104 protein-coding genes (2 of these 104 only partly in view) are annotated in these 114344 nt (G+C 65.3%); 54 read left to right on the top strand and 50 right to left on the bottom strand.

Features of this window, described 5'->3' with window-relative positions; translation table 11 throughout:
- The 3 genes from XH83_RS34245 to XH83_RS34235 form a co-directional block, all read left to right on the top strand.
- Positions 1 to 2114, top strand: partial view of an efflux RND transporter permease subunit gene (locus XH83_RS34245; RefSeq protein WP_194404963.1) — the 3' portion only. The gene continues 1054 nt to the left of window position 1, outside the view; 2114 of the gene's 3168 nt are visible here — the last part of the coding sequence; its start codon lies beyond the left edge, outside the window; it ends in the stop codon at positions 2112 to 2114.
- Positions 2115 to 2406: 292 nt separating this feature from the next.
- On the top strand, positions 2407 to 3600 hold the full coding sequence (locus XH83_RS34240) for an ABC transporter substrate-binding protein (RefSeq protein WP_194404962.1): 1194 nt from the start codon (positions 2407 to 2409) through the stop codon (positions 3598 to 3600).
- Between the two features lie 253 nt (positions 3601 to 3853).
- Positions 3854 to 4795, top strand: coding sequence for an IS110 family transposase (locus XH83_RS34235; protein WP_194404488.1), 942 nt, complete (start codon positions 3854 to 3856; stop codon positions 4793 to 4795).
- 73 nt (positions 4796 to 4868) lie between these two features.
- On the opposite strand, the gene XH83_RS34230 is transcribed toward XH83_RS34235, so the two are convergent.
- Genes XH83_RS34230 through XH83_RS34215 form a run of 4 tightly spaced genes read right to left on the bottom strand, consistent with a single transcriptional unit; the run spans position 4869 to position 9470 of the window.
- On the bottom strand, positions 4869 to 5258 hold the full coding sequence (locus tag XH83_RS34230; protein WP_194404961.1) for an MAPEG family protein: 390 nt from the start codon (positions 5256 to 5258) through the stop codon (positions 4869 to 4871).
- Positions 5259 to 5285: 27 nt separating this feature from the next.
- Positions 5286 to 6368, bottom strand: coding sequence for a lipocalin-like domain-containing protein (locus XH83_RS34225; RefSeq protein WP_194404960.1), 1083 nt, complete (start codon positions 6366 to 6368; stop codon positions 5286 to 5288).
- A complete protein-coding gene (locus XH83_RS34220) occupies positions 6358 to 8820 on the bottom strand; it encodes an FtsX-like permease family protein (RefSeq protein WP_194404959.1) in 2463 nt (820 codons plus the stop codon). Before XH83_RS34220 ends, XH83_RS34225 begins: the two co-directional genes overlap by 11 nt.
- Positions 8817 to 9470 (bottom strand): ABC transporter ATP-binding protein, encoded by a 654-nt coding sequence (locus XH83_RS34215; RefSeq protein ID WP_194404958.1) that lies wholly within the window; start codon positions 9468 to 9470, stop codon positions 8817 to 8819. Before XH83_RS34215 ends, XH83_RS34220 begins: the two co-directional genes overlap by 4 nt.
- A gap of 144 nt (positions 9471 to 9614) precedes the next feature.
- Here XH83_RS34215 and XH83_RS34210 point away from each other — a divergent pair, with 144 nt between their 5' ends.
- Positions 9615 to 10964: an MFS transporter gene (locus tag XH83_RS34210; RefSeq protein WP_194404957.1), complete on the top strand. Its 1350-nt coding sequence runs from the start codon at positions 9615 to 9617 to the stop codon at positions 10962 to 10964.
- Positions 10965 to 11160: 196 nt separating this feature from the next.
- On the opposite strand, the gene XH83_RS34205 is transcribed toward XH83_RS34210, so the two are convergent.
- The 11 genes from XH83_RS34205 to soxX all read right to left on the bottom strand — a co-directional run bounded on the left by XH83_RS34205 (position 11161) and on the right by soxX (position 20572).
- Positions 11161 to 12876 (bottom strand): amidohydrolase family protein, encoded by a 1716-nt coding sequence (locus XH83_RS34205; protein WP_194404956.1) that lies wholly within the window; start codon positions 12874 to 12876, stop codon positions 11161 to 11163.
- Between the two features lie 80 nt (positions 12877 to 12956).
- On the bottom strand, positions 12957 to 14177 hold the full coding sequence (locus tag XH83_RS34200) for an MFS transporter (protein ID WP_194404955.1): 1221 nt from the start codon (positions 14175 to 14177) through the stop codon (positions 12957 to 12959).
- Between the two features lie 122 nt (positions 14178 to 14299).
- On the bottom strand, positions 14300 to 14482 hold the full coding sequence (locus XH83_RS34195) for a hypothetical protein (protein WP_194404954.1): 183 nt from the start codon (positions 14480 to 14482) through the stop codon (positions 14300 to 14302).
- A 99-nt stretch (positions 14483 to 14581) separates the two neighbouring features.
- Entirely contained in the window at positions 14582 to 15619 is a 1038-nt protein-coding gene (locus XH83_RS34190) for an MBL fold metallo-hydrolase (RefSeq protein ID WP_194404953.1), read from the bottom strand.
- Positions 15620 to 15893: 274 nt separating this feature from the next.
- Positions 15894 to 16352 (bottom strand): hypothetical protein, encoded by a 459-nt coding sequence (locus tag XH83_RS34185; RefSeq protein ID WP_194404952.1) that lies wholly within the window; start codon positions 16350 to 16352, stop codon positions 15894 to 15896.
- Complete coding sequence (gene soxB / locus XH83_RS34180; protein ID WP_194404951.1) at positions 16349 to 18100, bottom strand: thiosulfohydrolase SoxB; 1752 nt, start codon at positions 18098 to 18100, stop codon at positions 16349 to 16351. The genes XH83_RS34185 and soxB overlap by 4 nt, the downstream gene beginning before the upstream one ends.
- A 117-nt stretch (positions 18101 to 18217) precedes the next feature.
- Positions 18218 to 18523 (bottom strand): hypothetical protein, encoded by a 306-nt coding sequence (locus XH83_RS34175; protein WP_194404950.1) that lies wholly within the window; start codon positions 18521 to 18523, stop codon positions 18218 to 18220.
- A complete protein-coding gene (gene soxA, locus XH83_RS34170; protein WP_194404949.1) occupies positions 18520 to 19383 on the bottom strand; it encodes a sulfur oxidation c-type cytochrome SoxA in 864 nt (287 codons plus the stop codon). Before soxA ends, XH83_RS34175 begins: the two co-directional genes overlap by 4 nt.
- A complete protein-coding gene (soxZ, locus tag XH83_RS34165; RefSeq protein ID WP_194404948.1) occupies positions 19383 to 19694 on the bottom strand; it encodes a thiosulfate oxidation carrier complex protein SoxZ in 312 nt (103 codons plus the stop codon). Before soxZ ends, soxA begins: the two co-directional genes overlap by 1 nt.
- Positions 19695 to 19707: 13 nt before the next feature.
- A complete protein-coding gene (soxY, locus tag XH83_RS34160) occupies positions 19708 to 20199 on the bottom strand; it encodes a thiosulfate oxidation carrier protein SoxY (RefSeq protein WP_194404947.1) in 492 nt (163 codons plus the stop codon).
- A 25-nt stretch (positions 20200 to 20224) separates the two neighbouring features.
- Complete coding sequence (gene soxX, locus XH83_RS34155) at positions 20225 to 20572, bottom strand: sulfur oxidation c-type cytochrome SoxX (protein ID WP_371746372.1); 348 nt, start codon at positions 20570 to 20572, stop codon at positions 20225 to 20227.
- A gap of 245 nt (positions 20573 to 20817) precedes the next feature.
- Between soxX and XH83_RS34150 the strand changes: the two genes are divergently transcribed.
- Positions 20818 to 21489, top strand: coding sequence for a DUF938 domain-containing protein (locus XH83_RS34150; RefSeq protein WP_194404945.1), 672 nt, complete (start codon positions 20818 to 20820; stop codon positions 21487 to 21489).
- Between the two features lie 107 nt (positions 21490 to 21596).
- Here the strand turns inward: XH83_RS34150 and XH83_RS34145 are convergent, their stop codons facing one another.
- Entirely contained in the window at positions 21597 to 23666 is a 2070-nt protein-coding gene (locus XH83_RS34145; RefSeq protein ID WP_194404944.1) for a prolyl oligopeptidase family protein, read from the bottom strand.
- Positions 23667 to 23854: 188 nt separating this feature from the next.
- Here XH83_RS34145 and XH83_RS34140 point away from each other — a divergent pair, with 188 nt between their 5' ends.
- Together XH83_RS34140 and XH83_RS34135 are read left to right on the top strand one after the other, a co-directional pair.
- Positions 23855 to 25102: an MFS transporter gene (locus tag XH83_RS34140; protein WP_194404943.1), complete on the top strand. Its 1248-nt coding sequence runs from the start codon at positions 23855 to 23857 to the stop codon at positions 25100 to 25102.
- A 140-nt stretch (positions 25103 to 25242) separates the two neighbouring features.
- Positions 25243 to 26472 (top strand): MFS transporter, encoded by a 1230-nt coding sequence (locus XH83_RS34135; protein ID WP_194404942.1) that lies wholly within the window; start codon positions 25243 to 25245, stop codon positions 26470 to 26472.
- An 89-nt stretch (positions 26473 to 26561) separates the two neighbouring features.
- Here XH83_RS34135 and XH83_RS34130 read toward each other — a convergent pair whose 3' ends face one another.
- Together XH83_RS34130 and XH83_RS34125 are read right to left on the bottom strand one after the other, a co-directional pair.
- On the bottom strand, positions 26562 to 27056 hold the full coding sequence (locus XH83_RS34130) for a VOC family protein (protein WP_194404941.1): 495 nt from the start codon (positions 27054 to 27056) through the stop codon (positions 26562 to 26564).
- A 110-nt stretch (positions 27057 to 27166) separates the two neighbouring features.
- Positions 27167 to 27712, bottom strand: a complete 546-nt coding sequence (locus XH83_RS34125) for a carboxymuconolactone decarboxylase family protein (protein ID WP_194404940.1) — start codon at positions 27710 to 27712, stop codon at positions 27167 to 27169.
- Positions 27713 to 27849: 137 nt separating this feature from the next.
- Between XH83_RS34125 and XH83_RS34120 the strand changes: the two genes are divergently transcribed.
- Together XH83_RS34120 and XH83_RS34115 are read left to right on the top strand one after the other, a co-directional pair.
- Positions 27850 to 29049 (top strand): acyl-CoA dehydrogenase family protein, encoded by a 1200-nt coding sequence (locus tag XH83_RS34120; protein WP_194404939.1) that lies wholly within the window; start codon positions 27850 to 27852, stop codon positions 29047 to 29049.
- 128 nt (positions 29050 to 29177) lie between these two features.
- Positions 29178 to 30317 (top strand): acyl-CoA dehydrogenase family protein, encoded by a 1140-nt coding sequence (locus XH83_RS34115; RefSeq protein ID WP_194404938.1) that lies wholly within the window; start codon positions 29178 to 29180, stop codon positions 30315 to 30317.
- A gap of 207 nt (positions 30318 to 30524) precedes the next feature.
- Here XH83_RS34115 and XH83_RS34110 read toward each other — a convergent pair whose 3' ends face one another.
- The 10 genes from XH83_RS34110 to XH83_RS34065 form a co-directional block, all read right to left on the bottom strand.
- The gene (locus XH83_RS34110) at positions 30525 to 31562 is read right to left on the bottom strand and encodes an amino acid ABC transporter substrate-binding protein (protein ID WP_194408492.1); all 1038 of its coding nucleotides are present in this window, start codon (positions 31560 to 31562) and stop codon (positions 30525 to 30527) included.
- 86 nt (positions 31563 to 31648) lie between these two features.
- Positions 31649 to 32242: a L,D-transpeptidase gene (locus XH83_RS34105; protein ID WP_194404937.1), complete on the bottom strand. Its 594-nt coding sequence runs from the start codon at positions 32240 to 32242 to the stop codon at positions 31649 to 31651.
- A gap of 350 nt (positions 32243 to 32592) precedes the next feature.
- Positions 32593 to 33567, bottom strand: a complete 975-nt coding sequence (locus XH83_RS34100) for a hypothetical protein (protein WP_194404936.1) — start codon at positions 33565 to 33567, stop codon at positions 32593 to 32595.
- A 102-nt stretch (positions 33568 to 33669) separates the two neighbouring features.
- The gene (locus tag XH83_RS34095) at positions 33670 to 34233 is read right to left on the bottom strand and encodes a thioredoxin family protein (protein WP_194404935.1); all 564 of its coding nucleotides are present in this window, start codon (positions 34231 to 34233) and stop codon (positions 33670 to 33672) included.
- 28 nt (positions 34234 to 34261) lie between these two features.
- Positions 34262 to 34960: a cytochrome c biogenesis CcdA family protein gene (locus XH83_RS34090; RefSeq protein ID WP_194404934.1), complete on the bottom strand. Its 699-nt coding sequence runs from the start codon at positions 34958 to 34960 to the stop codon at positions 34262 to 34264.
- 347 nt (positions 34961 to 35307) lie between these two features.
- The gene (locus tag XH83_RS34085; RefSeq protein ID WP_194404933.1) at positions 35308 to 35919 is read right to left on the bottom strand and encodes a sigma-70 family RNA polymerase sigma factor; all 612 of its coding nucleotides are present in this window, start codon (positions 35917 to 35919) and stop codon (positions 35308 to 35310) included.
- A 428-nt stretch (positions 35920 to 36347) separates the two neighbouring features.
- The gene (locus XH83_RS34080) at positions 36348 to 37082 is read right to left on the bottom strand and encodes a response regulator (protein WP_194404932.1); all 735 of its coding nucleotides are present in this window, start codon (positions 37080 to 37082) and stop codon (positions 36348 to 36350) included.
- Between the two features lie 10 nt (positions 37083 to 37092).
- Positions 37093 to 38838 carry a DUF3369 domain-containing protein gene (locus tag XH83_RS34075; protein WP_194404931.1) on the bottom strand — a complete coding sequence of 582 codons (1746 nt, stop codon included), beginning with the start codon at positions 38836 to 38838 and terminating at the stop codon, positions 37093 to 37095.
- Complete coding sequence (locus XH83_RS34070; RefSeq protein WP_246776377.1) at positions 38808 to 40886, bottom strand: ATP-binding protein; 2079 nt, start codon at positions 40884 to 40886, stop codon at positions 38808 to 38810. Before XH83_RS34070 ends, XH83_RS34075 begins: the two co-directional genes overlap by 31 nt.
- Positions 40887 to 40892: 6 nt before the next feature.
- A complete protein-coding gene (locus tag XH83_RS34065; protein ID WP_194404930.1) occupies positions 40893 to 41903 on the bottom strand; it encodes a TRAP transporter substrate-binding protein in 1011 nt (336 codons plus the stop codon).
- Positions 41904 to 42107: 204 nt separating this feature from the next.
- On the opposite strand from XH83_RS34065, the gene ugpB reads away from it, so the two are divergent.
- The 10 genes from ugpB to XH83_RS34015 all read left to right on the top strand — a co-directional run bounded on the left by ugpB (position 42108) and on the right by XH83_RS34015 (position 53216).
- Positions 42108 to 43442 (top strand): sn-glycerol-3-phosphate ABC transporter substrate-binding protein UgpB, encoded by a 1335-nt coding sequence (ugpB, locus tag XH83_RS34060; RefSeq protein ID WP_194404929.1) that lies wholly within the window; start codon positions 42108 to 42110, stop codon positions 43440 to 43442.
- A 221-nt stretch (positions 43443 to 43663) separates the two neighbouring features.
- Positions 43664 to 44623 carry a phosphotransferase gene (locus XH83_RS34055; protein ID WP_194404928.1) on the top strand — a complete coding sequence of 320 codons (960 nt, stop codon included), beginning with the start codon at positions 43664 to 43666 and terminating at the stop codon, positions 44621 to 44623.
- Between the two features lie 225 nt (positions 44624 to 44848).
- Positions 44849 to 46471 carry an ABC transporter substrate-binding protein gene (locus XH83_RS34050; RefSeq protein WP_194404927.1) on the top strand — a complete coding sequence of 541 codons (1623 nt, stop codon included), beginning with the start codon at positions 44849 to 44851 and terminating at the stop codon, positions 46469 to 46471.
- Positions 46472 to 46703: 232 nt separating this feature from the next.
- Entirely contained in the window at positions 46704 to 47717 is a 1014-nt protein-coding gene (locus tag XH83_RS34045; RefSeq protein WP_194404926.1) for an ABC transporter permease, read from the top strand.
- Positions 47718 to 47726: 9 nt separating this feature from the next.
- Positions 47727 to 48626: an ABC transporter permease gene (locus XH83_RS34040; protein ID WP_194404925.1), complete on the top strand. Its 900-nt coding sequence runs from the start codon at positions 47727 to 47729 to the stop codon at positions 48624 to 48626.
- A 91-nt stretch (positions 48627 to 48717) separates the two neighbouring features.
- On the top strand, positions 48718 to 50487 hold the full coding sequence (locus XH83_RS34035) for an ABC transporter ATP-binding protein (protein ID WP_194404924.1): 1770 nt from the start codon (positions 48718 to 48720) through the stop codon (positions 50485 to 50487).
- A gap of 15 nt (positions 50488 to 50502) precedes the next feature.
- On the top strand, positions 50503 to 50682 hold the full coding sequence (locus tag XH83_RS34030; protein WP_194404923.1) for a DUF4089 domain-containing protein: 180 nt from the start codon (positions 50503 to 50505) through the stop codon (positions 50680 to 50682).
- A gap of 7 nt (positions 50683 to 50689) precedes the next feature.
- Complete coding sequence (locus XH83_RS34025; RefSeq protein ID WP_194404922.1) at positions 50690 to 52084, top strand: AtzE family amidohydrolase; 1395 nt, start codon at positions 50690 to 50692, stop codon at positions 52082 to 52084.
- Between the two features lie 12 nt (positions 52085 to 52096).
- Positions 52097 to 52489, top strand: a complete 393-nt coding sequence (hpxZ, locus tag XH83_RS34020) for an oxalurate catabolism protein HpxZ (RefSeq protein ID WP_194404921.1) — start codon at positions 52097 to 52099, stop codon at positions 52487 to 52489.
- Between the two features lie 4 nt (positions 52490 to 52493).
- Positions 52494 to 53216, top strand: coding sequence for a GntR family transcriptional regulator (locus XH83_RS34015; RefSeq protein WP_194404920.1), 723 nt, complete (start codon positions 52494 to 52496; stop codon positions 53214 to 53216).
- 169 nt (positions 53217 to 53385) lie between these two features.
- On the opposite strand, the gene atzF is transcribed toward XH83_RS34015, so the two are convergent.
- On the bottom strand, positions 53386 to 55191 hold the full coding sequence (gene atzF, locus XH83_RS34010) for an allophanate hydrolase (protein WP_194408490.1): 1806 nt from the start codon (positions 55189 to 55191) through the stop codon (positions 53386 to 53388).
- 196 nt (positions 55192 to 55387) lie between these two features.
- Entirely contained in the window at positions 55388 to 55876 is a 489-nt protein-coding gene (locus tag XH83_RS34005; RefSeq protein ID WP_194404919.1) for a MarR family winged helix-turn-helix transcriptional regulator, read from the bottom strand.
- A 149-nt stretch (positions 55877 to 56025) separates the two neighbouring features.
- On the opposite strand from XH83_RS34005, the gene XH83_RS34000 reads away from it, so the two are divergent.
- Positions 56026 to 57885, top strand: coding sequence for a feruloyl-CoA synthase (locus XH83_RS34000; protein ID WP_194404918.1), 1860 nt, complete (start codon positions 56026 to 56028; stop codon positions 57883 to 57885).
- Positions 57886 to 58284: 399 nt separating this feature from the next.
- Here the strand turns inward: XH83_RS34000 and XH83_RS33995 are convergent, their stop codons facing one another.
- A complete protein-coding gene (locus tag XH83_RS33995) occupies positions 58285 to 58791 on the bottom strand; it encodes a MarR family winged helix-turn-helix transcriptional regulator (RefSeq protein ID WP_194404917.1) in 507 nt (168 codons plus the stop codon).
- A gap of 83 nt (positions 58792 to 58874) precedes the next feature.
- Between XH83_RS33995 and XH83_RS33990 the strand changes: the two genes are divergently transcribed.
- The 3 genes from XH83_RS33990 to XH83_RS33980 are packed head-to-tail and all read left to right on the top strand — an operon-like array spanning position 58875 to position 61683.
- A complete protein-coding gene (locus XH83_RS33990; protein ID WP_194404916.1) occupies positions 58875 to 60083 on the top strand; it encodes a cytochrome P450 in 1209 nt (402 codons plus the stop codon).
- Positions 60084 to 60095: 12 nt separating this feature from the next.
- The gene (locus XH83_RS33985; protein ID WP_194404915.1) at positions 60096 to 60419 is read left to right on the top strand and encodes a 2Fe-2S iron-sulfur cluster-binding protein; all 324 of its coding nucleotides are present in this window, start codon (positions 60096 to 60098) and stop codon (positions 60417 to 60419) included.
- 52 nt (positions 60420 to 60471) lie between these two features.
- Positions 60472 to 61683 (top strand): ABC transporter substrate-binding protein, encoded by a 1212-nt coding sequence (locus tag XH83_RS33980; RefSeq protein ID WP_194404914.1) that lies wholly within the window; start codon positions 60472 to 60474, stop codon positions 61681 to 61683.
- A 167-nt stretch (positions 61684 to 61850) separates the two neighbouring features.
- On the opposite strand, the gene XH83_RS33975 is transcribed toward XH83_RS33980, so the two are convergent.
- Complete coding sequence (locus XH83_RS33975) at positions 61851 to 63113, bottom strand: NAD(P)/FAD-dependent oxidoreductase (protein WP_194404913.1); 1263 nt, start codon at positions 63111 to 63113, stop codon at positions 61851 to 61853.
- Positions 63114 to 63434: 321 nt separating this feature from the next.
- On the opposite strand from XH83_RS33975, the gene XH83_RS33970 reads away from it, so the two are divergent.
- A complete protein-coding gene (locus XH83_RS33970; protein WP_194404912.1) occupies positions 63435 to 64607 on the top strand; it encodes an ABC transporter substrate-binding protein in 1173 nt (390 codons plus the stop codon).
- Positions 64608 to 64833: 226 nt separating this feature from the next.
- Here the strand turns inward: XH83_RS33970 and XH83_RS33965 are convergent, their stop codons facing one another.
- The 10 genes from XH83_RS33965 to XH83_RS33920 form a co-directional block, all read right to left on the bottom strand.
- The gene (locus XH83_RS33965; protein ID WP_194404911.1) at positions 64834 to 66705 is read right to left on the bottom strand and encodes a bifunctional sugar phosphate isomerase/epimerase/4-hydroxyphenylpyruvate dioxygenase family protein; all 1872 of its coding nucleotides are present in this window, start codon (positions 66703 to 66705) and stop codon (positions 64834 to 64836) included.
- The gene (locus XH83_RS33960; RefSeq protein WP_194404910.1) at positions 66702 to 67760 is read right to left on the bottom strand and encodes a Gfo/Idh/MocA family protein; all 1059 of its coding nucleotides are present in this window, start codon (positions 67758 to 67760) and stop codon (positions 66702 to 66704) included. Before XH83_RS33960 ends, XH83_RS33965 begins: the two co-directional genes overlap by 4 nt.
- On the bottom strand, positions 67757 to 68494 hold the full coding sequence (locus XH83_RS33955; protein ID WP_194404909.1) for an ABC transporter ATP-binding protein: 738 nt from the start codon (positions 68492 to 68494) through the stop codon (positions 67757 to 67759). The genes XH83_RS33960 and XH83_RS33955 overlap by 4 nt, the downstream gene beginning before the upstream one ends.
- A 2-nt stretch (positions 68495 to 68496) precedes the next feature.
- Complete coding sequence (locus tag XH83_RS33950; RefSeq protein ID WP_194404908.1) at positions 68497 to 69240, bottom strand: ABC transporter ATP-binding protein; 744 nt, start codon at positions 69238 to 69240, stop codon at positions 68497 to 68499.
- Positions 69237 to 70235 (bottom strand): branched-chain amino acid ABC transporter permease, encoded by a 999-nt coding sequence (locus XH83_RS33945; RefSeq protein ID WP_194404907.1) that lies wholly within the window; start codon positions 70233 to 70235, stop codon positions 69237 to 69239. Before XH83_RS33945 ends, XH83_RS33950 begins: the two co-directional genes overlap by 4 nt.
- Entirely contained in the window at positions 70232 to 71107 is an 876-nt protein-coding gene (locus XH83_RS33940; protein ID WP_194404906.1) for a branched-chain amino acid ABC transporter permease, read from the bottom strand. The genes XH83_RS33945 and XH83_RS33940 overlap by 4 nt, the downstream gene beginning before the upstream one ends.
- A 116-nt stretch (positions 71108 to 71223) precedes the next feature.
- Positions 71224 to 72354 carry an ABC transporter substrate-binding protein gene (locus tag XH83_RS33935; RefSeq protein ID WP_194404905.1) on the bottom strand — a complete coding sequence of 377 codons (1131 nt, stop codon included), beginning with the start codon at positions 72352 to 72354 and terminating at the stop codon, positions 71224 to 71226.
- Between the two features lie 55 nt (positions 72355 to 72409).
- Positions 72410 to 73288 (bottom strand): shikimate dehydrogenase, encoded by an 879-nt coding sequence (locus tag XH83_RS33930; protein WP_194404904.1) that lies wholly within the window; start codon positions 73286 to 73288, stop codon positions 72410 to 72412.
- A 153-nt stretch (positions 73289 to 73441) separates the two neighbouring features.
- Positions 73442 to 74419: a LysR family transcriptional regulator gene (locus XH83_RS33925; protein WP_246776376.1), complete on the bottom strand. Its 978-nt coding sequence runs from the start codon at positions 74417 to 74419 to the stop codon at positions 73442 to 73444.
- Between the two features lie 345 nt (positions 74420 to 74764).
- Entirely contained in the window at positions 74765 to 74941 is a 177-nt protein-coding gene (locus tag XH83_RS33920) for a hypothetical protein (RefSeq protein WP_194404903.1), read from the bottom strand.
- A 169-nt stretch (positions 74942 to 75110) separates the two neighbouring features.
- On the opposite strand from XH83_RS33920, the gene XH83_RS33915 reads away from it, so the two are divergent.
- The 9 genes from XH83_RS33915 to XH83_RS33875 all read left to right on the top strand — a co-directional run bounded on the left by XH83_RS33915 (position 75111) and on the right by XH83_RS33875 (position 83866).
- Positions 75111 to 75848, top strand: coding sequence for a LuxR family transcriptional regulator (locus XH83_RS33915; protein WP_194404902.1), 738 nt, complete (start codon positions 75111 to 75113; stop codon positions 75846 to 75848).
- 82 nt (positions 75849 to 75930) lie between these two features.
- Positions 75931 to 76590, top strand: coding sequence for an acyl-homoserine-lactone synthase (locus XH83_RS33910; RefSeq protein ID WP_194404901.1), 660 nt, complete (start codon positions 75931 to 75933; stop codon positions 76588 to 76590).
- Between the two features lies 1 nt (position 76591).
- On the top strand, positions 76592 to 76810 hold the full coding sequence (locus XH83_RS33905; RefSeq protein WP_128922916.1) for a hypothetical protein: 219 nt from the start codon (positions 76592 to 76594) through the stop codon (positions 76808 to 76810).
- A 349-nt stretch (positions 76811 to 77159) separates the two neighbouring features.
- Positions 77160 to 78077 (top strand): branched-chain amino acid ABC transporter permease, encoded by a 918-nt coding sequence (locus tag XH83_RS33900; protein WP_194404900.1) that lies wholly within the window; start codon positions 77160 to 77162, stop codon positions 78075 to 78077.
- Entirely contained in the window at positions 78074 to 79018 is a 945-nt protein-coding gene (locus tag XH83_RS33895; protein WP_194404899.1) for a branched-chain amino acid ABC transporter permease, read from the top strand. The genes XH83_RS33900 and XH83_RS33895 overlap by 4 nt, the downstream gene beginning before the upstream one ends.
- Positions 79011 to 79778, top strand: a complete 768-nt coding sequence (locus XH83_RS33890) for an ABC transporter ATP-binding protein (RefSeq protein WP_194404898.1) — start codon at positions 79011 to 79013, stop codon at positions 79776 to 79778. Before XH83_RS33895 ends, XH83_RS33890 begins: the two co-directional genes overlap by 8 nt.
- Entirely contained in the window at positions 79771 to 80484 is a 714-nt protein-coding gene (locus XH83_RS33885) for an ABC transporter ATP-binding protein (protein ID WP_194404897.1), read from the top strand. Before XH83_RS33890 ends, XH83_RS33885 begins: the two co-directional genes overlap by 8 nt.
- Positions 80485 to 80675: 191 nt before the next feature.
- Positions 80676 to 81452: a helix-turn-helix transcriptional regulator gene (locus XH83_RS33880; RefSeq protein WP_246776375.1), complete on the top strand. Its 777-nt coding sequence runs from the start codon at positions 80676 to 80678 to the stop codon at positions 81450 to 81452.
- 167 nt (positions 81453 to 81619) lie between these two features.
- On the top strand, positions 81620 to 83866 hold the full coding sequence (locus tag XH83_RS33875; RefSeq protein WP_246776374.1) for a TonB-dependent siderophore receptor: 2247 nt from the start codon (positions 81620 to 81622) through the stop codon (positions 83864 to 83866).
- Between the two features lie 425 nt (positions 83867 to 84291).
- On the opposite strand, the gene XH83_RS33870 is transcribed toward XH83_RS33875, so the two are convergent.
- Positions 84292 to 85728 (bottom strand): glutamine synthetase family protein, encoded by a 1437-nt coding sequence (locus XH83_RS33870; protein WP_194404895.1) that lies wholly within the window; start codon positions 85726 to 85728, stop codon positions 84292 to 84294.
- A gap of 132 nt (positions 85729 to 85860) precedes the next feature.
- On the bottom strand, positions 85861 to 87219 hold the full coding sequence (locus tag XH83_RS33865; protein WP_194404894.1) for an aromatic ring-hydroxylating dioxygenase subunit alpha: 1359 nt from the start codon (positions 87217 to 87219) through the stop codon (positions 85861 to 85863).
- Positions 87220 to 87330: 111 nt separating this feature from the next.
- Between XH83_RS33865 and XH83_RS33860 the strand changes: the two genes are divergently transcribed.
- On the top strand, positions 87331 to 88116 hold the full coding sequence (locus XH83_RS33860) for an IclR family transcriptional regulator C-terminal domain-containing protein (RefSeq protein ID WP_194404893.1): 786 nt from the start codon (positions 87331 to 87333) through the stop codon (positions 88114 to 88116).
- Between the two features lie 98 nt (positions 88117 to 88214).
- Here the strand turns inward: XH83_RS33860 and XH83_RS33855 are convergent, their stop codons facing one another.
- The 3 genes from XH83_RS33855 to XH83_RS33845 all read right to left on the bottom strand — a co-directional run bounded on the left by XH83_RS33855 (position 88215) and on the right by XH83_RS33845 (position 90311).
- A complete protein-coding gene (locus XH83_RS33855; RefSeq protein ID WP_194404892.1) occupies positions 88215 to 88895 on the bottom strand; it encodes a transglutaminase family protein in 681 nt (226 codons plus the stop codon).
- Between the two features lie 112 nt (positions 88896 to 89007).
- Positions 89008 to 89400, bottom strand: coding sequence for a group II truncated hemoglobin (locus tag XH83_RS33850; RefSeq protein ID WP_194404891.1), 393 nt, complete (start codon positions 89398 to 89400; stop codon positions 89008 to 89010).
- A gap of 2 nt (positions 89401 to 89402) precedes the next feature.
- Positions 89403 to 90311 carry a helix-turn-helix transcriptional regulator gene (locus tag XH83_RS33845; RefSeq protein WP_194404890.1) on the bottom strand — a complete coding sequence of 303 codons (909 nt, stop codon included), beginning with the start codon at positions 90309 to 90311 and terminating at the stop codon, positions 89403 to 89405.
- A gap of 136 nt (positions 90312 to 90447) precedes the next feature.
- On the opposite strand from XH83_RS33845, the gene XH83_RS33840 reads away from it, so the two are divergent.
- The 5 genes from XH83_RS33840 to boxB all read left to right on the top strand — a co-directional run bounded on the left by XH83_RS33840 (position 90448) and on the right by boxB (position 96855).
- Entirely contained in the window at positions 90448 to 91989 is a 1542-nt protein-coding gene (locus tag XH83_RS33840; protein WP_194404889.1) for a benzoate-CoA ligase family protein, read from the top strand.
- Between the two features lie 96 nt (positions 91990 to 92085).
- Positions 92086 to 92904: an alpha/beta fold hydrolase gene (locus XH83_RS33835; RefSeq protein ID WP_194404888.1), complete on the top strand. Its 819-nt coding sequence runs from the start codon at positions 92086 to 92088 to the stop codon at positions 92902 to 92904.
- Positions 92905 to 92922: 18 nt separating this feature from the next.
- Positions 92923 to 93447, top strand: a complete 525-nt coding sequence (locus XH83_RS33830; protein WP_194404887.1) for a DUF309 domain-containing protein — start codon at positions 92923 to 92925, stop codon at positions 93445 to 93447.
- Between the two features lie 118 nt (positions 93448 to 93565).
- The gene (gene boxC, locus XH83_RS33825; protein ID WP_194404886.1) at positions 93566 to 95254 is read left to right on the top strand and encodes a 2,3-epoxybenzoyl-CoA dihydrolase; all 1689 of its coding nucleotides are present in this window, start codon (positions 93566 to 93568) and stop codon (positions 95252 to 95254) included.
- A gap of 149 nt (positions 95255 to 95403) precedes the next feature.
- Positions 95404 to 96855: a benzoyl-CoA 2,3-epoxidase subunit BoxB gene (boxB, locus tag XH83_RS33820; RefSeq protein WP_194404885.1), complete on the top strand. Its 1452-nt coding sequence runs from the start codon at positions 95404 to 95406 to the stop codon at positions 96853 to 96855.
- Between the two features lie 83 nt (positions 96856 to 96938).
- Here the strand turns inward: boxB and XH83_RS33815 are convergent, their stop codons facing one another.
- Both XH83_RS33815 and XH83_RS33810 read right to left on the bottom strand, forming a co-directional pair.
- On the bottom strand, positions 96939 to 97739 hold the full coding sequence (locus XH83_RS33815) for an SDR family NAD(P)-dependent oxidoreductase (RefSeq protein ID WP_194404884.1): 801 nt from the start codon (positions 97737 to 97739) through the stop codon (positions 96939 to 96941).
- A 251-nt stretch (positions 97740 to 97990) separates the two neighbouring features.
- Positions 97991 to 99049, bottom strand: coding sequence for a polysaccharide deacetylase family protein (locus tag XH83_RS33810; protein ID WP_194404883.1), 1059 nt, complete (start codon positions 99047 to 99049; stop codon positions 97991 to 97993).
- A gap of 164 nt (positions 99050 to 99213) precedes the next feature.
- Between XH83_RS33810 and XH83_RS33805 the strand changes: the two genes are divergently transcribed.
- From XH83_RS33805 to phoB, 13 genes are all read left to right on the top strand, one after another.
- Positions 99214 to 100608, top strand: coding sequence for an OmpA family protein (locus XH83_RS33805; protein WP_194404882.1), 1395 nt, complete (start codon positions 99214 to 99216; stop codon positions 100606 to 100608).
- A 2-nt stretch (positions 100609 to 100610) separates the two neighbouring features.
- On the top strand, positions 100611 to 100907 hold the full coding sequence (locus tag XH83_RS33800) for a hypothetical protein (RefSeq protein WP_194404881.1): 297 nt from the start codon (positions 100611 to 100613) through the stop codon (positions 100905 to 100907).
- Between the two features lie 92 nt (positions 100908 to 100999).
- Positions 101000 to 101590, top strand: a complete 591-nt coding sequence (locus XH83_RS33795; protein ID WP_194404880.1) for a TetR/AcrR family transcriptional regulator — start codon at positions 101000 to 101002, stop codon at positions 101588 to 101590.
- Positions 101587 to 102492, top strand: coding sequence for a haloalkane dehalogenase (locus XH83_RS33790; protein WP_194404879.1), 906 nt, complete (start codon positions 101587 to 101589; stop codon positions 102490 to 102492). Before XH83_RS33795 ends, XH83_RS33790 begins: the two co-directional genes overlap by 4 nt.
- Positions 102493 to 102503: 11 nt before the next feature.
- Entirely contained in the window at positions 102504 to 102935 is a 432-nt protein-coding gene (locus XH83_RS33785; RefSeq protein WP_194404878.1) for a GNAT family N-acetyltransferase, read from the top strand.
- Positions 102936 to 103361: 426 nt separating this feature from the next.
- Positions 103362 to 104420, top strand: a complete 1059-nt coding sequence (locus XH83_RS33780; protein ID WP_194404877.1) for a lysylphosphatidylglycerol synthase domain-containing protein — start codon at positions 103362 to 103364, stop codon at positions 104418 to 104420.
- Positions 104421 to 104462: 42 nt separating this feature from the next.
- Positions 104463 to 105761 carry an ATP-binding protein gene (locus XH83_RS33775; RefSeq protein WP_194404876.1) on the top strand — a complete coding sequence of 433 codons (1299 nt, stop codon included), beginning with the start codon at positions 104463 to 104465 and terminating at the stop codon, positions 105759 to 105761.
- Positions 105762 to 105906: 145 nt separating this feature from the next.
- Positions 105907 to 106920, top strand: coding sequence for a phosphate ABC transporter substrate-binding protein PstS (gene pstS, locus XH83_RS33770; RefSeq protein WP_194404875.1), 1014 nt, complete (start codon positions 105907 to 105909; stop codon positions 106918 to 106920).
- A gap of 174 nt (positions 106921 to 107094) precedes the next feature.
- Positions 107095 to 108084 carry a phosphate ABC transporter permease subunit PstC gene (gene pstC, locus XH83_RS33765; protein ID WP_194408488.1) on the top strand — a complete coding sequence of 330 codons (990 nt, stop codon included), beginning with the start codon at positions 107095 to 107097 and terminating at the stop codon, positions 108082 to 108084.
- A gap of 4 nt (positions 108085 to 108088) precedes the next feature.
- Complete coding sequence (gene pstA, locus XH83_RS33760) at positions 108089 to 108934, top strand: phosphate ABC transporter permease PstA (RefSeq protein WP_194404874.1); 846 nt, start codon at positions 108089 to 108091, stop codon at positions 108932 to 108934.
- A complete protein-coding gene (gene pstB, locus XH83_RS33755) occupies positions 108931 to 109752 on the top strand; it encodes a phosphate ABC transporter ATP-binding protein PstB (RefSeq protein ID WP_194404873.1) in 822 nt (273 codons plus the stop codon). Before pstA ends, pstB begins: the two co-directional genes overlap by 4 nt.
- Before the next feature lie 11 nt (positions 109753 to 109763).
- Positions 109764 to 110480, top strand: a complete 717-nt coding sequence (phoU, locus tag XH83_RS33750) for a phosphate signaling complex protein PhoU (RefSeq protein ID WP_194404872.1) — start codon at positions 109764 to 109766, stop codon at positions 110478 to 110480.
- A 38-nt stretch (positions 110481 to 110518) separates the two neighbouring features.
- On the top strand, positions 110519 to 111226 hold the full coding sequence (gene phoB / locus XH83_RS33745; protein WP_008143479.1) for a phosphate regulon transcriptional regulator PhoB: 708 nt from the start codon (positions 110519 to 110521) through the stop codon (positions 111224 to 111226).
- A gap of 72 nt (positions 111227 to 111298) precedes the next feature.
- Here phoB and XH83_RS33740 read toward each other — a convergent pair whose 3' ends face one another.
- The gene (locus XH83_RS33740; protein WP_014491301.1) at positions 111299 to 111811 is read right to left on the bottom strand and encodes a GcrA family cell cycle regulator; all 513 of its coding nucleotides are present in this window, start codon (positions 111809 to 111811) and stop codon (positions 111299 to 111301) included.
- A 457-nt stretch (positions 111812 to 112268) separates the two neighbouring features.
- Here XH83_RS33740 and XH83_RS33735 point away from each other — a divergent pair, with 457 nt between their 5' ends.
- Together XH83_RS33735 and argF are read left to right on the top strand one after the other, a co-directional pair.
- On the top strand, positions 112269 to 113474 hold the full coding sequence (locus XH83_RS33735; RefSeq protein WP_194404871.1) for an aspartate aminotransferase family protein: 1206 nt from the start codon (positions 112269 to 112271) through the stop codon (positions 113472 to 113474).
- Positions 113474 to 114344: the 5' portion of an ornithine carbamoyltransferase gene (gene argF / locus XH83_RS33730; RefSeq protein WP_194404870.1), read on the top strand. 53 nt of this gene lie beyond the right edge of the window; only the first 871 of its 924 coding nucleotides appear in the window; the start codon lies at positions 113474 to 113476; its stop codon lies beyond the right edge, outside the window. The genes XH83_RS33735 and argF overlap by 1 nt, the downstream gene beginning before the upstream one ends.

Here is a 114344-nt window from a genome sequence, read left to right as displayed (position 1 = left end):
TCGTGGTCATCGTGGTGCTGGTGTTCCTGCAGGGATGGCGGCCCGCGATCATTCCGATCATCGCGATCCCGGTGTCGCTGGTCGGCACATTTGCGGTGATGGCGGCGCTCGGCTTCTCCATCAACAATCTCACGCTGTTCGGCCTCGTCCTCGCCGTCGGCATCGTGGTCGACGACGCCATCGTCGTGGTCGAGAATGTCGAGCGGCATCTCGAGCACGGCATGAGCCGGCGCGACGCCGCGCTGAAAACCATGGAGGAGGTCGGCGGCGCGCTGGTCTCGATCGCGCTGGTGCTGTGCGCGGTGTTCGTGCCGACGGCGTTCCTCGGCGGAATTTCCGGGCAGTTCTTCCAGCAATTCGCCGTCACCATCGCGGTTGCGACCGCGATCTCCTGCTTCTGCTCGCTGACGCTGTCGCCGGCGCTGGCCTCGCAGATCCTCACCCCCCACGAGGCGAAGCGGCCGCCCGCGAACTGGAATGTCATCGCGCGGGCATGGGGCGCCTTCACCGGCGTGTTCAACCGCGTGTTCGACCGGCTGGCGCACGGCTATGCCGGCCTCGCCAATTTCGTGATCCGGCATTCGGTCCTGATGCTGCTGATCTACGTCGTGCTGATCGGCAGCGCCGGCTGGCTGATCGCGACCACGCCGCAAGGCTTCATCCCGGCGCAGGATCGCGGCTACGTCATCGTGTCCGTGCAATTGCCGGGTGCGGCCTCGCTGGCGCGCACCACCGAGGTCGTGCGCGAGATCGAGCGGATCGCGCTGGATACGCCCGGCATCGTCCGCGTTGCCGCCTTTGCCGGCTTCTCCGGCGCGACGCGCACGCAGGCCGGCAACGCGGCGGCTCTGTTCCCGGTGTTCGACGAGCCCGAGGCGCGGATCAAGAAGGGATTGTCCGCGAACGCCATCACGGTCGAGCTGCGCAAGCGCCTGTCCGCGATCCAGGGTGCTTTCATCATCGTGATTCCGCCGCCGGCCGTGCCCGGCATCGGCACCGGCGGCGGCTTCACCATCCGCATCCAGGATCGCCAGGGCCGCGGGCCCGAAATGCTCGCTGCGGCCACCGACGAGCTTGTCGCCGCGGCGCGCAAATCGCCCTCGCTGCTCGGCCCCTCGGTGTTCTCGCCGTTCAGCGCCAACACGCCACAGCTCTTCGTCGACATCGACCGCACCAAGGCGCAGAAGCTCGGCGTGCCGATCTCGAACATCAACGACACGATCCAGAGCTATTTCGGATCGACCTATGTCAACGACTTCAACCTGTTCGGCCGCACCTATCACGTCACCGCGCAGGCCGACTTCCCGTTCCGGAAGGAGCCCAGCGATCTCGCGCGCCTGCGCACGCGTAACGCCTCCGGCGACATGGTGATGCTCGGCAGCGTGGTCGAGTTCAGGGATGTCTCGGGCCCCGACCGCGTCGCGCGCTACAATCTCTATGCCGCATCCGAGCTCCAGGGCGAGCCGGCGCCGGGCACCAGCTCGACCACGGCGCTCAACACCATCAAGAAGCTGGCGGACGACACCTTGCCGAGCGGCTTCACCTTCGAATGGACGGACCTCTCCTATCAGCAGATCACCGGCGGCAATGCCGGCCTCTACGTGTTCCCGATCTGCGTGCTGTTCGTCTATCTCGTGCTCGCCGCGCAATACGGCAGCTGGACCTTGCCGTTCGCGGTGATCCTGATCGTGCCGATGTGCCTGCTTGCCGCCACCATCGGCGTGCGCCTCATGGGACAGGACGTCAACATCCTCACCCAGATCGGCTTCGTCGTGCTGGTGGGGCTAGCCGCAAAGAACGCGATCCTGATCGTCGAATTCGCGCGCGACATCGAGAACGAAGGCAAGCCGCGGCTGGAGGCCGTGATCGAGGCCTGCCGGCTGCGCCTGCGGCCGATCCTGATGACCTCCTTCGCCTTCATCCTCGGCGTGCTGCCGCTCGTGGTCTCGACCGGCTCCGGCTCCGAGATGCGGCAGGCGGTCGGTGTCGCCGTGTTCTTCGGCATGATCGGCGTCACCCTGTTCGGCCTGTTGTTCACGCCGATCTTCTATGTGGTGGTGCGGAACCTGGCGGAGGGACGGAACGAGGGGAAGAAGCCGGAGATGGTGGCTTAATCAGTGAGGCCACGTCTGTCGCCCACACCCTCCGCTGTCATCCCCGCGGACGCGGGGATCCATAACCCCAGGGAGCAGTGTGGGGCGAAACTGGTCACTCCGAGTCTTCGCCAAACCACGTCCTGTGGTTATGGGTCCCGGGTTCGCGGCTTCGTCGCGCCCCGGGACGACGACTGAGAATGTGGCGCGCAGAATCCCATACTAACGACCAACTTGAAATGCATGGGCAGGGCCGGGGTTCTTCCCTAATATCCGCGCGATTTCAAAACAGAAAACTGCTGGGAGCTAACAGATGAAATCAGCACTTTTGGCCGCCGTCGCAACCTCTGCTTTGGTGCTGGCGGCGCCGGCTGGCGCGCAAGGCGTCAAGATCGGCATCCTCAACGACCAGTCCGGCGTCTATGCCGATTACGGCGGCAAATGGTCGGTCGAGGCGGCCAAGATGGCGATCGAGGATTTTGGCGGCGAGGTGCTCGGCCAGAAGATCGAGCTGGTCACCGCGGATCACCAGAACAAGCCCGACCTTGCAGCGTCGATCGCGCGGCGCTGGTACGACGTCGAGAACGTCGACATGATCACGGAGCTCACGACCTCCTCGGTCGCGCTCGCGATCCACGAGCTGTCCAAGGAAAAGAAGAAGATCGACATCGTCGTCGGCGCCGCGACCTCGCGGCTGACGGGCGATGCCTGCCAGCCCTACGGCTTCCACTGGGCCTACGACACCCGCGCGCTCGGCGTCGGCACCGGCGGCGCGCTGACCAAGGCCGGCGGCGACACCTGGTTCTTCCTCACCGCGGACTACGCCTTCGGCTATGCGCTGGAAAAGGACACCAGCGAGATCGTCACCGCCAATGGCGGCAAGGTGGTCGGCTCGGTGCGCGTGCCGCTGAACTCCTCGGACTTCTCCTCCTTCCTGCTGCAGGCGCAGAGCTCCAAGGCCAAGATCGTCGGCCTCGCCAATGCCGGCCTCGACACCACCAACTCGATCAAGCAGGCGTCCGAATTCGGCATCGTCTCCGGCGGCCAGAAGCTCGCGGGTCTTTTGATGACGCTCGCCGAAGTGCACGGCCTCGGTCTGCAGGCCGCACAGGGCCTGGTGCTGACGGAAGGCTATTACTGGGACGTCAACGACAAGAGCCGCAATCTCGGTGAGCGCTTCCTCAAGCGCACCGGGCGGATGCCGAACATGATCCAGGCCGGCACCTATTCGGCGACGCTGAGCTATCTCAAGGCAGTCAAGGCCGCCGGCACCAAGGATCCCGATGCCGTCGCCAAGAAGCTGAAGGAGCTGCCGGTCGACGACGATTTCGCGCAAGGCGGCAAGGTGCTCGAGAACGGCCGCATGGTCCACGACATGTATCTGTTCGAGGTCAAGAAGCCGGCGGAGTCGAAGAAGCCCTGGGACTATTACAAGCTGCTCGCCACCGTCCCCGGCGACAAGGCATTCTTCACCGCCAAGGACAGCGGCTGCCCGCTGACGAAGTGAAGCTCTCTCGTGCCCCGGACGCATCGCAGCGCGCAGCGGTGCGATGCAGAGCCGGGGCCCATCTCTCCGCACAGCGTGCCGCCTGCTGGGTCCCTGTGTATCGAAATCCTGTCATGGTGGAGTGGGCGGGAAGCCGTTGGGTCCTTGGCGCTTGACGCCGTGAGCCGGCTCGGTCTCCCGCCCGTTCCATCTATCAACCTGAACAGTTGCACGAGGCTGCGCCAACAGACCTCGCATCACAGGGACAGGCACCATGATCATACGCCCTCGTTACGTCGGAATCGACGTCTCCAAACGATATCTCGATATCTTCGATGAGAGCCTGGGCGTGCCGGAGCGCATCGCCAACGCGCCGCAGGCCATCACACAGATCGCGGCGCGTTGGCGATGCGATGTGCTGGTCGTCTTTGAAGCCACGGGCGTCTATGACCTTGAGCTTCGTGAGGCGCTCAGCCAGGCCGGCATCCGCTTTGCCCGGATCAACCCGGCCCGGGCCCGGGACTTTGCGCGCGCCAGCGGCCAGCTCGCCAAGACCGACCCGATCGATGCCCGGATGCTGGCGAGCTTTGCCCGGGCCATGCAGCCTGCCGCTGAGCAGGCTGCCAATCCTGCCCGCAATGCCCTGGCGGGGCTTGCAAAACGGCGGGATCAACTGGTTCTCATGCGTGCCCAGGAGAAGAACAGGCGCAGCGAGGCCGAGGACCGCGCCATGGCCGATCGCATCGGTCGGCTCATTGAAGTCCTCGACAATGAGATCGCCGCAATCGAGGCCGATATTAGCGCACTGATCAAGACTGAGCCGGAGGTCTCCGATGATGCGCAGTTGATGCGGTCACTTCCCGGCGTGGGCCCCGTAACCTGCATGCAGCTGATCGCGCAGATGCCGGAACTCGGAAAAGTGGGACCGAAGCAGGTGGCCGCGCTCGCCGGCCTGGCTCCCTTCAACGTCGACAGCGGCGCTTACCGCGGCAAGCGGAAGATCGTCGGGGGCCGAAAGCGCGTCCGCGATGCCCTCTACATGGCCGCTCTCAATGCGGTCCGCCGGGCCGATCCATTCAAGGCCTTCTACGCTCGACTGCGACAGGCCGGTAAACCTGCCAAGCTCGCTCTCATTGCCGTTGCCAGGAAGCTGTTGACGGTCCTCAACGCCATCATCCGCGATCGAAAGCCGTACCTGTACACTAGGCCAACATAACAGTTGCCGGTACAGCGGCGCAGCGTTATACGCTGCACCGCGCCCGGGACACGAGCAGGTGTGATGCCATGCTTCACTTCACCAGCCGCAACACCACCGCCCCCAGTGCGCCCGCCCACGGCGCCATCGCGGCGACGCCCTGGATCATGAAGCCGGGACCGCGCTTGGCCGCCGCCTTGGAATAGCCGATGAAGTAGACGACGCGGCCGACGATCCAGACCGCGCCGAGTCCGGCCGCGGCGGCATCGCCGATATAGACCGCGAACAGCCAGAGCGCCGGCAGGACAATCGGCATCCATTCCAGCGTATTCATCTGGATGCGGAAGGCGCGCTCGAAATCCGGATGGCCCGACATCGCCGGCACCTTGACGCCGGTCCTGGTGCGCGAGCGCGAGACGTTGATGGCGGTGAAGAAATAAAATGCGATCGCCAGCAGCGTGACGAGGGCGGTGAGGTGATACATCGCTCGGTTCCCTTGAAGAGACCGCGCTTAATACCCGGTCAGCTCGAGATAGCCAACGCCGTCATGGCTCCCGGCAAAACTGATCGGTCCCTCCCAATAGGAAAAGCCGGTGCCCATCCAGGCCTTCGGATTGAGCGGCCTGCAGAGGATCGAGAACGAGCGCGACGGGATCGCGATCTGCCATTCCACCGGCAGCTTGCGTCCCGCGACCTGCGCGGTCGCTTTCGGAATCATCTGGATGTCGCCGCCTGCGATCATCTGCGTCTCGCCGGAAGCGCTGATCCAATTGCCGAACGGATAGTCCTTGCCGTCCTTCTTCCGCAGCCGGTACAGCATCAGCTTGTCGCCGGACGACAGGTGCAGCGACAGCCAGTCCCAGCCGGTCTGGTCAGTGTCGAGCGGCTGGCTGCTCCATTCGCGGTCCATCCAGGCTTGCCCTGAGACAGCGACCGGCTTGTCGTCGATGGTGAGCGTGCCGCGCGCGCGGTAGAACGGCTGGCTGTAATAATAGGACGCCTGCCCGCGCTCCGATTTGCGGCTGTAGCCGTGATCGCCCTGCAGCACGACCGGACGATTGGCCTCCAGCGTCAGGGCGTAGCTGAAATCCGTGCTGGAGGCCTTCAGCGTCAGCGGTGCCAGGGTGGGATCGTCGGCGTGCTCAAGCCCCTTCATCTCCCAATCGTCGATCCAGGCCGCAAACGGCTTTTCCGTGACCCCTGCTTGGCCCACGCCACCACGTGAAAACACTTCGTTGAAGCGATGGGTGTTGGCGCGCGTCACCGCCGCATGCGCCATCCATATCTGCCGATTGGCCCAGCCTTCGCCTTGCGGACCCGGCTGTGATGCCTGGCGGAACAGCGTCCATTGCAGGCCGCACGCCGCACCGCTGCCATCGACGAGATTTGCCGTCAGATACCACCACTCGATGCGAAACTCCGGATGCGGCCCGTGATCAGCCGGAAATGCGAATGTCTTTCCCGGCGTCACCTTCGCAAAGCCGTCCGCGGTCTCGCCGAGGCCGGCATAGCCTTGCGCGCCGGCGCAGCGAGCGAGCGCCAGCGCGGCGATGCCCCCGGCGAAGGCGCGGCGCGACATTCGATCAGCGCTCATTGGCGAACACCTTGACGAGGCTGGCCGGCTGCATCCGTGCGAGCCGCACGACCGGCAACAAGGCCGCGAGCAACGAGGCCAGCAGCGCCACCGCGACGAGCCCGATCAACTGCGCCGGAAACACATGGAAAGGCAGCCGCCAGCCGAATGCCTTCACGTTGACGATCGCGATCAGGCACCACGCCACCAGGAGGCCGAGCGGCACGGCCAGCAGCGATGTGAACAGCGCGACCGACAGCGTCTTGGTCAATTCGATCGCGGCGAGGCGCGGCCGCGTGATGCCGATCGCCCATAGTGGCGCGAGTTGCGGCAGGCGGGAGTTCGCCAGCGTCAATAGGCTCGTGAACAGCGCGATGCCTGCGACGCCGAGCGTGAACGCATTCAGCGCGGACGTGACCGCAAAGGTGCGGTTGAAGATGCGGATCGATTCTGCCTTCACCGTCGCCTGGTCGGCGACGCTGCGGTCGTCGAGCGCAAACTGCTTCTGCAGCGCCGAGATCAGGCCCGGTATATTCTCCCTGGCAACGATCAGGCCCATCCGCGTCTGCGGCGTCTGAGGAAACTGCCGCATCAGCGCCGCGACATTCACCGCGAGCTGTCCCTTGGGATTGCCGTAATCGGCATAGATGCCGACGATGTCGAGCTCCCAGGTCCCGCCAGGTGCCGGCACCTCGACGACGTCGCCAATGCGCACATTCAGGCGGCGGCTGAGCTGCTCGCTGATGAAGGCGGCATTCCCCGGCACGAGCCGGGTCCAGGCGCGGGGCGCGGCGTCCAGCAGCGGCCAGCGCTCGCGATAGAGTGCATGATCGGGCAGGCCGAGCAGCTCCACCGGCTGGCCCTGAACCTGCGCTTCGGCGCGGCCGCCCGACAGGATCGCCTCAACGTCGCTGCGCTGCTTCAGCCAGTTGCGGATCTCCGTGCCTTGCGCGTTGTCGGCGGCGCTGATGTAGACGTCGGCAGCGAGCCGTCCGTTGAGCCAGCCGATGAAGGTGCGGCTGAACGTCCCCACCATGGTGGAGACCCCGACATTGACGGCGAGGGCGAGCAGGAGCGCCATCAGCGCCAGCGACAATCCAGAGAGCTGCTGCCGGCTGTCCGCCCAGAACCACAGCGCCAGCGGTTTTCGCGCAGCACGTTGGCCGGCCAGCAGGAGCAGTTCGAGGAAGGCCGGCAGGATCAGGGCCGCGCCGAGCATCAGGGCCGCCAGCACGCCAAAGCCCGCAATCAGCGATTCGCCATAGCGCAGCAGCAGCAGCGCGACCGCGAACACGGCGCAGGCGGCCAGGCTCTGCAGGATCAGCCAGCGGCGCTGCCGCTGCTGCCAGGCGTGCGGCTGGGCCGTTGCCAGCACCGGCATCCGGATCGCCTTGATCAGGCTGGTCGCCGCCGCGACGAGCGCGCCCGCAATGCTGATGCCGATGCCGGCGAGCCACCATTCGGGCCGCAAGCTGAGCTGCCCGGGGATTTGCGCGCCATACAGCCCACGCAGAGAGGCCGCGACGTCGGGCAGGAGCACGGCCGCGATGAAATAGCCACAAACTAGCCCGATCAGCCCGGCGATGAGAGCCAGCGCCACCAGCTCGACCACCAGCACGCTGTTGACGAGCCGCGCCGAGGCACCACAGGCGCGCAGCGTCCGCAGCATCGGCAGCCGCTGCTCGAAGGCGAGGCCGACGGCTGAGTTGACGATGAAGAGGCCGACGAAAAACGACAGCAGGCCGAACGCCGTGAGGTTGAGATGGAAGCTGTCGGTGAGGTGCTCCAGCTCGGTCTCCGCGCTCGGCTCGATCAGCTGCAACTGATCGCCGACAACGCTGGCCAGCGGCGCGGGCTTGCTTCTCGGCTTGCCGATCAGCAGCCGCGACACCTGGTCCGGCTTGTTGAGGAGACGCTGCGCCACGCCGATATCGACCACCAGCACGTCGGGCACCAGCTGCGGCAGCACGCGCAGCGGCGGCAATGTTGCGCCGTCGCTGGTCGGAGGCGCCGCGCCCTCCTGCTCCCGCAGATCGCGCAGCGTTTCCCGTGCCACCAGCGTCTGGCCCGGCGGTGCAACGAAACTGCCGAGATCCGCGGCACCAAGGCGCGGCGCATTGCCGACATCGACCGGGAGCGTCACCGGCTCGATCCCGAGCAGCCGCACCGAGCGGCCGTTGATCTGGACCCGGCCCTCCAGCGCCGGCGACACCGGCCAGCCGGCGCGGCGCAGCTTGACGAACAGGTCCTGCGAGAACGTTGCCGCATGCGGCGCGACCAGCATGGCCGTGCGGCTGCCGCCGAACGTCGCCGCGGCGCGGTCATAGGCGGTGCGGGCCTGCTGGTTGATGGCCTGCACGCCGCTCCACAGCGCGGTCGCCGCGATCAGCCCGATCAGCAGCGTCGCGAACTGCATCTTGTGACGCCGCCAATGGCTGAGCAGCACCGCGAGAATCCACAGCGCGCGTCTCATGCGATCCGTCCCGCATGCAAGGTGAGGTGGCGGTCGAGCTGAGCGGCCAGATGCAGGCTGTGCGTCACCATCAGGAAGCCGCAGCCGGTGCGCGCAACGAGGTCGCGCGTCAGCGCCAGCACATCCTCGGCGGTGTCTTCGTCCAGATTTCCGGTCGGCTCGTCCGCCAGCAGCAGAGACGGTTTTGTCGCCAGCGCCCGGCCGATGGCGACCCGTTGCTGCTGACCTCCGGATAATTGCTCGGGATAGCGCTTCAGAAGAGCGCCGAGCCCGAGACGTTCGGTCAACTCGCCGGTCCAGGCCGCATCATGGCGGCCGGCAATCCGCGCCTGAAAGATCAGATTGTCCGCGACCGACAGGCTCGGGATCAGGTTGAATTGCTGAAACACCAGGCCGATCCGGTCGCGCCGCAAGCTGGCGCGCCCCGCGTCAGAGAGCTTGGTAACCTCAATGTCTCCCAGCCGGATCGAGCCGCCATCGGCGGCATCGAGCCCCGCGATCAGGTGCAGCAGCGTGCTCTTGCCGCTGCCGGACTCGCCGGTCAGCGCGACGCGCTCGCCGTCGGCGAGGTCGAGATCGACGCCGCGCAGCACATGGACCGGTTCGCCGGCCGAGGAGAAGGTCTTGGAAAGATTACGGATGCTCAGCACGATGAATGGCGCCGGACGGAATTAGCGGACTTGTTGCGTAGCACACTTGCTGCGGAAATGCCGGGTTGCGTTGGTCTCGAAGCCGTTGTTAGCTCCCAAGACGGCCAAATCAAAAAGTGCCAAAAAAGACATGCGGGGAGAACGATGAGCGCTCAGGGAACGCCTGATACGGCGGGCAGCACGGCGAGGAACTCCAAGGCTTCGGCAAAGCCGACGCCGAAGGGCGCCTGGACCGTCACTTTTCTCCTCTTTCTCTTCATGGTCGTGAACTTCGCGGACAAGATCGTCGTCGGCCTCGCCGGCGTGCCGATCATGACCGATCTGAAGCTCTCACCGGAGCAGTTCGGCCTGCTCGGCTCCTCGTTCTTCTTCCTGTTCTCGATCGCCGCGATCGTGGTCGGCTTCATCGTCAACAAGGTGCCGACGCGCTGGGTGCTGCTGGCGCTCGCGGTGGTCTGGGCGCTGGCGCAATTTCCCATGGTCGGCACCGTCTCCTTCACGACGCTGTTGATCTGCCGCATCGTGCTGGGCGCCGGCGAAGGCCCGGCCTTCTCGGTCGCCGCGCACGCGATCTACAAATGGTTTCCCGACGAGAAGCGCACGCTGCCGACCGCGATCCTGTCGCAGGGATCGGCCTTCGGCGTGATCCTCGCCGTGCCCGCACTGAACTGGGTCATCGTCAATCATTCCTGGCACTATGCCTTCGGCGCGCTCGGCGTCGTCGGCCTGATCTGGGTTTGTGCCTGGCTCGCGCTCGGCAAGGAAGGACCGCTGGAGGACACGCAGGTCCTGGCCGCGACCGAGTCGAAGATTCCCTATTTGCAGCTTCTCACCTCGCGCACCTTCGTCGGCTGCGTCGCGGCGACCTTCGGCGCCTATTGGGCGCTGTCGCTCGGCCTGACCTGGTTCACGCCGTTCATCGTCAAGGGGCTCGGCTTCTCGCAGAGCCAGGCCGGCTTCATCTCGATCCTGCCCTGGGTGTTCGGCGCCACCATCGTCATTCTCACGGGATGGATCTCGCAGGTGATGATGGCGCGCGGCTACAACACCCGCGCGGCTCGCGGCGTGCTCGGCTCGGTGCCGCTGGTGATTGGCGGGCTGATCCTGGCGATGATGCCGCATGTCCAGGGCGCGGGCCTGCAGATCGCGCTGCTCGTGGTCGGCTCGGGCCTGTGCGGGGCGATCTATGTCGTCTGCCCGCCGATGCTCGGCGAGTTCACGCCGACGTCGCAGCGCGGCGCGATCCTCGCCATCTACGGCGCGCTCTACACGCTGGCCGGAATCGTCGCGCCGGCCGTGATGGGGGCGATGATCCAGCGTGCCGGCAGCACGATCGACGGCTACATGACCGGCTTCACCATCAACGCCGTGATCATGGTCGGCTCCGGCCTGCTCGGCCTGCTGCTGCTCTGGCCGAACACGGAAAAGGCGAGGTTGACGCGTGGTGCAGCGGCGCAGGCGAGCGCGCTGAAGGGTGCGGTGTCGCCGACGTAGGCGACTAATGGTATCACACTCCGCTGTCGTCCCTGCGAACGCAGGGACCCATACCGCGTGATCTCTCGGTTATGATAGATCGCAGTACCGAGCTGCGATCCTCCGCCACACTTCTTCCTGTGGTTATGGGTCCCCGCGTTCGCGGGGACGACACCGAGATTGTCGATACGCCTTCGCGTCTCATCTGCGCCGCTGCCTAATTCACCCCCTGCGCGCCACGAACGAGCTTCCCCGGCCGCCGGCCGGTGGCCTCGCCGTGCCGCCGCGTCACCACGCCCGACACGATCGTGGCATCATAGCCGTCGACATCCTGCAGCAGCCGTCGCCCGCCGACCGGCAGATCGTAGTGCACCTTGGGCGGATGCAGGTGCAGGCGGTCATAGTCGATCACATTGACATCGGCCTTGTAGCCGGGCGCGATCAGCCCGCGGTCGGTCAGGCCGACCGACAGCGCGGTCTTGCGCGACTGCGCCGCGACCACGAACGGGATCGACAGCTTCTCGCCGCGCGTGCGGTCGCGCGTCCAGTGCGTCAAGAGATAGGTCGGGAAGCTCGCATCGCAGATGATGCCGCAATGCGCGCCACCGTCGGACAGGCCCGGCACCGATTGCGGGTCGATCAGCATCTCGCGCGTCGCGTCGAGAATGCCGTCGGCATAGTTGAGGAACGGCACGTAGAGCATGCCGCGGCCCTGGTCCGACAGCATCGCGTCATAGGCGAACTCTTCCGGCCGGCGGCCCTGCTTGCGCGCCTGCGGCCCCAATGCGTTCTCGGGCGGCTGCTCGTAATCGGGGGGATCGCCGAGCAGGAACATCTTGTCGTAGTTGGGCCGGAAGAACAGCGGATCGTCGGTGGCTGTCGCCGTCTCGCTCAGGATCGCCTTGCGCACCTCCGGTTGATGCAGCCGCGCGAGCCTCTCTCCAAGCGGCAGATGCGCGATCGCCTTGTAGCTCGGATGGGTCTGGAACGGGTTGCGCGACAGCTCGAGGCCCAACAGCAGGCCGACCGGGCGCGCCGCGATCTGCGCGGTGATGGAAAGGCCGCGCCTGGCGGCGGCGTTGATCTCGTCCAGCGTCTGGCGCCAGCGGTTTGGCGCCTTGTCGTTCTGCGTGATCGAGAACGAGATCGGGCATTTGGTGGCATCCGCCACCCGCAGCATCATCGGCAGGTCTTCGTGGATGGTGGAGAGATCCAGAACGAATTGCAGCACGCTGCGCCCCTGCCGATGCATGGCGCCGGCAATTGCAGTGAGCTCGTCCTCGCCGGCCTTCAGCGTCGGCGTGAAGTCGCCGGTCGACGTGCGATGATTGAGCGTGCGCGAGGTCGAGAAGCCGAGCGCGCCCGAGCGCACCGCTTCGCCCGCGAGGCTTGCCATCGCAGCATTGTCTTCCGCGGTTGAGGGATCGCGGCGCGCGCCGCGCTCGCCCATGACATAGACCCGCAGCGCGGCATGCGGCAGCTGCGCGCCGACGTCGATGTCGAAATCGCGCTTGGCGAGCCAGTCCATGTAGTCCGGAAAGCTCTCCCAGGCCCAGGGAATGCCGGCGCTCAGCACCGGCTCGGGAATGTCCTCGACGCCTTCCATGAGCTGGATCAGGCGGGTGTGGTCGGCGGGCTTGCAAGGCGCGAAGCCGACGCCGCAATTGCCCATGATCGCGGTGGTGACGCCGTTCTGCGACGACGGCGTGATGTCCTGGCTCCAGGTGACCTGGCCGTCGTAATGCGTGTGCACGTCGACGAAGCCCGGCGTCACGAGCTTGCCGCGTGCGTCGATCTCTTCGTGTCCCTTCGAGGCGACCTTCCCGACCTCGCTGATCTTCCCTCCGGTGATGGCGACGTCCGCCTCGAACAGCTCGCCGCCGCGTCCGTCCGCGACGGTGCCGCCGCGGATCACGAGATCAGGGGTGCTCATGGTGTTTCTTCCCGAATGGTTGTTTTGCTTGGGCGCATTTTCAGGCGCGCCTGCGCAGTGTCAACCGCGGGGAAGTGCGCTCAGGGTTGCGTCGCCGCGTTGGCTTCCCGCTTCCGTTCCGTGAACGGCGACAGCACCACGGTCGCGACCATGAAGATCACCGACGCGCCGAACACCCAGTGCGGTGCGCTCTGGTCCATGATCCAGCCGAACAGCAGCGGCGAGACGATGCCGCCGAGATTGAAGCCGGTGGATACGATGCCGAAGGCGCGGCCCGCTGCGCCCGGTGGCGCGGCGTTGCGCACCAGCATGTCGCGCGAGGGAGCGATCACGCCGGAGAGGAAGCCGGCGAGCGTCATCGCAGCGGTCAGGATCCAGCCGGGCAGCGTCACGAGCGCGATCAGCAGCACGATGGCCGCGTTGACGGCAAAGCAGGCCGCGGCGACGTAACCGTGGCGTTCGGTATGATCGGCGAGGAAGCCACCGGCGAGCACGCCCGCGGCGCTGGCGCCGAGGAACGCGGTCAGCATGACGTTGGCCGCCGAATAGGACGTCCCGTAGCCGCTCATCAGCGCGACGACACCGAAATTGTTGATGCCGGCGACCGACAGGCTGAGCAGCATGAACAGCGCCGTCAGCGTGATCAGCGCCGGGGTGATGACGGCTTGCTTCGGCGCGTTCTCGGCGCCGGGCTTCTTCTTGCTGGCGCCGGCGTCGGGAATGTTCATGCTGAGCAGCAGCAGCGCCACCAGAATGCCGATCGCGCCGGACGCGATCAGCGCGCCGACGCCGCCGGACATTGTGACGAGGCCAGCCACGATCGCGGGCGCCACCGCGCCGCCGAGAAAGCCGGCAAAGGTGTGGATAGAGAAGGCGCGGCCCATCCGCGCCTCGTCCATGTGCTCGGCGAGGATCGCGTAATCCGCGGGGTGATAGACGCTGTTGGCGAGACCCAACAGCACGGCGCAGGCGATCAGCGAGACATAGCTGAGATGCAGGCCAAGCAGGATCAGCGCGCAGCCGCCAAGGGTCAGCCCGATCAGCAGGATCTTGCGCGCGCCAAAATGGTCGACGAGATAGCCGGTCGGCGCCTGCGTCAGCCCCGACACCACGGCGAACACGGTGAGCGCGAAGCCAAGCTCGATATAGCCGACGCCGAGCTGCGCTTTGAGGAACGGGAACAGCATCGGCAGGACCAGCAGATGGAAATGGCTGACCCAATGCGCGATCGAGATTCCCGTCAGCGTGCGCAGCGCGCTGTCCGCCTTGCCTTGCTGCGGTGCGGCGAGAACGTCGACCATTGCAGTTCCGTTTCACTCCCGATGGAGGCGGAAACTATCGGGGAGAGCGGTTATTTGTCCATGAACGCAGGCGCATGGCAGGTAGTGCGGGTGGCGACGACCGCGGAGTTTGAGGCCACCCCTCACAACGGTTCGTCGTCCACACCGTAGCGATCGCGTTTGGGCGTTGCGATGTCGCCGTCCTCGTAATCGTCGTCATCGAGAGCAGGCGGGGGGAGCTTCGCCTTGTTGTCTGCCGGCTTCTTCTCGACGGTGTTCTTCTCGGCCATTTTGGGCGGCTCGCCCGGTTTGCAAATCTTGGTCATGGCTGGTCCCGGATGGTGATGCTGCACCCGATCCTACCCTGGAAATATGAGCGGTCCCTGACGTAGCGCAAGGACCGCGCGTGGCGTTGGCCAAGCCCGTCAATGCACGAGCGGCCCGCCTGCCTTCTTCCAGGCATCCACGCCGCCGGCAATGTGCGCCGTGTTGGAGAGGCCGGCCGCCTTGGCGGCCGCCACCGCCATCGCCGAGCGCTCCCCAAAGGCACAGAAGAACACCACGCGGCGTCCCGTCGCGGCCGCGACCTCGCGCAGCATGCCGCCTGGTTTGAGGCTGTCCTCGACGGACGGATAGGGCGTGTGCAGCGCGCCTTCGAGCATGCCGTGCTTGGCGCGCTCGTTGGCCTCGCGCAGATCGACCAGGAGGATGTCGGGCCGGCCGAGCGCACGAATCGCCTCGACGGCGCTGAGCGCGCGGCCTTCCTTCTCCAGCTCTTCCTGATGCAGGCCGACATACATGTTGGCGGGCACCGCCACGTCCATCATCTTCGGATTGGGCAGCTTCAGATTGGCCATCAGCTCGATATATTCGTCGACCGAGCGCACCTGGAGGCGCGGGTTGTAGCGTTTCTCCTCGCCGATCGTGGAGACCGTGTCGCCCTTGTAGTCGTGCGCAGGGAATACCATCGTCTCATCAGGCAGCTTGAGCAGCCGGTTGAAGATCGAGTCGTATTGCGCGCGCGACGAGCCGTTCTGGAAGTCGGTGCGACCGGTGCCGCGGATCAGCAGCGTATCGCCGGTGAAGACGCGGTCGCCCATCAGATACGAATAGGAATCGTCGGTGTGGCCGGGCGTGTACATCACGTCGAGCGACAGGCCCTCGATCGTCACCTTGTCGCCGTCGGCGACCCGCATCGCCACGACGTCGGCCTTGGTCTGGTCGCCCATCACCGTCATGCAATGGGTGCGGTCGCGCAGCTCGGCGAGGCCGGTGACGTGGTCGGCATGCAGATGGGTATCGACCGCCTTGACGAGCTTGAGGTCGAGCTCGCGCAGCAATTGGCAGTAGCGGTCGACCTTCTCCAGCACGGGATCGAGGATCAGCGCCTCGCCGCCGGGACGGCTGGCAAGGAGATAGCTGTAGGTGCCCGAAACGCTGTCGAAGAGCTGACGGAAGATCATGGCAGGAGGTCCGGCAGTGGAACTGATGTCGAGGATTCTACTACAACAGGGGTCGGAGAGAGAAGTATTTTGCTGCGAGGCGAGCAAAATATGGAAGATTATTGTTGTGTGTTATCATTCCCCGCCTGGTGCGCAATTGCGCACAGGGGGCCGGCGGTCCGTTATTGCGGAGGCCGAAGTGGGATACGGAGGTGCTGCGAAGGACTGGATTCCCCGCCTGCGCGGGGAATGCCCTCGAATGGGGGCGTTACACTGTGGGGACGGTCAGACAGCCCTACGGCCGCACCAATGTGTACCCGTTCTCCGCCAGGAACAGGATCTGCCCGACGCCCACCTGCACCGGCGTCGCCGCGGGAATGAACTCCGGCCGCTTGCCTGTCTCGCGCTCGATCGTATCCACCGTGTTGAGACAGATGTCGAAGCGCACGCCTTGCGCGATCAGGCTTTCGACCTGCTTGCGACGCTCGTTGCCGGACAGCAGGAGCTCGATGCCGGGGCCGAACGCCACCACTTCGACCGAGATCTTGTCGGGGTCGTAGGCCTTCAGCAGGTTGTTGGCGACGCTCAGCACCAGCGCCTGCTTCCTGGCATCGCCGTCGGAGAGCTGCAGCACGATCCTGTGCTCGGCGAACGGCTTGTCCTGCAGCGGCACCTGTTGTGCCGAGGCCGGCGAGACGGCGGCGAAGGCGAGCAGCGCCAGCATCATCGCGGAGAGGATCTGCGCGCGCCTCATCCCTGTCCCGTAATGCCTGGATTGTCTTCGACGCCCCTCAGCGTCACGCCGGAGCCGAGCCGTTCCGGAAACATCCGGCCCGAGCGCAGATATTTGCCGACCACGTCCCACACCGGAGCGCCCTGCCGGCCGGTGACCGAAGCCCAGCCCGCGACCTTGTAGCGGTGGCTGGCGCCGAGCGTCTTGCCGCTATTGAGCTTCAGCTCCGAGATGCGGCTGCCGATCGCGGCGTTCGGCGTGCAGGTGTAGCTGAGCCCGCCGGCGCGCACCATGTCGCCGCCCTGCTGGTAATAGGGATCGGTATTGAAGAGGTTGTCGCAGATGTCTTCCAGCACGTCCTTGATCTCTGCGCCCGTCATCTCCTGCACATAAGTCTCGGGATAGGTGATCGCCGTCTCCGCGAGCAGATCCTCCATGGTCAGCGCCTGGCCGGACAGCGCGGTGACGCCCCAGCGGAATCCCGGCGACAGCGCGATCTCGGTGTCGAGCTCGGCGCGCAGCGCGGTGCAGATCAGCTCGTCGACCGGTCCGGAGAAATTGCCGCGGCGATAGAGCAGGCGGTCCGGCGTTGCGATCTTCGCCGACCAGTCGGCCACATGCGGTGCGCGCAGCCGGCCGATCAGCTCAGCCATTGCCGGGTCGGGCTTCAGCAGCTCGGAATAAACCGGCAGCAGATGGTAGTGCACGTCGCTGACCTTGCCCTTATCGATCGCGAGATCGAGCACGGCGAGGAATTTTCCGTTGGAGCCGGCATTGGTGACGAGCGTGGTGCCGCCGGCGTTCTTCACTGGCATTGGCTGCGGAACGGCATCATGGGTGTGGCCACCGAGGATGACATCGATCCCGGTGACGCGGCTTGCGAGCTTGAGGTCGACATCCATGCCGTTGTGCGACAGCAGGATGACCGCATCGACCTTCTCGGTGCCGCGCAAGGCATCGACATGCTTCTGCAATTCCTCCTCGCGGATGCCGAAGGTCCAGTCCGGCGTGAACCGCTTGGGATGCGCGATCGGCACGTAAGGGAAGGCCTGACCGACGATCGCGACGCGGTGGCCACCGATCTCCCTGATCATGGATGGCTTGAACACGCGCCCACTGGCCTTGTCGAAGGCGGCGGCGTCGTTGAACGCGGCTTCCTCCGTCAGGAAAACGTTCTGCGCCAGGAACTCGCCCTTGAAGCGCTCGAGATTGTCGCGCAGCACCTGCTCGCCATAGGTGAATTCCCAATGCCCGGTCATCGCTTCGATGCCGAGCAGATTGGCGACCTCGACCATGTCGCGGCCCTGCATGACATTGGCAAGCCCGGTGCCCTGCCAGAGATCGCCGCCGTCGAGGAGCAGCGAACGCTTCTCGCCGACATCGGCACGCAGGCGGTCGACCAATGTCTTCAGATGGGCAAATCCGCCGAGCTTGCCGAAGCGGCCTGCCGACTTCTCGAACTCGACGCAAGTGAAGGCGTAGGCATCTGCGCTGTCGGAACGGATGCCGAAACGGTCGAGAAAGGCGCGGCCGACCAGATGCGGCGGCCGCCCGGCCATCTCGCCGATGCCGATATTGATGCTGGGCTCGCGGAAATAGACCGGGTTGAGCTGCGCATGCGTGTCGGTGATGTGCAGGATCCGCGCATTGCCGAACCGCTCGAGGTCGTAAAGGCTCGCGGCCTCGGTGCCACGCGCAAACCGCGGCAGGCTGAGCGATGCGGCGGCAAGGCCGGCAGACTTCAGGAAATCGCGGCGGCGGATCGCCATCCAAAAATTCTCCGCGCCCTCAGTGATCGCAAGGCTGTTGCACCAGAGCGTTTTCGAGCGAAGCGGATACCGCTTCGCGCGAAGAAAACGCGTCAAAAAGAAGCTCTAGCGAACAGTCTAGCGGATTTCCATCGCCTTCCAGGCTTCTTTTTCGGACGTCGCCTGGAAGATCGACGCCTTTGCCAGCGCCTCGGCCTCTTTGGCCGCGGCGGTGGCGCGGTCGAAATCGCCGCCATCCGCCGCTTTTTTGGCCGCGGCCAGCGCAGAGACGGTCACGGTCCACTGGTTGCGCAAGCCGGCAGCCTCCTTCGATGCGGCTTCTGCGGCGGTGTAGGCCGCCTTGTAGTCTGCTTCATTTGCCGCGCGCGCCGTGGCCACGAGGCCGAGCGCGAGCAGCATGGCCAAGGCAAGTGTCCGCTTCATGGCCGCGCTCCCGGGCCCGAAATCGGCAGGCCGTTGGCGACGTAGGACAGGAAATATTCGACGTCGCGATATTCATCCGCCTGCGGCGCCAGCGGAACTGCGCGAGTCTGGCTGTTGCAGGTGACGAAGCGGCGGCTGGTCGTGCCCATGCCGCTCCATTCGGAGCGGTAGATCGGCATCGCGTTCAGGATGCCGAGCGCCGGCGCCAGGATCTCGGCGCGGATGCGCTCGCCCGGACTCTGCACATGGCAGCTCGCGCAGGAGAAATTCATCTGGCCGCGACGGGTGTAGAAATAGCGCTTGCCGTTTTCGAAGGCTTCGAGCGCACGCGGATCATCGGGAATCTTGATGTCCATCAGCTTGCCGCGCGACGTGTAGGCCATGTACGCGGTCAGCGAGGCCATCTCGTCCTTGACGTAGGAGTAGGGCGCTTCCCCATTGGCTTCGCGGCAGCGGTTGAGCGCGAGCTCCAGCGTGACGACCTTGCCTTCCTTCGTGTCGAAATAGGGATAGTTCTGGCGGATGCCGACGCCGCCATTCGGGAAGCAGTCGGCATAGGTCTTGCCGTTCTTGAACGGCGTCGCGAACATCTCCTTGCCGGCATCGAGCGCGAACTCGTAAGGCGGGAATTCTTCCTTCTCCTGCCATTGCCGCTTCAGATCGGCGTTCATGGAATAGGGACCGTTGACGAAGTCCTCGTGCTTCACATCAGGAAACTTCTGGAAGAAGAAGTTCTGGAACGCCTTGGCGTCGGCGACGGGATCGACCTTGTCGGCCGCGACGACGCGCGGAGAGGTGAGGGCGAAAGCGACGAGCGCGGCGCTGAGCGAGCCAAGCAGCAGGCAGGTGCGGGTCTTCATCACGCGATCTTCGCGGTGGTCGTATCCGACGCACCCTTGTTGTCGGTCCACGAGATCTTGAGCTCGTCGCCCTTCTTGGCGCCCTTGAAGCTGAACTTCACATAGGGGTCCTTGGAGACCGCGGTGCCCCAATCGGCGACAAAGACGTCCTTGCCGTTACATTCGAATTTCAGCTGCTGGATGTAATGCGCGGGGATCAGTTCGCCGGCGGGATTCTTGACGAGGCCGGTATCCATGGGGTGCTGGATCAGCGCCTGCACCTCGGTGATGTCGCCGTTGGATGTTGCGCGCACGCGAATGCTTGATGCCATCGGACCGATCCTCCTAGCCGCCGCAGCCGCCGACGGTGACCTTCACTTCCTTGGTCGCGCTGTAGAGCTTGCCGTCAGCCTCGACGATGGCGACCAGCTTGGTGGTCTTGGCCATCTTCAATCGGTTGGCGACAGCAGGAATCGTGCCCTCGGCGATCTTGTAGGACGCCGCGAGCGCGTATGGGTTCTCGGTTACGAAGAACGAGATCGAGCTCACCTTGTCGAGCGTCGTCGTCACCGACACCGGCACCACGCCGCCGTTCTCGGCGATCTCCGGCGCATCCAGCTTGACCTTGTCGGAGGGCTCGGCGGTCTTGCCATAGAGCGCCTTGATCGCGTCGGCCTCGTTCTTCTGCTTGAAGGCCTCTTCAGGATATTTGTCGTTGGCGGCGGCACGCGCGGGGCTCGCCGCGAACGGCAGATTGCCGAGGCCGAGCAGTGCGACGCAGGCCGCGCCCTGAAGGATCAGGCGCCTCGTCGCAAGCGGGCCGGTGGTCGTGGTCATCTCAAATCTCCTGGGCAGCCGGCCGTTACAGGGTCTGCAGGAAATCAACGATCGCGCTGATCTCCTGTTCGGTCAAAATCCGGTTCCGGCCGAACGGCGGCATCATGGTTTGCGGATTGCGCTTGGTCTCGTCGAAGATGATCGCGGTGAGCTCGTTTCGATCGGGATACTTGGCCTTGAGGTCCTTCAGTTCCGGACCGATCGTCCCCGGCAGGTCGCCGCCCTTGATGACGTGGCAGGTCAGGCAATTGCCCTTGCCGCGGTCGAAGGCGAGCTTCTGGCCGTCGGCCACAGCGGATTGCGCCTGCGCCGGGGCCACGGAAGCGGCGGCGGCGAAGGCCAGCGCCACCAGGATGGCAGGCTTGCAAGGAATGGCGGTCAAGGCATCGTCCCGAGCGTTATGTCGATGATCTCGTTTGTGGAAATATAGGCGTTCCAAAGCACAAAGGGCACCGCCTGACAATCAAGACTATGCACGCAGCAAAATGGAGTTAATATCCTGCGCATTGCAACCGATGAGATAGTTCGTTCATCAAGCGGGTTGGCGCTAGCAAATTATTCTAGGGGCGTTTGGCCCTCAGGCCTTCGTTGTTGTTTCACATATTTTGGGGATCTCGCTTGGCTGAATATGTCGTCGAATTTGGCAGGGATGGTGGGCGGGTCGAGCCGGACGGGCGGCTCGATGCGCCGGCGTTCCATCGCAATCACGTGCCGATCTGGGCTGCGCTCGAAAAGCAACTCGCCGGGCTGACCGGCAACGTGGTCGAACTCGGCAGCGGAACCGGCCAGCACGTGGTCCATTTCGCCCGCCACACGCCCGGCCTGATCTGGTGGCCGAGCGACCTCAATCAGCGCCATCTCAGGAGCATCGAGGCCTGGCGCGTGTATGCGGGCCTGCCGAATATCCGCCCGCCCCTGCGCATCGATCTCACCGATCCCGACTGGTGCGTGGAGATGAAGAACGGGCAGGCACCGACGAGCCTTGCCGCCGTGTTCTGCGCCAATGTCATCCACATCGCGCCCTGGGCGGTGGCCGAGGGCCTGTTCGCCGGGGCCGGCCGCTATCTGCGTCCCGACGGCAAGCTGTTCCTCTACGGCCCCTTCAAGCGCGACGGCAAACACACCGCGCTCAGCAATGCGGTGTTCGACACCTCCTTGCGGGAAGGCAATCCGGAATGGGGCGTCCGCGACGTCAGTGACGTCGAGGCGCTCGCGAAAGCGACAGGCCTCCGCCTCGTCGATTCCACCGACATGCCTGCGAACAATCTGACGCTGGTGTTTGCGCGCTAGCTACGTGGGAGGTGCACTCCCTCACCCGCCGTGCCTCGCACGTCGACCTCTCCCGCAAGCGGGAGAGGTGCACCACCCGACGCTCGCGTTTACCCATCAAGCGGCCGTCAGCCCTCACCATCCCTCCACCCGATCTTCTCCTTTAAGAACCGGAAGCCCAGCACCTCGAATCCCGCACGTTCCTTGTTGTCCTTGCCGTAGCCGTGACCGCCGGCGGCCGGCTCGTAGAACCAGGCCTCGTAGCCCATCGCCTGCAGCTTCGCCGCCATCTTGCGCGCGTGGCCGGGATGGACGCGGTCGTCGCGCCGCGTGGTGGCGATCAGGATCGGCGGATAGGGTTGGCCGGCCTTCACGTTGTGATAGGCCGAGTAGGTCTTCAGCCACTCCCATTCTTCGGGCTTGTCGGGGTCGCCATATTCCGCGATCCAGCTCGCGCCCGCGAGCAGCTTGGTGTAGCGGCGCATGTCGATCAGCGGGATGGTGCAGAACAGCGCGCCGAAGCGCTCGGGATAGCGCACCAGCATGTTGGTGATGAGGATGCCGCCGTTCGATCCGCCTTGGGCTGCGATGCGCTTCGGCTGCGTCACGCCGCGGCGGACGAGATCGGCGGCGACCGCGGCGAAATCGTCATGCGAGAGCTTCTTGCCTGCGAGCCGGCCGGCGTCGTGCCAGCGCGTGCCGAACTCGCCGCCGCCGCGCAAATTCGCCTGCACCGTCGTGCCGCCGCGCTCCAGCCACAGCTTGCCGAGCGAGGAATTGTAATACGGCTTCACCGCGAGTGCGAAGCCGCCATAGGCGCTCATATAGACCGGCGCATCGCCGGTCTCCTTGGCCGGGCCGGTCTGGACATAGGGAATCCGCTCGCCGTCGATCGAGATCGCCTCGTGCTGCGTCACCACGAGCCCGTCGGCGGTGAAGGTCTTCGGCGCCTGCTTCAGCACGGTCGGGCTGGCGACACCGCGTTCGAGCAGCAGCAGCGAGGGCGGCGTGAGCGGATCCTGCACATTGGCGAGCAGATCGCCGTTGCTCTCGCTTGGATGACGATCGAGCGCCCAGACGTCGACGACGCCGATCTCGGGCAGGCCAGCAAGCGTCTCGCGGCGCCAGCCGGCGGCGGACGGCGTGCAGATCTCGAAGTGCGGGCGCAGCTCGTCGAGGATCGACAGCACGAGCTTGCCCGCCGCCCAGAACAGACCCTGCAGAGCGCGCCGCGGCGCCGGCTCGAACAGCACCGCGAAATCGCGGCTGCCGGCAAGGAACGCCGAGAGCGAGATGCCGAGCACGGTGTCGGTGGCGTAGGTCCGTCCCTCGACCTGCCAGTCCTTGCGCAGCTTGATCGCGAACCAGTCGCCATGGGCCTGCATCCAGACGCCGGTCGGCAGATCGAGCTTCGTCATGCTGCCGGCCGCATCGCGCAGCCAGATCGCGCCATTGAAAAAGTCGATCTGATCGACGATCCACACGCGCGGCTCGGGCCCGGTGTCGTCAGTGCTGCCATAGATCACCATGTGGTCGGCGGTGGTCTCGATGATCACCTCGGCCTGATCGACAGGCTGGCCGCGCCGCCACAGCCGCACGGTCCGCGCATAACCCGAGCTCGTCGCCATGCCCTCGCCATGGGCGCTCGACAGCAGCAGCGTATCGGCATCGAGCCAATCGACGCCGCCCTTGGCCTCCGGCAGCGTGAAGCCGTTCGCCACAAAGCTCTTCGTCCCGAGGTCGAATTCCCGCAATGTCACCGCGTCGCTGCCGCCGCGCGACAGGCTCAGAACCGCCCGTGAGCTTCCCGGCGTCGTGGCGATGCCGCTCAGCAGCCAGTCCTCGCCTTCGCTCGCTGCGAGCTTGTCGATGTCCAGCATGGTCTCCCATGCAGGAGTTGCTTTACGAAACTCCGCCAGCGTCGTCCGCCGCCACAGGCCGCGCGGATTGACGGCGTCCTTCCAGAGATTGTGCAGGTCATTGCCGCGCCGGGTGACATAGGGAATGTTGTCCGGCCGATCGTAGATCGCCGCGAGCACATCGCGGTCGTGCTCGTAGGCTTTGCCGCCGAACGCCTGCAGCGTCAGCTCGTTCTGCCGCTCGACGAAATCGAGCGCCTGCTTGCCCTCGATCTCCTCCAGCCACAGGAAGGGATCGTCGTCGGGAGCGTTGAGCGTGGGCCTGTCGTCGACGGTCATGAGCGAAACTCCTGGAAGTCGCGGAGAATAGGATTTGATCGAGCGCAAGCCGTCAAGCGCGCGGGCCCGCTATCATCCAGCCGATTGCGCCACCGGCATGGCCTGCGCCCGTTTGCGCCGGTTGCCCGCCCACTCGCGTCCCTCCATAGTGCCCGGGAATCAACCAAGCCCGTTGGGCGGAACAGCCGATGCTTGACGTGACTTCAACCCACGAGATTGCCGAGGACGCCCGCGCGCGCGCCAATGTGGTGCGCCTGGCCGCCGCGCAGGCGCTGACCGGCGCCAACTCGGCCGTGATCTTCGCCACCGGCTCGATCGTCGGCGCGACGCTTGCACCGGACATGTCGCTGGCGACCGTGCCGCTGTCGATGTACGTGCTGGGGCTCGCAGCGGGCACGCTGCCGACCGGCGCGATCTCGCGCCGTTTCGGCCGCCGCGTGGCTTTCGTCATCGGCACGGGCCTCGGCGCGCTGACCGGGCTGCTCGGCTCGTTCGCGATCCTGCACGGCTCGTTCGCGCTGTTCTGCATCGCGACCTTCCTCGGCGGCCTCTACGGCTCCGTCGCACAATCCTATCGCTTCGCCGCTGCCGACGGCGCCAGCGCGGCCTACCGGCCCAAGGCGGTGTCCTGGGTGATGGCGGGCGGCGTGTTCGCCGGCGTGCTCGGTCCGCAGCTCGTGCAATGGACCATGGATGTCTGGCAGCCTTATCTGTTCGCCTTCAGCTTCCTGGTGCAGGCCGCCGTGGCGCTTGTCGCGATGGGCATCGTCGCCGGCGTCGATATCCCGAAGCCCGCGCCGGCCGATCTGCATGGCGGCCGGCCATTGCTCACCATCGTGACCCAGCCCCGCTTCATCGCCGCGGCGCTGTGCGGCGTCATCTCCTATCCCATGATGAACCTGGTGATGACCTCGGCGCCGCTCGCCATGAAGATGTGCGGCCTGTCCGTGTCCGATTCCAATTTCGGCATTCAATGGCACATCGTCGCCATGTACGGGCCGAGCTTCTTCACGGGCACGCTGATCGCCCGCTTCGGAGCCCCGAAGGTCGTGGCCGCCGGCCTGCTGCTGGAAGCCGGTGCTGCCGGCATCGGACTCTCCGGCCTCACGGCGATGCATTTCTGGGCGACGCTGGTCGTGCTCGGCGTGGGCTGGAATTTCTCCTTCATCGGCGCCTCCGCGCTGGTGCTGGAGACCCACCGCGCGCAGGAGCGCAACAAGGTGCAGGCCTTCAACGACTTCCTGGTGTTCGGCATGATGGCGATCGGCTCGTTCTCCTCCGGGCAGCTGCTCGCCAGCTCCGGCTGGTCGGCGGTGAACCTGGTGGTGTTCCCGCCGGTGATTCTCGGTCTCGTCGTGCTCTCGCTGGTCTCCTGGGCCCGCCGCCGCAGGGCGCGGCTGGAGGCCGCGATCGGCGAGTTCCCGGACGCGGTGTGAGCTGGCAGGAGGTTGTCAGCAGCGTTGACAGTTCGATCGCCGTCGAAGTGATTTTCGGACGCTCGGTTGTTACGTGATGCTTGTCATGAACAGCGAGCGCGAAAGCACGGCGCTCGCGGGGGAATGAAAGACCGGCGCAAATGCTCGACAATCCCCATACCGCCGCGCCCATCGACGAATCCTCCCTCCGTTACGAAGGCTGGCGCATCGTCGCGGTCTGCTTCCTGCTCGCGACCTTCGGCTGGGGGCTCGGTTTCTACGGCCAGAGCGTCTATGTCGCCGAGCTGCAGCGCGCGCGGGGCTGGCCGACCACGCTAATCTCCTCCGGGACGACGTTCTTCTATCTGTTCGGCGCGCTGCTCGTCGTCTTCGTCGGCGAAGCCGTGCGAAAATATGGTCCGCGCCTCAGCCTGGTCGCCGGCACGCTGGCGATGGCGGCAGCGAGCGTCGCGATCGGCGCGGTGCGCGAGCCGTGGCAGCTTTATCTCGCCGATGCCGTGCTCGCCTTCGGCTGGGCCGGCACCAGCCTCGCCATGATCACCAACACGATCAGCCTGTGGTTCGACCGCAAGCGCGGCATGGCGATCAGCCTCGCGCTCAACGGCGCCAGCTTCGGCGGCATCGTCGGCGTGCCGCTGCTGGTCACCCTGATCGGTCATGTCGGCTTCGCCAGCGCGATGTACGCCGCGGCCGGCGCCATGCTGGTGCTGCTTCTGCCGGTGATCCTGTTCGTCGTCGGCCGGCCGCCCGCGTCCCACGGCCGGCACGCGGCGACGAAGACGAAGGTGCAATCATCGGCGCAGATCCGCGCCTGGGCGCTGCGTGACGTCGGCTTCCTCTCGGTGACGATTGCATTCGCGCTCGTGCTGTTCGCGCAGGTCGGCTTCATCGTGCACCTGATCTCGTTTCTCGATCCCGTGATCGGCCGCGAGCGCGCCGCGGTGGCGGTCGCGGTGCTGACCGCGATGGCGGTGGTCGGCCGCGTGCTGTTCTCGCTGGTGATCGACCGACTCAACCAGCGCCTCGCCTCGGCGCTGTCGTTCCTCAGCCAGGCCGCGGCGCTTCTGGTCGTCATCAACCTGCACAATGATTACGTGCTGATCGCGGCCTGCGCATTGTTCGGCTTCTCGGTCGGCAATCTCATCACGCTGCCGTCGCTGATCGTGCAACAGGAGTTCGATAGCGCCGCGTTCGGCGTGCTGATCAGCCTGAACACCGCGATCAACCAGGTGACGTATGCGTTCGGCCCCGGCGTGGTCGGCGCCTTGCGCGACTGGTCGGGCGGCTATGCGCTGCCGTTCTATCTCTGCATCGCGCTGGAGCTGGCGGCCGCCGCGCTGATCACGGTGCGAGGAAAACAGGTCCAGTAGGGCGGATTAGCGAAAGCGTAATCCGCCAACTTCGTTCCGCATGTGCTGAAGCGCGGCGGATTACGCTTTCGCTAATCCGCCCTACGGCATCAGGCCTCCCGCGCCGCCAACAACGCTTCCACGTCCAGCCGCTTGGTGAACATCGCAAGCTTGCCGTCCGCTCCGAACGGCCATTGCTCCCTCGGCTTGTCCCAATACAGCTCGACGCCGTTCTCATCCGGATCGCGCAAATACAGCGCCTCGCTGACGCCGTGGTCGCTGGCGCCGTCGAGCGCGATGCCGGCCGTGAGCACCCGGTGCAGCGCATCGGCCAGCGCTGGCCGCGTCGGATAGAGGATCGCGGTGTGATAGAGCCCGGTCGTTCCCGGCGGCGGCGGCGAGCCGCCCTTGCTCTCCCAGGTGTTGAGCCCGATGTGGTGATGATAGCCGCCGGCCGAGATGAAGGCCGCACCGGATCCCATCTTCTGCATCAGCTCGAAGCCGAGCACGCCGCAATAGAAGGCGAGCGCGCGATCGAGATCGGCGACCTTGAGGTGGACGTGGCCGATCCTGGTGCCGGCGGCGACGGCTGGGCTTTGCGACATGTGAATGCTCCGTTGATGAACTCCACATAGGGTGGACCTCGGGACACTGCTATTGGCCTATCCTGAAACCCAGCGTTTCCTGACGCGCAATTGCGCACCAGGATCGGCAATCAAGCCAGCTCCTTCACCTCGCCCTTGGGCAGCTCGAACTCGAAGGTGTTCAGCGTCATCGACACCATCGTATAGTAGCCGCACAGGCCGATCACCTCGACCACGCCGCGCTCGCCGAGCAGCTTCACCGCCTCATCATAGAGGCCCTTCTCGACGCCGTGACCCTCGTGCAGCGATTTCGCGAGATCGTAGATCATCTTCCCCTTGGGGTCGTCGAACTCGGGCGTGCGGCGATCGCGGATGGCGTCGATGATTTCAGGGTCCATGCCGCCCGCGAGCGCGAGGCGCTTATGGGCGCACCATTCGTAATGCGCGGTCCAGTGCCGCGCCGTCACCAGGATCGCGATCTCCGAGAGCTTTGCCGGAAAGATCGTGTCGTAGCGCAAGACCTCGCCGAGCCGCGTGGCGTGGCGGGCCATGTCGGGACTGTTCAGCCAGGCCATCATCGGCGCCGGCGGCTTGCCGCGCTTGCCGGCAATCGACTCGTCATAGGTCTGCCGCTGGCTCTCGTTCATTTCGCCAGGCGAAAGAAGTTTCAGGCGCATCGTCGTTTCCTCTTTGTTTTCAAGCACCGTCTTGGCCGCGACTATAGCGGAATGCGGGCGCGCGGAAGTGGTTGAATTCCGCAGGAGCTTGGCCCAGAGTCGTGCCCAACAAGTCGATTTGATTGATGGAAACGACCATGAGTGACACTGACTCCACCGAGCTCGAAACATTCCGCAGCGAGACGCGCGCCTGGCTCGAGGCCAATTGCCCGGCCGAGATGCGCAAGCCCGCGACCTCGGATGCCGACGTGTTCTGGGGCGGGCGCAACGCAAAATTCTCCTCCGAGCCGCAGCGCATCTGGTTCGAGCGCATGCGCGACAAGGGCTGGACCGTGCCTGATTGGCCGAAGGAGTATGGCGGCGGCGGCTTGAGCGCGGCCGAGCACAAGGTGCTACGCGCCGAGATGGCGAAAATCGGCGCGCGTCCGCCGCTGTCGAGCTTCGGCATCTGGATGCTCGGGCCGGCGCTCTTGAAATACGGCAACGAGGCCCAGAAGAAGGAGCATCTGCCGAAGATCGCGGCCGGCGAAATCCGCTGGTGCCAGGGCTATTCCGAGCCGAATGCCGGCTCCGATCTGGCCTCGCTGCAGACCCGCGCCGAGAGCGACGGCGACGATTTCGTCATCACGGGCTCGAAGATCTGGACCTCCTACGCCAATTACGCCGACTGGATCTTCTGCCTCGTCCGCACCGATCCCACGGCGAAGAAGCACGACGGCATCAGCTTCATCCTGTTCGACATGACCTCGAAGGGCGTGACGACCAAGCCGATCCTTCTGATTTCCGGCTATTCGCCGTTCTGCGAGACCTTCTTCGACGGCGTCCGCGTGCCGAAGTCGCATGTGGTCGGCACCGTCAACCGCGGCTGGGACGTCGCCAAATATCTGCTGCAGCACGAGCGCGCGATGATCTCAGGGATGGGCGAGCGCGGCGCCGGCCGTCCGCTCGGCCAGATCGCGGCGGATTCCGTCGGCACCGATACGCAGGGCAAGCTCGACGATGCCATGCTGCGTGGGAAGATCGCCACCTTCGACGTCGATGAAGCCGCACTCGCGGCCTGCGCCGAGCGCGCGGTCGATCTCGCCAAGGCGGGGCAGGCGCATCCGGCGTTCTCCTCGGCGATGAAATATTACGGCACCGAGCTCAACAAGCGCCGCTACGAGATCCTGATGTCGGCCGGCGGCGTCGATGCGCTGGAATGGGAGAGCGAGCGCTCCAGGCAGGGCGCTCGTCCGCGCGCTTGGCTGCGTACCAAGGCCAACTCGATCGAGGGCGGCACGACGGAGGTGATGCTCGGCATCGTCGCCAAGCGCATCCTGGATTTGCCGGGGGCGTGAGGCTTTCCGTCGCTCCGGGGCGGTCCGAAGGATCGACCCGGAACCTCGAGATTCCGGGTTCGATGCTGCGCATCGCCCTGGAATGACACCAACAATATGCGTCACGCGATATTAGAGACTTAAGCACCATGGCCCTCGTCCTCACCGAAGAACAATCGATGCTCCGCGATAGCGCGCGCGGGCTGATCAGCGACAAGGCGCCGGTGTCGCACCTGCGGCATCTGCGCGACAGCAAGGACCCCATCGGCTTCTCCAAGGAGCTCTGGCATTCCTTCGCCGAAATGGGCTTTGCGGGCCTGCTGGTGCCGGAAGAATTCGGCGGCAGCGGCCTCGGCGTCATGGAAGCCGGAATCGTGATGGAGGAGATCGGCCGCACCTTGATGCCGTCGCCCTTCCTCGCGACCTCGGTGGTCGCGGCCTCGGCGCTGGCCCGCGCCGGCAGTGCCGCGCAGAAATCGGAATATTTGCCGAAGATTTCGAACGGCTCGCTGCTCGCCACGCTCGCGATCGACGAGGGCGCAAAACATCGTCCGCTGCAGACCAGCCTGCAGGCCGTGCGCGCCGGCAACGGTTTTAAACTTTCCGGCGCCAAGGCGCTGGTGGTCGACGGCCACGTCGCCGATCTCCTGATCGTCGCCGCGCGCACGTCCGGCGCTGCCGGCGAGCGGGACGGCCTGACTCTGTTCCTGGTCAACCCCAAGGCCAAGGGCGTTGCGGTCGAGCGCACCATCATGGTCGACGCGCACAATGCGGCGCGGATCGAGCTTTCCAATGTCGAGGTCACCGCCGACAGCGTGCTCGGCGAAGTCGATCAGGCAGCCGGCCTGCTCAACGGCGTGCTCGACATCGGCCGCGGCGCGGTCGCCGCCGAGATGGTCGGGCTCAGCGAGGAGGTCTTCAACCGCACCGTCGAATACCTCAAGAACAGGAAGCAGTTCGGCAAGCTGATCGGCGAATTCCAGGCGCTGCAGCACCGCGCCGCCGAGCTCTATGTCGACATCGAGATCACCCGCGCCGCCACCATGAAGGCGCTGCAGGCGCTGGACGCCGATTTCGCGAAGGCGGCCTCCGCCGTCGCGGTCGCCAAGGCGAAGGCCGGCACCACCGCCACGCGCGCGGTGCAGGAAGGCGTGCAGATGCACGGCGGCATGGGCATGACCGACCAGTTCGACATCGGCTTCTTCATGAAGCGCGCCAGGGTCTGCGAGGAGCTGTTCGGCGATGCCAATTACCACACCGAGCAGCTGGCGCGGGCGCGGGGGTATTGAGGCGACGGCCTCAAGGGGCGGCACGGTAGCGCCTCACCCCCGGTGTCGTCCCGGCGGACGCCGGGACCGATAACCCCAAGGAGTAGTTTGACGACGGCTCGGACTTTAGGAGAGTCTCTCCGCGGTGCCGTCACCTGCGTTGATCGATAGACCACGCGGTATGGGTCCCGGCGTTCGCCGGGACGACACCAGGGGAGCCGCCCCTTCCTACCTCATCGGCGGTGCGTACTGCACGCCGCCGGCGTTCCATAGCTGGTTCATGCCGCGCGGAATCTTCAGCTTCGACTTCTCGCCGATATTGCGCTCGTACATCTCGCCGTAATTGCCGACGTGGCGGATGATGCGGACGACCCAGTCCTTGGTGAGGCCGAGCTGCTCGCCGTAATTGCCCTCGGTGCCGACGAGGCGCATCACTTCCGGCTTCTTCGACTTCAGGGCTTCGTCGATGTTCTCCGAGGTCACCCCGAGTTCCTCCGCGTTGATCATGGCGTAGAGCGTCCACTTCACGATCATCATCCAGTCGTCGTCGCGCTGGCGCACGACCGGGGCGAGCGGCTCCTTGGAGATCATGTCCGGCAGGATCATGTGGTCGCCGGGCTTGGTCAGGTTCAGCCTGAGCGCGTAGAGCTGCGAGACGTCGGCCGAGAGCGTGTCGCACTTGCCGCTGTCGTAGGCCTTCACGACGTCGTTGAGATTGTCGAGCTTGACCTCCTCATACTTCATGTTGTTGGCACGGAAGTAGTCGGAGACGTTGAGTGCCGTTGTTGTTCCGCTCTGCACGCAGACCTTGCTGTCCGCGAGGTCCAGCGAGGTTTCCTTGTTGCGAGCGCGAGGCAGCATGAAGCCGACGCCGTCGTAGTAGGCCACGGCCGGGAAATAGAGGTCGTAGTCGAGCTCGCGCGCCATGCTCCAGGTCGAGTTGCGCGAGAGGATGTCGACTTTCCGGCTCTGCAATTCCTTGAAGCGCTCGTTGGCGTCGAGCGGAACGAACTTGGCCTTGCCGGGATCGTTGAAGATCGCCGAGGCCACCGCCCGGCAGAAATCGACGTCAAACCCGGTCCAGTTGCCCTTGTCGTCGGGGATCGAGAAGCCCGGCAGTCCCTTGTTGACGCCGCACAGCACCTCGCCGCGGCGCACGGTGCGCTTCAGGGTGCGGGTGTCGTAGAACTCGTAGATGATGGCCAGAACGGCGACCAGCACGGCGACCGCGAGCCCGATCAGCAGGCCGCCTCGAAAAGTGCGCATCATGTTGCTCTCTCGAAAAATCGGGAAAAGAAATTGGGAGGAGGGCGCAGAGCATGATCCCCGGGGATCATGCTCCAACGATAGCCTTACAGCTCAGGCTTCTGACGGATGACGACCTTGGTGCCGACAGGCACGCGGTCGTAGAGATCGGCGACGTCGTTGTTGACGAGACGGAAGCAGCCTGAGGACACCTTGGTGCCGATCGTGTCGGGGCGGTTGGTGCCGTGGATGCGGTACACGGTGGTGCCGAGATACATGGCGCGGGCGCCCAGCGGATTGCCGGGGCCGCCGGCCATGAAGCGCGGCAGATAGGGCTGGCGCTGGATCATCTCCGGCGGCGGCGTCCAGTCCGGCCACTCCTTCTTGTTGGTGATGGTCACGAGGCCCTGCCACTGAAAGCCGTCGCGGCCGACGCCGATGCCGTAGCGGATCGCTCGCCCGCCCGGCTGCACCAGATAGAGATGCCGTTCGGCGGTCGAGACGATGATCGTGCCCGGCGCCTCGGTGGTGCGGAAATAGACGACCTGCTTCTGCCATTCCGGCTCGAGCTGGTAGGCGTCGTCGGCGACCAGGCCCGGCTCGTCGCCGCGGTCAGGCTGCTGGGCAAAGGCAGAGGGCGTGGACAGAATGAGCCCCACCGCAGCCATGAACATCCCGGTCAGGCGACGAAAATCCGTCATCTCAAGCTCTCCCCGCTGCCACAGCGCAAATCATTCAGAAGCATCAAACCTGAGGGGCAGGTTCATGGCAAGTTGATGGCGCGCCGCCCTGATATGTCACGAGAATGCCTATGGTTTTTTAACGGTGCCGGGCAATGCCACAAACAGGGGATGGCGCGAAAAGCTTAGGTCGCGGCGGCAACGGGGCTGCGCTTCCTCCCCCGCTTGGGGGAGGGCCGGGGAGAGGGTGTCTCCGCAACGGGACACTCCCCCAGAGGAAAGAACCCTCACCCGCGCGACCTCTCCCGCAAGCGGGAGAGGCTCAGACCGAGCCCGCGTTATCTACATCGACCATTGTGATCGGAAGCCAGTCAGATCTTGTTGCTCTCCGCCGCGATCCCCAGCCGCCGCACGATCTCCGCCCCCACCGCACGCGCCTCCACCCGCGAGCCGATGCGGGGGCTGCGAAACCTGCGCCCCGAGCGCAACCGGATCGTGATGATGCAGTGCTCGTCCTCGGACCGGCCGCGGCGGTCGACGGTGATCGTCTTGACGTCGGGCCCCTCGATATTATCCGTGCGCGGCGTGCCGTCGCCCCACAGCCGTTCGACGCGGATGTCGCGCTCGCGGATGATCCAGAGCGCGCCGGTGAGGAGGTTGGCATAGCGATGCACGGCGAACGCCGCGAGCACGCCGAGCGGCAGCAGCAGGATGTCGACATGGCTGGGCGGCCATCCGCGCCAAAGCTTATAGGCGTAGGGCACGGCGGACAGAGCGACGACGATCAGCGAGACGATCCTGATGTCCCGCGCGGGAAACGCCTCCAGCGGCTCGCCGAGATGCATCTCCGGATTGCTGGCATCGAGCGGATTGACGGGCTCCTCGACATTGGGAACCTCGAACTGCGCCGCGATCCGGGCCACGGTGTCGCGCACATGCGTGACGTCGGAGATAGGCGGCGACGTCAAGCGCTCTCCCGAGGCCAGCGTAAACACGAGTTGAAAGCGCGCCTTCACCCGCTTGCTGCCGGGAACCTGCAACGCCGTGATGTCGTCCTTCGCGACGATGCGCGTACGCAGCTTTCCGAACGGGCTTTGCCGTCCGATCAGGATCTCGTTCGCCGTGATGATCCACACCACCGCCGGCGCCAGCATGATGCCGACGACGAATCCCGCCCCGATGAGCAGCGCCACCACCGAAATGATGATTTCCAGGGTGTCGTGCGTGAACAGGCCCGGCGTGAAGCACAGCGCAACGGCCGCCGCGAAGCCGGCCACGACCAGCCGCTGCGCGATCGAAGAGCCTTCACGAAGGCGGATGTCGGGAGCGGTCGTTGTATCGTCCATCGCGGGCGGCTGATTCCGATGCCGCGAACCTCCACGGACGGGTCCGTGGAGTCAAGCAACAAGGGCGACAACCGAAACCCGCCGCGCGGCGTCCGTGCGGCATCAGCTGCTGGCGTTCAGCAGCTTGGCCACGGTGCGGTCGATCTCGTCATAGCGGCCTTCGCCGGCGTGCTGGAACACGATCTTGCCGTTCTGGTCGATGATGTATTGCGCCGGCCAATATTGGTTGCGGTAGGCGTTCCAGGTCTTGGAATCATTGTCCTGCGCCACCGGATAGGTGATGCCGTGGCGTTTCAGCGCGGCCTGCACGTTGGAGGCCGAGCGCTCGAACGGGAATTCCGGCGTGTGCACGCCGACCACGACGAGGCCCTTGTCCCGGTACTTGGCGTAGAGCTCGGTGACGTGCGGCAGCGTGTTGACGCAGTTGACGCAGCCATAGGTCCAGAAGTCGACCAGCACGACCTTGCCGCGGAGCTCAGCGAGGCTGAGCGGCTTCGAGTTGAACCAATTGTTGATGCCGGCGAAGTCGGGCGCGGATTGCTGACTTGCTGCGGCAACCTGGATCGGCACGGCGGGTGCGGCTTCGTCGCAGAAGCCGGGGATGACGGCGCCGGTGGCAGTGAGGCCGACAAGTGCAGCTGAGACGGCGAGCAGTTTGAACGTCATGGGCGAGTCCTCCGGTGAAGATGAGGGATTACAGGCCGATCTGGCCGGTCGGGTAGAAGCCGGTGAGCCACGCCACGATCAGCGTGTCGTATTGGAAATAGGCGGCGAGGGCGAAGGCGATCACGACGATTCCAAAGCCCTGCTGCAGGCGTGGGGTGATCCGCGAAAGGCTGCGCACCCGCGTGGTCGCGGCCTGTCCGCCATAGGCGATCGCCAGCATCGGGATCGCCGCGCCGATCGCATAGGCGATCAGCAGCGTGCCGGCCCAGGCCAGATTCTTCGAGGTCGCAACCAGCGTCAGGATCGAGCCTAGCACCGGGCCGGCGCAGGGCGTCCAGACCAGGCCCAGCGTGGTGCCGAGGATCAGCCCGCCGAGCGCGCCCTCGCGTGGCGCGCCGCCCGCGCTGCCGAGATCGAGCCAGCCATTGAGCCGGATCGACAGCCATTCGAACGGCGCCGGCCACAGCATCAACAGGCCGAAGCCGAGCAGCAGGATCGCGGCGGCCTCGCGAAGCACGTTCGGATCGAAATCGAACAGCCGCGTCAGCGCGCCGAGCAGCAGCGCGACCGCCGAGAACGAGACGACGAAGCCGAGTGCGATCATCAGGGGGCGCAGCCGACCGTCGCGCCCGATCGAGGCGCCGAGCAGGATCGGCAGCATCGGCAGCGTGCAAGGCGCGGCGATGGTGAGGATGCCGGCAAGGAGAGCGAAGAGCAGTTCGAGCATGGCGCACTCGCGAGGGAGGTCACGAGGGCAGTTCGGGCGCGGTGGGGTGGTCGTTACGCACCGTCACGCCTTCGTGACGGGGGTCGAATCTCGGCCATGACGATGTGGAAGCAGCCGTGGCTTCCAGCGTCTGCGACCCCCAAACACAAAACGACCCGGAGGGGGGCATCCCGTCCGGGTCGCTGGAGGTCCTTGGGAGGTTTAAGCAAAACCGTATGTGAGCTTTATAGGGAGGAAGTTTTTCCGCCTGATGTTGTGCTTTGTTTCAATTGTTTCGTCGGCGGTAACACTTCCGTGTCCCGGGGCGGGGCCGCCTGGCGGGCCCCAACCCTTTGAAATCGTTGGCCTCAGGCCGCGAAACGCTCGACGCCGGCGCCTTTAAGCAATTCGGCCAATTGCTTGCGGGCGTAGAACATCCGCGTCTTCACGGTGCTCTGGGGGATGCCGATGATCTGCCCGACCTCCTCCACCGACTTCTCGTGGTAGTAGACGAGGTTGATGATCTCGCGATGCGCGGGCGACAGCTTCTGCACGCAGGCGCGCAGGATGGCGCTGGTGTCGCTGCGGTCGAGCGAGGTCTCGGGCGTGTCATTGCCATCAGGAATCTGGCGCACGTCCTCCTGGTCGATGTCCTCGAAGCGGCGCTGGCGCATCGCGGTCAGGGCCTTGAAGCGGGCGATCGAGAGCAGCCAGGTCGAGACCTGCGAGCGGCCCTGGAACTGGCCGGCGGTCCGCCACACGTCCAGAAACACCTGGCTGACCAGGTCTTCCGCCGCGGTGGCGTCGCGCACGATGCGCAGGATGAAGCGATACACCCGCACATTGTGCCGGCAGTAAAGGATGTGCATGGCCGTCCGGTTGCCGTCGGCAATGCTTTCGAGGAGCATGTCGTCCGAGGTCGCCTGAGCGGCAATGATGCTCTGGCTGGCTTGGGCGTTGATGGCGATGACGTTCCGCATGGACTTGGCTCCCCGTAGCGCCGCAACCGAGCGGCGTTTCCTTGGACCAAAGTGTTAATGAGCCAACGTTTCGGGACGTCTGCACGAAAAGCGGAAAATGGTTTCGTGCGCCGCCAAATTGTTTCGTCGAAGGGGGCGCGACGAAACATTCGGGGCAAAAAGCCGTGGAATTTCAATGTACGGAAAATACGGGGTGGGGATTTGGCGGCGCCCTGAGCAGTCGGGAACGTATTTCTGGGTCTTGCGTTCGGTCGCGCTGCACCCACCGATGTCGTCCCAGATGGGCGCTCCGCGAACCTACACCGGCTTGCTCTTGTAGCCCGGATGGAGCGCAGCGAAGTCCGGGACAATTCGATCCGCGGATACAGCGCCCCCGGATTACGCTGCGCTCCATCCGGGCTACGGCACCGCGCTCCGCCGCCCGCCCTCTACGCCTTCTCGCCCTGGGGCGAGAACAGATAGCCGCCGCCGCGGATGGTGCGGATCACGGCCGGCTTGGCCGGATCGGGCTCGATCTTGCGGCGGATGCGCATGATGCGCAGATCGACGGCGCGGTCGAAGGCTTCGGCGTCGCGCGCATTGGCCAATTCCAACAGGCGCTCGCGCGACAGCACGCGCTTGGGATTGGCCGCGAACACTTTCAACAGCCCGAACTCGGACGCGGTCAGCGGGTGCTCGTTGCCCTCGTCGTCGCGCAGGGCCTGGGCTTCGAGATCGAGCCACTTGGTCCCGAACCGTACCAGCTGCTCCTTGTCGGACTTCGCCGCCGCCTCGGGCGCGGCGGCCTTGGCCGGCACGCTCCGGCGCAGCACCGAGCGGATGCGCGCCATCAGCTCGCGCAGCTCGCACGGCTTTGCAACGTAATCGTCGGCGCCGAGCTCGAGGCCGACGACGCGGTCGATCGGGCTCGCGGTCGCCGTGAGCATGATGACCGGTACGTTGATGCGGCTCTTGAGGTCGCGGATGATCGAGAGGCCGTCCTCCTCGGGCATGTTGAGGTCGAGCACGACGAGATCCGGCATGCTGCCCTGGATCGCGGCGCGCAAGCTCTTGCCGCCGTCGCACAGCGTCACGGTGAAGCCGTGCATCTTGAGATAATCGCCGACCATCTCCCGGGCCGGGGCTTCGTCGTCGACGATCATGATGTGCTGGCTTTGGGTCATGGTCTCTTGATCACGGCATTTCGGTCGCGGGGAGGGTGATGGTGAAGGTCGAGCCCTTGCCGGGCCCGTCGCTGTCGGCGGTCACCTCGCCGCCGTGCATGTCGATGATGCGCTTGACGATGGAGAGGCCGAGCCCCGTCGAGCTCTCGCCGGCGGTCGGCTTGGCCGACAGTCGCTGGAACCGGCCGAACAGGCGGCCGAGATCCTCCGGCGACAGGCCGGCGCCCTCGTCGCTGACGCGGACGATGGTGTCGCCGCCCTCATGGCTGACGGCGACGTCGATCTTGCCGCCGATCGGCGAATATTTGATGGCGTTGCTGATGAGATTGTCGATGGCTTCGCGGATGCGGTCGGTGTCGCACATGGTGACGATGTTGGCCGGTGCGATGACGCTGATCGCCTGCTGCTTGTTGACGGCGAGCGGCTGGTTGGCCTCGGCGACCTCCTTGACCAGGGCGGCGACGTCAACCGGCTCGCGGCGGATGGTGATGTCGAAGGCGTCGGCCATCGCGTCCGAGATCAGGTGGTCGACCATCGTGGTCAGGCGCTTCGTCGCATCGCGGATGTGATCGACCTGGGCGACCACGCCGCTTTCCGAAGCGCCGGTCGAGATCAGCTCCTTCAGCATCTCGGTGCGGCCGAGGATGACGCCGAGCGGATTCTTCAAATCGTGCGCGACGGTGCCGAGGATCTCGTTCTTGAAGCCGTTGGCCCGCTGCAGCCGCAGCCATTGCGCGGAGAGGCGGCGGTTGGCCTGCATCAATGCGCGGGTGCGCTGGGCGACGCGGTCCTCAAGCTGGGTGTTGGCGTCCTGCAGCTGCTGGTAGAGGATGACGTTGTCGAAGGCGATCGAGAGCCGGGAGGAGAAGATCTCGACCAGCGAGCGGTCGGTCTCGGACAATTCGCGCTCGGCCTGCAAGAGCACCACGACCTCGCGGCCGGACCCGGTGCGCAGATAGATCACGCTGCGATGGTCGGCGAACTCGTTCTTGCGGCGCTGGAATGCCGCCTCCACCATCTCGCGCAGATCGGGGTCGAGCGCCTTCGACGTCGTGGTGCCGATGAAGCGGCTGTAGCAGCCGCTGCCGGCGAGCACCGAGAGTTCGGGATCGATGCCGCCATTGTCGCGCAGGACCAGGATGCCGGCGCAGTCGACATTGAGCAGCGAGGCGAGCTGGGTCAGCACGCCCTCGGCGAGCCGCTGCATCGACTTGAAGTCGTACAGCGTCGAGGCGGCATCGATGATGATCTCGAGCCCGCGCCTTGTCTGCACCATGCGTTCGAGCTGCTGATAAGAGCGCAGCGCCGCGGTCAGCGAGGTGAACAGCTTGTCGGCGGTGAGCTCGGTCTTGGCCTTGTAGTCGTTGATGTCGTACTGCACGATCACGCGCCGCTCCGGCGCCTGGCCGGGCTGGCCGGTGCGCAGGATGATGCGCACGGTCTCGTTCTTGATCTCGTTGCGGATGAACTCGACCAGCTCGAGGCCGGCGACGTCGGTCTCCATGATGACGTCGAGCAGCACGGCGGCGATGTCGCCGTGCTCGGCCATCAGCTTGCGGCCTTCCGCCGCGGAATAGGCCGACAGGATCTCCAGGCTCTGGCCGTTCAGGCTGTAATCCGAGAGGGCAAAACGGGTGCCGTCATGCACCGCCGGATCGTCGTCGATGACGGCGATCTTCCACTTCCGGGCGTTGCTATCCTCCGACGCGGTACCGGTGTCGTCGATCAGGTGGAGGACATCGTCCTGTTCGGCCATTGAGAAGTCCCGTCGCTTTCTGTGCTTTGCGCGCCGCCCTTGGCGATGCGGGGCATGATAATGCGAAAAGTAGTGCCTTGTCCCAGCTTGGATTCCAGCATCATGCGGCCGCCGAGCTGCTGGGTGACGAGGTTATAGACGATATGCAGGCCAAGTCCCGTGCCGCCTTCATTGCGCCGGGTGGTAAAGAAAGGGTCAAAGGCCTGGCGCTGCACGTCCGGGGTCATGCCGGCCCCGTCGTCGGTGAAGCTGAGCTCGATGTCGTCGGCCCCGCGCGGCCGCGCCGAGATCGTGATCGTGCCGGCGCGCCCGTCGGCGAAGGCGTGGTTGGCGGCGTTGAGGAAGAGGTTGGTCAGGATCTGGCCATAGGAGCCCGGATAGCCGTCGAGCAGCAGGCCTTCGGGCACGTCGACCTCGAGCGTGATCGGCGAGCGCTTCAGGACCGGCCTGAGGCTTGCAATGATCTGGTCGGTGGCCTCGCTGAGCGAGAATTGCCGCCGCTCGGCATGGGAGCGGTCGACCGCGACCTGCTTGAACGACTGGATCAGCTCGCCGGCGCGCTGCAGGTTGGCGACCAGCTGCTGCGAGGCATCGCGCGAGGACTGCACGAACTCCTCCAGCTGCGAGCGGCGCAGGCCGCCCTCGCCCTTGAGCTGGGCCTCGAAGATCTCGGTGCGACGGGCGAAGCTGGAGGCAACGGTCAGGCTGATGCCGATCGGGTTGTTGACCTCGTGGGCGACGCCGGCGACGAGGCCGCCGAGCGCCGCCAGCCGCTCGGCGTCGATCAGATTCTGCTGCGCGGTGTTGAGCTCGAGCAGCGCGCTTTCGGCCTTCTCCTTGGAGGCGCGCAGCTCGTCCTCGGTCTGGCGCTTGGCGATCGCGTTCTCGCGGAATACCTCCACCGCGCGCGCCATGGCGCCGACCTCGTCGCGCGCCTTGGTGCCCTGCACCTCGCGGTCGAGATCGCCGAGCGTGATCGCGCGCATCGCGGTCATGATCTGCTGCAGCGGCAGCCGGATCGACAGCGCGATCATCACGCCGGCGGTGAGGATGATGCCGAGGAAGATCACCGCGATCGACAGCACCCGCCGTGAGATATCCGCCAGCGTGCGGTCGAACGTCTCCTGCGCCTTCTGCTCGCGCTGGCGCATCATGGTCGAGAGGTCGTCGATGGCGCCGATCGCCTCGGCCTGGCTGGCGTCGATGGTGTTGCGCAGCAGCTCGGTGCGGCTCGCGAGCTGTTCGGAGAGCTTTGCAAAGCCCTCGCGCAGCGCGGCGGTGCGGGCCCCGAGCCGCTGCAGCGCCATGCGCTGGAGATCGTTGTCGGCGAGATCGATCATCACGGGGATGGTCCTCTCGATCGTCTCGGTGTTGCGGCGGGCGTCATCGGCCGCGCCCGTCGACAGCGACAGATAATAGGAATTGGCCGCCACCAGCATCGCGGTGAAGGCCTCGCGGGACTTCCCGAGCGAGGGCCAGATCAGCGCGTCGCGATGGCCGGTGGCGCCTTCGATGATGGAATAGAGGCCCGCCATGTCCCGGGCCGGACCCTGCACCTGCTCCTCATAGGTCTTGGCGATGGTGGCCTGCACACTGCGCAGCTCGCCGAAGCCGTTGAGGAAGCGGTCGGTGGTGCGCTCCAGCTCCTCGACCGACCCCGACAGCATCGGGTCCTTGGCGGCGCGGTTACTCAGCGTGCCCAGCACCGCCTCGCGCAGCAGCAGGATCTCGGCGAACAGGTCCGGGCTCGGCTGGTTGATGTAGCGGTGGATCAGATTGTGCAGGCGTCCGGTCTCGCTTTCGAGCAGCGCCAGGATGCGGTCGGATTCGCGCACCTGGCGGACGTCGTCCCAGGCCGAGCCCAGCACCTGCGCGCCGTTCCAGATCATGGCGACCAGCACCACGACCACGGCGGAGTTCAGCGCGGCGATCGACAGGATGCGCCAGCGGATCGGCACCGCCCGCAGCACGCCGACGAGACGCGCGCGCAGCCGACCGATCGGGCCGGCCGGCCGCTCCGCGTGCTCGTGATGTCCAAGTGCAGCCAACGCGGCTCACTCCACCTTGCGAATGCGTTCGATCAGCGCGGCCGCCGCGGGATCGCGCCCAGCCTTGGCGTAGATCGCCGCCATCGCGTCCTCGAACGGCTTGCGGTCGATGTCCCTGATGATGGTGACGCCGGCCTCCTCTGCCTTACGCTGCGACTGCTCGTCGAGGTCGCGCCATTTCTCGCGCATGAACCGGCTGGAGCGCTGCGCGGCCTCGCGGAAGATCTTCTGGTCGTCCGGCGACAGGCTCTGCCAGGCCTTCAGCGAGATCACCAGCACCTCGGGGCTCATCGTGTGCTCGGTCAGCGTGTAGTGGCCAGCATGCCTGTAATGGTCCGTCGTCACGAAGGATGGCCAATTGTTCTCGGCGCCGTCGACCAGATGATTGGCGAGCCCGGTCAGCACCTGCCCATAGGGCATCTCGACCGGCTCGGCGCCGAGCGCGCGGATCATCTGGCTCATCAACTCCGACTGCTGCACCCGGATCCGCAATCCCTTGAGATCCGCGATGCTCTTCACCGGACGGACACCGTTGTAGATCGAGCGCGCGCCGGAATCGTAGAAGGCGAGCCCGACGAAGCCGTAGGGCTCGAAACTGTCAAGGATCTCGCTGCCGACAGGCCCGTCCAGCACCTTCTGCATGTGCTCGATGGACCGGAACAGGAACGGCATGGCGAGCACGTTCATCGCGGGAACGAAGTTGCCGATCAGCGCCACATTGGTCCGGTTGAGGTCGATCGCGCCGACCCGGGTCTGCTCGATGGTCTCCTTTTCCTCGCCGAGCTGACGGGAGTGGAACACCTTGATCTCGTGACGGCCCTGGGTGCGCTCGGCGATCAGGGCGCCCATGTAGCGCAGCGCCTGGACGGTCGGGTAATCCTCGGTCTGGGTATCGGCGGCGCGAAATTCGCGCGCAACGGCGCCCGTCGCCCGCATGCCCATCGAGACTGCGGCGAGCAAAAGCGCGACGAAGATTACCCCGGTCCGCGAGAGTTCGGCACGGTTCAGCACTGGCACACTCAACCCCTCAGTGGTGGAGTCTATGGCGGGGGCAAAAGGTTCAATGCAATCTAGCAGATGGTCGGGGGAAGACCATCCCGCCGCGGGGGCTGGGATCGATTGTGCGGCGCGGCCGCCGTTCATTCACGGTTGAAACCGGCTATGCCGCGCCTTAAGCAGGGCGGCCGCCTTGTCGACCGCGGCGTGGGAAGAGCCATCGCAATGCCAGCCTTGCGCGTTCTACGAATCGTCGCCGCCCTCGCGGCCTTCTCATCGGCTTTCTCATGGGCTGTGCCTGCGGGCGCCGCCACCGACATCGCGCTGTGGCACGCGATGTCCGGCGAACTCGGCCGGCAGCTCGAAAAGCTCGCCTCCGATTTCAACGCCTCGCAGTCCGATTACCGCATCGTGCCCGCTTACAAGGGCAACTACACCGAGACGGTGACTGCCGCGATCTTCGCGTTCCGCTCGCGCAGCCAGCCAGCCATCGTCCAGGTCAACGAGGTCGCCACGGCCACCATGACCGCGGCCAAGGGCGCGATCTATCCGGTGTTCACTTTGATGCGCGACCAGGGCGAGCCGTTCTCGCTCGCCGACTATCTGCCGGCGGTCTCCGGTTATTACACCGACGCGGCGGGCAATCTGTTGTCGTTCCCGTTCAATTCCTCGACACCGATCCTCTACTACAACAAGACCATGTTCCGCGACGCCGGCCTCGATCCGGAGGCGCCGCCGAAGACCTGGCCGGCCCTGGGGCTCGCGGCACAGCGCCTGCGCGACCGCGGCGCTGCGTGCGGCTTCACCACGTCCTGGCCCTCATGGATCCATGTCGAGAATTTCTCCGCCTTCCACAATCTGCCGGTGGCGAGCCGGGCGAACGGCTTTGCCGGGCTGGATGCGGAATTGACCATCAACAATCCCACCCTTGTGCGCCACGTCGCCCAGCTTGCCGAATGGCAGAAGACCAAGGTGTTCGACTATGGCGGACGCGGACAGGCCGCCGAGCCGCGCTTCCAGAACGGCGAATGCGGCATCTTCATCGGTTCCTCGGCGACGCGCGCCGACATCAGGGCGAATTCGAAATTCGAGATCGGCTACGGCATGATGCCGTATTGGCCCGACGTGAAGGACGCGCCGCAGAACTCGATCATCGGCGGCGCCACGCTGTGGGTGCTGCGCGACCGGCCGCGCGAGGAGTACAAGGGCGTGGCGCGGTTCTTCGCCTATCTGTCGCAGCCCGGCGTGCAGGCGGCCTGGCACCAGAACACCGGCTATTTGCCGATCACCCGCGCCGCCTCCGAGCTGACGCGCGCGCAAGGCTTCTACGAGCGCAATCCGGGCTCGGCGATCTCGTTCGAGGAGATCACGCTGCATCCGCCGACGGAGAATTCGAAGGGCATCCGCCTCGGCTCCTTCGTGCTGATCCGCGGCGCGATCGAGGACGAGTTGGAGCAGGCATTTGCCGGCCACAAGAGCGCGCAATCAGCCCTCGATTCCGCCGTCGAGCGCGGCAACAAGCTGCTCCGCCAGTTCGAGCGCGCCAGCCCGGACCGGTAGCGTGGAGCGATTGAACACCGCTGCAGCCGCGCGGGCGGTGCGCTCCCTCGCCCGCCTGCGGGGGAGGGTTGGGGAGAGGGCTCTCTCCACAATGGGACAATCCCCTAGAGGAGAAAGCCCCACCCGCCGCTTCGCGCCGACCTCCCCCGCAAGCGGGAGAGGTGCACCGCCTGCTCGGTTCGCACTGAATCAATGAAGCTCATATCGTTGAGCTATCCCAAATGATCTCCGCTCCATTGCAGGGGTTGCCAGACCTCCCCGACGCCGAGAGCTTCCGCGCCTTTCGCGCCGCTCCCTCACAATGGCTGCCGATTGCGCTCGACATCGCGCGCAGCCATGGTCTCGACACCAGCGCGCCGCATGTGTTTGTAACCGGCACCAATCTCGTGGTCGGGCTTGGCGAACAACTGATCCTGAAGATCTTTCCGCCGCTGCTCCGCGCCCAGTTCGTCTCCGAGCGCGGTTCGCTTGCGCAGCTCAAAGGCCGTCTCGATCTGCCGATCCCGGAGATCGTCGCGGAAGGTGAGCATGACGGTTGGCCCTATCTCGTCATCACGCGGCTATCAGGCACGCTCGGCTCGGAGGTCTGGCCCTCATTGCCGGAAAACCAGAAAGAGCGTGTGCTGCGCCAGATCGGCGAGACCATCGCCGCCGTGCAGTGCGCGCCGCTCGGCCCGCTCGCGCAGATCGAGCCGCGCTGGGACGATTTCATGCGCGGACAGATGCGGGGCTGCCGCGCGCGTCACACCCGTCTCGGCCTCGCGCCAAAGTTTCTCGCCGGCCTCGATGATCTCCTGCGTGACGCGGAAAAGCTGATCCCCATGGTCGCGCCGCCGGTGATCCTGATCGGCGAATACATTCCCGAGAATTTTCTGCTCGCCTGCGATGATGACCAATGGTCGCTCGCCGGCCTGTTCGACTTCGGCGACGTGCTGGCGGGATGGCGCGACTACGACCTGCTCGGCCCCGGCGCCTTCATGGCGGCGGGCCAGCCGGGGAGGGTGAAGAGCCTGCTCGAAGGCTTTGGCTATCCGAAGCCGGATTTCGCGCTCAAGCGCCGCCTGATGGCCCTGATGCTGCTGCACCGCGCCAGCGACCTCAACAGCCACATCTGCATTGAGGGCTGGCAGGACAGGGCCGATGATCTCATCGAATTGCAGGAGCTGATTTGGGCCACCTGACGACCCTGATTAGAAGGCGGGCGACTCTTAGCCATCGCCTATAAAGTAAGCAAATCCGCATCTTTGTATGCAATGTGATGAGCCGAGGCGAAGGCCGCGCATAGGCCAAAAATCTAGATTATCGTGTTAATCCAGTAGTTTAGATCGATCATAATCGCTTCTTAACCCTTGGCACGAACCTTGCGAATCCAGTTCCAACCAAACCCTTTGCGTTGGAGCCATTTCATGAAGCGCCGCGATTTCCTCAAGTCCGTGTCCGGATTGGCCGCCGGAGCGGCGCTTCCGGCGATGCCGTCCGTGATCTCCACCGCCTATGCCGACGCGCGCTCGGAGACGCTGCTGATCGTCTCGGAGGGCGGGCCGAACAATCTCGACATTCACGGCATCGGCACCAACGTGCCCGGCTATGAGGTGTCGTGGAATTGCTACGACCGCCTGATCAGCCACGAGATGAAGGTCGGCCCCGGCGGCGTGCCCTATTACGACCGCGACAAGTTCAAGGGCGAGCTCGCCGAGGACTTCAAGATCGACGACAAGTCGGTCACCTTCAAGCTGCGTAAGAACGCCAAATTCCACGACGGCACGCCCGTCACCGCCAAGGACGTGAAATGGTCGCTCGACCGCGCCGTCAGCGTCGGCGGCTTCCCGACCTTCCAGATGAGCGCGGGTTCGCTGACCAAGCCCGAGCAGTTCGTCGTGATCGACGATTATACCGTGCGCGTCGACTTCCTGAAGAAGGACAGGCTCACGATCCCCGATCTCGCCGTGATCGTGCCCTGCATCGTCAACTCGGAGCTCGTGAAGAAGAATGCGAGCGAGAAGGATCCCTGGGGCCTCGAGTTTACAAAGCAGCAGACCGCAGGCTCCGGCGCCTACAAGGTGACGAAGTGGACCGCCGGCACCGAAGTCATCATGGAGCGCAACGACGATTGGGCGTGTGGTCCGCTGCCGAAGATCAAGCGCGTGATCTGGCGCATGGTGCCGCAGGCCGGCAACCGCCGCGCACTGCTGGAGCGCGGCGACGCCGACATCTCCTACGAGCTGCCCAACAAGGACTTCCAGGAGATGAAGGCGAACGGCAAGCTCAACGTGGTGTCGCTGCCGTTCTCCAACGGCATCCAGTATATCGGCATGAACGTCACCAAGCCGCCCTTCGACAATCCGAAGGTGCGCCAGGCCGTCGCCTACGCGCTGCCTTATCAGAAGATCATGGACGCCGTGATGTTCGGCCTCGCCAACCCGATGTTCGGGGCGCCCAAGGACAAGCCGACCGAAGTCGCCTGGCCGCAGCCGCACAAGTTCAACACCGACATGGACAAGGCGAAGGCGCTGCTGGCTGAGGCGGGTTATGCCAACGGCTTCGAGACCACGATCTCGTTCGACCTGAATTTCGCAGGCGTCAACGAGCCGCTCTGCGTGCTGGTGCAGGAATCTCTCGCACAGATCGGCATCAAGACCACCATCAACAAGGTGCCCGGCGCCAACTGGCGCACCGAACTCAACAAGAAGGAGATGCCGCTCTTCACCAACGTGTTCTCGGGCTGGCTCGATTACCCCGAATACTTCTTCTACTGGTGCTATCACGGCAACAATTCCGTCTTCAACACCATGAGCTACAAGTCGGCGGAGATGGACAAGCTCATCGACGGCGCGCGCACCGCGGCCGCTGCCGGCGACAAGGCGGCCTACGATGCCGACGTGAAGGGCTTCGTCGATCTCGCCTTCACCGACATCCCGCGCATCCCGCTCTACCAGCCCTTCGTCAACGTCGCGATGCAGAAGAACATCAGCGGCTACCAATACTGGTTCCACCGGAGGCTGGATTATCGCGCGCTCGTGAAGGGGTGAGTAACAAGTAGAGCTAGGCACCGCATATGGCGTTCAGAAGCTTATCGGCTTGCTCCGTTCGCCTCTCCCGCTTGCGGGGGAGGCCGACGCGCTCGAGGAGCGCGGCGGGTGGGGGCTCTCTCCACACGAAGAATCCCTATGCTGAAGCACCCCCACCCCAACCCTCCCCCGCAAGCGGGAGAGGGGGCGCAGTTCGACCTGTTGCGTCATCTCCTCTCATCAGGAGCACTCCATGCTGACCATGATCGGCAAGCGCCTGATGTTCGCGATCCCCTCGCTGATCGGCGTGGTCATCGTTACCTTTCTGCTGACGCGCGCGCTGCCCGGCGATCCCGCGGCCTATTTCGCCGGTCCCGCCGCAACCAAGGAAGCCGTCGAGCAGATCCGCAAGAAACTCGGCCTCGACAAGCCGCTGATCGAGCAGTTCTTCCGCTACACCAACGATCTCGCCCACGGCGATTTCGGCAACTCGTTGACGACCGGCCAGCCGGTCGCGGCCGAAATCCGCAACCGCTTGCCGGCCTCGGCCGAGCTGACACTGCTCGGCCTCATAGTCTCCATCGTCATTGCCATCCCGCTCGGCGTGCTCGCGGCAACACGGCCGGGATCGTGGGTCGATCATCTCTGTCGCATCACGACGACAGCGGGCGTCTCGCTGCCGGTTTTCTTCACCGGCCTCGTGCTGGTCTACGTCTTTTATTTCCGGCTCGGCTGGTCTCCCGCGCCGCTCGGGCGCCTTGACGTGTTCTACAGCGCGCCGCCGACGGTGACGGGCTTCTATCTGGTCGACACCTTGCTCGCGCGCGACCTCGAGGCGTTCCGTTCCGCGCTGAGCCAGCTCATCCTGCCGGCAACGACCCTTGCGATCTTCTCGCTGGCGCCAATCGCGCGCATGACGCGCGCCTCGATGCTGGCGGTGCTGGCATCCGAATTCGTCCGCACCGCGCGCGCCAGCGGCCTATCGCCCGCGACCGTGATCGTCACCTACGCCTTCCGCAACGCCATGCTGCCCGTCATCACCACGCTCAGCATGGTGTTCTCGTTCCTGCTGGGCGCCAACGTGCTGGTCGAGAAAGTGTTTGCCTGGCCCGGCATCGGCTCCTACGCGGTGGAAGCGCTGATCTCGTCGGACTTCGCACCGGTGCAGGGTTTTGTCCTCACCATGGCGGTGATGTACGTGCTGCTCAATCTCGTGATCGACATTCTCTACGGCGTGATCGATCCGCGCGTGCGGTTGGAAGGGTAGGGGGACTCCATGAGCTCCGTTGCGCCTGCTGTTGAACCCGTCGGTCCCGCCCGCACGTCAGGGCTTACCGCAATCCTCGAACAGACCCGCTACGTTCTGAGCGAGAACAAGGTCACGGGCTTTGCCTTCGCGCTATTGATCCTGATCCTCGCGGCCGCGATCTTCGGCCCCTATGTCGTGCCGTATGATCCGCTCGCGTCGGACACCGCTGCCGCGCTAAAACCGCCCTCCGCCGCGCACTGGTTCGGCACCGATCAGCTCGGGCGCGACATCTTCAGCCGCGTTGTCGTGGCGACGCGGCTCGACACGTTCATCGCAATCGCCTCCGTCGCGCTGGTGTTTTTGATGGGCGGCCTCGCCGGCATCGCGGCCGGTTACTTTGGCGGCTGGACCGATCGGATCGTCGGCCGCATCGCCGACACCATCATGGCCTTTCCGCTGTTCGTGCTCGCCATGGGCATCGTCGCCGCGCTCGGCAATACCGTGCAGAACATCATCCTGGCCACCGCCATCGTGAACTTCCCGCTCTATGCCCGCGTCGCGCGCGCCGAGGCCAATGTCCGGCGCAACGCCGGCTTCGTGCAGGCCGCGCGGCTCTCCGGCAACGGCGAATTCCGCATCCTGCTGGTGCACATCCTGCCGAACATCATGCCGATCATGATCGTGCAGATGTCGCTGACCATGGGCTATGCCATCCTCAACGCTGCCGGCCTCTCCTTCATCGGCCTCGGCGTCCGACCGCCGACGGCGGAATGGGGCATCATGGTCGCCGAAGGCGCGGGCTTCATGGTGTCGGGCGAATGGTGGATCGCGCTCTTCCCCGGCCTCGCGCTGATGATCGCCGTGTTCTGCTTCAACCTCCTCGGCGACGGCCTGCGCGACATCGTCGATCCCCAGCGGAGGACGTGATGGACAATTTCTGTCCAAAATTCCGTAACGATTCCAACACCATTCTACTGTGCATGGGGTTGTTTTCGCGTTTCTTGATCGGCAGGCCCGCATGAGCGCCCAGCCCCTGCTCGACGTCCAGGACCTCACGGTCGAATTCACCACTCGCCGCGGCATCGTCAAAGCCGTGCAGCACGTCAACATTTCCGTCGCCAAGGGCGAGACGCTGGCCATCGTCGGCGAGTCCGGCTCCGGCAAGTCGGTGACCTCCTATGCGGTGATGCGCATCCTCGACCGTGCGGGCCGCATCGCCGAGGGCTCGGTGATATTCTCCGGCATCGACGTCAAGGCCGCGAGCGAAGACCAGATGCGCGATTTGCGCGGCCGCGAAGTCTCGATGATCTTCCAGAACCCGCGTGCGGCGCTGAACCCGATCCGCAAAGTCGGCGACCAGATCGAGGACGTGTTGCGCACCCATGTGCAGCAGGCCCAGGTCGCCGACCGCGGCGAGAAGGCGATCGAGGCGCTGGAGCAGGTCAAGATCGCCCGCCCGCGTGAGCGCTACCACGCCTATCCGTTCGAGCTGTCGGGCGGCATGTGCCAGCGCGTCGTCATCGCGCTTGCGCTTGCCTGCAATCCGCAGCTGCTGATCGCGGACGAGCCGACCACCGGCCTCGACGTCACCACGCAGAAGGCGGTGATGGACCTGATCGTCGAGCTGACGAAACGCCGCGCGATGTCGACCATCCTGATCACCCACGATCTCGGCCTCGCCGCCGCCTATTGCGACCGCGTCGTGGTGATGGAGAAGGGCCGCGTGGTCGAGACCGCCAACGCCGCCGACATCTTCGCCAATCCGCAGCATCCCTACACAAAAAAGCTGATGCGCGCGACGCCGCGGCTGGGTGTGAACTTGAGAGACCTGTTGCCGGAGGAAGAGAACTCCACCGTCGTGGCCGGGCCTGACCCGGCCATCCATCACACTTCGCAAGATCCATCTTCGCCGATGGACTCCCGGGTCAAGCCCGGGGGTGATGACAATTCAAAGCCCCTCCTCCTCGTCGACAAGCTCGTGAAAGAATATCCCCGCCAAGGCGCCACCGCCGTGCTGGGAAAACTGTTCGGCCGCAAGCCGCCCGTGGAGCCGGACGCCTTCCGCGCCGTCGACGGCATCAGCTTCTCGATCAGCCATGGTGAGAGCGTCGGCCTCGTCGGCGAATCCGGCTGCGGCAAATCGACGACGTCGATGATGGTGATGCGCCTGTTGGACCAGACCTCCGGCCTGATCCAGTTCGACGGCGAGGACATCTCCGGCATCGCGCCATCAGCTTTTGCCCGGATGCCGCAGCGCAGCCGCATCCAGATGGTGTTCCAGGATCCGACCGACAGCCTCAACCCGCGCTTCACCGCCGCCCGCGCCATCGCCGACCCCATCATGCAGCTCGGCGACATCAGGGGACGCGATGCGCTGCGCGCGCGCTGTGAGGAACTGGCGACCATGGTCGGCCTGCCGCACAATCTGCTGGACCGTTTCCCGCACCAATTGTCCGGCGGCCAGAAGGCCCGCGTCGGCATCGCCCGCGCCATCGCCCTGCACCCGAAGCTCGTCATCCTGGACGAGCCGACGGCGGCGCTGGACGTTTCGGTGCAGGCGGTCGTGCTGAACCTGCTTCAGGACCTCAAGGCGCGCTTAGGTATGAGCTATCTGTTCGTCTCGCATGATTTGAATGTGGTGCGCTTGCTGTGCGATCGTGTCATTGTGATGCGGACGGGACGGATCGTCGAGGAGGGCACTTCCGAGCAGGTGCTCGGCGATCCCCAAGACGACTACACCAAGGAACTGCTGACGGCGATCCCGCATCCGCCGTTGCCGACACATTGATTGCTGGGACGCGTGATGGCCGAACCGTTAGACGATTATATCGACGCCTTATCGAAAGCGCTGGCACTGCCGGTCGAGGAAGCCTGGCGGCCAGCGGTGCGCGCCAATCTCGAAGTCTCGCTGCGGCTTGGCCGCATGGTCGACGAATTCGCGCTGCCGGACGAGACCGAGCCGGCGCCGATCTTCACGGCCTGATGCTGCCATGACCAGCAAGCCAGAGATGACGGCCGCCGAGATCGCCAGCGCGGTTGCGACCCGCAAAATGTCCGCGCTCGATGCCACGGAAGCAGCGCTCGCGCGCATCAAGCAGCATGACGGCATCCTCAATTCCTTCACCGATATCACCGCCGATCGCGCCCGCACGAAGGCACGCGCGGTCGATGCCGACATCGCCGCCGGCAAGGACGTCGGCCCGCTCGCCGGCGTGCCCTTCGCGGTGAAGAACCTGTTCGATGTTGCTGGCCTGCCGACACGCGCCGGCTCGAAGATCAACCGCGACCGCGCACCCGCCAAGCGCGATGCGACGCTGATCGAGCGCATGGAAGCCGCCGGCGCCGTGCTCGTCGGCGCGCTCAACATGGGCGAATACGCCTACGACTTCACCGGCGAGAACGTCCATGACGGCCCTTCGCGCAATCCGCATGATACGACGCGCATGACCGGCGGCTCCTCCGGCGGCTCGGGCAGCGCCGTCGGCGGCGCGCTGGTGCCGATTGCCCTCGGCTCGGACACCAATGGCTCGATCCGCGTGCCGTCCTCGTTCTGCGGCATCTTCGGCCTGAAGCCGACCTATGGAAGGCTGTCGCGGGCGCGCTCGTTCCCCTTCGTTGCGAGCCTCGATCATCTCGGTCCGTTCGCACGCTCCGCCGCCGATCTCGCGCTCGCCTATGACGTCATGCAGGGCCCGGACACGGAGGATAGCGCCTGCACGACGCGCGGGCTCGAGCCGACGCTGCCGCTGATCGCCAATCCGGTCTCGGACCTGCGCATCGCGATCGCCGGCGGGTATTTCCAGAAGAACGTGTTTCCGGAAGCGGTCGAAGCGGTCAGCCGCGTCGCCAAGGCGCTCGGCGCAACGCGAGTCGTCGACGTGCCCGAGGCGGCGCGCGCTCGCGCCGCGGCCTATGTCATCACCACCACCGAAGGCGCCTCGCTGCATCTCGACCGCCTGCGCCAGCGCCCGAACGATTTCGATCCGGCGGTGCGCGACCGGCTGATCGCCGGCGCCATGGTGCCGGCGCCGCTGGTCGACCGCGCGCAGAAATTCCGCCGCTGGTACCGCGCGCAGCTCGCCGAGATCTTCAAATCGGTCGATGTGCTGCTGGCGCCCGCAACGCCCTGCACCGCGCCAAAGCTCGGCCAGGTGAACTTCAACCTCGACGGCGTCGAGCTGCCGGTACGTGCCAATATCGGCGTCCACACCCAGCCGATCTCCTTCATCGGCCTGCCGGTGGTGGCAGTCCCGGTGCCGCTCGAGCCGCTGCCGATCGGCGTGCAGATCATCGCCGCGCCCTGGCGCGAGGATATCGCGCTCCGTGCCGCCTATGCGCTGGAAAAGATGGGCGTAGCCGCCGCGCCCGCGCCAAGGGGACTTTGAGAGGAATTTGAGATGGAGATCGATCTCCCCGACGTGATCGCGGACGTCAGAGCCGCGTTCGACCGGTATGAGCAGGCCCTGGTCAGCAATGACGTCGCCGTGCTCGGTGAGCTGTTCCGCAACGATTCCCGCACGCTGCGCTATGGCATCGGCGAGAACCTCTACGGCTATGAGGCGATCTCGGGCTTCCGCGCCGCGCGCTCACCCGTCGGCCTCAATCGCCGCACTGCCAGGACGGTCATCACCAGCTATGGCCGCGACACCGCCGTGGCCTCCACTCTGTTCTATCGCGACACGGCGCCCGGCAAGGTCGGCCGGCAGATGCAGACCTGGGTTCGTTTTCCCGAGGGCTGGCGCGTCGTCGCCGCCCATGTCAGCATTATCGACGAGCCGAAAGAGGCGTGACCGCATGACGCTCGACGATCTTCCGCCAGGCGCCGTGCCGGCCGAGCCGGTGGTGCCGCGCGTCGACCGGGCGCAGCCCAGCGTGCACAAGATCACGCGCGCCGAGGAGCTGCGCCTGCAGCTCGCGGACGAGATCGTGCGCGGCGCTCTCGCCCCCGGCGCGCCGCTGGACGAGACCGACATCGCGCGCCGCTTCAACGTCTCGCGGACGCCGGTGCGCGAGGCGCTGCGTCAGCTCGTGGCAAGCGGCCTCGTCGAAGCGCGCGCCCACCGCGGCGCGGTGGTGGCGCAGCCTTCTATCGAACGGCTGAAAAGCATGTTCGAGGCGATGGCAGAGCTGGAAGCGCTGTGCGCCGGCCTCGCCGCCGAGCGCATGGCAGCGAGCGAGCGACATGGCCTCGAGGCGATCCACGAAGAGCTGCGCGTGCTCAGCTACACCGGCAATCCCGATCGCTTTCACGAGGTCAACGAGCGCTTCCACAACGCGATCTATGCGGGATCGCAGAACGGCTACATCGCCGAGATCACGCTCGCGACCCGCGTCCGCGTGCAGCCGTTCCGCCGCGCCCAGTTCCGCAATCTCGGACGCCTCGCCAAATCGCAAGCCGAGCACGACCGCGTCGTCGTCGCCATCATGCGCGGCGACAAGCAGGGCGCCGCCGCCGCCATGCGCGCGCATATCGAGCTGGTGCGCGGCGAGTATGAGATTTACGCGGTGTCGGTATAGGACAGCTCTGTCGCTACACACTCGCTGTCGTCCCCGCGAACGCGGGGACCCATAACCCGAGGGAGAGGTGTGTGGCGACGCGCCCACTCCGAGTCTTCGCAAAACTCACCCTGTGGGTATGGGTCCCGGATCGGCGCTCCGCTTGTCCGGGACGACAGCGGAGTGAAAATCACTCTGACTTTTCCGCCATGAACTTCCGCCATCCCCCATAAGCCGTGATGTCACGCGCATCCCCCAGCACTTCCGGCTCGACCAAAAACCCCTTCACGCTGCGGCCATCCGCCAGCCGCACCGTGCCGATCGCCATCGGCGATGGAATCGCGTTGACGAACTTGCCGAAGGCAGCCGGCGACAGCGACCAGATCTCGACCTCGGTCGATGCGCCCGTGCCGGCCGCGACGCGCAGCATGCCGGGCTTCGGCGGCGTGGTCTTGAGCGCGTACAGCTTGTAATCGGGCGCCGTCCTGGTCGCTTCGATCAGCTTGGCATCCAGCGTTTTCAACTCGCCGTTCAACACCATGCCGGACAGATGCGCGCCGACGACGGCGATCGGGATGTCGTCATTGTAGCTTGCCGGCAGCGGCGCGAGCGGTGCCTGGGCCACGCCCTTCGCTCCGACGGTCAATTTCGTATCCGCATGGAACACACGCCCGATGCTCGCGAGCAGCGCATCGCGTCCCGCCGGCGCCAGCAGCGTGATACCGAACGGAATGCCGTCGGCGCGCATCGATGCCGGCAACGCCAGGCCGCAGAGGTCGAGCAGGTTGACGAAATTGGTGTAGGTGCCGAGCCGGCTGTTGAGCTCGATCGGGTTGGCGAGCACCTGCGCGGTCGTGTAGGCCGTCGGCGCGGTGGGCAGCACCAGTGCGTCGATATTGGCAAACGTCCGCTCGGCGATCTTGCGCAGGCCTTGCAGGCGATACAGCGCCGCAAAGGTCTCCGCCGCCGTCAGCCGTGCGCCGGCCGCGGTGATCTCGCGCGTCACGGGATGAATCGCATCCGGCGCGGACGCCAGCAGGTCCTTGATCACGAGATAGCGCTCGGCGACCCACGGGCCCTCATAGAGCAGCCGCGCCGTCTCGTAGAACGGCTCGAGGTCGAACTCGACCAGCGTGGCGCCGAGCGCGGTCCAGCGCTTCAAGGCATCGGCGTAGGCGGCCTCCGATGTCTTGTCGCCGAAGAAGATCAGTTGCCCGTTGCGCGGCACCCCAAGGCGCAGGTTTGCGGGAAACGGCGTGATCGGCTGAAGCGGCCGGTCGCGCGAGAACGGATCGGCCGGGTCCGGTCCCGCCATCACCGACAAGGCGAGCGCAGCATCATCCACCGTCAGAGCGAAGACCGAGATGCAGTCGAGCGTTCGGCAGGCCGGCACGAGACCGGCATTCGAGATCATGCCGAGGCTCGGTTTCAGCCCGACGATGTTGTTGAGCATCGCCGGCACCCGTCCGCTACCTGCGGTATCGGTGCCGAGCGACAGCGGCACGAGACCTGCGCCGACGGCCACCGCGGAGCCCGAGCTCGATCCGCCGGGAACGAGATCCTCACGGACCGAATTTTTGGGGATGCCGTAGGGCGAACGCACGCCGACGAGGCCGGTCGCGAACTGGTCCAGATTGGTCTTGCCGATGATGATGGCCCCGGCGGCACGCAGCCGCGCCACCGCGGTCGAGTCGTGCGTCGGCGTGGTGGAGAAGGCGCGGCAGGCCGCGGTGGTCGGAAAGCCGAGTGCGTCGATATTGTCCTTCACCGCGACCGGCACGCCGTAGAGCGGCAGGCCAGCGGCATCCGCGCGCGCGGCAAGCTGCTCGGCCTCCGCGACCGCATCCGCCTCGTCACGCAGGCTGATGAAGATGGCGGGATCGTTGCGGTCACGGATGCGCTGATAGGTCCGCGCGATGGTTTCTGCCGGCGTCATTGTGCCCGCGCGATGCGCGGCCACAATCGCGGCGATCGTTTCAGGCTGCTCAGCCCCCATCTCAGCCCTCATGGCGACAAAACTCCGGCAATCCGTCCTCGCTCGGAGCGAAGCAAGCGATGTGCCATTGTGTACAAGACCGTCGGCCGGGCGAATGCTCAGGATATTATCGAGTAATCAATAGCTTGAGATTTATTGGACGAGGTCGCGCCGACGCCCCGCGACGGGCATCTGCCCAATTCGTAGGCAGCCCAGATCAGGTGAAGCCAGCGAGGATCCGGAGCAACTGCGTCCGGTTGTCCTTACCGATCTTCTCCTCGACATGCCGCTCGTGCTCGGCCGCGAGCCGCTTGAATTCCGCCAGTGCCGTCTCGCCCTGTGCGGTGAGGTGCAGCGCATGGGAGCGGCGGTCCGCCTTCGACTTGACGCGCTTGACGTATTTGCGCTGCTCGAGGCTGTCGAGCAGGTGCACCAGCCGGGCGCGCTCGATGCCGAGGCGCTTTGCCACCGCCATCTGCGACAGGCCCGGATTGGCGCCGATCAGCGTCAGCACCGAATATTGCGTCGGCCGGATGTCGACCTCGCCGAGCGTCTTGATGAAGTCCTGGAAGATCCAGATCTGGAAGCGCCGCACCGCGTAGCCGGCGTGCCCGACCAGCGCGTCGAGGCCAATCTCGTCGGCGGCATCGCGAGGCGCCGCGCCGTTGCGCTTGCGTGGGGCAGTCTGGGTTGCGCTGGCTGTCACATCGTATCTCCCGCCACGCCAACCTTAGCGCTTCGACAACGCGAGCGAAAGATTGTTGTTGACGACAACAATTGTCATGCCCAACATTATGGTCAAAGCAGCCCGAACGAGGCTGCCGCCGATCCGTATCCGGACGGAGGAGGAAACCCATGACAGCCGCCCCACGCGGTGACGTTGCAGGCCTGTTCGCAACGCCGAGGACGCTCGCAGAGCATCGCGCCGATGGCAGCATCGTGTTGCGCTCGCCCGAACCCTTGGGCGACAGCGCCCGCTGCGTCGGCGACTGGCTGGAGCATTTTGCGCAGCACGCGCCGGATGCGATCTTCCTCGCCGAGCGCGGCCAGATCGATGCGCCCTGGACCACGGTCACCTATGCGCAGGCGCTGCGCCAGGTGCGTGCGGCGGCGTCCTGGATCCTGGCGCAGGGCCTCAGCGCCGAGCGCCCGCTCGCGATCCTCTCCGACAACAGCGTCGACCACGCGCTGCTTGCGCTTGCCGCCCAGCATGTCGGCGTGCCCTCGGCTGCGATCTCGCCGGCCTATTCGCTGATGTCGAGGGATTTCGAGAAGCTCAAGAGCATGATCATGCTGCTCGAGCCGGGTGCGATCTACGTCTCCGCTACGAAACCCTTCGCGGCCGCGCTGGCCGCCATCGCGCCGCTGCACAATGCGCAGATCATCAGCGGCAAGGCCGACGATGCCGTCACGCTTGCCTTCAACGTCATCGCGGCAACGCCCGAGACGCCTGACGTCGCAAAGGCGTTCGCCGCGGTGACTCCGGACACGATCGCAAAATTCCTGTTCACGTCAGGCTCAACCGGCACGCCGAAGGCCGTCATCAACACCCAGCGCATGCTGACCTCGAGCCAGCAGGCCAAGGCGCAGACCTGGACCTTTCTCGAACCGGGTCGCGGCGATCTCGTCATTCTCGACTGGCTGCCCTGGAGCCACACCTTCGGTGCCAACCATAATTTCAATCTCGTGCTGCGCAATGGCGGCTCGCTCTATATCGACGGCGGCAAGCCCGCGCCGGGGCTGTTCGCGACCTCGCTCGCCAATCTGAAAAGCGTGATGCCGACGGTCTATTTCAACGTGCCGCGCGGCTTCGACATGCTGATCGCGGCGCTACGCGGCGACGAGGAGCTGCGCCGCCGCTTCTTCAGCGAGGTGAAATTCGCCTTCTATGCCGGCGCCGCGCTGCCGCAGAATCTCTGGGATGCCATCGAGGAGCTCTCCATCGAGACCGTCGGCCGCGCGCTGCCGATGGTCTCGGCCTGGGGCTCGACCGAAACCTCGCCGCTGGCGACCGACTGTCATTTCCTCGCCGAACGCTCCGGCAATATCGGCGTGCCCATCCCCGGCACTGAGCTGAAGCTCGTCACATCAGGCGACAAGCTGGAAGTGCGCGTGCGCGGCCCCAATGTCACGCCGGGCTATTGGAAGGCGCCGGAGCAGACGAAGCAGGCGTTCGATGACGAGGGCTTCTATCTGATCGGCGATGCCGTCAAGCTTGCTGATAGTGCTCGGCCCGAGCGCGGCCTGTTCTTCGACGGCCGCGTCGCCGAGGATTTCAAGCTCAATTCCGGCACCTGGGTCAATGTCGGCACGCTGCGCGTCGCCGGCATCGCGGCGCTTTCGCCGTTGGCGCAGGACATCGTCGTCGCGGGCCATGGCGGCGACGAGGTGCGCTTCCTGGTGTTTCCGAACATCGGGGCCTGCCGCACGCAGGCCGGCCTGGGCGAAACGGCCGAGGTGAACGAGGTGCTCGCCCACGACAAGGTGAGGACCGCGATTGCGCAGGGCCTCGCAAAGTTGAAGCAGCAGGGTCCCAACTCCTCCGGCCACGCCACTCGCGCGCTGCTGCTGGCCGAACCGCCGTCGGTCGACGGCGGCGAGATCACCGACAAGGGCTACATCAACCAGCGCGCCGTGCTGACGCGGCGTGCGGAGGCGGTGGCGCAGTTGAATGATGATGCGCCGGGCGCGTGGATTGGGTTGCAGCGTGAATAGCTATCTCGTCGCTCAACCACTCTCGTGCGCCGGACGCAGCGCAGCACGCCGGCGATGCGAAGCATCGTCCGGTGTGATGCGCTGCAGAGCCGGGGTCCATCTCTCCTAGTATAAGCCGCCGCATGGGTCCCGTTCTGCGCAGCAGCGTTTCACGCTGCAGCGCGGCCGGGACACGAGGCGCCATACTTCCCACTAAGCCAGCGACCCTGCCGCAATATATCTCCGATTCTTTTGTTGCCTAAGCAACTAATTTATGCGAACCGTTCCAGGGAGTGATGACGGCAGGGAAAACTGTCGCGTCCGGTCCTGGAGGAAACGATGCTCGGCCCGCACAGTGCCGCCGGCAAACGACGGCGCATGCCTGGATGTAACGGAAGGTGGTGCCTGGTGCGCGGCCCGTCAGGCCTCTGTGCTGCCGGTGACCGCACCGAGATTTTCGTGCAGCCGGCGCAGCAGATCGATCAGCACCTCGCGCTCGTCCTTGTTGAGGCAGGACAGCAGCCGCCGTTCGCGCTCGAGCGCGGCGACGATCACCTTGTCATGCGTGGCGCGGCCCTTTGTCGTCAGCGCGATCGAATGGGTGCGGCCGTCATTCGGGTCGGTGCGGATCGAGACCAGCCCGCGCTTCTCCAGGCCCGCCAGCGTCCGGCTCACTGGTCCCTTGTCGAAGCCGATGACGTGGCAGATGCGCGAGGCTGGAATGCCGGGCTCGATCGCCAGCAGCGACATGATCCGCCATTCCGTGACATTGACGCCGAACTCCCGCTGATAAAGCGCGGTCGCGCTGTTCGAGAGCTTGTTGGCGATGAAGGTGACGAACGCCGGAACGTAACGGTCGAGATCGAGCGTCGGTCCCGCGTCGGTGGGCGCTGGCTTTTGGCGGGATCGGGTCAAGGACGGCGGCATGGCGGGATTCGGACTCGCGGCGGGTCAAACGACCTAAGGGCATGCGCCGGCCTTTCACAAGATCAAAATGAGGGAGGACTTCAATGAGCGCATCCGGCTCGGCTGTGTCAGGTGTCCCGCATCTCGACGTCGATCCCTTCGACATGAATTTTTTCGCCGACCCTTATCCCACGCATCAATTGCTGCGGGAGGCGGGACCGGTGGTCTATCTCGACAAGTGGAACGTCTACGGCGTGGCGCGCTATGCCGAAGTCCATGCGGTGCTGAACGATCCCGCGACCTTCTGCTCCAGCCGCGGCGTCGGCCTGTCCGACTTCAAGAAGGAGACGCCGTGGCGGCCGCCGAGCCTGATCCTCGAAGCCGATCCGCCCGCACACACCCGCACCCGTGCCGTGCTGTCGAAAGTGCTGTCGCCGACCGCGATGAAGCAGGTGCGCGACCGTTTTGCCGCCGCGGCCGAGGAGCGGGTGGACGCGCTGCTGGACAAGCGCAGCTTCGATGCGATCGCCGATCTCGCCGAGGCCTATCCGCTCTCGATCTTTCCGGATGCGCTGGGTCTGAAGCCGGAGGGGCGCGAGCATCTGATTCCCTATGCCAGCGTCGTGTTCAACGCGTTCGGCCCGCCGAACGAGCTGCGCCAGCAGGCGATCGCGCGCTCGGCGCCGCACCAGGCCTATGTCGCCGAGCAGTGCCAACGCGACAATCTCGCACCCGGCGGCTTCGGGGCCTGCATTCATGCGCAGGCCGACGTGGGTGCCGTCACGGCCACCGAGGCGCCGCTATTGGTGCGCTCGCTGCTGTCGGCCGGCCTCGACACCACCGTCAACGGCATCGGTGCCGCCGTCTATTGCCTCGCGCGCTTCCCCGAGCAGTGGCAGCGCCTGCGCGATGATCCGACGCTGGCGCGCAACGCTTTCGAGGAGGCCGTGCGGTTCGAGAGCCCGGTGCAGACTTTCTTCCGCACCACCACGCGCGATGTCGAGCTCTCGGGCGTTCGAATCGGCGAGGGCGAGAAGGTGCTGATGTTCCTCGCCGCGGCCAACCGCGATCCCAGGCGCTGGGACCAGCCCGACAGCTACGACATCACGCGCCGCACTTCCGGCCATGTCGGCTTCGGCTCGGGCATCCACATGTGCGTCGGCCAGCTCGTCGCCCGCCTCGAAGGCGAGGTGATGCTGACGGCGCTGGCCCGGCGCATCGCGAAGATCGAGATCACCGGCGAGCCGAAACGCCGCTTCAACAACACGCTGCGCGGGCTCGACAGCCTGCCTGTCACCATCACCCCGGCCTGACGAGGAGCCTTGATGCCCGCCATCACTTTCATCCATCCCGACGGCAAGTCCGATCGCGTCGAGACCTCGGGCGGCGAGAGCGCCATGCAGGCCGCGACCCGTCACGGCCTCGACGGCATTCTGGCGGAATGCGGCGGCAACGCCATGTGCGCGACCTGCCACGTCTATGTCGATGAAAGCTGGCTCGCGCGCCTGCCTGCCATGGCCGACGACGAGGACGCATTGCTCGACGGCACCGCGAGCGAGCGGCGGCCGAACAGCCGGCTGTCCTGCCAGATCAAGATGACGCCGGAGCTCGACGGGATCGTCGTGAAGCTGCCGGAGCGGCAGATCTGAATTTCCGCGCCGGCAGCACCGGCGCGTCAATGCATCAGCAGGGGAGGGAACCATGAAGCACTTGAAGTGGACGCTAGCGCTGGCCGCGAGCCTGATCGGTAGCGCGGCGAGCGCCGAGATCTCGGACAATGTCGTGCGTGTCGGTGTGCTCAACGACATCTCCGGCATCTTCCAGGACACCAACGGCATGGGCTCGGTGGAAGCCGCGCGCATGGCGGCGGAGGATTTCAACGGCGGCGGCAAGAACATCAAGGTCGAGATCGTCTACGCCGACCACCAGAACAAGGCCGATGTCGGCAACGCCATCGCGCGCAAATGGCTCGACGTCGAGGGCGTCGATGCCATCGTCGACGTGCCGAATTCAGCCGTAGGCCTGTCCATCAACACGCTGCTGCGCGACAGCCGCATGACATTCCTGGCGTCTTCGACCGCAAGCTCCGATCTCACCGGCAAGGCCTGCTCGCCCAACACCATTCAATGGGTCAACGACACCTGGGCCACCGGCAACACCACGGCAGCTGCGATGATGTCGCGCGGCGGCAAGGACTGGTATTTCCTCACGGTCGATTACGCGCTGGGCAAGGGCATCGAGGCGGAGGCGCAAAAGTATATCGAGGGGCATGGCGGCAAGGTGCTCGGCTCCTCGAAACACCCGCTCGGCACTTCTGACTTCGCTTCCTTCCTGTTGCAGGCGCAGGGCTCGAAGGCGCAGGTGATCGGCCTTGCCAATGCCGGCGGCGACACCATCAACGCTGTGAAGCAGGCCGCCGAGTTCGGCATCCAGCAGAACGGACAAAAGCTCGTCGCCTTCCTGCTCTTCATCAACGACGTCCACGGCATGGGCATCAAGGTCGCGCAGGGCCTGCAATTGATGGAAGCCTTCTACTGGGACATGAACGACGAGACCCGCGCCTTCGCAAAACGCTTCGCCGCGCGCCCCGGCATGAACGGCAAGATGCCGAGCGGCAACCAGGCCGGCGTCTATGCCTCGACGCTCGCCTATCTCAACGCGGTTGCCGCCATCGGCAGCGACAACGCCAGGGACGCCGTCCCCGAGATGAAGAAGTTTCGAGGCAAGGACAGGCTGTTCGGCGACACCATTATCCGCCAGGACGGCCGGGTCGTGCATCCGATGTATTTGTTCGAGGTGAAGAAGCCGGAGGAGTCGAAATATCCGTACGATTATTACAAGCTGGTCTCGACGATTCCGGCGGAGCAGGCGTTTCGCCCGCTGGCGGAGGGCGGGTGTGAGCTGGTGAAGTAGCTGCAGCAGCGAGCGCTGCTGCACCCTCTCCCCCTTGTGGGAGAGGGTGGCTTCGCAAAGCGAAGCCGGGTGAGGGGTTCTCTCCTCACGGAGGATCTCGCGAGTTGAGCGAACCCCTCATCCGGCGCTTCGCGCCACCTTCTCCCACAAGGGGAGAAGGAAGAAGGTTACACCACCTTGCTACTCCCCTGCGTGATCAACCGCGCGGCGCGCTGGTCGCGTGCGTAGATCCAAAGCCAGCTCAGCGCGACGCTGAGACGGTGGCGCAGGCCGATCAGGAAGTAGATGTGGGCGATGCCCCAGATCCACCACGCGATCGCGCCGCGCAGCTTGAAGCGGCCGAAATCGATGACGGCGAGCCGCTTGCCGATCTGGGCGAGGCTGCCGGCGTGCTTGTAGCGGAACGGGCCGGTCGCAGCACCGCGCAGCCGCGCCTTGATGGTCTCGGCGACGTGTCGGCCCTGCTGCTTCGCCGCCGGCGCGATGCCGGGCACCGGCTTGCCCTCCCAGGCGTTGATGCTGACGGTGTCGCCGATCGCAAAGATCTCGGGATGGCCGGGAATGGTGAGGTCCGCTTCGACCTGCACGCGCCCGGCGCGATCGGCTGGTGCGCCCAGCCATTCAGCGGCGGGCGAGGCGCGGACGCCGGCGGCCCAGATCCTGGTCTTGGCTTCGAGCAGCTTGCCGCCGAACACGACGCCCTCGCGGTTGATCTCGGTGACGGCCTGTCCCAGCACGACCTCGACGCCGATCTTCTCCAACGACGCCTGCGCATAGGCCGAGAGGTCGTCGGCGAAGCCCGCGAGCACGCGCGGCCCCGCTTCGATCAGCACGACGCGCGCCTTGGTCGTGTCGATGTTGCGGAAATCGCCGGGCAAGGTGTGGCGCGCCATTTCGGCGATGGTGCCGGCGAGCTCGACGCCGGTGGGGCCGGCGCCGACGATGACGAAGGTCAACCGCGCGGCGCGCTTCTGCGGATCGGTCTCGCGCTCGGCGCGCTCGAACGCCACCAGGATGTGACGGCGCAAGGTGGTGCCGTCCTCGAGCGTCTTCAGGCCCGGCGCCCATTGCTCCCATTCGTCGTGGCCGAAATAGGCGTGACGCGCGCCGGTCGCCAGCACCAGCGTGTCGTAGGGCACCTCGCTGCCGTCGTCGATCAGCACGCAGCGCCTTGCCGCATCGACGCCGCTGACCGTCGCGAACAGCGTCGTCACGTCGGGCCGGTCGCGCATGAGATGGCGGATCGGCCAGGCGATCTCGCTGGTCGCCAGCGAGGCGGTCGCGACCTGGTAGAGCAGCGGCTGGAACAGATGATGGTTGCGGCGGTCGATCAGCGTGATCTCGACGCCCGCGCCTGCAAGCCGGTAGGTCGCCTCCAGCCCGCCGAAGCCGGCGCCGACAATGACGACGCGATGGGGATGTGCGGCCATGATACGTCCTCGAATCTCGCTGCTGCCTCTTCCCCATTTAAGTGCGGATCGGGGGCCGCGGTCCAATAGAGGTCATCAATCGCGACATAGGCGGGGTGTATCGTTCCGGCGCGGGAAAACGCCGCGGTTCCGGACCGGCCTTAGGCCGGCCTCGGTCAAAGTGAGTAGAATTATATTTCTTGCCATCCGCGTCGGGGGCGAAATATGGTGCAGGGGCGGGCGCTGAGCCATTGGCGGCGCGACAGATTTTGCGTTCAATAGAGAAGGCCCGGGGCGGCGATCACCCCGCTTGCGGGCTCAATCATAAGGAGGGGAGTGATTATGAGGACGGCATTCTGGCTGGCGGGCGCAGCGGCGCTGGTGCTGGCGAGCCCGGCTTTCGCCGGCGACACCATCAAGATCGGTTTCGTCTCGACCTTCAGCGGCCCGACCGCCGTGATCGGCAACGACATGCGCAACTCCTTCGAGCTCGCGCTGGATCACATGGGCCGCAAGATGGACGGCAAGCCGGTCGAGGTCATCTACGAGGATGACGGCCAGAAGCCCGATGTCGGCAAGCAGAAGACCGAGAAGCTGGTGCAGTCGGACAAGGTCGATTTCATCGTCGGCTATATCTGGTCGAACGTGCTCCTGGCCTCGCTGAAGACGGCCGTGGATTCGCAGACCTTCCTGATCTCGGCCAATGCCGGTCCGTCGCAGCTCGCTGGCGAGCTCTGCTCGCCTTACGTGTTCTCGACCTCATGGCAGAACGACCAGACGCCGCAGGCGATGGGCCTCTACATGAACCAGAAGGGCGTCAAGAGCGTGTTCCTGATCGGCCCGAACTATGCCGCCGGCAAGGACATGCTCGCGGGCCTGAAGAACACCTTCAAGGGCGAAATCAAGGGCGAGGAATACACGGTCTGGCCGAGCCAGCTCGATTTCTCCGCCGAGCTCTCCAAGGCGCGCGCCTCGGGCGCCGAGTCGATCTTCGTGTTCTATCCCGGTGCGGCCGGCGTGCAGTTCCTCAATCAATATGCGCAGGCCGGCCTGAAGAGCACGATGCCGCTCTACACGGCGTTCACCGTCGACGAGCTCTCGCTGCCGCTGCAGAAGGAGAACGCACTCGGCGTGCCCGGCGCGCAGGAATGGGTCAACGACCTGCCCAACGAGCAGAACAAGCGTTTCGTCGCCGACTACCGCAAGAAATATCCCGGCCTGCGCCCGACCTATTACGGCGCACAATCCTATGACGCCGCCCAGCTCATCAACAGCGCGGTGGTCGCTGTGAAGGGCGACACCAGCAAGAAGGACGCGATGAAGGCCGAGATGGAGAAGGCCAACTTCAAGTCGCTGCGCGGCGCGTTCAAATACGGCAACAATCACATCCCGGTGCAGAGCTTCTATCTGCAGGACGTGGTCAAGGACGCCGAAGGCCAGCTGGCGCTGAAGACGGTGGCGACCATCGTGGAGAACGACCAGGACCGTTTCCACGACAAGTGCAAGATGAAGTGAGGTCGTAGCTACAAGTGACGTGGCCTCTTCTCCTCTTGTGGGAGGAGGTGGCATAGGCCACCTGCGGCGGCCGTTCTTAAGAGCGCCGAAGCGAAGCTTCGGCTATGGCGCCGGATGAGGGGGTTCTCTCCACTCTTGCAATTGCGAGTGAGGAGGGAACCCTCGCCCGTCTCGCCGCTAGCGCGGCGAGCCACCCTCTCCCCCAAGGGGCTAGGGAAACAAGAGCCTACACTCTTGGCATGCTCGCGGGTCGCACTTCGCGGGCCTGCGCTGCGAGCCTGATGCCGGCGTTGGCCGCGCCAAATCCCTGATAATTCCTGCGCTCGACGATCTCGAAAAAGAACCGCTCGTCGAAAATGTGGGTGTAGACCTGGAAGAACTCGCCGTCGCCCTCGCGGTCGTAGAGAATGTGGTTGGCGCGCAGCTGTGCCATCAGCTCGGGTGCGAGGTCGTATTTGGCTTCGATGTCGTCGTAGTAATTGGCGGGGATGTCGAGAAAATCCGCTCCCCGCGCCCGCATCTCCGCGACCGTCGCAAAGATGTCCCGGCACGAGAACGCGACGTGCTGCACGCCTGATCCGAAGAATTCGGAGATGAAGCGCGCCGGCAGCGTGCGGTTGGCGGAGGAGCCGTTGAGCACGAAGCGCAGGCTCTGGTCGGCGTTGACGATGGCCTGGCTCTGCACGAGGCCCCTGGGATCGGCGATCTCCATCTGCGGCAGCCGCTTCAGGTCGAGGATGCCCGTGTAGAACAACAGCCACGACAGCATCTCGTCATAGGGCATCGACTGCGCAATGTGATCGACCGCGAGCAGGGCGTCGGCACTCGCCTCGCTCGGCACCGGCTCGAAATCGGTGTCCCAGTTCTTGCCGGCCTGATCCAGGAAATACAGCAGGCTGCCGCCGACGCCGTGGATCGCGGGAATCTCCAGCTCGCCCGGTCCGACGGGCTGGTAGAAGGTGCGCGTCTTCAGCATCTCGGCGCGCTGCATGGCAAGGCCCGCATTGTCGACGTCGAGCGCGATGGCGCAGACGCCGGGGCCGTGCGTGACGTAGTGGGAATGCGCAAAGCCGTCGGTCTCGCTGTTGATGACGAGCTCGACCTTGCCCTGCGACCAGCGTTCCACCGCCTTGCTGCGATGCTGACCGGTCTTGCGGAAGCCGAGTTGCGAGAACAGCCGGGCGAGCTCGCCGGCCTTGGTCTCGTTGACGGCAAACTCCACGAAGCCGGTGCCGCGGCTCCTGGCCTTCGGCGCCAACGGCTCGGCGGCGAATTTCGGCCAATCCGGCGCAAGCTGGTCCTCCAGCAGGATCAGCGAGCGCAGGCCGTCGAGCGCGGTCTGCGCGGCCGAGCCGGCGCGGAACTGGTCGTTGAAGATCTCCAGCGACAGCGGTCCGGCATAACCGGTTGCCGCGACCGCCGCCATGAATTCACCGACCGGCAGATCGCCCTGGCCGGGGAAGGAGCGGAAGTGCCGACTCCAGGACAGAATGTCGAGTTCGAGCTTCGGCGCGTCCGCGAGCTGCACCAGGAAGATCTTGTCGCCGGGAATCGAAGCCATCGCACGGACCGGAAAGCCCGGCGCGAGCGCGTGGAAGCTGTCGAGGATGATCCCGATCGCGGGGTGATCGGCGCGCCGCACGATCTCCCAGGCGTCGCGATAGTCGTTGACGTGGCGGCCCCAGGCCAAGGCCTCGTAGCCGACGCGCAAGGACCGCTTGGCCGCGCGCTCGCCGAGCTCGCGAAAATCGTCGGCGGCGCGGTCGATGCCGCCGAGCGAGGCGGGCGAGACGTTGGAGCAGATCAGCAGGAGATCCGTGCCGAGCTCCTGCATCAGATCGAACTTGCGCTCCGCACGGGCAAAATTGCGCGCGCGCTGCGGTTCGGGCATGCCCTCGAAGTCCCGGAACGGCTGGAACGCGCAGATCTCGAGATTGAGATCCTTGCAGAGCTTTGCGATGTCGCGCGGGCCTGCGCCGAACGACAACAGGTCGTTCTCGAATATCTCGACCGCGTCGAAGCCCGCGGCCGCGATGGCGCGGAGCTTCTCGTCGAGAGCGCCGGAGAGGGAGACGGTGGCGATCGAGCGTTTGTTCATGCTGCCTGCTCCATGATCCGGCTTGGCGAGATCTTTTGCCCGGTGCGCGCCGCTTCGCTGACGGCCTCGACGACGGCGAGCGTGCCCATGGCGTCCTCGACCGAGATCAGCGGCTGCTCGCGGCCGGCGATCACAGCCTGGAAATGCCGGAGCCGCTCGACGAGCGGATCGTAAGCCGAGAGTGCAACGGGCTCGCGAACCAGCGGCGCGTGCCAGCCGGGATCTTGTCGATACGACCACAGCTCCATGGTCGGCACCGACAGGGAACCGTTGGTGCCGGCGAAGACGTAACAGGGCTGGTCCTGTTTGGGATAGACCGCATTCTCGCCCGCGGTCAGCTCCCAGCTCCACGGCGCCGGCGTTGCGTCCGACACTGTCACGGTTCCGAGTGCACCATTGGCAAAGCGCAAGAGCAGGGCGGCGGTGTCCTCGACCGCGAAGCCGCGCGCCTTGTTCGACGTCAGCGCCTGCACCTCGACGATCTCGCCGCAGATGAAGCGGAGATTGTCGATGTCGTGGATGAGGTTGATCAGCAGAGGCCCGCCGCCCGCCTCACGCCGCCAGGTCATTTCGAAATAGTCGTCGGGCTTCTTCAGCAGCCACAGCCCGACCACGGCGGTGAGCTGGCCGAGCCTGCCGCTCGCCACCGTTTCGCGGGCCGACTTGATGATCGGATTGTGCCGCCGGTGGTGGCCGACCAGCATCGGAACGCCGGTACGCCTCACCGCGGCGCAGAGGCGCTGCGCGGAGGCGACCGTCTCGGTCACCGGCTTCTCGATCAGGGCCGGCACGCCGGCTTGCGCGCAGTCGAGCGCCATCGGCAAATGCAGCGTGTTGGGCGAGGCGATGACGAGGCCGTCCGGCTTCTCCTGTGCCAGCAACGCGCGATGGTCGGGATAGCAGGGCAAATTATGCGCCAAGGCAAAATCCTTCGCGGCGGGCGAGGGATCGGCGATGCCGGCCAGCGCGCAATCCGGCGACGCCTCGATCAACTCGATGTGGCGGCGGCCTATCAGGCCGGCGCCCGCGACCGCAATGCGCATTCTCGCGCTCATGCCGCGCTCTCCTCCATGGCGCCGCCAAGGAAGAGCTGGCCGATGCGCGGATCGTTCAGGATACGCTTGGCGTCGTCGACCATGCGGGTCTGGCCGAGCTCGAGCACGATGCCGATGTCGGAGATCTCCAGCGCCGAGCGTGCGTTCTGCTCGATCATCAGGATGGTGACGCCGCGGTCGCGCAGGCTTTTGAGGATGTCGAAGGTCTGCTGCACCATCAGCGGCGACAGGCCGATCGAGGGTTCGTCGATCAGGACCAGCTTGGGTTCGAGCAGCAGCGAGCGGGCGATCTCGAGCTGCTTCTGCTCGCCGCCCGACAGCGTCGAGGCCTGCTGTGTCGACTTCCGCCGCAGCGCCGGGAAAAGATCGAGCGCCGCCTCGATCCGCTTCGGCAGGTCGAGGCCCTTGCCGGCGGCGACGCCGCCCAGCTCGATGTTGTGGCGCACCGACAGCTCGGGGAAGATGTTGCGGCCCTGCGGCACGTAGCAGATGCCGGCATTGAGCAGGGCGCGTTGGTTCAGATTGGTGACGTCGCGGCCGGCGAAGCTGATCTTGCCCTCGCGCAGCTTGAGCAGGCCGAAGATCGCCTTGAACACGGTGGATTTTCCGGCGCCGTTCGGCCCGATGATGGTGGTGATGGTCGCCCGCGGCACGCCGAATGTGGTGCCGTTCAGGATGGTCATCTTGCCGTAGCCGCCGACGAGATTGTGAACCGAGAGGATCGGGTCGCTCATGGTCAATGTCCCAAATAGGCTTCGATCACGGCGGGGTTCTTGCGCACCTCGTCGGGGCGTCCCATCGCCAGCACCTTGCCTTCCGCCATCACCATCACGCGCGAGCACAGCGACATCACGAACTCCATGTTGTGCTCGATCACGACGAAGGTCGCGTTCTTCTCGCGGTTGATCGCAACCAGTCTTTCCTTGAGGTCCGCCAGCATCGACGGGTTGACGCCGCCGGCGGGCTCGTCGAGCAGCACGAGGCGCGGGCCGCCCATGAAGGCCATGGCGGCATCGAGCAATTTCTGCTGGCCGTAGGAGAGTCCGCCCGCCGGCTCGTCGGCGAGATGGTCGAGCTTGAAGAAGCCGATCATCTGGTTGGCGGCGTCGGTCAATCCGGCGTCGGAGCGGCCGACCAGGCGCGAGGCCATGCTGCCCTGGTGCTCCTGTCCCGCGAGGATCAGGTTCTCGCGCACCGAGAGCTTCGGAAACACCTGCAACAGCTGGAAGGTGCGGCTGACGCCGAGCTTGTTGAGCTCGGCGGGACGCAGGCCGGTGACGAGCTTGCCGTCGAGCTTGACCTCACCGCCCGACGGCGTGAGCTGGCCGAGGATGCAGTTGAACAGGGTCGACTTGCCGCAGCCATTCGGCCCGATCAGGCCGAGGATCTCACCTTCCCGCACCTCGAAGGAAACGCCGTCGACGGCGCTGATGCCGCCAAAGTTCTTCTTGATGTCGGTGACTTCGAGGACCGCACTCATTGCGCCGTCTCCAGGCGGGATTTTGCCACGGCGCGCAATGCGGACGCCGCCTTGGTGCGGCGTTCGGCGAGATAGCGATCGAGGATGCCCAGGATGCCGGTGGGTGACCAGATCAGCAGGAGCATCACCGCCACCGCATACAGCATCAGATAATACCCTTCCGTGAAGCGCAGCCATTCCGGCAGCAGCACCGCAATCATCGCGCCGAGGAACGGGCCGAAATAGAAGCCCGCGCCGCCGACGATCACCATCATCAGCAGGTCGAGCGAGAGCGACAGGTTGAAGGGAACGGGGTCGATATATTGCGTCAGCGGCGCATAGAGCGCGCCGGCGATGCCGCCGAGCGCCGAGCCGATCGCGAATGCCATCAGCGTGTAGCGCCGCGTGTCGATGCCGAGCGATTGCGCGCGCAGCGGATTTTCGCGCAGCGCCATGAAGGCGCGGCCCCAGGGCGAGCGGATCAGCCACCACACCGCGAGCGACACGATCGCGAGCGCGCCGAGGCAGACATAGTAGAAGGGCAGCGGCTTGTTGGTCGCGAAGCCGAAGATATGGGGACGCGGGATGTTGGAGATGCCGTAGATGCCGCCGGTGAGCCAGCTCTCGTTGCGGAACACCAGGAAGGCGAGGGTGGAGAAGGCCAGCGTGACGAAGGCGAGATAGTGGTGCTGCACGCGCAGCGCGGGATAGCCGAGCACCCAGCCGACCGCGAAGCTCAAGACGATCGCGACCAGGATCGCGGCGGGCAGAGGCCAGCCATGCGTCGTCATGATCGCCGCGGCATAAGCGCCGATGCCGACGAAGGCGCCCTGCGCCAGCGAGACCTGGCCGGCATAGCCGAGCGTGAGGTTCAGCCCCATCGCGGCGATGCTCATCACCGCCCATTGGCTGAGGATGAACAGGCCGTAGCGGTTGAAGTTCATGGGGATGATGATCAGGCCGGCGATGACGGCAAGGCCGAGCGCGATCTTCAAGGATTTGGCGAAGCCGGTCATACCGTGCGCTCCTCGGCGCGACCGAGCAATCCTTGCGGCCGGAACAGGATGACCGCGATCAGGAAGATCATCGGCACGGCGGCGCGGTACTGCGTCGAGACATAGGCGGCCGCGAGATTGTCGAGCACGCCAATCAGGAGGCCGCCGGCGATCGCGCCGCGCACCTGGTTGAAGCCGCCGACGATGGCCGCGATGAAAGCGGCCTGGCCCAGCACCTCGCCGGAGGAGAATTTTGCGAGGTAGATCGGCGTGATCAGCAGCGAGGCCAGCGCCACCAGGAAGGCATTGATCAGGAACGTCAGCAGGATCATGCGCTCGACGGGCACGCCGATGATGCGCGCCACGGTCGGATTCTGTGCTGCCGCCTGCATCTGGTGACCGAGCGAGGTGCGGTTGAGCAGCGTGGTCAATCCGAGGACGGCGAGGATGGCGACGACGAGCACGCCGATGCTCTGCAGCGACACCGCGTGGCCGAAGATGGAGACGTCACCGGTCGGCACGATCGAGGGGAAGGGCGAGGCCTCCGCGCTGAAGAACTGCTTGACGGCTTCCTTGAGGCCAATGGCGAGCGCCATGGTCGCAATCGCCAGCGGCAGCACGCCGTGGCGCATCATCGGGTCGACCAGCAGCATCTTGAAGGCGAGCCCGAGCAGGATCATCGAGAGCAGGATGCCGAGGATGATCGCGAGCCAGAAAGGCGCGCCGGCGTGCATCGCCGCCAGCATCAGGAATGCCGGCAGCATCACGAACTCGCCTTGCGCGAAATTGATGGTCTGCGAGGTCTGCCACAGCAGCGTGAAGCCGACCGCGACCAGCGCATAGATCGCGCCGGTGGCGAGCCCTGCGACCAGAAGATCGAATAGGTTGGACATGGGTTCTCTTTGAGCCCGAGTGAACTCGACGCGAATTCAGGTCTATCGCCCCCTCTCCCCGCAAGAACGGGGCGAGGGAGAAGAAAGATCTCCCCGCTCGCGGGGAGAGGCAAAGATCACTTAACCTTCGGCAGCACCTGCTTCACGACCTGCTTGCCTTCGACCACCTCGACCAGAAAGCTCTGGCGATCGATGTCGCCGGTGTCGCTGAAGGTGACGTCCATCAGGATGCCCGGCTCGTCCGCGGCCTTGATGGTGAGACCGTGCAGCGTATCGGCGAACTTCTTCGGGTCGACCTTGCCCATCTTCTCGGTGGTGGCCTTCACCATGTAGACGGCGAGATAACCCTTCAGGCCGTTGTGATCGGGGACGTAATTGTACTTCTTGGAGAACTTCTCGCGGAATTGCTTGACGAGGTCGACCGGCGCATCGGTGGTGAGGCCGACATGGCCGCGGGCGCCGTTGGCGGCATCGCCCGCAAGCTCGATCACCTTCTGGCCGATCAGCGTGGTCTCGCCCATCAGCGGCGCGGTGACGCCCTGGCGCTTCAGCTCCTTCAGAATGCGCGCGCTCTCTTCTTCGTTGAGATAGACGAACACGGCATCGGGATTGGCAGCCTTGATCTTGCCGACGTCGGCGGCGAAATCGGCCTGCCCGGCTTCAGTGGAGAGGTCGGCGACCACCTTGGAGCCGAGCCGCTCGAGCTCCTTGATGACGACGTCGCGGCCGCCGCGGCCGAAATCGTTGTTGACCCAGACCACCGCGACCGTCTTCGCCTTCATGTCGTCGTGGATGTATTTTGCGACCTTCGGCATCGAGGATTGCTGGCCGAAGGAAGTGCGGAACAGAAACTTGTTGCCTGCCTGCGTCAGCTCGGCGGCCTCGCCGCCCATGATCTGCGCGATGCCGGCTTCGGCCGCCAGCGGCGCCGTCACCTTCACCGAGCCGGAATAGCCGGGCCCGAGCAGCACATAGGGCTCGGCATCGAGCGCCTTCTGCACCTGGGCGCGCGCTACGCCCGGATTGGACTGCGAGTCGGCGTGGGTCACCTCGAGCTTGCGGCCGAGCACGCCGCCCTTGGCGTTGATCTCCTCGATCGCGAGGTCGATGCCGTTCTTCCAATTGGTGCCGACGGTGGCGCCGCCACCCGAGAGCTCGGCGACGTCGGCGAGCTTGATCGCCTGGGCAAAGGCGCTCGTTGCAGTCAGGGCTGTCAGCAGCGTGCCCACCAGTAGCGTTGATTTCATCGTCCTCTCCTCCCGTTTCAAATCTTGCAAGCGGCCTTGTGCCGGCCGCTTTGCCTCAAGCTGCCTGATAGGCGGCGTTGCGCGCAGCCATCACGGCGTCGAAAGCCTCTCCCATGACTTCGGTCGATGGGGCAAGGCCGGTGAACAGTTCGAAGGCGTCGGCGGCCTGGTAGATCGCGAGCTCGCGACCGGTCATGATCCGAGCGCCTTTCTCTCGCGCTGCGGCAAGCAGCGGTGTGATCAGCGGCGAATAGACGGCGTCGGCGACCCACAGGTTTTCGCGCAGCAGCGAAGCCGGGACCGGGGTGTCCCGGTTCGGCAGCATGCCGACCGGCGTGCCGTTGACGAGGCCGGTTGCGCCGGCAAGTGCGTCCTCCACGCTTCGGGCCACCCGCGCACCACCGTGCGGGGCCAGCAGCGTCGCAAGCTTTTCCGCTCGCGCCAGCTCGCTGTCGAAGATGCGGAGGTCAGCCACTTTCAGGTTCGCCAGCGCAAAGGCGATCGCCTTGCCGACGCCGCCGGTGCCGATCACCGCCACTGCGTTTCCGGTGCGCGCCAGCAGCGGTGCGACGGCACGCGCAAAGCCGGTCGTGTCTGTGTTGTGGCCGATCAGCCTGTTATCCCTGACGACGACGGTGTTGACCGCGGCCATGGTCGCCGCAGTTGGCGCCAGCTCGTCGAGCAGCGGGACCACCGCTTCCTTGTAGGGAAAGGTGACATTGACGCCGGCAAAGCCGAGCCGCCGTACGCCTTCCAGCATCATGCGAAGGCCGGCCGCATCGGCGCCGGCGACCTCGATGAGCTGATAGTGCCCGCGCAGGCCGAGCGCCTCGGCGGCACGTTCATGCATGGCGGGCGACGCGGACGACGCGATCGGCGCGCCGATCAGGCCGGTGAGGAGCTTCTTGCTGGCGGCGGATCCGCGCGTCGACATGGTTCGCTATCGTCTCGTTGAGAGCTTTCGGTCCCGGTCATTAGCGGAGAACCCCGCGCAATTCCAAGGGGCGTCAAAGGGGCTTCCGGCCCGACGATAGCCTTTCCCCTGCCTAACACAATTACCCATTTATCCGACAAACCTAACATCATGTTATTTCTTCCGCCCGCGCGCCGGCGCGGCCTTGCCGGGACCGCCCGGCACGGCCTTGCCGTTGCCACCCTTGCCGTTGCCGCGGGACGGCTCGACCGCACGCATCTCGGCGCGCAGCGCCTCGATGAAAGACTCGGCATGGAGCGACAGCGGCGCGCCGCGCTTGACCGCGATGTAGGTGTCGAACCGCGTCGGCTCGGTGATCTTCAGGAGCTCGATCCCGGGATAGCCGCCATGAGCTACGGTGAATTGGTCGATGATGGCGATGCCGAGCCCCGCCTTCACCAGCGCGCAGACCGTGGTGCCAAAGCGCGCGCGGATGGTGATGTTGTAGTCGAGCCGGTGGCGCGCGAAGATCTCGGCCATGATCCGGCCGTAAGGGTCGTTGGGATCGATGCCGATCAAGGGATAGCGGGTGATCTCGGCGGCCGAGACCTGCTTGCGGCCGGCAAGCTCGTGGCCCGGCGGGACAATGCAATACAGCTCGCCCGATGCGAGCGGCATGAAGTCGAGCGCGGAATGCTCGAGCCGGTAGCTCATCGCGACGCACTCGCCGCGGCCGAGCATGAGATAGTCGATGGCCTCCTCGAGCTTGAGGATGTTGATGTCGATGCCGAGGTCGGGATAGCGGCGCCGGACGCGCTCGATCGCGCGGGGCACCATCACCTGCGAGATGCTGGGCACCGAGCCGATCCGCAGTTCGGAGAGGCCGCCACGGCCGATCTTGGAGATGATCTCGGAGAGGTCGTCGACCTTCTTGTAGACGCCGTTGATCTGCTCGAAGATGTTCTCGGCTTCCGGCGTCGGGAAGTAGCGTCCGTTCTGGCGCTGGAAGAAGCGGATGCCGAGCGAGCGCTCGGTGTATTTGACGAGGCGGCTGATCCCCGGCGCGGAGACGTTGAGCAGCTTCGCCGCGCCGCCGATCGTACCCGTCACCATCACGGCACGGATCACTTCAACCTGACGCAGCGTCATCATGCTCTTGGCATCCGAAAGAGGATCGTGGCGGCGATCATCTCACGAGAGCATCGGTGTCATCCAGCGGCAAGTGCGTCGCTGTGGAGAGCGAGCCGCTCTCGCGTTCCCGGCGCGGAGTCAGGACCTAAAAGGCCAGAGAGGAGGTTGCGGATGGGTGGGCACCGGCTCTTGTGGCGCATCGTCGAAGAGACGCTGCGCTTCGTCCGGGGCACGCGGCTCGGCCGGCCTCGTCGCCTTCTCGAATGGGAGGAGAGTAACTTCGCGGCCGGATTGTTTCGACAGCGCGCTCAAATGGAAGGGCGGCGGCGCGCGATCTGTCGCATGGTCGCTTACCGCAACTGCGCTCTAGCTCGCCGGGCCCTCGGGCGAGACGCTGTCGGCCAACTCCGCACACTCGCTTTGCAGCACCTTGCGCGCGAACTCGATGATCTTCTGCTTGTTTGCCGTTTCGCGGACGGCGAAAAACACGCGATTCAATTCCAGGCCGAGCACGCTGTTGAGGGCGATGTCCTCGTCTTCCATCGTGGTTTTCCCGCTTCGGACGCGTTGAGGTGTATCGTGAGGTCAATTCTGCCACAAGTAGTTTAATTCTTCAGGCCGGATGCGCACCGGGAAACTACGGTCGCAGCAGATTTGAGGCCGCGCCCAAATACGTGCTATATGGCGAGGGCCAAGGTCAGGAAACGTACCGATGTCCGCCGTTGATGCCGTTGACTATGGCCGCGAGGCGCTCGACTTCATCGAAGGGCTCGGAGCCTATACCAAGGTTCCGGACGCGATGAATGCGCTTGAGACGGCTTTCGGCCGCTTCGGTTTCGAAACCATCATCGTGACGGGATTGCCAAATCCCGACCAGCGGTTTGCACAGATGGTGCTCGCCAAGCGCTGGCCGGCGGGCTGGTTCAGCCTCTACACCCAGAACAATTACGACCGCTTCGATCCCGTGGTGCGGCTGTGCCGGCGGTCGGTCAATCCGTTCGAATGGTCGGAAGCGCCCTACGATGCCGACCTCGAGCCGAATGCGGCCGAGGTGATGAACCGCGCCACCGACTTTCGGATGTCGCGGGGCTTCATCGTGCCGATCCACGGCCTCACCGGCTATGAAGCCGCGGTGTCGCTTGGCGGCGTTCATCTCGACCTCAATCCGCGCAGCAAGCCGGCACTGCACCTGATGGCGATGTACGGCTTCGACCACATTCGCCGACTGCTCGAGCCGGCGCCTTATCCGTCGACGCGCCTCACCCCGCGCGAGCGCGAAGTGATCTCCTGGGCCTCGCAGGGCAAGTCGGCCTGGGAAATCGGCGAGATCCTGCACATCACGCAACGCACTGCCGAAGAGCATCTTGCAACCGCCGCGCGCAAGCTTGGTGCCGTCAACCGCACGCATGCGGTCGCGCTTGCGATTCGGAGCAAGATCATCGCTCCTTGAGCGCCGTACTGGGAAATTTCCCAATACCGAACCCGGCTGTTTTCGCAGACTCTGCTCCCATTGAGGCTGAATGGGGGTTTTTATGATTCACGCAATTTCTGCGGTAAATCGCCACCTCTATGAAGACGTGATCGAGCAGCATTTCCGGCTGCGTCATGAGGTCTTCGTCGAGGAGCGGCGCTGGGAGACGCTGCGCAGGCCGGATTGCCGCGAGATCGATTCCTACGACGACGAGGATACCGTCTATCTGCTCGCGCTGGAGGGACGGCGGGTCATCGGTGGTCACCGGCTCTATCCCACCACCAAGCCCTCGATGATGAGCGAAGTGTTCCCGCATCTGGCGTCGGTTCGCGGCTGCCCTGCGGATCCGCTGATCTGGGAATGGTCGCGTTATTTCGTCGTGCGCGATCGTCGCGATGGCGCGCTCAATCTGCAACTGATGGCCGCGGTGCAGGAGTTCTGCCTCGCGCAAGGAATCGCGCAGGTCAGCGCGATCATGGAAACCTGGTGGCTGCCGCGCTTCCACGAGGCCGGCTTCGTGGTGACCCCGCTTGGCCTGCCGGCGCTGGTGGAGAACGCATGGACCATGGCGGCCACCATCGATATTCGTCGCGAGACGGTCGACGCCCTGCACGATCGTATCGGCATGGCTTCGGTCGTGCGCCAGGACGGCCCGCATCTGGACGCCGTCGCCCGTGCCAACCTTTGCGGCGCTGCAGCCGCGCAACGAAAGAGTGCCTGAGATGTCGAACATGATGCGGGACAGCCAGATCATGGCGCAGACCAGGGACGAGACTCTCGGCTACATGTCCGACATGGCGCTGGAGCTGGCGCAAATGGCGGAAGACACCGGATTGGCGACACTCGCCTATCTGTTCCGGATGGCGGCGCTGGAGGCCTCGACGGCCAACAGCGTGCTCGCCGAACCGGATGACCTCCCCCAGCAGATGACGTCGCACTAGACGCATCCAGGGATCCGACAGATTGCGGCACCCTCCTCCGGCAACGGGGGAGGGTGATCGCATTCATGCGACAGAGGTCGTCATGCCCGGGACAAGCCGGGCATGACGACGTGCGGCAGGTTGCCCCAGCCCGGCGCGGCAGCCTTCTTGCAAGGTCATTTTGCAAGGTCATTTTGATCGCATGCATCGGCATGCAACAAAGTGCATGTTTGGTGTCGAATCGCTCTTGCCTCGGAACGATACTGCCATTACCCATTTTTCCGCCTTGATGAGGCAGGGGGAGCTCTTTCACTGATGGCGACTGTGTTCGAACATCGGCGCGCGTCCGTATGCGCCTGAAAGAGTCCTGATGCTGCTCGTCGTCGAACAGTTCCTGAACGGATTGCAGTTCGGCCTGCTGCTGTTCCTGCTCGCCGCCGGCCTGACGCTGGTGTTCGGGATCATGGATCTCGTCAACCTCGCGCACGGCTCGCTCTACATGATGGGCGCCTATTTCGCCGCGACCTTCGCGGCGTGGACCGGCAGCTTCCTGCTCGGCGCGCTGCTGGCGCTGGGCGCGACGCTGGTGCTCGGCATCGTGCTCGAGATGAGCGCGCTGCGGCATCTCTACGGCCGCGACCATCTCGACCATGTGCTCGCAACCTTCGGCCTGATCCTGTTCTTCAACGAAGCCGTGCGGCTGATCTGGGGCCCGGCGGGCCTCGCGCTGCCGCTGCCGGCCTGGCTCACGGTGCCGGTGCCGATCCTGCCCGGCATTCACTATCCCGCCTATCGCCTCGCCATCATCGTCGTGGCACTGCTGGTGGCGCTCTTGCTCTATCTCGGCGTGATGCGCACCCGCATCGGCATGCTGATCCGGGCAGGGGCCTCCAACCGCGAGATGATCGGTGCGCTCGGCATCAACATCAAGCTGCTCTACACCCTGGTGTTCGGCCTCGGTGCGGCGCTCGCCGGATTGGCCGGGCTGATGCAGGCGCCGATCCTCACCGTGCAGATCGGCATGGGCGAGAACATCCTGATCCTCGCCTTCGTCATCATCGTGATCGGCGGCATCGGCTCGATCCGCGGCGCGTTCCTCGCCGCGATCTTCGTCGGCATGATCGACACGCTCGGCCGCGCCTTCCTGCCCAATCTGCTCCGGCAGATCTTGAGCGGCGCCGCCGCCTCCACCGCCGCGCCCGCGCTGTCCTCCATGCTGATCTATCTCCTGATGGCGATCGTGCTGGTGGTGCGGCCGGAGGGGCTGTTTCCGGCCAATCGCCGATGAAGAGTTTGACTGTGAGCAAGGCCGTCACGGCCCTGATGCTGGCGGGCCTCCTGCTGCTGCCGCTCTATTCGCAGCTTAGCGGCAACATCTTCATCCTGACGCTGTTCACCCGCATCATCATCCTGGCGCTGGCGGCCGCGAGCCTCAACCTCATCATGGGTTTTGGCGGCATGATGAGCTTCGGCCACGCCGCCTATCTCGGCATCGGCGGCTACGCGGTCGGCATGCTCGCGCAGGAAGGCATAGGGTCCGGCTTCATCCAGTTCCCGGTCGCGCTCGCGGCCTCCGCCATCTATGCGCTGGTGATCGGCGCGCTCTCTTTGCGCACCCGCGGCGTCTATTTCATCATGATCACGCTGGCCTTCGCGCAAATGGCCTATTACGTCGCCTCAGGCCTTGCGCGTTACGGCGGCGATGACGGCCTCACCGTCTACAAGCGCAGCGACTTCTCCGGGTTGATTAACCTCTCGAACCGCACGCAGTTCTACTATCTCTGCCTCGCCTGCCTGCTCGGCGTCGTCTTCCTGATCTGGCGCATCGTCAATTCGCGCTTCGGCCTCGTCGTGCAGGGCCTGCGTTCCAACGAGCAGCGCATGCAGGCGATCGGCTTTCCCGCCAAGCGCTACAAGCTCGTCTGCTTCGTCATCTCAGGGACCATGTGCGGGCTCGCCGGCGCGCTGCTCGCCAACAACACCGATTTCGTCAGCCCGGCCGTGATGTACTGGACCCGCTCCGGTGACCTCATGGTGATGGTGATCCTGGGCGGCATGGGCACGCTGTTCGGCCCGATCATCGGCGCGGTGGTGTTCCTGCTGCTCGAAGAGTTCCTGTCGCAGATCACCGAATATTGGGCGCTGATCATGGGCCCGCTGCTGCTGCTGATCGTGCTGTTCGGCCGCGGCGGCATCATGGGCCTGCTCGGGAGGGCTGGCCGTGGCTGAACCCCTGCTCCGCGTCGAGAAGCTTGTGCGCCGCTTCGGCGGCATCATCGCCACCGACAACGTCTCGCTCGATGTCGCGGCGGGCGAGCTGCACGCCATCATCGGCCCGAACGGTGCCGGCAAGACCACGCTGATCAGCCAGCTCACCGGGCATCTGGAGCCGCATTCCGGCAGCGTCTCGCTGGCGGGGCGCGACATCACCTACTTGCCGGCCTATCGCCGCTGTGCGCTGGGCCTTGCCCGTTCGTTCCAGATCACCTCGCTGCTGCTCGATTTCACCGCTGCCGACAATGTCGCGCTGGCGGCGCAGGCGCATGCCGGCACCTCGTTCCGCTTCTTCGCCGATGCGCGCAAGGAGAAGGGTCTGCGCGATGCCGCCCATGCCGCGCTCGATCGCGTCGGTCTCGCTCATCGCGCCGATGTCCTGGTCTCCAAGCTCAGCCATGGCGAGCGACGCCAGATCGAGCTTGCGGTCGCGCTCGCCAGCAAGCCGAAACTGCTGCTGCTCGACGAGCCCATGGCCGGCCTCGGCGTCACGGAATCCCAGGGCATGGTGAAGCTGCTGCAGGAGCTGCGGAAAGAGGTCTCGATCGTGCTGGTCGAGCACGACATGCCGGCGGTGTTCGCGCTGGCCGACCGCATCTCGGTGCTGGTCTATGGCCGCGTCATCGCCTCCGGCGATCCAGCCGCGATCCGGGCCAATGAAGACGTCAAGCGCGCCTATCTCGGCGACCAGCATGTGGTGACGCATCATGGCTGACACGCTGCTCGACGTCGACGGCATCGAGACCTGCTACGGCCTCTCCCAGGTGCTGTTCGGCCTGTCGCTGTCAATCAAGCCGGGCGAGATGGTCTCGCTGATGGGCCGCAACGGCATGGGCAAGACCACCACGATCCGTTCCATCATGGGCCTGACGCCGGCGCGCGCCGGCGCGATCCGGTTTGCTGGCACTGAAGTACGGCAGCTGCCGTCCTACAGGATTGCAAAACTCGGCGTCGGTCTCGTTCCCGAGGGACGCCAGATCTTCCCGAACCTCACCGTGCGCGAAAATCTCGTGGCGGCCGCCGCCGATCGCTTCGGCAGCTCCAATCCCTGGACGCTGGCGGCGATCTACGTGCTGTTCCCGCGCCTCGCCGAGCGCGCGACCAACATGGGCAACCAGCTCTCCGGCGGCGAGCAGCAGATGCTCGCGATCGGCCGCGCGCTGATGACCAATCCGAAGCTTCTGATTCTGGACGAAGCGACCGAGGGCCTCGCGCCGCTGATCCGCGAGGAGATCTGGCACTGCCTGTCGCTGCTCAAGAGCCGCGGACAGTCGATCCTGGTCGTCGACAAGAACGTCGACCATCTCGCCCGCATCTGCGATCGCCATTACATCATCGAGCGCGGCAAGACGGTGTGGAGCGGCACATCCGACGAGCTGATGGCCGAGCCGGATCTCCAGCACAAATATCTGGGCATCTGAGCGCGCCAGTTTCGAAGCTCTCCAAACTGGGCGCAGAGGTCTTGAGTACGCCGCCGCGGGCCGTCAATGTCGCCGCGTAAGCGGATGCGATGCGGGACTTTTACGATCAAATTGTCGGACGGCCTCAAGACGAGGTCATCGGTGCCGCACAGCGAGGGTCTTCCGCTCAATGGCTGGATTTCCCGGGCTGCGTGTTCGTCAGAGGTGAGTTTCGCGCCGGTCTCGACGGGCCCGCGATTGTCGCGCCGGGCCTGTTCATCTCCGTCGCGTTCGACGAGAGCGCAAGCCGCGGCATTCTGACGCGCGCAGCCGGGGAAAGGCAGATGACGGCCATTGCCGTGCGCGAAGCCGCCGCTGCGGGACATTCGGTTCGGTGTGACGAGCGTCCTGCGATCGGCCTGGCGCTCCCGCAGGCCTCCATCGACGAGCTCGGATTTGGCGACGCGTTTCGGACGCTGTTCAGGGATGGCGACGCGGGCGCGGCCACGGTATCGCTGACGGTGTCGGCGCGCGTGCAGGCCGTTGCGGCGGAAATGTTCTCGCCGCCGGTCGCCGGAAGCGCCGCGCAATTGTTGCTGTCGGCGCACGCCGCCGAGATCGTGGTCCACGCCTTGTTCGGCGAGCGCGGCCGGATCGCGGTCGATCCCGCCGCCGATCTCCAGCGCACGCGCCTGCAATCGGTCAAGGAGCGGATGGATGCCGATCTCGCCTATCCCTGGAGCATCGACGAGCTGGCGCGGAACGCGGGGCTGAGCCGCCGCTCCTTCAACCAGAAATTCCAGATGGCGTATGGCGAGAGCGCGATCGACTATTTGCGGCGCCAGCGGCTTGATGCCGCACGCGATCTGCTGATTCATCAGCGGTTGTCGGTCACCGAGGCGGCCTATCGCGTCGGCTACGCGCATCCCGCGAATTTCGCCACCGCGTTCCGCAGGCGCTTCGGCCACTCGCCGAGCGGCTGCCAGTGAGCTTGCACTGAACTGCACCGAACTTGAAAGCCTCCAAGCGCGATCAAAGGTGATTTGCGCGCGCGCAAAGGCGGCGCACGTCCCGATCTGGTTACACCCGGGTTCGAACACGGAACTCGGGGACGATGATGACGCGGAATGACGGGCAAACACCCGGCTGGGAACGAATGGTGAGAACTGGTCTCGGCGCGGCCGGTTTGGGACTAGTCCTTCACGCGACGCCCTCGGCGGCACAGACCTCCGGGACCAATTCGACGTCGACGGCGGCGACATTGCCTCCCGTCACGGTGGAGGCACCGAACCAGGCGCGTCCGCGTGCCCAGTCTGCCCAGCGCGCCTCACAATCGCAGCGTGGCCGCGTCGCGTCGCGGCGCAGTTCCGAGGGCGCGCAAGCCGGAAACACGCGCGAGGCTGGTGACAGCAGCGGCAACGCGTCGAGCGAGCGCAGCTATGTCGCAAGCGGCAGCTCGGCCGGCACGAAGACGAACACCCCGTTGCTGGAGACGCCGCAGTCGATTTCCGTCGTGACCCGCAAGGAGCTCAACGACCGCGCCGTGCAGACGCTGACGGAGGCGGTCGGCTATCAACCGGGCGTCCGCATCGATGCGTCCGGCTACGATCCGCGCTTCGACGCCATCTCGATCCGCGGCTTCGACATCACGTACAACGGCGTCTATCTCGACGGCTTGCGTCTCGTCGGCGCCGGTCTCAGCGTGTTCAAGACCGAACCCTATGGCGCCGACAGCATCACCGTGGTGCGCGGGCCGAGCTCGGCCCTCTACGGTCTCGGCTCGCCCGGCGGACTGATCGACCTGCAGAGCAAGCTGCCGACCAGCCAGCCGTTCCACGAGGTGCAGACGCTGTTCGGCGACCGCGAGCGTGCGCAGGGCAATTTCGATTTTTCGGGGCCGATCGATCCCAACGGCCAGTTCTCGTATCGGCTGACCGGCGTGGTGCGCGACGCCGACGTGTTCGTGCCCGGCGGCAAGGACAATCGCACCTATGTCGCTCCGGCCGTCACCTGGAAACCGGATCAGTCGACGACCCTGACGATTCTCGGCGCTTACCAGAAATCGAAGACGCCGGGGTCCATGTTCACCTATTCTTCGGGCACAGGGACCGCGACGGACATTTTCACGGGCAGCCCGTCCTACAACTCGCTCGATCAGGAGCAGGGACGCGTCGGCTATTTGTTCGAGCATGCGTTCAACAATGCCGTGACCGTCCGCCAGAAATTCCGCTATGTCGACGTCGACGCGGTCACCCGCTATGTCGGCTTTCTCGGCGCTCCCGTGAACAACGTCGTCTCGCGCTATACCGGCTATGTCCACGACACCCTGCAATCGGCCATCATGGACAACCAGGTCGAGGCGAAGCTTTCGACCGGCCCCGTGCAGCACACGCTGTTGGTCGGCACCGACTACACCGCGTCGAAATTCAACGACAAGCAGGGCTTCGGCTTCGGCGTCTCCGACCTCAATCTGGCCGCGCCGGCCTATGTGCCGGAATCGATTCCCGATCCCGCGATCTCGACCTCGACGCGGCAGCGGCAGACCCAGTCCGGCGTGTACATCCAGGATCAGGCCAGGCTCGACCACTGGATCCTGACGCTGAGCGGCCGCAGCGACTGGGTCAGTACCACCGGCGAGGACCTGTTCGCGGTGACAAGGCAAACGCAGTCCGACCAGGCCTATAGCGGGCGCGCCGGACTGACCTATGTGTTCGATTCCGGCGTTGCGCCCTACGTCGCCTATTCGACCTCGTTCTTTCCCAATCTCGGCGTCGATCCCTCAGGTGCCTTTTTCAAGCCGACCACCGGCGAGCAGACCGAGATCGGCATCAAGTATCAGCCGCCGGGGACGCGGAGCTTCGTCACCGCTGCATTGTTCGACCTGACCCAGACCGGCGGCCTCGTGACGACGGGAACGGGCATCACGGTCCAGCGCGGCGAGATCCAAAGCCGCGGCTTCGAATTGCAGGGGCTCGCGAGCCTCGGCGGCGGCTTCGACGTCACCGCGTCCTATACCTATCTCGACATGGTCACCAAGCAGGCCGGAGACAGCGCGTTGATCGGCAAGTTTCCGTCGGGCAATCCGCCGCACACCGCGACGCTGTGGGCGAACTATGCCATGCCGCTGGCAGGCCCGTTCGCAGGACTGAGCCTCGGCGCCGGCGCGCGTTACATGTCCTCGAACTATGGCGACGATCTCAACACGTTCAAGAACAGCTCGGTGACCCTGGTCGACGCGGCGCTGAAATATGATTTCGGCCAGGCGGCAAGGGAGTTGAAAGGCCTGTCGTTTCAGGTCAACGCCAAGAACCTGTTCAATCTGCACTACACGACGTGCCAGGTCGGATATTGCTACCGCGGAGCCCCGCTGACCGTCATCGCTACGCTGGGCTATCGCTGGTGAGTCTCTTCGCGAGGCGTGGGTTGCCTGAACCAAGGTCCGTGGCCCAATAAATCCGGTGGCGCTGCAACTCGCGGACCACGCGGGTCGCGACAGAGGGGCATGGTCATCACCGCTAACTGGCCAATCCAGCTCACCTAAATTCCCGCCAGGGAGCGCTAGCGCGAGAGCCTGTGTGTGCCGATTTCGATCAGCGTCGCCCGGCAAGACAAGCGATAAATCAGGCTGAACAATTGAGCAAACATGATCGAACTCCACTGTTGATCACGGCCATGATCGTAGACCCTGCGTCTTTCGGGCGGTTTTCGAGGCGCCGGAAAACGGCTTCGTCGGATGTGCCAGGATGTCGTCGGAACAGGGGGCGACGAAGTCGCTTCACAGGGGCGTGAGGGGGCAGCGCTCTCTATGCCCTCGGGAAGCGTCGGGTATCAAAAAACCTCGAAATACTCGCGGTGCTCCCAGTCGGTCACTTCAGACAGAAAGCGGTCGATCTCGGCGTTCTTGATGTGGGTGTAATAATCGACGAATTCGGCCCCGAGCTTCTCGCGGAAGAAGGGATCGTCCTTCAGCGCCGAGACCGCATCGCGCAAGCTCTTCGGCAGCAGCGGCGCCTTGGTCTCGTAGGGCGTGTCGGCGGACGGGCCGGGATCGAGCTTGCGATCGACGCCGTCGAGGCCGGAGAGAATCTGCGAGGCCATGTAGAGATAGGGATTGGCGGCAGGCTCGCCGATGCGGTTCTCCAGGCGCGTGGCGGTATCATTGGCGCCGCCGAGCACGCGGATCATCACGCCGCGATTGTCGCGGCCCCAGATCGCGCGGTCCGGCGCCAGCGAATAGGAGCGGTAGCGTTTGTAGCCATTGATGGTCGGCGTCGTGAACAAGGTCGAGGCGCGGGCATGGTCGAGCAGGCCGGCGAGCCAGGCCCTGCCGAACGCGCTGAGCGGCTCAGTGCCGTCCTTGACCATGAACTGGTTCTCAGCCGTAGCGCGCGACACGATCGACTGATGCAAATGCCAGCCGCTCGCGAACACGTTCGGCAGCTTCGGGCGGCACATGAAGGTGGCGTGATAGCCATGGCGGTGTGCGATCTGCTTCACGGCGCTCCGGAACAGCACCATGTTGTCGGCGGGCTCCAGCCCCTTCCGCGGCGCGAAGGTGAATTCGCACTGGCTCGGCCCGAACTCGACCTCGACCGAACGCAGCGGCAGCCCGAGTGCGACGATGTCGCGGCGCAGAATCTCCAGCACCGGCTCCATCTGATCGAAGCGTTGCTCGGTCAGATATTGATAGCCGTGGCTGAGCAGGCTGACCGATGGCGGCGTGCCGGGCTGGCCGGCATCCTCGGGCCGCATATGCGCGTCGTCGAGCTTGAAGATGTGAAATTCGACCTCGAGGCCCGCAACGAAATCGTGGCCGCGGCTGGCGAGCTCGTCGAGCACCTTGCGATAGAGCGAGCGCGTCGCGAACGGCACCGGGCGGCCATCGCCGAAGAAGAGGTCACACAGCACCCAGCCCGTCGCCGGCGCCCAAGGCAAGACGCGAAACGTCGTGGGATCGGCGACCATCAGCACGTCGGCCGCGCCCTCCATCTCTTTCATGCCGAAGCCGCCGCCCGCGGTGAACACCGGAAACACCGTGCGGTGCGAGGTGTCCTTGGCGAGCATGGTGGTGGTGATCGAGCAGCCGCTTTCCAGCGACGCGATCGCCTCCGAGGCGATGATGGTCTTGCCGCGCAAGATGCCGTGCTGGTCGGGAAAGGCGAGGCGGATGACTTCGAGGTTCTTGTCCTCGACGAGACGCCGCATGCGCGCCGCCGCGTCCTTCTGCTCATCCGACCACAGCGCATGACGCGCGACGAAAGTCACTTTGATTGCTCCCTTGCTACCTGTCATTCCGGGGCGCGCGAAGCGAGAACCCGGAATCTCGAAATTCTCAGGTGCGCAATTGCGCACCATAGCTCGATGCTGGCGCATCGCCCAGAATGACGGTGCTACAGACTACTCCGCCGCCGTCAGCTTGTGCACGTTGTCGGCGATATCCTTCGGCACCGGCGCGGTCCAGGGCGCGCCGCGGCGGCGCTTGACGTCGACTTCCATCCAGTAGGTCTCCCAGCCCCGCGTCGGCCCGATGCCGTCCATGGTCGCGGGGCCCTGGATGCTGCGCGCATTGGCCTCGTCCAAAAACAGCATCGGCTTCTCGCCGCCGGAGACCTTCTCGATCTCCTGCCGCAGCAGGCGGCGGTACTGCACGATCGCCTTGTCGCTCGAGCCGAGATGCTCCCTGGTGCGGTCCTGGATCGCGCCCATCGATTCCACCGCCCATTGGTCGTGGACGTTGATGTCGGTGCCCATGCCGGTATAGGTCGCGGTCTGCTGCTCGTGCGGATCGAAGCAGTAATCGTTGGCTCTGTTCTTGCGCGACTTGTAGTCGGGCAATTCATAGAGCTCGAGCCGCTGGTCGCGCATCTTCTTCTTGTCGACCGGGTTCGCATAGCTGGTGAAGATCGCGTACCAGTAGCAGTTCTCGTCGTCGACCGGGACGTGCCACTGCGTGATCGTCATCTCCGTGCTCATGGGGATGACGAAGCCGTGCGGAAACAGCTGGTTGGTGACGCGCACATGGGTGCGCTCCTCGTCGATTTCGCGCAGCGCGATCAGCCGCAGGCCGTATTCGGTGTGCTCGACATTGATGATCGGCCGGTCGTATTCGCGCAGGATCTTCGTCATCGGCAGGTCGGAGCCGGCGGAAGCGCCGCGAAACTGCTTGCCATAGGCGGTGGAAGTGTCCTCGTCCTCGAAGAAGCGGTGCAGATAGGAAGCGTGCGCCGGATCGATGCCGACCTCGAGCGCCTGCAGCCAGTTGCAGGCCATGTGGCCCTTGAACGCGAACGTGTGGGTATCAGGTGCGACGAAGCAGTCGATCTCGGGGAAGGCCGGCGGTTCGCCTTCGCCAAGATACGCCCAGAGGATGCCGCTCTTCTCCACCACCGGATACGAACGCTGCCGGATGTTCTGGCAGAGCTTTGAATCCTTCGGCTCGGCAGGCGTCTCGATGCACTGGCCGGTGGCGTCGAACAGCCAGCCATGGAAGGCGCAGCGCAGTCCGCCATGCTCCAGCCGCCCGAAGGCGAGGTCGGCGCCGCGATGGGCGCAGTGGCGATCCATCAGGCCGTAGCGTCCCGTCTCGTCGCGAAACAGCACGAGGTTCTCGCCGAGCAGTCTGACGGGGCGGATCGGCCGCGAGCCCTCGAGCTCATCCACCAGCGCCGCCGGCTGCCAATAGCTCCGCATCAGCTTTCCGCACGGATCCTTCGGCCCGGTGCGGGTGATCAGGTCGTTCTGCTCCTGGCTCATCATGGCGTGTGCATCCTTGTGGAGTGGCGATTGTTCGCCTATTGAACGAATGGGCGAATTATGACATGCCTTGGATCGGCGGCAAGCACTATTTTGCAGGATTATCCCTCACCCATGCCCAAGCTGAAGCGAAGTGACACGGACGAGCGCGCGACGGATTTTGTCGAAGCCCTCGATCGCGGCCTGCGCCTGCTGCAATGTTTCGGCACGAACGCCGGTCCGATGACACTGAGCGACCTCGCCCGCGCCGCCGATCTACCGCGCGCCACCGCGCGGCGCATGCTGTTCACGCTCCAGCGCGGCGGTTTTGTCAGTGGCGACGGCAAGTTGTTCTCGCTGACGCCGCACGTGCTGACGCTGGCGGCGTCTTACCTGCGCTCCAACCAGCTCGTCGCGGTGCTGCAGCCCGTGCTCGATGGCGTTGCGACCGCAGCGAACGAAATCTCTTCGCTCGCGGTGCTCGACGGCGATGACGTCGTTTTCATTGCCCGTGGCAGCCCGGCGCGGGTGTTCTCGGGCGGGCTGGAGATCGGCTACCGCCTGCCGTCCTTCTGCACCTCGGTCGGCCGTGCCATGCTCGGCCAGCTCGACGATGACGCGCTCGCCGCGCGCCTGACGGCGATGAGGCGCGAGCCGCTGACGCCGCAGACCGTGACGGACGCCAAGGCGCTGCTCGCGCGCATCACGGCCGATCGTGCGCAGGGCTATTCCCTGGTCGACCGCGAGGCCGAGCCGCATTTCCGCTCGATCTCGGTCCCGGTCCGCCGCTACGACGGCGTCATCGTCGCCGCGATCAACATGGGCGCCCATGTCGACCGCGTGCCGGTGCAGGAATTGATCGATCGTTTCCTGCCGCTGCTGCGGAACGGCGCGGAGGCGGTGCAGTCGCGACTGCTGTGACTGCGTAGGGCGGATTAGCCGTGGGCGTAATCCGTCATCTTTCAAGTGTTGGCGAAGAGGGCGGATTACGCTTCGCTCATCCGCCCTACGCCGCCTCGTCACCGCCCTTCCGCCTCGCGCTCCATGTCGCGGCCCGAAAGATCCTCGCCCTGCATGTTGGCATAGTCCCGCGCCATCTCGCGCATCAGGAATTTCGCCGGCACGTCGTGGTAGGTGCCGCGATCGTTGACATATTGCATGTAGGCGCGGCCCTCGCCGTCGAAGGGATGCAGCAGCGCATCGGTGTGACCGTCGAAATCGAGCGGCGCCACGCCGACCTTGGCGCAGAGCGTATCGTTGAACGTGGGCGTCGCCTTGCGCCAGGCGCCGTCGACATGCACCTCCGTAAAGCCATGCCAGGTGAAGATGTCCGTGCCCATGCTCGCCCGCAGCTTCTCGGTGGTGAGATGGTTCTTGACGTCCGCGAAGCCGACCCGTGCGGGAATGCCATGGACGCGGCAGGCAGCGGCATAGAGCGCGGCCTTTCCAACGCAATAGCCCTGGCCCGCGGCGAGCACGCTTGAGGCGCGAAAGGTCTCGGCGACGCGCATGCTGACGTAAGGATTATAGCGGATGCCGTCGCGCACCGCCTTGTAGAGCACGCTCGCCTTGTCGCGCGCGCTCGCATCCGCGCGCACGGCGCCTTCGGCAAATCGCTGCAAGGCAGGATGATCGCTGTCGATGTACTCGCCGGGATCGGTGTAGAGGCGGCGGATCGTATCGGGGAGGATGTCAGTCATGGCGCCAGCTTAGCAGGCGATTTGCACGGAACTCAAATCACGCGATACACGGACTTTGCGCGAGGACGTTGCGTGTTCTCGACTTGCGTCGAGGCGCTGACCTTCCGTCTCACTACCGGTTGCGCATCCAGTCGGCGAGGCCGGACAGCGCCTTGTCGAGGTCCTGCCGCGCGGCGGCGTCGGTCACCGTCTCCTCCATCGCGCCGCGCATGCAGAGCATCCACGCATCGCGCTCGGCATCGCCGATGGCAAAGCCGATGTGCCGCTGACGCAGCCGCGGATGGCCCTTCTCGGGGGTGTAGAGCCGCGGCCCGCCGGTCCATTCTGTGAGGTAACGCTTCAAGACGTCCCTGATCAGGCCGAGGTCGTTCGCGTGCATGGCACGGATGATTTGTGCTTCCGGTAGCGTGTCCATGCGCTCGTAGAAGCGGTCGACGAGAAGGTCGATGGTGGCGCTGCCGCCGATCCGCTCGAACATGGAGGTGGTGACGTCGGTGGAGGTCATTTCTACAGCGCCACACTCCGCAGGCCGAAGCTGCGGGCTTCGTTTTGCAGCACCGGCCGCACCGCATCGATCAGCCGCGCTGCGGCCGCATCGACGGAAAGCCCCGCCGTATCCACCACCGCCGTCGCTCGCGAATACAGCGGCTCGCGGCTGAGCAAGATGTTGCGCAGCTCGGCCATGGCGGAGCGATCATCCGCCATCGGACGCAGATCGCCCTGGCGGCGGACGCGGGCCATGTGCTCTTCGGGCTCGGCCTTGAGCCAGATCGTGTAGAACGAGGTCAGGATCTGGTCGAAGGTCAGGGGCTCCGAGACGATGCCGCCACCGGTCGCCAGCACCATCAGCTCGTTGCGCGCCAGCAGCTGCTGCAGCGCCGCCTGCTCCATGCGGCGAAAGCCTTCCTGGCCGTACAGCGCGATGATCTCGGCGACCGAGAGGCCGTTCTGCTGCTCGACCTCCTTGTTGAGCTCCACAAAACTCCAGCCGACCTTCTTCGCCAGCATCCGTCCGAGCGTCGACTTGCCGGCGCCGCGCAGGCCGATCAGCGCGATGCCGCAGAACGGCGCGCGGCGCGGCGCGGTTGCGCTGCCGCCTGCGAGCAAATCTTTCGCCTGCGCGATCTGCGCCGGCGTCGCCTTGCGCAGGAGATCGCGAAACATCTGCCAGTCCGGCGTCGGATCGACTGACGGCAGCAGGTCTTCGAGATGCGCGCCCATCGCGTCGGAGACGCGGCGCAGCAGCACGATCGAGACATTGCCCTTGCCGCTTTCGAGCTGCGCGATGTAGCGCTCCGAGATTCCTGATACCTTGGCGAGCACCTTGCGCGACATGCCGCGCAACGCGCGCATGGTGCGCACGCGCTGGCCGAGTTGTTCGAGGAAGCGGGATTCGGCGTCGGGACTGTCGGTCATGAGCCTTCTTTAAAAGGTGTCTTTTGAAGGTTGTCCTGCGGCGCAATTTAATGAAACATAATGCCTGCTAGCATTGACAGCAAGCCGCCGCGGTGTCTTTCTATGAATTATAATTCTAAATTCGGGGGAGAAGTCCGTGAGCGAGGGATCCTACAACGCGGTGACCTGGCTGCTCGACCGTAACGTCGCCGAAGGCCGGGGCGACAAGCTGGCCTTCGACGACACCGTCTCGCGGCTCACCTATGGCGAGCTCCAGCAGCAGACCTGCCGCGCCGCCAACATGCTGCGCCGGCTCGGCGTCCGCCGCGAGGAGCGCGTGGCGATGATCATGCTGGATACGGTCGACTTTCCGGTCGTGTTCCTGGGTGCGATCCGCGCCGGCATCGTGCCGGTGCCGCTGAACACGCTGCTGACGGCGGACCAATACGCCTACATCCTCGCCGACTGCCGCGCCCGCGTGCTGTTCGTCTCCGAGGCGCTCTACCCCGTCATCAAGGACGTGGTCGGCCGCATGCCCGATCTCGAGCATGTCGTGGTCTCCGGCGCCAAGCAGAACGGCCACAAGCAGCTCGCGGAAGAGATCGCGGGCGAGAGCGATCAGTTCACCACGGCCGCGACCCATCCGGACGAGCCGGCATTCTGGCTCTACTCGTCGGGCTCGACCGGCATGCCCAAGGGCGTGCGCCACATCCATTCCAATCTGCAGGCCACTGCCGACACCTACGCAAAACAGGTGCTCGGCATCCGCGAGAGCGACGTGTGCCTCTCCGCGGCGAAGTTGTTCTTCGCCTATGGGCTCGGCAATGCGCTGACCTTCCCGATGTCGGTCGGCGCCAGCGTGATCCTCAACAGCGAGCGGCCGACGCCGGCGCGCATGTTTGATCTGATGAACCGCTACAACCCCTCGATCTTCTACGGCGTGCCGACCTTGTTCGCGGCGATGCTCAACGACGAGACCATGAAGAGCGAGCGTGGCGGCAAGGCGCTGCGCATCTGCACCTCCGCCGGCGAGGCGCTGCCGGAATCGGTCGGCCACAGCTGGAAGAAGCGCTTCGGCGTCGACATTCTCGACGGTGTCGGCTCGACCGAGCTCTTGCACATCTTTCTCTCGAACGCGCCCGGCGACATCAAATACGGCTCCTCGGGCAAGCCGGTGCCGGGCTATGCGGTGCGGCTGGTCAATGAAGCCGGGCAGAACGTCGCCGACGGCGAGGTCGGCGAGCTCCTGGTCGACGCGCCCTCCGCTGGCGAGGGCTACTGGAATCAGCGCCACAAGAGCCGGCGTACGTTCGAGGGACCCTGGACCCGCACCGGCGACAAATATGTCCGCGACGCCGACGGCCGCTACACCTTCTGTGGCCGTGCCGACGACATGTTCAAGGTCTCCGGCATCTGGGTCTCGCCGTTCGAGGTCGAGAGCGCGCTGATCACCCATCCCGCCGTGCTGGAAGCGGCTGTGGTGCCGGAAGCCGATCCGGAAGGCCTGTTGAAGCCGAAAGCCTTCGTCGTGCTCCGCCCCGGAGCGCCGACGGCGGAGCTGCAGGAGATGCTCAAGGAGCACGTCAAGCAGAAGATCGGCCCCTGGAAATATCCGCGCTGGATCGACGTGGTGGAGTCCTTGCCGAAGACGGCGACGGGCAAGATCCAGCGGTTCAAGCTGCGCGAAGGGGCAAATTGAAATCGCAGATGCCATGTCGGGCGGCCACCGCAAACTCCGCTGGACGACTGAGTGCGCGGAAAGCGCCTTCTGCTCATTGCGAAGAAGAGTGACGCCATGACCAATCTTTCCCCCACCGGCTTCCTCAGCATCGACGGCGCCAGCCTCGAATGCAAATGGCTCGCGCCGCAAGCCGCGGATGCACCCACCATTGTCATGCTGCATGAAGGCCTCGGCTCGGTCGGGCTCTGGGGCGATTTCCCGGAAAGACTTCAGCAAGCCACCGGCGCCGGCATCTTCGCCTATTCGCGCGCGGGCTACGGCCAGTCGAGTCCAGTCACGCTGCCGCGGCCGCTCGATTACATGCAGCGCGAGGCGCTCGACGTGTTGCCGAAAGTGCTCGACGCAATCGGCTTCAAGCGCGGCCTTCTGCTCGGCCATTCCGACGGCGCCTCGATCGCGGCGATCTATGCCGGTTCACACCAGGATCACCGCCTTCAGGGCGTTGCGCTGATCGCACCGCATTTCATCGTCGAGGACGTCTCGGTGACATCCATCGCGGCGATCAAGACGACGTTCGAGACCGCCGACCTCAGGGCGAAACTGGCGCGCTGGCACCAGGACGTCGACAACGCCTTCTACGGCTGGAACGGCGCCTGGCTCGATCCAAAATTCCGCGACTGGGACATCTCCGAATACCTCGCCTATATCCGCGTCCCCGTCCTGATCCTGCAGGGCGCGAACGACCAATATGGGACATTGCGCCAGCTCGAAATCGCCCGGGAAGAGTGCTATTGTCCGGTCGATATTAAAGTCATTTCAGAGGCGGGCCATTCCCCGCATCGTGAAGCGCCGGGGGCGACGCTTGACGCGATTGAGCAATTTGCAAGAGCGGCCCTGCGCGACGATCAGGGACTTCAGGTGCACGCCGCATGACCATGCGGAGGCACATCCATGAATGTGCCTTCACATGTGAGCGGTCCGTTGCCATGGCCGCAATGGGCCCATGTGCCGGGCGAGACCGGCGCGTCCGATGCCGATTCCGAGACGCTGGACATGGCCAAGGCGCTGGTGCCGTCGGCCTTCCGCGGCCACGTGCCGGCGCGGCATCCGGCGCTGCGCTACGGCCTCGCGCTCAACGACCGCGGCTATTTCTGGGAGGCGCAGGAGGTGCTCGAGGCGGTGTGGGCCGCGGCGCCCCAAGGCGGCCGCGAGCGCGTTCTGCTGCGCGCCTGCATCCACATCGCGAACGCGAATTTGCGGCTGCGCATGCAGAAGTCGCGTTCGGCGGCGCGCTTGTTCGGCGATGCGCTGGCGGAGCTGCGCAGCTTGAACTCGCGCAAGGCGGCCACGGGCGGCGACGGCTTCGTCGAGAGTTTTCCGGTCGTGGCCCTGATCGCGCAGCTGGCAGCCAAGCTCGACCGTCCGAACCTCTCCAAGGCGGATTGGATCGCACTCGGAGCGACCGTGCGGTCTTAAACCCTCCATGAAACAAAATGCATGTGAGCCCCGTTAAGGGCTAGACGCGACCGAAAAGATGCACTATTGTGCATCTAACGCTACAGCGAAAATGCATAATCAAGCTCAGGGATGACCCATGGCCGGGGAAGATCGGCGCCTCGCAGGCGGCGCGACATTCATCGATTTCCAGACCGAACCGTCCCGCTACAAGCACTGGAAGCTGGCGGTCGATGGCGACGTCGCGACGCTGACCATGGACGTCGACGAGAATGGCGGCCTGTTCGAAGGCTATCTGCTCAAGCTCAACTCTTATGACCTCGGCGTCGACATCGAACTGGCGGACGTGGTCCAGCGCCTGCGCTTCGAGCATCCCGAGGTGAAGGTCGTGGTGATGCGCTCGGCCAAGAACCGCGTGTTCTGCGCTGGCGCCAACATCCGCATGCTCGCGGGCTCCACGCATGCCCACAAGGTGAACTTCTGCAAGTTCACCAACGAGACCCGCAACGGCATGGAAGATTCGTCCGAGAATTCCGGCCAGCGCTTCATCACCGTGGTGAACGGCTCCGCCGCCGGTGGCGGCTATGAGCTGGCGCTCGCGACCGACCACATCATTCTCGCCGACGACGGCGCCTCTGCCGTCGCGCTGCCCGAGGTGCCGCTGCTCGCGGTGCTGCCGGGCACCGGCGGTCTCACCCGCGTCGTCGACAAGCGCAAGGTGCGCCGCGACCACGCCGACTTCTTCTGCACCATCGAGGAAGGCGTGAAGGGCAAGCGCGCCGTGCAATGGCGGCTCGTCGACGAGATCGCGCCGAACTCCAAGCTCGAGGCCAGGATCGCCGAGCGCGCCAGGGAGTTCGCAGGCCAATCGAAGCGCAAGGGCAGCGGCAAGGGTATCGCGTTGACGCCGCTCAAGCGCGTCATCGACGAAAACAGCATCCGTTACGGCTTCGTCACCGTCGACATCGACCGCGCCGCCCGCATCGCTACCATCTCGATCAAGGCCCCCGAAGCTGCGCCGCCCGCCGACATCGACGGCATGATGGCGCAGGACGCCTCGTTCTGGCCGCTGCAAGTGGCGCGCGAGCTCGACGATGCCATCCTGCATCTGCGCATCAACGAGCTAGAGATCGCCATGCTGGTGTTCAAGAGCCATGGCGATCGCGCTCATGTGCTCGCAGCCGATGCCTTCCTCGAAGCCAACAAGGCGCACTGGCTGGTCAACGAGATCAGGCACTACTGGAAGCGCGTGCTCAAGCGCATCGACGTCACCTCGCGCACGCTGGTGACGCTGGTCGAGCCGGGCTCCTGCTTTGCCGGCACGCTCGCCGAGCTCGTCTTCGCCGCCGACCGCTCCTACATGCTGATCGGCACGCGCCAGGGCGACAACCGTCCGCCGCCGTCGATCGAGCTCTCCGCGATGAATTTCGGCCCCTATCCGATGAGCCATGGCCTGACGCGGCTGCAATCGCGCTTCCAGGCCGATCCCTCCGACGTCGAGCGCGCGGAAGCCACGCTCGGCACCAGCCTCGACGCCGAACAGGCCGAGGAGCTCGGCCTCGTCACCTTCGCGCTCGACGACATCGACTGGGACGACGAGGTCCGCGTGTTCCTGGAGGAGCGCGCCAGCTTCTCGCCCGACAGCCTCACCGGCATGGAAGCGAGCCTGCGCTTCGTCGGTCCCGAGACTATGGAATCAAAGATCTTCGCGCGCCTCACGGCGTGGCAGAACTGGATCTTCCAGCGCCCCAACGCGGTCGGCGAGGAAGGCGCGCTGCGTCGCTACGGCAGCGGCCAGAAGCCGAAATTCGATATGACGCGAGTGTAACCACCTTCGTGTCCCGGGCGCGCTGCGGCACAAAGTGACGCTGCGCACAACCGGGACCCAGACGGACCAGACAATAGGTCCCGGCTCAGCAGTGCGGCACTTCGCGCCGCACTGCGTCCGGGGCACGAGACCGATCAAGGAGCACGGCCATGAACATGAACATCATGAACGTCGACTACTCGACCAAGATTCCCAACAACGTCAATCTCGCCGAAGACCGCCAGGTGCTCAAAGCGCTGGAAGGCTGGCATCCCGGCTACATGGACTGGTGGAGCGACATGGGGCCGGAAGGCTTCCAGGAATCGCTGGTTTATTTGCGCACCGCGTATTCGGTCGATCCGCGCGGCTGGGCCAAGTTCGACTATGTCCGCATGCCCGAATATCGCTGGGGCATTCTGCTTGCGCCGCAGGAAGAGAACCGCGTCGTTCCCTTCGGCGAGCATTATGGCGAGCCGGCCTGGCAGGAAGTCCCGGGCGAGCATCGCGCCATGCTGCGCCGCCTGATCGTGATCCAGGGCGACACCGAGCCGGCTTCGGTCGAGCAGCAGCGCCATCTCGGCAAGACCGCGCCCTCGCTCTACGACATGCGCAATCTGTTCCAGGTGAACGTCGAGGAAGGCCGCCATCTCTGGGCGATGGTCTATCTGCTGCAGAAATATTTCGGCCGCGACGGCCGCGAAGAAGCCGATGATCTCCTGCGTCGCCGCTCCGGCGACGCCGACGCGCCGCGCATGCTGGGCGCCTTCAACGAGGCGACGCCGGACTGGCTGTCCTTCTTCATGTTCACCTACTTCACCGACCGCGACGGCAAGATGCAGCTGCACTCGCTGGCGCAGTCCGGCTTCGATCCGCTGTCGCGCACCTGCCGCTTCATGCTGACCGAGGAAGCGCACCACATGTTCGTCGGCGAGACCGGTATCACCCGCGTCGTGCAGCGCACTTGCGACGCGATGCGCGAGGCCGGCATCACCGATCCCACCGACATCGCGAAAGTGCGCGCGCTCGGGGTGATTGACCTGCCGACCATCCAGAAGAAGCTGAACCTGCACTACACGCTGTCACTCGATCTCTTCGGCTCGGAAGTCTCGACCAACGCGGCCAACGCCTTCAACGCCGGCATCAAGGGCCGCTATCACGAGACCCAGATCGAGGACGATCATCAGCTCAAGAACTCAACCTATCCGGTGCTCAAGCTGATCAACGGCGAGATCAAGCTGGTCGACGAGCCCGCGCTGACCGCGCTCAACATGCGCCTGCGCGACGATTACAGCCAGGACTGCGTCAAGGGCATGCTGCGCTGGAACAAGGTGATCTCGACCTCGGGGTATCAGTTCCAGCTCAAGCTGCCCAACGTCGCCTTCCACCGCCACATCGGCGAGTTCAAGGACGTGCATGCGACGCCCGACGGCATTTTGATCGACGACGCCACCTGGGCCAAGCGCAAGGACGAGTGGCTGCCATCGACCGCCGACGGCGACTTCATCACTTCGCTGATGCAGCCCGTCACCGAGCAAGGCAAGTACGCCTCCTGGATCTCGCCGCCGAAAGTCGGCATCGACAACAAGCCGGGCGATTTCGAGTACGTGAAGATCGAGTCGTGAGGAGCGGCGAATGGTGAATGGCGAGTAGCGAATAGAGAACGATAGTCTATTCGCCATTCGCTACTCGCCATTCGCAGTCAAGCCTACCCAGCGATCTCCAGCCCCGCATTCGCATACACCACGCCGCCGTCGACCGCGATGGTGTTGCCGACCACGTAATCGCCGGCGCGCGAGGCGAGATAGATCGCCACCCCCGCCATGTCCTCGTCGCTTCCGATGCGCCGCGCCGGGATGCGCTTGGCGACTTCGTCGGAATGGTCGCGCGCGGCGCGGTTCATGTCGGACTTGAAGGCGCCCGGCGCGATCGCGGTGACGTTGATATTGTCCTTGATCAGCTTGGTCGCCATGCGCCGCGTTAAATGGATCACCGCGGCCTTGCTGGCGGCGTAGGAATAGGTCTCGCTCGGATTGACGAAGATGCCGTCGACCGAGGCAATATTGATCACCTTCGCCGGACGTTCCGCGCTTGCGGCCGCGCGCAGCGGCTTCGCCAGCGCCTTGGTCAGGAAGAACAGCGACTTGACGTTGAGGTCCATCACCTTGTCCCAGCCGCTTTCGGGGAATTCGTCGAATTCCGCGCCCCAGGCCGCGCCCGCATTGTTGACGAGGATGTCGAGCTTCGGCTCCAGCTTGATGATCTCGGAGGCGAGCCGGTCGCAGCCTTCGATGGTGGAGATGTCGATCGGCAGCGCGATGCATTCGCCGTCATATTGCGCGGTGAGCTCCTTGGCGGTCGCCTCGCACGGTCCGGCCTTGCGCGCGGTGATGTAGACCTTTGCGGCGCCGGCGCTGAGAAATCCCGCCGCGATCATCTTGCCGATGCCGCGCGAGCCGCCGGTCACCAGCGCGACGCGGCCTTTGAGCGAGAACAGGTCGTTGAACATGAGGCCTCCCTTGGTTTGGCGCTGTTTTGGGCGGGGAGGAGAGGGGAGTCAAGGAAGGGGCTGATGATATGCGAGTGTGGCGGAAAGGCGCTTCGACTCTCTCGATGTCGTCCCGCGTACGCGGGGACCCATAACCCCAGGGGCAGTTGGGCGAAGATTCGTCGATCGGGACTGCGACCAACCGAGATCGATAAATTCCGCGGTATGGGTCCCTGCTTTCGCAGGGACGACGGCGGGGGATTGGAGCGCGCCTACGCCGCCGCGATCCGGCGGAAGCCGTTCCACATCGCGGTCGCGGCGCCCGAGGTCAGCACCGGCAGGATGCGAGCGTCCTGGTAGTTGCCGTTGAGCGAGACGCGCGGCAGCGCCGTCATCTGGCCGGCATTTTCGGCGAACAGCATGCCGGGCCGCGTCGTCACCGCGGTCTTGAAGCCGGCCGTCGCGGCCAGGCCGAATTCGCGCGTGCCTGCGGCTTCGCGGTCGCCATAGGGATAAGCGAGATGCAGCACGGGGCGCTCGAGCGCCTCTTCGATCCGCGCGCGGCTGGTGGCCAGCTCCTGTGCGGCGATGTCTTCCGCCTGCTTGGCGAGATTGCAATGGCTGACGCTATGCGCGCCGATCGTGACCAGCGGATCGGCTGCAAATGTCTTCAGCTCGGTCCAGGACAGGCAGAGGCTGCGGCACAGCGCGGCCATGTCGACGCCGTATGCCGTGCAGAGCGCCTCGATCTCTCGCTTGAGGTCATGCTCGCCCGGCAGCGCGCGCAGCCAGTCGTGCAGGCGGTCGTACGCGGCCTGCTTGGCCGCGGGCGTCGTCGCATCGAGCCGCAGCGCGGAATGGCCGATCTTGACGTCGATCTGCTCGGCCTTGGCGATCACGGCCTCCAGCGCCTCCCACCACAGCCGTCCGGTCCCTTCGGCAAAATCGCTCGCGACATAGACCGTCAGCGGTGCGTTGAATTCGCGCAGCACGGGCAGCGCATGGTCCAGATTGTCGCGATAGCCGTCGTCGAAGGTGAAGGCGGCGAAGCGGCGGTCGAACCGGCCCTGCACCAGCCGCTCATGCAGCTCGTCCATGGTGACGATGTCGATGTCGCGGGAGCGCAAATGGCACAGCGTCGCGCGCAGGAATTCGGGGGTGACCTCGAGATGCCGGTTCGGCTGGAACGCGGCCTCGCTGGCCGGCCGCACGTGGTGCAGCATGAAAATAGCGCCGACGCCCGACAAAAGCGGGCGCAAGAGGTGGTGCGCCCCGCTGAAGTAAAGTGCTCCCAGCCCGGCGCGGATGACGTTGTTACGCAGTTGTTTCATGACCGGCTGGCGGACTCTGGCATTCCGCTTTCAACTTACGGAAGAACCCTTGAAGAAAAAGTTATTCCGATTGTCCGACCCGTGCCCCCGGCAGGTCGCCATTTCCGGTTTGACAGCCTGCCAAGGGTTTGTTTTGTCTCCGTTTCCAGAGTTCGGGTCGTCGAATGCAGAAGCTTTTCAGGTGGGCCAGCAAATGGTGGCCGGGGTTGATTCCCCTGGCCGTCATGTGGGGATTTGCGGCCTGGAATAATACCTTACCGGTCGAAGCCGACCTCTCGGCCCGCAGCTCGGCCGCGCTGAAAGGGACCGTTCTGGACAAGACCCGGATCGCGGTCGACGGTCGCGACGTCAGCCTGGTCGCCGACGCCTTCTCCGAGGAGGGGCGCCGCGATGCCGTGACGGCGGTCGAAACCGTCCCCGGCGTGCGCCTGGTCGACGACCGGACCCGCCTTGTTCCCGAGGCCCAGCCGTTCGTCTGGAACGCCGAGCGCGACGTGGTGCGGGTGACGCTGTCGGGCTCCGCGCCCCTGCCGGCGATCAAGGGCCGGCTGACCGAGGCGGCCCGCAAGGAGGTCGGCGGCGCCGAGGTGGCCGACCAGATGGGCCTGGCGCGCGGCGCGCCGCCGCGCTTCGAAGCGGCCGCGATGCTGCTATTGGACCAGATCGGCAAGCTCAAGGACGGCAAGATCACGATCACCGACACCAAGGTCAATCTGTCGGGCATGGCGCGCGAGCTCGGCGGCCGTGAAGCGATCGCAGCCGCGCTGAAGAACCTGCCCGAGGGCTTCTCTGTCGCCGCCAACGACGTCAAGGCGCCGCCCTATATCTTCCAGGCCTACAAGGACCCGGTCGCCGCAACCGTGACGTTGACCGGCTACGTCCCCGACAACACCATCCACGCGGCGATCGCGACCAGCGCCGCGCGAAAATTCTTCACCGAAAAGGTCGTCGACAATCTCAAGGCCAGCCTCGGCGCGCCCGGCTCGTTCAACACCGCCGTGGTCGCAGCGCTCGGCGCGCTGTCACGACTGTCGACCGGCACGCTCGTCGTGTCCGATCGCGAGGTGAAGCTGTCGGGCGATGCGCTCTACGAGGGGGCCGCCAACGACATCCGCGCAGGCCTCGGCAAGGACTTCCCGAAGAACTGGCAATACAAGCCGGAGATCACCGTGAAGCCCGCGGCAGGGCCGGTCGACGGCACCGTGTGCCAGCAATTGTTCACGGACCTGCTGGCCAAGGGCAAGATCCGCTTCGCGCCCAAGCGTGCCGACATCGATCCGGATTCCGCCGCCATCCTCGATCATCTGATCGAGACGGCGCTGCGCTGCCCCACGACGAATGTCGAGGTCGCCGGACACACCGATGCGGATGGCGAGGACGGCTTCAACCGGGCTCTCTCGGAAAAGCGCGCGCAGGCGGTGATCGACTATCTGGTCAAGGCCGGCCTGCCCGCCAGCCGCTTCACCGCGGTCGGCCATGGCAGCACGCAACCCGTTGCCGGCAACGACACCGACGACGACAAGGCGCAGAACCGCCGCATCGAATTTCTGGTGAGGTGACGATGCCCTATCTCGTCTCGTTCCATCTGGGTTGGCTGATCGGCTCGGTGCTGCTCGGCTTCTGCATGGGCTGGATCTCGGTGGTCCAGCGCGGCAACGGCACATCGAAGGTGACCGCGCGCTGGCTCGCCGCGCTCGCCGCGGCCCTGGTCGCGGCCTCGCTCGCTCATGTCGTCCCCGGCCGCTTCGGCTATTGGCTCGACCTCGGCCTGATCATGTTCGCCTGCTACCTCGTCGGCTGCACCATCGGCGCCTGGCTGCGCGACCGCGTGGTGGCGCGCAGCATGCGGGCCGGCTAACCGCCGCCCCAGGTTCGCCCTCCGATCGGCACGCCACGAAGCACGCGAAAGACCGCGCTTGACAAGAATACGTACGTACGTATTATTTCGTCATGCCCAAGCCTTCGCTCAAAGACGCCATCCTCGACGCCGGCCTCAAGGTCATGTTCCGGACCGGCTATCACGGCACCAGCGTGCGTGATGTCACCGCAGCGGCGGGTGCCCCGCAGGGCTCCTTCACCAATCATTTTCGCTCCAAGGAGGCGTTCGCCTCGGAGGTGCTGGATCGCTATTTCGAGATCACGAAGGGATTGGTGGCGGAGGCTCTGGATGACGCCTCGCTGACGCCGCGGGCGCGGCTCAAGCGCTATCTCGACATCATCACCGGACGGCTCGAGGCCGACGGTTATGGCCGCGGCTGCCTGATCGGCGATCTCAGCCTCGAGGCGGCCGGCAGCAGCGAGATGCTGCGCACCCGTCTTTCCGAGATATTTGCCGAGTGGCGCCTGCCCTTCGCGGCCTGCATCAGCGAGGCGCAGCGCAGCGGCGAGATCGATTCCGAATTCGAGCCTGAGGAGCTTGCCGACTTCCTGCTCGCCTCCTGGCAGGGCGCGATCCTGCGCATGAAAGTCGACCGCACGCCCCAGGCGCTCGAGCGTTTCAAGACCATCGCCTTCAAAACTGTCTTCAAGGAGTCGACATGAGCCAGCAAGCCGAGATCCAGATCCGCTCCGTCGCCGTGCTGGGGAGCACGATGGCATATCGTGAGACGGGCCCGAAGGACGCGCCGGTCGCGCTCTTCCTTCACGGCAATCCGACATCGTCGCATATCTGGCGAAACATCCTGCCGTTGGTGTCCCCCGTGGCGCGTTGCATCGCGCCCGACCTGATCGGCTTCGGCCAGTCCGGCAAGCCCGATATCGCCTACCGCTTTTTCGACCACGTTCGTTATCTCGACGCGCTGATCGAGGAGCTCGGCATCGCCTCGGCCTATCTCGTTGCGCAGGATTGGGGCACGGCGCTCGCATTTCATCTCGCCGCGCGCCGGCCGGCCTTCGTGCGCGGCCTCGCCTTCATGGAGTTCATCCGGCCGATGCCGACCTGGCAGGATTTCCACCAGGTCGATGCCGCGCGCGAGACGTTCCGCAAATTCAGGACGCCGGGCGAGGGCGAGGCCATGATCCTGGAGGCCAACGCCTTCGTCGAACGCGTGCTGCCCGGCGGCATCATGCGCACATTGAGCGAAGAGGAGATGGCGCCGTACCGCACGCCGTTTCCGACGCCGGAGAGCCGCCGTCCCGTTCTTGCGTTCCCTCGGGAATTGCCGATCGCCGGCGAGCCCGCCGATGTTGCTCAGGCGCTGCAATCGGCGCATGCGTCGCTGAAAGCGTCCACATATCCGAAGCTGCTGTTCGCAGGCGAGCCGGGAGCCGTCGTCGCTTCAAGATTTGCCGAGACGTTCGCAGCCTCGCTGCAGCACTGCGCGCTCGTCCGCCTCGGGCCCGGCCGGCACTACCTCCAGGAGGATTACCCCGACGCGATTGGCCGCTCAATTGCCGGCTGGATCGCCGGCATCGAGGCAGTACGTCCCCAGCTTGCGGCCTGACGGAGGACGCGATGTCGATTGTCTGGGCTGACGACCTCGCCGGGATCGACTGGGACGAGCTCTCCGAGCTCTATCGCATTGCCCCGCTCGGCAACAAGAAGCCGGGCGATCTTGCGCTGGTGTTCGGCAACAGCATGTTTCGCGCCTTCGCCAGGGAGGGTGGCCGCCTCGTGGCCGCAGGGCGCGTGCTGGCCGACGGCCGCGACTGCGCCTATCTCTGTGATATCGCCGTGCACCGGGACTGTCAGGGGCGGGGTCTCGGCCGCGACATCATCGAGCGTCTGCTTGCGCATTGCCGCGGCCATCGCAAGATCATCCTCTATGCCGTGCCGGGCAAGGAGGGGTTTTACGAACGCCTGGGCTTCAGGCGGATGACCACGGCCATGGCGATCTTCGAGGATCAGGCCGCAGCCTATGGCCGCGGCTATTTGACCGCGCCTTGAGGCTGGGCACGGGAGGCCGCGACCTTCCGGCGCATCGGACAACCCGTGAACGAAGCCGGGATTGCCCCCTCTTTCAACAGGGGGGCGCCGTCCATAGATTGATTTCGGCTTAAGGCGGTGACGGAACAATGTGCGGCCGAAATCATCAAAACTTCACGGCGCCTGCGCAGGATTGCCAGGGAGATTCGCGTCAAGCCTTGCCGCCGAAGGCGCCAAACCGTGCATCAGGAGCACATAACCCTGCCTAAAATATTGAAGGCACGTGTTTTTGTTCGAATTGGCGAATTCCACTCCGCCCGAAAACGCGCTAGTGGAGGGGCGGGGGGCATGCGCGATGCCGGAGCCGGCGGCGAGGGGTCGTCGTGTGCCTGTGCGCCGTCCTGTCCGCCGGCCGTTCTGGCCGCTGAAGCGTTGTTCGAGGTCTAGATGCTGGAAGCCATACGCAGGGCGATATCGTTTCTGCGCGAGAAGCAAATCCTGCATAAGCTTGGCGTTGTGATCAGCGTCGCGGTCATCGGCATCGCTTGCTATGTGCTCTACCACATGCTGCGCGGCATCGATTTCAACGAGGTCCTCGAAGCGATCAAGAGCACCGAGCCGAGCCAGATTGCGATGGCGGCGCTGTTCGTCGCCGCGGGCTATTTCACGCTGACCTTCTACGATCTGTTCGCCGTGCGCGCGATCGGCCACGCCCATGTGCCCTATCGCATCAACGCGCTTGCGGCCTTCACCAGCTATTCCATCGGCCACAATGTCGGCGCGTCCGTCTTCACCGGCGGCGCGGTGCGATATCGCATCTATTCGGCCTACGGGCTGAACGCAATCGACGTCGCCAAGATCTGCTTCCTCGCCGGCCTGACCTTCTGGCTCGGCAATGCCGCCGTGCTCGGCCTCGGCATCTCCTATCATCCCGAGGCCGCCGCCTCGATCGATCAGCTGCCGCCATGGCTGAACCGGACGCTGGCGCTGGCGATCATCGCGGGGCTGGTCGGCTACGTGGTCTGGGTCTGGACCCAGCCGCGCGTGGTCGGCCGAGGGCCCTGGACCGTGGTGCTGCCGGGCGGCCCGCTGACGCTGCTGCAGATCGCGATCGGCATCATCGATCTCGGCTTCTGCGCGCTCGCAATGTACGTGCTGGTCCCGGACGAGCCCAATCTCGGCTTTGTGGTCGTCGCGGTGATCTTCGTCTCGGCCACCCTGCTCGGCTTCGCCAGCCATTCCCCCGGCGGGCTCGGCGTGTTCGACGCCGCCATGCTGGTCGGCCTCTGGCAGATGGACCGCGAGGAGCTGCTCGGCGGCATGCTGCTGTTCCGCGTCCTCTATTATCTCTCGCCCTTCGTCATCTCTGTAATCTTGCTGACGTTTCGCGAAGTTATCATCGGCGCACGATCGAAGCGCCTGCAGCAGGCGGCGCTCAAGCTCGACCCCGGTCCGGCGCGTGAAGCCGCTTACGTGAGAGAGCGTAGCGACGGCGCCAAATCTTAGGACCAGAGTCCACGACAGGCCCTTTAGGAGAAGTCCGCCCCGATGGCGATCGACGCCCCATCTTCTCCCTCCAACCAGCCCTGGTCCGACCGGCTGCGGCACTCGACGATCATCCTGATCGCCGCGGCGCTTGCGCTGTCCGTCATCGTCTCGCTCGGCGAATTGTCGGCGCTGCACGCCGCGATCGTGTTCCTGTGCATCGCCGCCGCTGCGCTGATCCCGTGGCGCCTGCATGATCCCGCCGCGTCCCGCGACGACGTCAGGCGCATCAACCCGGTCGAGAGCGCGGCGGTGGCCGCGGTCGTCGCCGGCATGCCGGATCCGGCGGTGCTGCTCGACCGTGCCGGCCGCGTCATCCACCTCAATGCCGCCGCCGCCCAGCTCGCGCCGGCGCTGCGCCGGAACGAGCTCGCCCAGTTCGCGCTGCGCTCGCCGGAGATCATCACGGCGCTGCGCGAGGCGATCGCGACCTCCGAGCCGCGGCGCGCGACCTATCTCGACCACGTCCCGGTCGATCGCTGGTTGGAGCTGACGATCACGCCGGTGCCGGTGCCGACCAGCTTCGGCGGCACCGACAAATGCATGCTGATGACCTTCCACGACCAGACGCCGCTGCGCCGGGTCGAGGAGATGCGCGCCGACTTCGTCGCCAATGCCAGCCACGAGCTGCGCACGCCGCTGGCCGCGCTGTCGGGCTTCATCGACACGCTGCAGGGCCAGGCCAAGGACGATCCAAAGGCGCGCGAGCGCTTCCTCGGCATCATGCACAACCAGGCCACCCGCATGGCGCGCCTGATCGACGATCTGTTGTCGCTGTCGCGGGTCGAGCTGTCGGCCCATGTCCGCCCCGACACCCTGGTCGATCTCTTGCCGATCATCCGCCAGGTGGCCGACGGGCTCGAGCCGCTGGCGCGCGAGCGCCAGGTCGAGGTCGAGATTCATCTCCCGGATGGGCCGGTGATGATCGCGGGCGACCGCGAGGAGCTGCTCCGCCTGTTCGAGAATTTGATCGAGAACGCGCTCAAATACGGCGCCTCCGGCGGACGCGTCATCGTGTCGCTGACCTCCGCCGCGGCCACTGACGGAACTCAGGAAATCCGGATCACGGTGCGCGATTTCGGCCCCGGCATCGCGCCCGAGCACCTGCCGCGGCTGACCGAGCGGTTCTACCGCGTGGACGTGGGCGACAGCCGCTTGCAGGGTGGAACCGGGCTCGGATTATCGCTGGTGAAACATATCCTTAACCGCCATCGCGGCCGGCTTTTGATCGAAAGCGTGCCCAAGCAGGGCGCCACTTTCACCGCCTGTTTTCCCCAGATCAAGACTCCCGCATCGACCTGAAACGCGAGCAATTTCAATAGCTTGCTGGTGTCATCCGACTGTCACGATACCTTCGTAAAAGCACAGCCGACCGCTCCTAAAGGGGGCGGCGCGGGGAGCGCGATCGGGCGCGGATGGCGCTTCGCTCCCCCCAATGGAGACCAGCATGAATTTCCTCAGAACGATCGTCGCTGCCGGCTTGGTCGCCGCATCGACGACGGTGGCGCTTGCCGCCGACATCACGGGTGCCGGTGCGACGTTCCCGTTCCCGATCTATTCGAAGTGGGCTGACGCCTACAAGAAAGAGACCGGCAATGGCCTGAACTACCAGTCGATCGGTTCCGGCGGCGGCATCAAGCAGATCCAGGCCAAGACCGTGACCTTCGGCGCCAGCGATGCCCCGCTCAAGGCCGAGCAGCTCGAGAAGGACGGCCTCGTGCAGTGGCCGATGGTGATGGGCGCCATCGTTCCCGTGGTCAACCTCGAGGGTGTGAAGCCGGGCGAGCTGGTGTTCGACGGCGAGACGCTGGCCAACATCTATCTCGGCAAGATCACCAAATGGGACGACGCTGCGATCAAGAAGCTCAATCCGAGCGCGAAGCTGCCCTCGGACGCCATCACCGTGGTCCGCCGCTCGGACGGTTCGGGCACCACCTTCAACTTCACCAACTATCTCTCCAAGGCCAGCGCGGACTGGAAGAGCAAGGTCGGCGAGGGCACCGCGGTCGAGTGGCCGGTCGGCGTCGGCGCCAAGGGCAATGAAGGCGTGTCGGGCAACATCAGCCAGACCAAGAACTCGATCGGCTATGTCGAGTACGCCTATGCCAAGCAGAACAAGCTGACCTACACCGGTCTCGTCAACAAGGCCGGCAAGCCGGTGCAGCCCACCGTCGAAGCCTTCCAGGCGGCCGCCTCCAACGCCGACTGGGCCAAGGCGCCCGGCTATTACGTCATCCTGACCGACCAGCCCGGCGAGAAGTCGTGGCCGATCACCGCGGCGACCTTCATCCTCATGCACAAGTCCGCGACCGACAAGGCGGCCTCGCAGGAAGCCATCAAGTTCTTCCGCTGGGCCTTCAAGAACGGCGGCAAGGCGGCTGAAGAGCTCGACTACATCCCGATGCCGGACAGCGTCGTCCAGCTGATCGAGAAGACCTGGGCTGCCGAGATCAAGAGCTAAGCGCTCTCCTCTCGTGTCCCGACGCGCTGCAACGTGAAACGTTGCTGCGCAGAGCCGGGACCCACAAACGCTAGGCCCCGGATCGGCGGCGCACCGCTACGCGCTGCACCGCATCCGGGGCACAAGACCAACAAAAAAGTGTAGTCTTTGGTACAGGGGATCGGCGTGGCAGAAATGGCCGTTCAGAGCGATGTAATCGACGACGCCGGACCGTATGACCGCGCCAAGGCCTTGAGCGCGTTCAAGCTCGGCGACGTCACCTTCTACTGGATCACGCGGCTGTCCGCGATCTCGGTGCTGCTCATTCTCGGCGGCATCATCATCTCGCTGATCGTCGGCGCGTTCCCGGCGATCAAGGAATACGGCCTCTCCTTCCTGTGGACGCAGCGCTGGGCGCCGTCCGCCGATCCGCCGGTGCTCGGTGCGCTCGGGCCGATGTACGGCACGCTGGTCACCTCCTTCATCGCGATGCTGATCGCCATTCCCGTCGGCCTCGGCATCGCCATCTTCCTCACCGAGCTCTGCCCGCAATGGCTGCGCCGCCCGATCGGCATGGCGATCGAGCTGCTCGCCGGAATCCCGTCGATCATCTACGGCATGTGGGGCTTCTTCGTGCTGGGGCCGTTTCTGGCCAACACCTTCCAGCCCTTCATGATCAGGATCTTCGACGGCGTCCCCGTGCTGGGCGCGATCTTCGCAGGTCCCCCGTCCTATCTCAGCCTGTTCAACGCCGCGCTGATCCTCGCCATCATGGTGCTGCCCTTCATCACCTCGATTTCGGTCGACGTGTTCAAGACGGTGCCGCCGGTCCTCAAGGAAGCCGCCTACGGCGTCGGCTGCACCACCTGGGAAGTCGTCCGCAGCGTGGTGATCCCCTACACCCGCGTCGGCGTCATCGGCGGCGTCATGCTGGCGCTGGGCCGCGCGCTCGGCGAGACCATGGCGGTGACCTTCATCATCGGCAACTCGTTTCGCATCTCGTCGTCGATCTTCGCCCCGGGCACCACGATCTCGGCGGCGATCGCCTCCGAATTCGCCGAGAGCGACGGCCTGCATCAGTCCGGCCTGATCCTGCTCGGCCTCTTGCTGTTCGTGCTGACGTTCTTCGTGCTCGCGGCGGCGCGGCTGATGCTGATGCGGCTGGAAAAGAAGGCGGGGAACTAGCGCCATGAATCCGATCTATTCACGCCGCCGCCGCAAGGATTTCATCATCCGCGGCCTTTGCTTCGCGGCTGCCGCCTTCGGCGTAACCTGGCTCGCGCTGATCCTGATCACGCTGCTCTACAACGGCGTGGCGGGCCTGAACGTTCAGCTCTTCACCGCGGACACGCCTCCGCCCGGCTCGACCGAGGGCGGCCTGCGCAACGCCATCGTCGGCTCGATCATCATGACCGTGCTCGGCGTCGGCATCGGCGCGCCGCTCGGCCTGTTCGCCGGCACCTATCTCGCCGAGTACGGCCGCAACGACAAGCTGACCTCGGTGATCCGCTTCATCAACGACATCCTGCTCTCGGCGCCCTCGATCATCATCGGCCTGTTCATCTACGGCGCGGTGGTGGTGCCGATGCGCGGCTTCTCGGCCATTGCAGGCGCGCTGGCCCTTGCCGTGATCGTCATCCCGGTCGTGGTGCGCACCACCGAGGACATGCTGCTGCTGGTGCCGAACCCGCTGCGTGAAGCCGCCAGCGCGCTCGGCCTGCCGCGCTCGCTGGTGATCAAGCGGATCGCCTATCGCGCGGCGCGCTCCGGCCTCATCACCGGCGTGCTGCTGGCCACGGCGCGCGTCGCCGGCGAGACGGCGCCGTTGCTGTTCACCGCGCTGTCGAACCAGTTCTTCAGTCTCGGCCTTGACAAGACGATGGCGAACCTTCCGGTCACCATCAACAACTTCGTGCAGAGCCCCTACGCCTATTGGAAGCAGCTCGCCTGGAGCGGCGCCCTGCTGATCACCCTGACCGTGCTTGCCCTGAACATTGGCGCCCGCATCATCGGCGCCGAGAGGACTGCAAAATGAGTGAAATCTCTGTTTCCGTCAGCGCGCCGAGCGTTCACCCCGGCTCGCAGCCGCTGCCCGAGGCGCCAGCCAAGGTCACCGCGCGCAACCTGAATTTCTACTACGGTGAGCACCACGCGCTGAAGAACATCAATCTGGCCCTCGGCGCCAATCGCGTCACGGCCTTCATCGGCCCGTCGGGCTGCGGCAAGTCCACGCTGCTGCGCATCTTCAACCGGATGTACGACCTCTATCCGGGACAGCGCGCCACCGGCCAGCTGTTGCTCGACCACACCAACATCCTCGACCCCAAGCTCGACCTCAACCTGCTGCGTGCCCGGGTCGGCATGGTGTTCCAGAAGCCGACGCCGTTCCCGATGACGATCTACGAGAACATCGCCTTCGGCATCCGCCTCTACGAGAAAATCTCGAAGTCCGAGATGGACGACCGGGTCGAGAAGGCGCTGCGCGGCGGCGCGCTGTGGAACGAGGTCAAGGACAAGCTCAACGCCTCCGGCCTGTCGCTGTCCGGCGGCCAGCAGCAGCGCCTCTGCATCGCCCGCACCGTCGCGGTGCGGCCTGAAGTGATCCTGTTCGACGAGCCCTGCTCGGCGCTCGATCCGATCTCGACCGCCAAGGTCGAGGAGCTGATCCAGGAATTGTCCGAGAACTACACGATCGCGATCGTCACCCACAACATGCAGCAGGCGGCGCGCGTCTCCGACAAGACCGCCTTCATGTATCTCGGCGAGCTGATCGAGTTCGACGACACCAGCAAGATCTTCACGTCGCCGAGCGATCGGCGTACGCAGGATTACATTACCGGCCGGTTCGGCTGAGGAGACGCAACATGGGTTCTGAACATACCGCAAAGGCTTTCGACACCGACCTCCAGGAGCTCACCCGCCTGGTCGCCGAGATGGGCGGAATCGCCGAGCGCATGATCGTCGATTCCGTCGGTGCGCTGATCCGCCGCGACGTCGCGCTCGGCCAGCGCGTCGTCACCATCGACGCCGATCTCGACGCACTGCAGAAGCGCATCGAGGAGCGCGCCGTGCTCACCATCGCCCGCCGCCAGCCGATGGCGGTGGATCTGCGCGAGATCGTCGGCGCCATGCGCGTTGCGACCGACCTCGAGCGCATCGGCGATCTCGCCAAGAACATGGGCAAGCGCGTCGCGGCGCTGGAGACCGACTTCCATCCGCTCAAGCTGTTCCGCGGCCTCGAGCACATGACCGACCTCGTGCAGCAGCAGGTCAAGTCGGTGCTGGATGCCTATGCCGCGCACGATCTGCCGGCGGCGATGGCGGTGTGGAAGGGCGACGAGGAAGTCGACGCGATCTGCACCTCGCTGTTCCGCGAGCTCCTCACCTACATGATGGAGGATCCGCGCAACATCTCGTTCTGCATCCATTTGATGTTCTGCGCCAAGAACATCGAGCGGATCGGCGACCACGCCACCAACATCGCCGAGACCGTGTTCTACATGATCGAGGGCCAGGCGATCACCGACAAGCGGCCGAAGGGCGACATGACGACTTTCGCCACGACGGTTCCGAATACCTGAAGACTTGAATAGCTGAAGACCTAAGGAGCGACGACACCATGGGCGCACGCATTATGGTGGTTGAGGACGAGGAAGCTCTCACCGAGCTTCTGCGTTACAACCTCGAAGGCGACGGCTATGACGTCGAGACGGTGATGCGCGGCGACGACGCCGACACCCGCCTCAAGGAGCACATTCCCGACCTGATCGTGCTCGACTGGATGCTGCCGGGCCTCTCGGGCATCGAACTGTGCCGGCGCCTGCGCACCCGGCCCGAGACCAAGCAGCTGCCGATCATCATGCTCACCGCGCGCGGCGAGGAGAGCGAGCGGGTGCGCGGCCTTGCGACCGGCGCCGACGACTACATCGTCAAGCCGTTCTCGGTGCCGGAGCTCTTGGCGCGCGTGAAGGGCCTCTTGCGGCGCGCCAGCCCCGAGCGGCTCGCCACAGTGCTGGCCTATGGCGACATCGAGCTCGACCGCGACAAGCGCCGCGTGGCGCGCTCGGGCCGCCCGATCGATCTCGGCCCGACCGAATATCGGCTTCTGGAGTTCTTCCTGGAGCATCCCGGCCGCGTGTTCTCGCGCGAGCAGCTGCTCGACAGCGTCTGGGGCCGCGACATCTATATCGACGAGCGCACCGTCGACGTCCATATCGGCCGCCTGCGCAAGCTGCTCAATCTCGGTCGCGAGCAGGACCCGATCCGCACCGTCCGCGGCGCCGGCTACGCGCTGGATGACCGCTTTGCGAAGGCTGAGCAGACGTAGGACCTGCTTCCGTAATCCAACAAAAAGCGCGCCAGCTGGCGCGCTTTTTCGTCTCGATGCCTGAGACCGTGTTTACCGCGGGCCCGGCTTCGCCGGTGCGCGCCGGCGATCCGCTGCCGGCTGATACGCCACGCGCGAATGCTGGGCGCAGTAGGGCAGGCCGGACAGCGCCTTGCCGCCGCAGAAGAAGAAATCCGGGCTCGAGGGATCGCCGACCGGCCAGTGGCAAGTCGCCTCGTTAAGCTCGAGCAGCGACAGCCGCTGGCTCATCGGCACCACGTTGTCATAGGTGACCGGTTCGGCCTCGACCTCGACCTCGAAGGCCTGCGCCAGTGCGGTATTGCCGCGCGCAATGGGGCGGGTCACCCGCATCATGTGCTGCGCCGGGCGTGCCTTGCGCGGCCGCGGCGCGGCCGACGAAGGGCTCTTGGCGCGGCCGGACAGGCCGAGCCTGTGCACTTTGCCGATCACGGCATTGCGGGTCACATTGCCGAGCTCTGCTGCGATCTGGCTGGCCGACAATCCGGCCTCCCAGAGCTTTTTCAGCTGCTCGACGCGATCGTCGGACCAGGTCAAAACCGTCATTGCACCCTTTCCCTCGCTGCGCTTCTGCCATCCTGGCGGTCCGTGCGGCGAATGCCTAAGCCTCAAAAACCCGTGCCGTCAGAATCCCTTAAGGCTCGCCGGGCGCGCTACTCGCGCCCGAACGTTTACGCCGGTACATGAGGACTCTTGGGATCAGAACTGTTGCACGAGATGTCGTATCTGACAGCCCAAACGCTACAATATGGCGTGACTCACGCGCAAGAGTCCGCCGACTCGCTTCCACATGTTCCGTGGTGTAAAACCCGCAAAATCGCCACCGCAAGACTACGGAATCTGCGTTTCCCGAGGCTTTCGGGCGGCATTGACACCCGTTTCACCAGGCCTAAGATAGTCCCGCGTGCCGCCCTTAAAAGGCGGCACGTTTCGTTTTCCGGGCCGGTCAATGGTGCGTTGCGCAATGCACGCCTCACACCGTCCGCAACATCAAGTGACCGTCATGACTAACAGCGTAGCGCCGCATTTGCTCCCCGTTTTCGCCAGGGCCAACCTCGGTTTTGAGCGCGGCGAAGGCTGCTGGCTGATCGCGACCAATGGCGATCGCTATCTCGATTTCACCTCGGGCGTTGCTGTAAACGCGCTCGGCCACGCCCATCCCGCGCTGGTCAAGGCGTTGCAGGAGCAGGCGACGAAGCTGTGGCACATGTCGAACCTGTTCCAGAGCCCGGACGGCGAGAAGCTCGCCGCGCGCCTGTGCAACGAGAGCTTTGCGGACTTCGTGTTCTTCTGCAATTCCGGCGCCGAAGCGCTGGAGGGCGTGATCAAGCTGGTCCGCCATCATCACTTCTCCAAGGGCCATCCGGAACGTTACCGCATCATCACCTTCGAAGGCGCGTTCCACGGCCGCACGCTGGCAACCTTGGCTGCGACCGGCTCTGCAAAATATCTCGAAGGCTTTGGACCGCCGATGGACGGCTTCGACCAGGTGCCGCATGGCGACCTCGAAGCCGTCAAGAAGGCGATCGGCCCCAACACCGCCGGCATCCTGATCGAGCCGATCCAGGGCGAGGGCGGCGTGCGCTCGGCACCTCCCAATTTCCTCAAGGCGTTGCGCCAGCTTTGCGACGAGAAGGGCCTGCTGCTCGCCTTCGACGAGGTGCAGACCGGCATGGGCCGCAGCGGCGATCTGTTCGCCTATCGGCGTACCGGCGTCACGCCTGATGTGATGTCGCTGGCCAAGGCGCTCGGCGGCGGCTTCCCGATCGGCGCGGTGCTGGCGACCGCGGATGCGGCGGCCGGTATGGGGCCGGGCTCTCACGGCTCGACCTTCGGCGGCAATCCGCTGGCGATCTCCGCGGCCAACGCCGTGCTCGACGTCATGCTCAAGCCCGGCTTCTTCGACCACGTGCAGAAGATGTCGCTGCTGCTCAAGCAGAAGCTCGCCTCCGTGATCGATCGTCACCCCGACATCGTCAGCGAAGTGCGCGGCGAGGGCCTCCTGATCGGCATCAAGGCCGTCGTGCCCTCGGGCGATCTGGTGGCCGCCTTGCGCGACGAGAAGCTGCTGACCGTCGGCGCCGGCGATAATGTCGTGCGCTTCCTGCCGCCCCTGATCGTCACCGAAGCCGAGATCGAGGACAGCGTCATCAGGCTCGAGCGTGCCTGCACCGCATTGGCGGCCGGCCAGACCAAGCGGGCAAGCTGATGAGCAAGTCCCCGAAGCACTTCCTCGACATCAACGAGCTCCCGCTGTCGGAGCTCAAGCGCATGCTCGCGGCGTCGAGCGCCATGAAGGCCAAGCAGAAGGCGCAGCAGCCGGTGCGGCCGCTCGAAGGCAAGACGCTGGCGATGATCTTCGAGCGCCCTTCGACGCGGACGCGGGTGTCGTTCGACGTCGCCATGCGCCAGCTCGGCGGCGAGCCCATCATGCTCACCGGCGCCGAGATGCAGCTCGGCCGCGGCGAGACCATCGCCGACACCGCGCGCGTGCTGTCGCGCTATGTCGACGCCATCATGATCCGCATCCTCAATCACGATGCGCTGCTGGAGCTTGCGGCCAACGCCACCGTGCCCGTCATCAACGGCCTGACGCGGCGCTCGCATCCCTGCCAGGTGATGGCCGACCTCATGACCTATGAGGAGCATCGCGGCCCGATCGAGGGCAAGACGGTGGCCTGGACCGGCGACGACAACAATGTGCTGGCGTCCTGGGCGCACGCCGCCGAACGCTTCAAGTTCCAGCTCAATGTCGCGACGCCCCCGGAGCTCGCGCCGAAAAAGGCGATGCGCGACTTCATCAAGTCGACGGGCGCGCCGATCATGCTCGGCACCGATCCCGAGGCCGCCGTGAAGGGCGCCGACTGCGTCGTCACCGACACCTGGGTGTCGATGGGCGACAAGGAAGGCGAGCATCGCCACAACGTGCTCAAGCCCTATCAGGTCAATGGCAAGCTGATGTCGCTGGCCAAGCCGGATGCGCTGTTCATGCACTGCCTGCCCGCCCATCGCGGCGAGGAGGTCACCGATGAGGTGATCGACGGCCCGCAATCGGTCGTGTTCGACGAGGCCGAGAACC

The organism is Bradyrhizobium sp. CCBAU 53351, assembly GCF_015291745.1.
Taxonomy (GTDB): Bacteria; Pseudomonadota; Alphaproteobacteria; order Rhizobiales; family Xanthobacteraceae; genus Bradyrhizobium.
The sequence above is the reverse complement of the archived record's forward strand: the minus strand, read 5'-3'. Positions and strand labels throughout refer to the sequence as shown.

Excerpts from the sequence above, each read along its gene's own strand:
- XH83_RS33780 (WP_194404877.1), top strand. The coding sequence starts at position 103,362 with ATGCTGGAAGCCATACGCAGGGCGATATCGTTTCTGCGCGAGAAGCAA.
- XH83_RS34235 (WP_194404488.1), top strand. The coding sequence starts at position 3,854 with ATGATCATACGCCCTCGTTACGTCGGAATCGACGTCTCCAAACGATAT.
- XH83_RS34200 (WP_194404955.1), bottom strand. The coding sequence starts at position 14,177 with ATGGTCGACGTTCTCGCCGCACCGCAGCAAGGCAAGGCGGACAGCGCG.
- XH83_RS33875 (WP_246776374.1), top strand. The coding sequence starts at position 81,620 with ATGGTGAGAACTGGTCTCGGCGCGGCCGGTTTGGGACTAGTCCTTCAC.
- XH83_RS33800 (WP_194404881.1), top strand. The coding sequence starts at position 100,611 with ATGCCCTATCTCGTCTCGTTCCATCTGGGTTGGCTGATCGGCTCGGTG.
- XH83_RS34135 (WP_194404942.1), top strand. The coding sequence starts at position 25,243 with ATGCTCGACAATCCCCATACCGCCGCGCCCATCGACGAATCCTCCCTC.
- XH83_RS34015 (WP_194404920.1), top strand. The coding sequence starts at position 52,494 with ATGACGCTCGACGATCTTCCGCCAGGCGCCGTGCCGGCCGAGCCGGTG.
- XH83_RS33905 (WP_128922916.1), top strand. The coding sequence starts at position 76,592 with ATGTCGAACATGATGCGGGACAGCCAGATCATGGCGCAGACCAGGGAC.
- XH83_RS33885 (WP_194404897.1), top strand. The coding sequence starts at position 79,771 with ATGGCTGACACGCTGCTCGACGTCGACGGCATCGAGACCTGCTACGGC.
- XH83_RS33855 (WP_194404892.1), bottom strand. The coding sequence starts at position 88,895 with ATGACTGACATCCTCCCCGATACGATCCGCCGCCTCTACACCGATCCC.
- hpxZ (WP_194404921.1), top strand. The coding sequence starts at position 52,097 with ATGGAGATCGATCTCCCCGACGTGATCGCGGACGTCAGAGCCGCGTTC.
- XH83_RS34000 (WP_194404918.1), top strand. The coding sequence starts at position 56,026 with ATGACAGCCGCCCCACGCGGTGACGTTGCAGGCCTGTTCGCAACGCCG.
- boxB (WP_194404885.1), top strand. The coding sequence starts at position 95,404 with ATGAACATGAACATCATGAACGTCGACTACTCGACCAAGATTCCCAAC.
- XH83_RS33960 (WP_194404910.1), bottom strand. The coding sequence starts at position 67,760 with ATGAGCGCGAGAATGCGCATTGCGGTCGCGGGCGCCGGCCTGATAGGC.
- soxZ (WP_194404948.1), bottom strand. The coding sequence starts at position 19,694 with ATGGCATCAAGCATTCGCGTGCGCGCAACATCCAACGGCGACATCACC.
- XH83_RS33860 (WP_194404893.1), top strand. The coding sequence starts at position 87,331 with ATGCCCAAGCTGAAGCGAAGTGACACGGACGAGCGCGCGACGGATTTT.
- XH83_RS33980 (WP_194404914.1), top strand. The coding sequence starts at position 60,472 with ATGAAGCACTTGAAGTGGACGCTAGCGCTGGCCGCGAGCCTGATCGGT.
- XH83_RS34225 (WP_194404960.1), bottom strand. The coding sequence starts at position 6,368 with ATGAGCGCTGATCGAATGTCGCGCCGCGCCTTCGCCGGGGGCATCGCC.
- XH83_RS33950 (WP_194404908.1), bottom strand. The coding sequence starts at position 69,240 with ATGAGTGCGGTCCTCGAAGTCACCGACATCAAGAAGAACTTTGGCGGC.
- soxB (WP_194404951.1), bottom strand. The coding sequence starts at position 18,100 with ATGGCGATCCGCCGCCGCGATTTCCTGAAGTCTGCCGGCCTTGCCGCC.
- XH83_RS34120 (WP_194404939.1), top strand. The coding sequence starts at position 27,850 with ATGAGTGACACTGACTCCACCGAGCTCGAAACATTCCGCAGCGAGACG.
- pstC (WP_194408488.1), top strand. The coding sequence starts at position 107,095 with ATGGCCGTTCAGAGCGATGTAATCGACGACGCCGGACCGTATGACCGC.
- XH83_RS33935 (WP_194404905.1), bottom strand. The coding sequence starts at position 72,354 with ATGAAATCAACGCTACTGGTGGGCACGCTGCTGACAGCCCTGACTGCA.
- XH83_RS33925 (WP_246776376.1), bottom strand. The coding sequence starts at position 74,419 with ATGATGACGCTGCGTCAGGTTGAAGTGATCCGTGCCGTGATGGTGACG.
- pstA (WP_194404874.1), top strand. The coding sequence starts at position 108,089 with ATGAATCCGATCTATTCACGCCGCCGCCGCAAGGATTTCATCATCCGC.
- XH83_RS34140 (WP_194404943.1), top strand. The coding sequence starts at position 23,855 with ATGCTTGACGTGACTTCAACCCACGAGATTGCCGAGGACGCCCGCGCG.
- XH83_RS34055 (WP_194404928.1), top strand. The coding sequence starts at position 43,664 with ATGATCTCCGCTCCATTGCAGGGGTTGCCAGACCTCCCCGACGCCGAG.
- XH83_RS34025 (WP_194404922.1), top strand. The coding sequence starts at position 50,690 with ATGACCAGCAAGCCAGAGATGACGGCCGCCGAGATCGCCAGCGCGGTT.
- XH83_RS34045 (WP_194404926.1), top strand. The coding sequence starts at position 46,704 with ATGCTGACCATGATCGGCAAGCGCCTGATGTTCGCGATCCCCTCGCTG.
- XH83_RS34075 (WP_194404931.1), bottom strand. The coding sequence starts at position 38,838 with ATGGCCGAACAGGACGATGTCCTCCACCTGATCGACGACACCGGTACC.
- XH83_RS34195 (WP_194404954.1), bottom strand. The coding sequence starts at position 14,482 with ATGACCAAGATTTGCAAACCGGGCGAGCCGCCCAAAATGGCCGAGAAG.
- XH83_RS33895 (WP_194404899.1), top strand. The coding sequence starts at position 78,074 with ATGAAGAGTTTGACTGTGAGCAAGGCCGTCACGGCCCTGATGCTGGCG.
- atzF (WP_194408490.1), bottom strand. The coding sequence starts at position 55,191 with ATGGGGGCTGAGCAGCCTGAAACGATCGCCGCGATTGTGGCCGCGCAT.
- XH83_RS33845 (WP_194404890.1), bottom strand. The coding sequence starts at position 90,311 with ATGACCGACAGTCCCGACGCCGAATCCCGCTTCCTCGAACAACTCGGC.
- soxA (WP_194404949.1), bottom strand. The coding sequence starts at position 19,383 with ATGAAGACCCGCACCTGCCTGCTGCTTGGCTCGCTCAGCGCCGCGCTC.
- XH83_RS34130 (WP_194404941.1), bottom strand. The coding sequence starts at position 27,056 with ATGTCGCAAAGCCCAGCCGTCGCCGCCGGCACCAGGATCGGCCACGTC.
- XH83_RS34190 (WP_194404953.1), bottom strand. The coding sequence starts at position 15,619 with ATGATCTTCCGTCAGCTCTTCGACAGCGTTTCGGGCACCTACAGCTAT.
- XH83_RS33815 (WP_194404884.1), bottom strand. The coding sequence starts at position 97,739 with ATGTTCAACGACCTGTTCTCGCTCAAAGGCCGCGTCGCGCTGGTGACC.
- XH83_RS33970 (WP_194404912.1), top strand. The coding sequence starts at position 63,435 with ATGAGGACGGCATTCTGGCTGGCGGGCGCAGCGGCGCTGGTGCTGGCG.
- XH83_RS33995 (WP_194404917.1), bottom strand. The coding sequence starts at position 58,791 with ATGCCGCCGTCCTTGACCCGATCCCGCCAAAAGCCAGCGCCCACCGAC.
- pstS (WP_194404875.1), top strand. The coding sequence starts at position 105,907 with ATGAATTTCCTCAGAACGATCGTCGCTGCCGGCTTGGTCGCCGCATCG.
- XH83_RS34110 (WP_194408492.1), bottom strand. The coding sequence starts at position 31,562 with ATGCGCACTTTTCGAGGCGGCCTGCTGATCGGGCTCGCGGTCGCCGTG.
- XH83_RS34220 (WP_194404959.1), bottom strand. The coding sequence starts at position 8,820 with ATGAGACGCGCGCTGTGGATTCTCGCGGTGCTGCTCAGCCATTGGCGG.
- XH83_RS33990 (WP_194404916.1), top strand. The coding sequence starts at position 58,875 with ATGAGCGCATCCGGCTCGGCTGTGTCAGGTGTCCCGCATCTCGACGTC.
- ugpB (WP_194404929.1), top strand. The coding sequence starts at position 42,108 with ATGCCAGCCTTGCGCGTTCTACGAATCGTCGCCGCCCTCGCGGCCTTC.
- XH83_RS33795 (WP_194404880.1), top strand. The coding sequence starts at position 101,000 with ATGCCCAAGCCTTCGCTCAAAGACGCCATCCTCGACGCCGGCCTCAAG.
- XH83_RS34080 (WP_194404932.1), bottom strand. The coding sequence starts at position 37,082 with ATGACCCAAAGCCAGCACATCATGATCGTCGACGACGAAGCCCCGGCC.
- XH83_RS34035 (WP_194404924.1), top strand. The coding sequence starts at position 48,718 with ATGAGCGCCCAGCCCCTGCTCGACGTCCAGGACCTCACGGTCGAATTC.
- XH83_RS33790 (WP_194404879.1), top strand. The coding sequence starts at position 101,587 with ATGAGCCAGCAAGCCGAGATCCAGATCCGCTCCGTCGCCGTGCTGGGG.
- XH83_RS34115 (WP_194404938.1), top strand. The coding sequence starts at position 29,178 with ATGGCCCTCGTCCTCACCGAAGAACAATCGATGCTCCGCGATAGCGCG.
- XH83_RS34100 (WP_194404936.1), bottom strand. The coding sequence starts at position 33,567 with ATGGACGATACAACGACCGCTCCCGACATCCGCCTTCGTGAAGGCTCT.
- XH83_RS33740 (WP_014491301.1), bottom strand. The coding sequence starts at position 111,811 with ATGACGGTTTTGACCTGGTCCGACGATCGCGTCGAGCAGCTGAAAAAG.
- XH83_RS33865 (WP_194404894.1), bottom strand. The coding sequence starts at position 87,219 with ATGATGAGCCAGGAGCAGAACGACCTGATCACCCGCACCGGGCCGAAG.
- XH83_RS34210 (WP_194404957.1), top strand. The coding sequence starts at position 9,615 with ATGAGCGCTCAGGGAACGCCTGATACGGCGGGCAGCACGGCGAGGAAC.
- XH83_RS34105 (WP_194404937.1), bottom strand. The coding sequence starts at position 32,242 with ATGACGGATTTTCGTCGCCTGACCGGGATGTTCATGGCTGCGGTGGGG.
- XH83_RS34175 (WP_194404950.1), bottom strand. The coding sequence starts at position 18,523 with ATGAAGCGGACACTTGCCTTGGCCATGCTGCTCGCGCTCGGCCTCGTG.
- XH83_RS33940 (WP_194404906.1), bottom strand. The coding sequence starts at position 71,107 with ATGTCCAACCTATTCGATCTTCTGGTCGCAGGGCTCGCCACCGGCGCG.
- XH83_RS34185 (WP_194404952.1), bottom strand. The coding sequence starts at position 16,352 with ATGAGGCGCGCGCAGATCCTCTCCGCGATGATGCTGGCGCTGCTCGCC.
- XH83_RS33735 (WP_194404871.1), top strand. The coding sequence starts at position 112,269 with ATGACTAACAGCGTAGCGCCGCATTTGCTCCCCGTTTTCGCCAGGGCC.
- XH83_RS34085 (WP_194404933.1), bottom strand. The coding sequence starts at position 35,919 with ATGCGGAACGTCATCGCCATCAACGCCCAAGCCAGCCAGAGCATCATT.
- boxC (WP_194404886.1), top strand. The coding sequence starts at position 93,566 with ATGGCCGGGGAAGATCGGCGCCTCGCAGGCGGCGCGACATTCATCGAT.
- XH83_RS33955 (WP_194404909.1), bottom strand. The coding sequence starts at position 68,494 with ATGAGCGACCCGATCCTCTCGGTTCACAATCTCGTCGGCGGCTACGGC.
- XH83_RS33835 (WP_194404888.1), top strand. The coding sequence starts at position 92,086 with ATGACCAATCTTTCCCCCACCGGCTTCCTCAGCATCGACGGCGCCAGC.
- XH83_RS33945 (WP_194404907.1), bottom strand. The coding sequence starts at position 70,235 with ATGACCGGCTTCGCCAAATCCTTGAAGATCGCGCTCGGCCTTGCCGTC.
- pstB (WP_194404873.1), top strand. The coding sequence starts at position 108,931 with ATGAGTGAAATCTCTGTTTCCGTCAGCGCGCCGAGCGTTCACCCCGGC.
- XH83_RS33910 (WP_194404901.1), top strand. The coding sequence starts at position 75,931 with ATGATTCACGCAATTTCTGCGGTAAATCGCCACCTCTATGAAGACGTG.
- XH83_RS33900 (WP_194404900.1), top strand. The coding sequence starts at position 77,160 with ATGCTGCTCGTCGTCGAACAGTTCCTGAACGGATTGCAGTTCGGCCTG.
- XH83_RS34095 (WP_194404935.1), bottom strand. The coding sequence starts at position 34,233 with ATGACGTTCAAACTGCTCGCCGTCTCAGCTGCACTTGTCGGCCTCACT.
- XH83_RS33810 (WP_194404883.1), bottom strand. The coding sequence starts at position 99,049 with ATGAAACAACTGCGTAACAACGTCATCCGCGCCGGGCTGGGAGCACTT.
- XH83_RS33775 (WP_194404876.1), top strand. The coding sequence starts at position 104,463 with ATGGCGATCGACGCCCCATCTTCTCCCTCCAACCAGCCCTGGTCCGAC.
- XH83_RS33985 (WP_194404915.1), top strand. The coding sequence starts at position 60,096 with ATGCCCGCCATCACTTTCATCCATCCCGACGGCAAGTCCGATCGCGTC.
- XH83_RS34090 (WP_194404934.1), bottom strand. The coding sequence starts at position 34,960 with ATGCTCGAACTGCTCTTCGCTCTCCTTGCCGGCATCCTCACCATCGCC.
- XH83_RS33830 (WP_194404887.1), top strand. The coding sequence starts at position 92,923 with ATGAATGTGCCTTCACATGTGAGCGGTCCGTTGCCATGGCCGCAATGG.
- XH83_RS33805 (WP_194404882.1), top strand. The coding sequence starts at position 99,214 with ATGCAGAAGCTTTTCAGGTGGGCCAGCAAATGGTGGCCGGGGTTGATT.
- XH83_RS33920 (WP_194404903.1), bottom strand. The coding sequence starts at position 74,941 with ATGGAAGACGAGGACATCGCCCTCAACAGCGTGCTCGGCCTGGAATTG.
- XH83_RS34040 (WP_194404925.1), top strand. The coding sequence starts at position 47,727 with ATGAGCTCCGTTGCGCCTGCTGTTGAACCCGTCGGTCCCGCCCGCACG.
- XH83_RS33915 (WP_194404902.1), top strand. The coding sequence starts at position 75,111 with ATGTCCGCCGTTGATGCCGTTGACTATGGCCGCGAGGCGCTCGACTTC.
- XH83_RS33975 (WP_194404913.1), bottom strand. The coding sequence starts at position 63,113 with ATGGCCGCACATCCCCATCGCGTCGTCATTGTCGGCGCCGGCTTCGGC.
- XH83_RS34030 (WP_194404923.1), top strand. The coding sequence starts at position 50,503 with ATGGCCGAACCGTTAGACGATTATATCGACGCCTTATCGAAAGCGCTG.
- XH83_RS33930 (WP_194404904.1), bottom strand. The coding sequence starts at position 73,288 with ATGTCGACGCGCGGATCCGCCGCCAGCAAGAAGCTCCTCACCGGCCTG.
- XH83_RS34230 (WP_194404961.1), bottom strand. The coding sequence starts at position 5,258 with ATGTATCACCTCACCGCCCTCGTCACGCTGCTGGCGATCGCATTTTAT.
- XH83_RS34050 (WP_194404927.1), top strand. The coding sequence starts at position 44,849 with ATGAAGCGCCGCGATTTCCTCAAGTCCGTGTCCGGATTGGCCGCCGGA.
- XH83_RS33850 (WP_194404891.1), bottom strand. The coding sequence starts at position 89,400 with ATGACCTCCACCGACGTCACCACCTCCATGTTCGAGCGGATCGGCGGC.
- XH83_RS33965 (WP_194404911.1), bottom strand. The coding sequence starts at position 66,705 with ATGAACAAACGCTCGATCGCCACCGTCTCCCTCTCCGGCGCTCTCGAC.
- phoU (WP_194404872.1), top strand. The coding sequence starts at position 109,764 with ATGGGTTCTGAACATACCGCAAAGGCTTTCGACACCGACCTCCAGGAG.
- XH83_RS34240 (WP_194404962.1), top strand. The coding sequence starts at position 2,407 with ATGAAATCAGCACTTTTGGCCGCCGTCGCAACCTCTGCTTTGGTGCTG.
- XH83_RS34125 (WP_194404940.1), bottom strand. The coding sequence starts at position 27,712 with ATGCGCCTGAAACTTCTTTCGCCTGGCGAAATGAACGAGAGCCAGCGG.
- XH83_RS33785 (WP_194404878.1), top strand. The coding sequence starts at position 102,504 with ATGTCGATTGTCTGGGCTGACGACCTCGCCGGGATCGACTGGGACGAG.
- XH83_RS34145 (WP_194404944.1), bottom strand. The coding sequence starts at position 23,666 with ATGACCGTCGACGACAGGCCCACGCTCAACGCTCCCGACGACGATCCC.
- XH83_RS34205 (WP_194404956.1), bottom strand. The coding sequence starts at position 12,876 with ATGAGCACCCCTGATCTCGTGATCCGCGGCGGCACCGTCGCGGACGGA.
- soxY (WP_194404947.1), bottom strand. The coding sequence starts at position 20,199 with ATGACCACGACCACCGGCCCGCTTGCGACGAGGCGCCTGATCCTTCAG.
- phoB (WP_008143479.1), top strand. The coding sequence starts at position 110,519 with ATGGGCGCACGCATTATGGTGGTTGAGGACGAGGAAGCTCTCACCGAG.